Annotated in this window: 89 protein-coding genes and 7 pseudogenes (2 of these 96 cut by a window edge); 29 read left to right on the plus strand and 67 right to left on the minus strand. The window is 39.1% G+C overall.

All coding sequences use genetic code 11. The annotated features are described in order from the left end of the window. From N824_RS13425 to N824_RS13435, 3 genes and pseudogenes are all read right to left on the minus strand, one after another. Positions 1-153, minus strand: a pseudogene (locus N824_RS13425) (ion transporter) (it extends 675 nt beyond the left edge of the window). Positions 154-157: 4 nt separating this feature from the next. Further along, complete coding sequence (locus N824_RS13430; RefSeq protein ID WP_048905646.1) at positions 158-853, minus strand: DUF421 domain-containing protein; 696 nt, start codon at positions 851-853, stop codon at positions 158-160. 149 nt (positions 854-1002) lie between these two features. Further along, entirely contained in the window at positions 1003-1437 is a 435-nt protein-coding gene (locus tag N824_RS13435; protein ID WP_048905647.1) for a hypothetical protein, read from the minus strand. A 156-nt stretch (positions 1438-1593) separates the two neighbouring features. On the opposite strand from N824_RS13435, the gene N824_RS13440 reads away from it, so the two are divergent. Further along, on the plus strand, positions 1594-1998 hold the full coding sequence (locus N824_RS13440) for a RidA family protein (RefSeq protein ID WP_048905648.1): 405 nt from the start codon (positions 1594-1596) through the stop codon (positions 1996-1998). Between the two features lie 35 nt (positions 1999-2033). On the opposite strand, the gene N824_RS13445 is transcribed toward N824_RS13440, so the two are convergent. Then, positions 2034-2636: a Crp/Fnr family transcriptional regulator gene (locus N824_RS13445; protein WP_048905649.1), complete on the minus strand. Its 603-nt coding sequence runs from the start codon at positions 2634-2636 to the stop codon at positions 2034-2036. A 155-nt stretch (positions 2637-2791) separates the two neighbouring features. On the opposite strand from N824_RS13445, the gene N824_RS13450 reads away from it, so the two are divergent. The 3 genes from N824_RS13450 to N824_RS13460 all read left to right on the plus strand — a co-directional run bounded on the left by N824_RS13450 (position 2792) and on the right by N824_RS13460 (position 5251). After that, complete coding sequence (locus N824_RS13450; protein WP_152542260.1) at positions 2792-3106, plus strand: hypothetical protein; 315 nt, start codon at positions 2792-2794, stop codon at positions 3104-3106. 359 nt (positions 3107-3465) lie between these two features. Then, positions 3466-3960: a hypothetical protein gene (locus tag N824_RS13455; RefSeq protein WP_161662315.1), complete on the plus strand. Its 495-nt coding sequence runs from the start codon at positions 3466-3468 to the stop codon at positions 3958-3960. A 169-nt stretch (positions 3961-4129) separates the two neighbouring features. After that, positions 4130-5251, plus strand: a complete 1122-nt coding sequence (locus N824_RS13460) for an acyltransferase (protein ID WP_048905652.1) — start codon at positions 4130-4132, stop codon at positions 5249-5251. Positions 5252-5271: 20 nt separating this feature from the next. On the opposite strand, the gene N824_RS13465 is transcribed toward N824_RS13460, so the two are convergent. Next, complete coding sequence (locus N824_RS13465) at positions 5272-5703, minus strand: Hsp20/alpha crystallin family protein (protein ID WP_048905653.1); 432 nt, start codon at positions 5701-5703, stop codon at positions 5272-5274. 75 nt (positions 5704-5778) lie between these two features. Here N824_RS13465 and N824_RS13470 point away from each other — a divergent pair. Continuing rightward, positions 5779-6264: pseudogene (locus N824_RS13470) on the plus strand (acyl-CoA thioesterase). 24 nt (positions 6265-6288) lie between these two features. Here the strand turns inward: N824_RS13470 and N824_RS13475 are convergent. Together N824_RS13475 and N824_RS13480 are read right to left on the minus strand one after the other, a co-directional pair. After that, complete coding sequence (locus tag N824_RS13475) at positions 6289-7686, minus strand: FAD-binding oxidoreductase (protein ID WP_048905655.1); 1398 nt, start codon at positions 7684-7686, stop codon at positions 6289-6291. Positions 7687-7732: 46 nt separating this feature from the next. Further along, positions 7733-8113 carry a dihydroneopterin aldolase gene (locus tag N824_RS13480; protein WP_048905656.1) on the minus strand — a complete coding sequence of 127 codons (381 nt, stop codon included), beginning with the start codon at positions 8111-8113 and terminating at the stop codon, positions 7733-7735. A 100-nt stretch (positions 8114-8213) separates the two neighbouring features. Between N824_RS13480 and N824_RS13485 the strand changes: the two genes are divergently transcribed. Further along, positions 8214-9404: an acyl-CoA dehydrogenase family protein gene (locus tag N824_RS13485; RefSeq protein WP_048905657.1), complete on the plus strand. Its 1191-nt coding sequence runs from the start codon at positions 8214-8216 to the stop codon at positions 9402-9404. Positions 9405-9435: 31 nt separating this feature from the next. Then, positions 9436-9816 (plus strand): SRPBCC domain-containing protein, encoded by a 381-nt coding sequence (locus N824_RS13490; RefSeq protein WP_048905658.1) that lies wholly within the window; start codon positions 9436-9438, stop codon positions 9814-9816. 117 nt (positions 9817-9933) lie between these two features. Here the strand turns inward: N824_RS13490 and lysA are convergent, their stop codons facing one another. Together lysA and N824_RS13500 are read right to left on the minus strand one after the other, a co-directional pair. Next, positions 9934-11091 carry a diaminopimelate decarboxylase gene (lysA, locus tag N824_RS13495; protein WP_048905659.1) on the minus strand — a complete coding sequence of 386 codons (1158 nt, stop codon included), beginning with the start codon at positions 11089-11091 and terminating at the stop codon, positions 9934-9936. A gap of 178 nt (positions 11092-11269) precedes the next feature. Then, positions 11270-12583 (minus strand): aspartate kinase, encoded by a 1314-nt coding sequence (locus N824_RS13500; protein WP_048905660.1) that lies wholly within the window; start codon positions 12581-12583, stop codon positions 11270-11272. A gap of 269 nt (positions 12584-12852) precedes the next feature. On the opposite strand from N824_RS13500, the gene N824_RS13505 reads away from it, so the two are divergent. Continuing rightward, positions 12853-14586 carry a phospho-sugar mutase gene (locus tag N824_RS13505; protein ID WP_048905661.1) on the plus strand — a complete coding sequence of 578 codons (1734 nt, stop codon included), beginning with the start codon at positions 12853-12855 and terminating at the stop codon, positions 14584-14586. Between the two features lie 11 nt (positions 14587-14597). Here the strand turns inward: N824_RS13505 and N824_RS13510 are convergent, their stop codons facing one another. The 6 genes from N824_RS13510 to N824_RS13535 all read right to left on the minus strand — a co-directional run bounded on the left by N824_RS13510 (position 14598) and on the right by N824_RS13535 (position 22573). Beyond that, positions 14598-15614 (minus strand): LacI family DNA-binding transcriptional regulator, encoded by a 1017-nt coding sequence (locus N824_RS13510; RefSeq protein ID WP_048905662.1) that lies wholly within the window; start codon positions 15612-15614, stop codon positions 14598-14600. After that, entirely contained in the window at positions 15611-16858 is a 1248-nt protein-coding gene (locus N824_RS13515; RefSeq protein WP_048905781.1) for a glutamate-5-semialdehyde dehydrogenase, read from the minus strand. The genes N824_RS13510 and N824_RS13515 overlap by 4 nt, the downstream gene beginning before the upstream one ends. An 8-nt stretch (positions 16859-16866) precedes the next feature. Next, positions 16867-17901, minus strand: a complete 1035-nt coding sequence (proB, locus tag N824_RS13520; protein WP_048905663.1) for a glutamate 5-kinase — start codon at positions 17899-17901, stop codon at positions 16867-16869. 139 nt (positions 17902-18040) lie between these two features. Beyond that, positions 18041-18451 (minus strand): OsmC family protein, encoded by a 411-nt coding sequence (locus N824_RS13525; RefSeq protein WP_048905664.1) that lies wholly within the window; start codon positions 18449-18451, stop codon positions 18041-18043. Positions 18452-18484: 33 nt separating this feature from the next. Next, complete coding sequence (locus N824_RS13530) at positions 18485-20932, minus strand: AsmA-like C-terminal region-containing protein (RefSeq protein WP_235207116.1); 2448 nt, start codon at positions 20930-20932, stop codon at positions 18485-18487. 141 nt (positions 20933-21073) lie between these two features. Continuing rightward, on the minus strand, positions 21074-22573 hold the full coding sequence (locus N824_RS13535; RefSeq protein WP_048905666.1) for a malate:quinone oxidoreductase: 1500 nt from the start codon (positions 22571-22573) through the stop codon (positions 21074-21076). A 253-nt stretch (positions 22574-22826) separates the two neighbouring features. Here N824_RS13535 and N824_RS35555 point away from each other — a divergent pair. The 5 genes and pseudogenes from N824_RS35555 (at position 22827) to N824_RS13555 (ending at position 25901) form a co-directional block, all read left to right on the plus strand. After that, a pseudogene (locus N824_RS35555) lies at positions 22827-23273 on the plus strand (aldehyde dehydrogenase family protein). Continuing rightward, positions 23209-24201 (plus strand): aldehyde dehydrogenase family protein, encoded by a 993-nt coding sequence (locus N824_RS13540; protein ID WP_255327449.1) that lies wholly within the window; start codon positions 23209-23211, stop codon positions 24199-24201. Before N824_RS35555 ends, N824_RS13540 begins: the two are co-directional and overlap by 65 nt. 98 nt (positions 24202-24299) lie before the next feature. Further along, a complete protein-coding gene (locus tag N824_RS13545) occupies positions 24300-24794 on the plus strand; it encodes an SRPBCC domain-containing protein (protein ID WP_048905667.1) in 495 nt (164 codons plus the stop codon). Positions 24795-24889: 95 nt separating this feature from the next. Continuing rightward, positions 24890-25387: pseudogene (locus tag N824_RS13550) on the plus strand (GNAT family N-acetyltransferase). 31 nt (positions 25388-25418) lie between these two features. Next, positions 25419-25901: a MarR family winged helix-turn-helix transcriptional regulator gene (locus N824_RS13555; protein WP_048905669.1), complete on the plus strand. Its 483-nt coding sequence runs from the start codon at positions 25419-25421 to the stop codon at positions 25899-25901. 3 nt (positions 25902-25904) lie between these two features. Here N824_RS13555 and lspA read toward each other — a convergent pair whose 3' ends face one another. Further along, positions 25905-26414, minus strand: coding sequence for a signal peptidase II (lspA, locus tag N824_RS13560; RefSeq protein ID WP_235207117.1), 510 nt, complete (start codon positions 26412-26414; stop codon positions 25905-25907). Between the two features lie 156 nt (positions 26415-26570). Here lspA and N824_RS13565 point away from each other — a divergent pair, with 156 nt between their 5' ends. After that, positions 26571-29711, plus strand: coding sequence for a TIM-barrel domain-containing protein (locus N824_RS13565; protein ID WP_048905670.1), 3141 nt, complete (start codon positions 26571-26573; stop codon positions 29709-29711). Positions 29712-29781: 70 nt separating this feature from the next. Here N824_RS13565 and N824_RS13570 read toward each other — a convergent pair whose 3' ends face one another. Both N824_RS13570 and N824_RS13575 read right to left on the minus strand, forming a co-directional pair. Further along, a complete protein-coding gene (locus N824_RS13570) occupies positions 29782-30138 on the minus strand; it encodes a hypothetical protein (protein WP_048905671.1) in 357 nt (118 codons plus the stop codon). Between the two features lie 105 nt (positions 30139-30243). Then, positions 30244-31833 (minus strand): M1 family metallopeptidase, encoded by a 1590-nt coding sequence (locus N824_RS13575; protein ID WP_048905672.1) that lies wholly within the window; start codon positions 31831-31833, stop codon positions 30244-30246. A 180-nt stretch (positions 31834-32013) separates the two neighbouring features. Between N824_RS13575 and N824_RS13580 the strand changes: the two genes are divergently transcribed. From N824_RS13580 to N824_RS13590, 3 genes are all read left to right on the plus strand, one after another. Continuing rightward, the gene (locus N824_RS13580) at positions 32014-32541 is read left to right on the plus strand and encodes a superoxide dismutase family protein (protein ID WP_048905673.1); all 528 of its coding nucleotides are present in this window, start codon (positions 32014-32016) and stop codon (positions 32539-32541) included. Positions 32542-32699: 158 nt separating this feature from the next. Further along, entirely contained in the window at positions 32700-33335 is a 636-nt protein-coding gene (locus N824_RS13585; RefSeq protein ID WP_048905674.1) for a hypothetical protein, read from the plus strand. 13 nt (positions 33336-33348) lie between these two features. Further along, positions 33349-33588 carry a hypothetical protein gene (locus N824_RS13590; RefSeq protein ID WP_152542262.1) on the plus strand — a complete coding sequence of 80 codons (240 nt, stop codon included), beginning with the start codon at positions 33349-33351 and terminating at the stop codon, positions 33586-33588. Positions 33589-33592: 4 nt separating this feature from the next. On the opposite strand, the gene N824_RS13595 is transcribed toward N824_RS13590, so the two are convergent. The 11 genes and pseudogenes from N824_RS13595 to N824_RS13645 all read right to left on the minus strand — a co-directional run bounded on the left by N824_RS13595 (position 33593) and on the right by N824_RS13645 (position 50168). Further along, entirely contained in the window at positions 33593-34117 is a 525-nt protein-coding gene (locus N824_RS13595) for an RNA polymerase sigma factor (protein ID WP_048905676.1), read from the minus strand. A gap of 127 nt (positions 34118-34244) precedes the next feature. Further along, positions 34245-34433: a hypothetical protein gene (locus tag N824_RS13600; RefSeq protein ID WP_048905677.1), complete on the minus strand. Its 189-nt coding sequence runs from the start codon at positions 34431-34433 to the stop codon at positions 34245-34247. Positions 34434-34501: 68 nt separating this feature from the next. Beyond that, positions 34502-35560 carry a UDP-glucose--hexose-1-phosphate uridylyltransferase gene (locus N824_RS13605; RefSeq protein ID WP_048905678.1) on the minus strand — a complete coding sequence of 353 codons (1059 nt, stop codon included), beginning with the start codon at positions 35558-35560 and terminating at the stop codon, positions 34502-34504. A 19-nt stretch (positions 35561-35579) separates the two neighbouring features. Further along, complete coding sequence (locus N824_RS13610) at positions 35580-37790, minus strand: alpha-galactosidase (protein ID WP_052334137.1); 2211 nt, start codon at positions 37788-37790, stop codon at positions 35580-35582. 20 nt (positions 37791-37810) lie between these two features. Beyond that, the gene (locus tag N824_RS13615) at positions 37811-41152 is read right to left on the minus strand and encodes a DUF5107 domain-containing protein (protein WP_048905679.1); all 3342 of its coding nucleotides are present in this window, start codon (positions 41150-41152) and stop codon (positions 37811-37813) included. 51 nt (positions 41153-41203) lie between these two features. Then, entirely contained in the window at positions 41204-42550 is a 1347-nt protein-coding gene (locus tag N824_RS13620; protein ID WP_048905680.1) for a sugar porter family MFS transporter, read from the minus strand. 60 nt (positions 42551-42610) lie between these two features. Further along, a pseudogene (locus N824_RS13625) lies at positions 42611-44557 on the minus strand (glycoside hydrolase family 97 protein). Next, positions 44554-45546: an aldose epimerase family protein gene (locus tag N824_RS13630; RefSeq protein ID WP_048905682.1), complete on the minus strand. Its 993-nt coding sequence runs from the start codon at positions 45544-45546 to the stop codon at positions 44554-44556. The pseudogene N824_RS13625 and the gene N824_RS13630 overlap by 4 nt, the downstream one beginning before the upstream one ends. Positions 45547-45551: 5 nt before the next feature. Beyond that, positions 45552-47102, minus strand: coding sequence for a RagB/SusD family nutrient uptake outer membrane protein (locus N824_RS13635; protein ID WP_048905784.1), 1551 nt, complete (start codon positions 47100-47102; stop codon positions 45552-45554). 10 nt (positions 47103-47112) lie between these two features. Continuing rightward, positions 47113-49371 (minus strand): annotated as a pseudogene (locus N824_RS13640) (SusC/RagA family TonB-linked outer membrane protein). Between the two features lie 11 nt (positions 49372-49382). Beyond that, a pseudogene (locus N824_RS13645) lies at positions 49383-50168 on the minus strand (TonB-dependent receptor plug domain-containing protein). 166 nt (positions 50169-50334) lie between these two features. Between N824_RS13645 and N824_RS13650 the strand changes: the two are divergent. Continuing rightward, entirely contained in the window at positions 50335-51222 is an 888-nt protein-coding gene (locus N824_RS13650) for an AraC family transcriptional regulator (RefSeq protein ID WP_048905685.1), read from the plus strand. Positions 51223-51224: 2 nt separating this feature from the next. On the opposite strand, the gene N824_RS13655 is transcribed toward N824_RS13650, so the two are convergent. The 19 genes from N824_RS13655 to N824_RS13745 form a co-directional block, all read right to left on the minus strand. After that, positions 51225-53681: an outer membrane beta-barrel protein gene (locus N824_RS13655; RefSeq protein ID WP_084498312.1), complete on the minus strand. Its 2457-nt coding sequence runs from the start codon at positions 53679-53681 to the stop codon at positions 51225-51227. Between the two features lie 99 nt (positions 53682-53780). After that, on the minus strand, positions 53781-55511 hold the full coding sequence (locus N824_RS13660) for a M56 family metallopeptidase (RefSeq protein WP_084498313.1): 1731 nt from the start codon (positions 55509-55511) through the stop codon (positions 53781-53783). A 32-nt stretch (positions 55512-55543) separates the two neighbouring features. Further along, positions 55544-55936, minus strand: coding sequence for a BlaI/MecI/CopY family transcriptional regulator (locus tag N824_RS13665; RefSeq protein ID WP_048905688.1), 393 nt, complete (start codon positions 55934-55936; stop codon positions 55544-55546). Between the two features lie 54 nt (positions 55937-55990). Further along, positions 55991-56956, minus strand: coding sequence for a YpdA family putative bacillithiol disulfide reductase (locus tag N824_RS13670; protein ID WP_048905689.1), 966 nt, complete (start codon positions 56954-56956; stop codon positions 55991-55993). Between the two features lie 7 nt (positions 56957-56963). Continuing rightward, positions 56964-58307 carry a deoxyguanosinetriphosphate triphosphohydrolase gene (locus N824_RS13675; RefSeq protein WP_048905690.1) on the minus strand — a complete coding sequence of 448 codons (1344 nt, stop codon included), beginning with the start codon at positions 58305-58307 and terminating at the stop codon, positions 56964-56966. A gap of 21 nt (positions 58308-58328) precedes the next feature. Then, positions 58329-59924 carry an aldehyde dehydrogenase (NADP(+)) gene (locus tag N824_RS13680; RefSeq protein WP_048905691.1) on the minus strand — a complete coding sequence of 532 codons (1596 nt, stop codon included), beginning with the start codon at positions 59922-59924 and terminating at the stop codon, positions 58329-58331. Between the two features lie 25 nt (positions 59925-59949). Continuing rightward, positions 59950-60801: a fumarylacetoacetate hydrolase family protein gene (locus N824_RS13685; RefSeq protein WP_048905692.1), complete on the minus strand. Its 852-nt coding sequence runs from the start codon at positions 60799-60801 to the stop codon at positions 59950-59952. A gap of 38 nt (positions 60802-60839) precedes the next feature. Continuing rightward, positions 60840-62498: a UxaA family hydrolase gene (locus N824_RS13690; protein WP_048905693.1), complete on the minus strand. Its 1659-nt coding sequence runs from the start codon at positions 62496-62498 to the stop codon at positions 60840-60842. A gap of 11 nt (positions 62499-62509) precedes the next feature. Further along, positions 62510-64189 (minus strand): DUF4091 domain-containing protein, encoded by a 1680-nt coding sequence (locus tag N824_RS13695; protein WP_052334138.1) that lies wholly within the window; start codon positions 64187-64189, stop codon positions 62510-62512. 15 nt (positions 64190-64204) lie between these two features. Then, on the minus strand, positions 64205-64540 hold the full coding sequence (locus tag N824_RS28035) for a peptidylprolyl isomerase (protein WP_052334139.1): 336 nt from the start codon (positions 64538-64540) through the stop codon (positions 64205-64207). Next, complete coding sequence (locus N824_RS13705; protein WP_048905694.1) at positions 64530-65243, minus strand: MIP/aquaporin family protein; 714 nt, start codon at positions 65241-65243, stop codon at positions 64530-64532. Before N824_RS13705 ends, N824_RS28035 begins: the two co-directional genes overlap by 11 nt. An 18-nt stretch (positions 65244-65261) precedes the next feature. Continuing rightward, the gene (locus N824_RS13710) at positions 65262-66335 is read right to left on the minus strand and encodes a GTP-binding protein (RefSeq protein WP_048905695.1); all 1074 of its coding nucleotides are present in this window, start codon (positions 66333-66335) and stop codon (positions 65262-65264) included. 27 nt (positions 66336-66362) lie between these two features. Beyond that, on the minus strand, positions 66363-69002 hold the full coding sequence (locus N824_RS13715) for a GH116 family glycosyl hydrolase (RefSeq protein WP_052334140.1): 2640 nt from the start codon (positions 69000-69002) through the stop codon (positions 66363-66365). Between the two features lie 28 nt (positions 69003-69030). After that, positions 69031-70701, minus strand: a complete 1671-nt coding sequence (locus tag N824_RS13720; RefSeq protein WP_048905696.1) for a ribulokinase — start codon at positions 70699-70701, stop codon at positions 69031-69033. Positions 70702-70711: 10 nt separating this feature from the next. Continuing rightward, entirely contained in the window at positions 70712-72043 is a 1332-nt protein-coding gene (fucP, locus tag N824_RS13725) for an L-fucose:H+ symporter permease (protein WP_048905788.1), read from the minus strand. 11 nt (positions 72044-72054) lie between these two features. After that, positions 72055-73818 (minus strand): L-fucose isomerase, encoded by a 1764-nt coding sequence (locus N824_RS13730; protein WP_048905697.1) that lies wholly within the window; start codon positions 73816-73818, stop codon positions 72055-72057. Positions 73819-73899: 81 nt separating this feature from the next. Continuing rightward, positions 73900-75129 (minus strand): DUF6786 family protein, encoded by a 1230-nt coding sequence (locus N824_RS13735; protein ID WP_048905698.1) that lies wholly within the window; start codon positions 75127-75129, stop codon positions 73900-73902. A gap of 17 nt (positions 75130-75146) precedes the next feature. Continuing rightward, positions 75147-76313: a glycoside hydrolase family 172 protein gene (locus N824_RS13740; RefSeq protein ID WP_048905699.1), complete on the minus strand. Its 1167-nt coding sequence runs from the start codon at positions 76311-76313 to the stop codon at positions 75147-75149. A gap of 264 nt (positions 76314-76577) precedes the next feature. Continuing rightward, the gene (locus N824_RS13745; RefSeq protein WP_048905700.1) at positions 76578-77612 is read right to left on the minus strand and encodes a LacI family DNA-binding transcriptional regulator; all 1035 of its coding nucleotides are present in this window, start codon (positions 77610-77612) and stop codon (positions 76578-76580) included. Positions 77613-78114: 502 nt separating this feature from the next. Here N824_RS13745 and N824_RS13750 point away from each other — a divergent pair. The 4 genes from N824_RS13750 to N824_RS13765 all read left to right on the plus strand — a co-directional run bounded on the left by N824_RS13750 (position 78115) and on the right by N824_RS13765 (position 84581). Next, positions 78115-81282, plus strand: a complete 3168-nt coding sequence (locus N824_RS13750; RefSeq protein ID WP_048905789.1) for a TonB-dependent receptor — start codon at positions 78115-78117, stop codon at positions 81280-81282. A gap of 11 nt (positions 81283-81293) precedes the next feature. Then, positions 81294-83042 (plus strand): RagB/SusD family nutrient uptake outer membrane protein, encoded by a 1749-nt coding sequence (locus N824_RS13755; protein ID WP_048905701.1) that lies wholly within the window; start codon positions 81294-81296, stop codon positions 83040-83042. 13 nt (positions 83043-83055) lie between these two features. Beyond that, positions 83056-83478 carry a DUF4945 domain-containing protein gene (locus N824_RS13760; protein WP_161662316.1) on the plus strand — a complete coding sequence of 141 codons (423 nt, stop codon included), beginning with the start codon at positions 83056-83058 and terminating at the stop codon, positions 83476-83478. A gap of 206 nt (positions 83479-83684) precedes the next feature. Beyond that, positions 83685-84581: a DUF3078 domain-containing protein gene (locus tag N824_RS13765; protein ID WP_048905703.1), complete on the plus strand. Its 897-nt coding sequence runs from the start codon at positions 83685-83687 to the stop codon at positions 84579-84581. 129 nt (positions 84582-84710) lie between these two features. On the opposite strand, the gene N824_RS13770 is transcribed toward N824_RS13765, so the two are convergent. From N824_RS13770 to N824_RS13780, 3 genes are read right to left on the minus strand one after another with little or no spacing between them, the layout of a single operon-like run. After that, positions 84711-86306 carry an MFS transporter gene (locus N824_RS13770; protein WP_048905704.1) on the minus strand — a complete coding sequence of 532 codons (1596 nt, stop codon included), beginning with the start codon at positions 86304-86306 and terminating at the stop codon, positions 84711-84713. Beyond that, on the minus strand, positions 86303-87367 hold the full coding sequence (locus tag N824_RS13775; RefSeq protein ID WP_048905705.1) for an HlyD family secretion protein: 1065 nt from the start codon (positions 87365-87367) through the stop codon (positions 86303-86305). The genes N824_RS13770 and N824_RS13775 overlap by 4 nt, the downstream gene beginning before the upstream one ends. 1 nt (position 87368) lies before the next feature. Beyond that, entirely contained in the window at positions 87369-88694 is a 1326-nt protein-coding gene (locus N824_RS13780; protein WP_084498324.1) for a TolC family protein, read from the minus strand. Between the two features lie 83 nt (positions 88695-88777). Here N824_RS13780 and N824_RS13785 point away from each other — a divergent pair, with 83 nt between their 5' ends. Together N824_RS13785 and N824_RS13790 are read left to right on the plus strand one after the other, a co-directional pair. After that, positions 88778-89572 carry an AraC family transcriptional regulator gene (locus N824_RS13785; protein ID WP_048905706.1) on the plus strand — a complete coding sequence of 265 codons (795 nt, stop codon included), beginning with the start codon at positions 88778-88780 and terminating at the stop codon, positions 89570-89572. 139 nt (positions 89573-89711) lie between these two features. After that, positions 89712-90083, plus strand: a complete 372-nt coding sequence (locus N824_RS13790) for a hypothetical protein (protein WP_048905707.1) — start codon at positions 89712-89714, stop codon at positions 90081-90083. 7 nt (positions 90084-90090) lie between these two features. Here the strand turns inward: N824_RS13790 and N824_RS13795 are convergent, their stop codons facing one another. From N824_RS13795 to surE, 3 genes are read right to left on the minus strand one after another with little or no spacing between them, the layout of a single operon-like run. Then, complete coding sequence (locus N824_RS13795; protein ID WP_048905708.1) at positions 90091-90552, minus strand: DUF4268 domain-containing protein; 462 nt, start codon at positions 90550-90552, stop codon at positions 90091-90093. Positions 90553-90570: 18 nt separating this feature from the next. Continuing rightward, complete coding sequence (locus tag N824_RS13800; RefSeq protein ID WP_048905709.1) at positions 90571-93063, minus strand: YfhO family protein; 2493 nt, start codon at positions 93061-93063, stop codon at positions 90571-90573. A gap of 38 nt (positions 93064-93101) precedes the next feature. Then, positions 93102-93848, minus strand: a complete 747-nt coding sequence (gene surE, locus N824_RS13805; protein WP_048905710.1) for a 5'/3'-nucleotidase SurE — start codon at positions 93846-93848, stop codon at positions 93102-93104. Between the two features lie 63 nt (positions 93849-93911). Here surE and N824_RS13810 point away from each other — a divergent pair, with 63 nt between their 5' ends. Then, positions 93912-94847: a diacylglycerol kinase family protein gene (locus N824_RS13810; protein ID WP_048905711.1), complete on the plus strand. Its 936-nt coding sequence runs from the start codon at positions 93912-93914 to the stop codon at positions 94845-94847. On the opposite strand, the gene N824_RS13815 is transcribed toward N824_RS13810, so the two are convergent. Beyond that, the gene (locus N824_RS13815) at positions 94821-96017 is read right to left on the minus strand and encodes an MFS transporter (protein ID WP_048905712.1); all 1197 of its coding nucleotides are present in this window, start codon (positions 96015-96017) and stop codon (positions 94821-94823) included. The genes N824_RS13810 and N824_RS13815 overlap by 27 nt on opposite strands. Positions 96018-96061: 44 nt before the next feature. Here N824_RS13815 and cysC point away from each other — a divergent pair, with 44 nt between their 5' ends. Then, positions 96062-96607, plus strand: coding sequence for an adenylyl-sulfate kinase (gene cysC, locus N824_RS13820; RefSeq protein ID WP_048905713.1), 546 nt, complete (start codon positions 96062-96064; stop codon positions 96605-96607). On the opposite strand, the gene cysQ is transcribed toward cysC, so the two are convergent. From cysQ to N824_RS13840, 4 genes are all read right to left on the minus strand, one after another. Further along, positions 96604-97368: a 3'(2'),5'-bisphosphate nucleotidase CysQ gene (gene cysQ / locus N824_RS13825; protein ID WP_048905714.1), complete on the minus strand. Its 765-nt coding sequence runs from the start codon at positions 97366-97368 to the stop codon at positions 96604-96606. The genes cysC and cysQ overlap by 4 nt on opposite strands. 3 nt (positions 97369-97371) lie before the next feature. Then, positions 97372-98388 carry a sulfotransferase gene (locus N824_RS13830; RefSeq protein ID WP_048905715.1) on the minus strand — a complete coding sequence of 339 codons (1017 nt, stop codon included), beginning with the start codon at positions 98386-98388 and terminating at the stop codon, positions 97372-97374. Between the two features lie 27 nt (positions 98389-98415). Beyond that, positions 98416-99627, minus strand: a complete 1212-nt coding sequence (gene chrA / locus N824_RS13835) for a chromate efflux transporter (protein ID WP_161662317.1) — start codon at positions 99625-99627, stop codon at positions 98416-98418. An 85-nt stretch (positions 99628-99712) separates the two neighbouring features. After that, entirely contained in the window at positions 99713-100918 is a 1206-nt protein-coding gene (locus N824_RS13840) for an MFS transporter (protein ID WP_048905717.1), read from the minus strand. A gap of 81 nt (positions 100919-100999) precedes the next feature. Here N824_RS13840 and N824_RS13845 point away from each other — a divergent pair, with 81 nt between their 5' ends. Both N824_RS13845 and N824_RS13850 read left to right on the plus strand, forming a co-directional pair. Next, a complete protein-coding gene (locus N824_RS13845) occupies positions 101000-102253 on the plus strand; it encodes a DUF2268 domain-containing putative Zn-dependent protease (protein ID WP_048905718.1) in 1254 nt (417 codons plus the stop codon). A 103-nt stretch (positions 102254-102356) separates the two neighbouring features. Next, positions 102357-103571 carry an MFS transporter gene (locus N824_RS13850; RefSeq protein ID WP_048905791.1) on the plus strand — a complete coding sequence of 405 codons (1215 nt, stop codon included), beginning with the start codon at positions 102357-102359 and terminating at the stop codon, positions 103569-103571. A gap of 7 nt (positions 103572-103578) precedes the next feature. Here N824_RS13850 and N824_RS13855 read toward each other — a convergent pair whose 3' ends face one another. Further along, positions 103579-104295, minus strand: coding sequence for a LytTR family DNA-binding domain-containing protein (locus tag N824_RS13855; RefSeq protein WP_048905719.1), 717 nt, complete (start codon positions 104293-104295; stop codon positions 103579-103581). Continuing rightward, positions 104295-105335 (minus strand): sensor histidine kinase, encoded by a 1041-nt coding sequence (locus tag N824_RS13860; RefSeq protein WP_161662318.1) that lies wholly within the window; start codon positions 105333-105335, stop codon positions 104295-104297. Before N824_RS13860 ends, N824_RS13855 begins: the two co-directional genes overlap by 1 nt. Before the next feature lie 252 nt (positions 105336-105587). On the opposite strand from N824_RS13860, the gene N824_RS13865 reads away from it, so the two are divergent. Then, on the plus strand, positions 105588-108026 hold the full coding sequence (locus N824_RS13865) for a TonB-dependent receptor (RefSeq protein WP_048905721.1): 2439 nt from the start codon (positions 105588-105590) through the stop codon (positions 108024-108026). 6 nt (positions 108027-108032) lie between these two features. Here the strand turns inward: N824_RS13865 and N824_RS13870 are convergent, their stop codons facing one another. The 6 genes in view from N824_RS13870 to N824_RS13895 are tightly spaced (at most 24 nt apart) and all read right to left on the minus strand, a layout consistent with a single transcriptional unit that may run on beyond the window. After that, positions 108033-109685, minus strand: a complete 1653-nt coding sequence (locus tag N824_RS13870; RefSeq protein WP_048905722.1) for a family 78 glycoside hydrolase catalytic domain — start codon at positions 109683-109685, stop codon at positions 108033-108035. A 15-nt stretch (positions 109686-109700) separates the two neighbouring features. Then, positions 109701-111551: a glycoside hydrolase family 127 protein gene (locus tag N824_RS13875; RefSeq protein WP_048905723.1), complete on the minus strand. Its 1851-nt coding sequence runs from the start codon at positions 111549-111551 to the stop codon at positions 109701-109703. Between the two features lie 2 nt (positions 111552-111553). Then, the gene (locus N824_RS13880; RefSeq protein WP_235207120.1) at positions 111554-112612 is read right to left on the minus strand and encodes a glycoside hydrolase family 99 protein; all 1059 of its coding nucleotides are present in this window, start codon (positions 112610-112612) and stop codon (positions 111554-111556) included. A gap of 1 nt (position 112613) precedes the next feature. After that, positions 112614-113387: an SDR family NAD(P)-dependent oxidoreductase gene (locus N824_RS13885; protein ID WP_200869879.1), complete on the minus strand. Its 774-nt coding sequence runs from the start codon at positions 113385-113387 to the stop codon at positions 112614-112616. Between the two features lie 24 nt (positions 113388-113411). Next, positions 113412-115124 (minus strand): IlvD/Edd family dehydratase, encoded by a 1713-nt coding sequence (locus N824_RS13890; protein ID WP_048905726.1) that lies wholly within the window; start codon positions 115122-115124, stop codon positions 113412-113414. 10 nt (positions 115125-115134) lie between these two features. Then, positions 115135-115343: the final stretch of an SMP-30/gluconolactonase/LRE family protein gene (locus N824_RS13895; RefSeq protein ID WP_048905727.1), read on the minus strand. 682 nt of this gene lie beyond the right edge of the window; only the last 209 of its 891 coding nucleotides appear in the window; the start codon falls outside the window, past its right edge — the gene reads right to left on this strand; its stop codon occupies positions 115135-115137.

Here is a 115343-nt window from a genome sequence, read left to right on the forward strand (position 1 = left end):
GTGTGCTACACTATCGAGCATAACCACAATTATACTCGTAAAAATGGCGATTAACAAACCGACATCAAAGGCCTTCCCGGCTGGTGTATTAGATTCGTAAATAATCTCATGGAGACTGAAACGCNCWKYCKWKYTTATCTTTCGGTTCCATATCTCCTTATTTTATCCTTCGGCTGTTAATGGCTTTCACCCATTGTTTGCGCTGGCATTTTTTACATTGATGCATTGAAGTCACAGAAAGTTGTTCTACGTTACCGCAGTATGAGCAGGCATACTTTCCGGCCTTTTGTATTTTAACTGTATTTTGTTCAAATAATACAGGCAGTATTGGTAGTCCGTATTTTACCTCTTCGTCTGGATAATAATAGATGCTAATATTGCCTGAGGTTTCTAATATAGCTGTTTCAACTTGTCCCAAATGAGAAATGCTTTGCTGCCTTAATTCTGAAAAAAACTCGTCGTAAGCAAGCCCTTCTTTACCGAATTCTTCAATTGAGAACTCACCATTCTTAATTAAGTGAACACATTTTCCTTCTATCAGGTCATCGAGTTTTTTACTTTTTGCCATTAAATAGGTGGTCAGTCTGTAGGCTCCAACAATTACAGCAAAAATGATTACCGGTACTAATAAGCCAATCTCCTTGTAAAACATCGGATCGCCGGCAGCAGAGCCCAAACTTATAATTACTACCAATTCAAAAACTGAAAGCTGTCTTACACCACGTTTGCCCAATAATCTCAATCCGAAAAGGATGATAAAATACATCACGAGTGTTCGGATGGATATCTCAATCATGAATTCCCAGTTCTCTTCGCCAATGAGAAATCCGGACCAATCGATGGATAATAGCATAATGAAAATTTAGATTTAATTATGCAGTGCAATAACTCTACCAAATAGTTTGTTGCTATCAACATTTCAGCACCTGTTTTTTATCAAAAGGATCCCGATAAATGGCTAAGTTGCTACTTTATTAGATACTAATATGACAGGGAACAAATCTATTGTAATGGCTGAGGAGCTGGTTTATATTTATTTTTTAAAAGAATAAGATAGAACAAATAAGCTCCCACAAATACTCCTGCTATTGTTGCGTAAATATCATTTACATCGAATGTAAGGCCGGTTCCTTTTTGTGTTATTTCATGTACAAGAAATCCTGTTAAACCGATAATGGCAAATGCAAATATCAATAACAGTTTGGATTTCTTTGAAACGAGTTTCCCAGATGAGCCTTCCACTAGAATAATTATTACTATTGCCATTGACATAAAAGCTAACGGTGCAAGAAAATTAGGTAGCCATCCTAATATTTCGTTAAGTAATCCATATTCTCTTCGTCCATATATTGGCCTTAAAAAAGTCCGGATCAATTCATTCATTATTAAAATTAAGGCTGGAAGAAAGAGAATCAGTCTGCTTTTTTGTCGTGTCATATTCAATAAAGTTAAGCATATCACACCTTCTCAACCATAGAAAATTAAAATAGTTTAATGCCATTTATTAAAATAGTATAATGGCGAACGGTTTTAGCAAAACTATCTTTATTGGTAATTAAAACAATAGAATGATGAGTAACAAAACAGAAGAAAATGGAAATTTCACAAATTAAAATTACACCAGACACCTATGCTCCTTTCCGCCTGGCTCAGGGACATCGTGTGGGAGACTTACTATTTATTTCGGGCCAGACAGCTATTGATGATGAGGGTAAGCTGATCGGTTTGGGCGACTTTGATGCGCAGGCAAAGAAAGCCTTTGAGAACCTTGAAAAGGTCCTCTCGGCCGGCGGCTCAAGTTTTAAGAACGTTGTCAAGGTAACCATACTGCTACGTGACATGGCAAATTTTGAAAAGGTAGTAACGCTCCGTGGCAGATACTTCTGTGAGCCATACCCGGCTGATACAATTATGGAAGTCTCTTCACTCTTTTCCCAAGACGCCCTTATTGAAATAGAAGCAATCGCAGTTGCTGATAATGCAGCAGTCTGGAAATAAGCAGGTAAACGAACGGAGACATTGTCTCCGTTTCTTTATTTTTTAGCAATCTCCTTCCTAATCTGGCTCAGAAATACAGGTGTGACTCCCAGAAATGAAGCTATATGCTTTTGAGGCAGCCGTTGTTCGATATGCGGATAAAGATCCAATAGCGCGAGGTATCGTTCTTTGCCCGACATGCTGATGGAATTAAGCAAACGCTGGTCTTGCGCCATACTGGAACTTTCATTTAGTATTCGCCAGAAACGTTCCATTTTTGGTATGTTCTCCATCAATTTCTCCCGGCTCTCCAGGTCTATTTGCAGCAGCACAGACCCCTCAAGGGTAATGATGTTCCGGCTTGCCGGCTGTTGCTTTAAAAAGCTGCTTAAATCCGATATCCACCAGTCTTCCAGAGCAAAATGCAAGGTATGTTCGTCGCCCCTACTGTCTACATAAAAAGAGCGAAGAAAGCCCTCACAAACAAAACTCTCATAACGGCATAGATCTCCTTGTACAAGCAGGTATTGTTTGGGCAGTAACTTACGCAGCTTAAAGACAGAGCAAATATAATCCTTCTCCTGGCTATCAAGACTGATCCGGCGTTCGATGTGCCTCAAAAGGCTATTGTAATGTTCTTTGGCGCTGTGTTCTTGCATACTGTTGCCAATTTACGAATTTAAATTAAGTAGATCTTGCCAGCGAAATACCGAGGCCTATGGTAAACATTTAATCTTGTGATCAAAAGCTTTTATTGAAAGCAAGCAAACATGTGAAGGTTGCAATTGTTAATCTTGTATTAAAAAGGAAAAAAATGGAAAATTCGAGCAACAATACAGATAACGATCATCATGAGAACATACACCCTAAACCAACAGAGGACGCAGGGGCACAAATTGAAACAGTAACACCCGACACAGAAAAGGAAGGCGCTCCTAATGACAGCAAAGTCACCTCCGTGGATATTAAGAGCAGCACTCAAACTGATCAAAAAGAAGAACCGGAAGATGCTCAACAGAAAGATAAACCTGATTACGAGGATAATGAACAGGTCGATTCCGGAAATTCTGAGCCTGACGAAGATCAAAATGAAGAGGATGGTCCGGAAATCGAAACCGTTGCCCCTTAATTCTGAAAGGGATAGTGGAAATCGGCAATATGTGAGAAATTATGCAGGTCACTTTGTAATTATCGAGTGACGAATGCCGGAATAGTTGGTAATTAATTTTGTAAAAGTTAAATTTAATTATGAGAACAAACGCCACGCACACGGAGCTTTCGAGCACAGAATCCAAGACCATATTCGGGTCCGGCCCGCTTGCAGTTGAACTTTTTGACGGGCTGCCGGTTGCAGTATATACCTGCGACACTTCCGGATCCATTACCTCCTATAATCAGGCTGCAGCGATACTTTGGGGTAGGAAACCTGAACTTAACAAGGATCTCTGGTGTGGATCGCGGAAGGTTTTCTATACAAATGGCGAACACATGGCACTTGATAGTTGTCCAATGGCGGTAGTACTGAGCGAAGGTTCGTGCGCTAGCGGGATAGAAATAATCCTTGAGCGTCCTGATGGTTCCAGAAAAAATGTAATTGAGCATCCGTTTCTGCTATTTGACGACCAGGGCCAGCTGTGTGGAGCTGTTAATACCGTAATCGATACAACTAAACAAAGGGAGGCGGAGATTCAGTTGCTCAAATTACTTGAGCAGGTAAGAGAACTCAGTGAAAACGAGAATGAATTCCCCCGCCTTGCCAGCAAGGAATTTAGGACTACCCTGGCGAGTGTTTCCCAATATCTGGAATTGATCTTATGCTCAGTCCGGCCAGATGACGCAAACTCAACACTACTCATCAGGGCGCAAAAACAACTAGTGGTGTTACATAAGCTCGTCTGCAGATTGATGGAAACGGGTAAGAATGTAAAACTACTTACTTACTTGTTCTTTAGCGGTCTTCCAGAGAGCCTGGCTATTCTTTAACAGCTTATCCGTAACCATTTGTGGCAAATCGATACACCTTTGGTCCTGAAGTATTAGCCTGTCGGGCWSMTRRKAWMKKWRGWNGSGTYRTKWAKKKWAARTATCTTGGCGCACCAGTAAATCAGGGGCTATTGCCGCATTAAATTTACTCTGGTAGGATATAGATTAAATGGATACAAACAAAACCACCACCACAATTTTGCAAACAAAACAGCACTTTGAAATTCTCGATGGATTAAGGGGCATTGCCGCATGGGCCGTTGTAATATTTCATTTTATGGAGTGGGCATACACCGATCCTGGCCAGAACTTTATTGGGCACGGCTTTTTAGCTGTCGATTTCTTCTTCTGCCTTTCGGGATTTGTAATAGGATATGCCTACGATGATCGTATAGGAAAAATGGGTGTTCTTGAGTTTTTTAAATCAAGGATAATTAGGTTGCATCCGCTGGTTATTGCCGGATCAATATTAGGGTTGCTGGCATTTTTGTTCGATCCATTTGGAGGCCATCCAGAATTATACAGCACCGGTAAGATCATCCTTACATTTTTATGTTCGTTGCTACTTATTCCATTGCCTATAATAGAAGATCGTGGATTTAACCTGTTCAGCTTTAATGCACCATCATGGTCTTTATTCTGGGAATACATTGCTAATATTGTTTACGCATTTGTACTCTATAACATCAAACGCAGTTACCTGCTCCTGTTAACCATACTTGCAGCGGCAGCCCTTTGTCTGGTAAGTTATCGTTCAGGAAATTTATTGGGCGGTTGGAGCGGGCCAACCTTTTGGGACGGGGCTGCCCGGATATCATATTCTTTTTTAGCAGGATTACTTATTTACCGTTCCAACTGGATCCTCAAAAACCGACTGGGATTTATAGGCCTGGCTATATTGTTGTTCCTGGCCTTTTTAATGCCATCCTCTAAATGGAATTGGTTATCCGAACCTTTCATTGTGCTATTTTACTTCCCATTGCTGATCGCATTAGGTGCAGGGGCTATATTGGCACCTAGCTTGAAAAAGTTTTGCGTCTTTTCGGGAAAGATTTCTTACCCTTTGTATATGACACATTATGCCGTATTGTGGATGTTCGGTAATTATTACACCAGTCGTAAAGTGGACTCTACGCAACTAGCGTTGATAATTATCGCGGGGCTAATTATACTTACCGCGCTGGCATACCTGGTCATGGTAATTTATGATATTCCCATAAGGAAATATTTAAACGATAAACGCATCGCAAAAAGAAAGGGTGCACCCTCCGGCGCACCCTTATCTACCTAAAAAACCAAACTCTAACCTAATTATGAAACTTTAATTTCTTTATTTTGAGATTTTACTTCATCTTTTCCGATCGTGATGTTTAAAATCCCGTTAACATATTCAGCAGTAATATTATCTGCGTTTACACTTTCAGGCAAAACAAATGACCTTGCAAATGAGAAGTAATCAAACTCTCTGCGTGTGTAATCTTTTTTCTCTTCTGTTTCGCTCACTTTTTTCTCAGCCCAAACAGAAAGTGTGTCTTTTTTTAAGTTAATTTGAAAATCTTCTTTAGTTAAACCCGGAGCGGCAATTTCAATTTTGTATTCAGTTTCGGTTTCTAAAATGTTTACTCCCGGAACTTTGTTAATAGTTAAGTTTTTATTTATGGCTTCACTAAACAAAGAGTCAAATACATTGTTAAAGTAAGGTGCGGTGTTCCTGGTTCTGTTGTTGAATTTTACTAGTGTCATCGTTTATGTCTCCTATTTTTTAATTTAAATTTTATATTAACCCTTTAATCAAGTCCCATACCAACCCATTTTTTTATGATTTTAAAGACATTTTGGCGCAACAAAACAACTAAGCAAGACAAAACGGCAGAAATAGTGAATCAAATAGACAGTTTTAAGTATAAAACGACTATAGAAACACGTTTTGCTGATTTTGATATGATGGGGCATGTAAATAACGCAACCTACTTTACCTTTATGGAAATTGCCCGGGCGAAATACTGGAAGCAAGCAGTACAATGGGACTGGGAAAAAACAGGTGTGGTCATTGCACATGCCTCACTGGAATACATTATCCCGATTTTTCCGGATGATAAAATCAGCATGTATGTACGTACCTCCAGAATTGGAAAGAGTAGCTTTGATCTGGAATACCTATTGATCAAAATAAAAAATGGTGAGGAAGTAGTCTGCAGTAAAGGGAAAACGGTATGCGTAGCCTTTGATTATCGCGCCAAAACCTCGGTASCKAYWCSWNGMYSWWSMRAWMWWSRMKWTKAWGAWTWTWNAGCAGCTYGATAGTAATTAACCGAGCTGCTTATATTCTTAAAATATCTTACCAGGATTAAGGATGCCGTTAGGATCAAATACACTTTTTATTCCTCGCATCAGATTAAGATTAACTTCGCTGTACTTGATAGGCATAAATTCTTTTTGAACCAGTCCAATACCGTGTTCTCCGGAAATTGTACCCCCAAGCGCGCTTGTTAATTCGAATATCTCTACGATACCGTCTTTGAGTTTGTTTTTCCAATCCTCATCACTCATGCCTGCTTTAATGATATTGATATGGAGGTTTCCATCGCCTGCGTGGCCATAACAAACACTTTCAAATCCATACCTGGATCCTATTTCTTTTATACCATTTATCAATCTTGGTAAAGCAGCCCTAGGTACAACGGTATCCTCCTCCTTATAAACGGAATTAGATTTAACAGATTCTGCCATAGTACGGCGCATACGCCATAGATCTTCTTTTTGTTGAGCTGTATCTGCAAAGAGCACATCGCTGCATTCAAATTGTTCAAGAACAAGATTTACCTTTTCGCAATCTTTAAAAATTGAATCCATATCATCGCCGTCAAATTCAATTAAAAGGAAGGCATTTACATCGTCTTTTAGCTCGAATTTAATGTCATCAAATTTAATCACCCACTCCACTCCTTTCCTTTCCATGAACTCTAACGCAGATGGGATAATCCCTGCTCTAAATATTGCCGAAACCGCCGCACAGGCCTTTTCGTTCTCGCCGAAAGAAGCAAGCATTAAAACACTTTGTTGAGGCTTGGGAACAAGTTTTGTTACTATTTTAGTAACTACAGCCAATGTTCCTTCAGAGCCGATCATCATTTGCGTAAGATTATACCCAGAGGCATATTTTAATGTATTGGCGCCCGTCCAGATAATCTCGCCAGTTGGCAAAACAACCTCAAGATTTAAAATATACTCTCTTATTGTTCCATATTTAACAACTCTCGGGCCACCAGAACCGTGGGCCACATTTCCACCTATAAAACAAGATCCCTTGCTTGATGGATCTACAGGATACAGCAAGCCATGTTCGCCTACAGCATTTATAAAGTCTTCAGTAATAACGCCTGGCTCAACAGTTGCCTGCAGGTTTTCCGTATCTATTTCAATTATGGCTTTAAACTTTTCCATTGATAACAGCACCCCTCCGTGTATGGGTAATGCGGCACCACTAAGTCCTGTACCACCCCCACGTGGTGTAACAGGCACATGATGCTCATTGCATAGCTTTAGTAAAGCTGAAACTGAATTTGCATCGGTTGGCTTAACTACGATCTCCGGATAATACCTAAGATCTTCTGTCTCATCATGACTATACGTATTTAGCGATTCCTCATCTGTAAATACATTTGATACACCAATAATTGTTTTTATCTGATCTAATAGGTCGTTTGTAATCTTATTAAATGCCATCTGTTGTTTCGAGTGTTTTATTAGCTGTTAAAATTAGGATCGCGGTTTAGGAGTTTGCAGAGCGATAGCTTAATTGAACAAATGAATGTCCAATTTCGCCAGGCATTGGCGGATTTAGTTTTTTAATACCAACATCCGCTGTATGTACAAATGGATAATTGTTAACCACTCTATCCAGAATACTTTTCACTACCGTTTCGAGCATTTTTCTGGTATTTTTCATTTCATCCAATATGATATTGTTCAATATTTCGTAGTTTACCGTACGCTCCAAATTCTCTGTATCCGTATTGGGTGTAAATGTAACTACAACATCCACCGAAAAATAGATGCCAGTGAGTTGTTCTTCAGGATAATAACCGTGAAATGCATAACATTTAACATCTCTTAAAGCAACTGTCTGTATATAGTTCTGAATATCAATCATTTCACGAAATTAAATTTTTTATCCGTTATAACCAGCCCTTGTCCGAAATTATTACCTTTGAGCACAATAGCTGATTGTGTAACCAAATATAGTGGAAACAATGAATAAATCTGCCAAGAAAGACCTTTACGAAGCTCCCGACTATTATTTACTGGATGAATTACTTTCTGAAGAACATAAACTGATCAGGGCAACTGCAAGAGATTGGGTTAAGAAAGAAGTGAGTCCCATTATTGAAGATTATGCTCAAAGGGCTGAATTCCCTAAACAAATCATCAAAGGATTGGGAGAAATAGGTGCTTTCGGTCCTACTATACCTGTTGAATATGGTGGTGCCGGACTTGATTATACGTCATATGGCATTATTATGCAGGAATTAGAACGTGGCGATTCGGGTATCAGGTCTACTGCTTCTGTACAAGGCTCTCTCGTGATGTATCCTATTTTTGCTTACGGAACTGAAGAACAACGCAAGAAATATTTACCTAAACTTGCTACCGGTGAATTGATGGGTTGCTTTGGGTTAACAGAGCCTGATCACGGATCTAATCCGGGCGGAATGGTAAGCAATATTAAAGATAATGGAAGCCACTATGTGCTTAATGGTGCAAAAATGTGGATTTCTAATGCTCCTTTTGCTGATTTAGCTGTTGTTTGGGCTAAGGATGAATCAGGGAAGATCAGAGGGTTGGTTGTGGAGCGCGGCATGGAAGGCTTTACAACTCCGGAAACACATGGAAAATGGAGTTTGAGGGCTTCTGCTACCGGTGAACTGGTGTTTGACAATGTGAAAGTCCCTAAAGAAAATGTATTCCCTGAGATTTCTGGTTTAAAGGGGCCCTTAGGTTGTCTAAACCAGGCACGTTATGGTATTGCGTGGGGCGCACTTGGTGCTGGTATGGATTGTTATGATACCGCGTTGCGCTATGCTAAAGAACGTGTCCAGTTTGGTAAACCGATAGCTGGTTTTCAATTACAACAAAAGAAGCTAGCCGAAATGATTACTGAGATTACTAAAGGTCAATTATTGGTTTGGCGTTTGGGGGTACTAAAAAGTGAAAACAGGGCTACTTCTGAACAGATCTCTATGGCAAAAAGAAACAGTGTAGAGATTGCGCTGGATATTGCACGTAATGCCAGACAAATGCTTGGCGGTATGGGGATTACCGGAGAATATTCAATTATGAGGCATATGATGAATCTGGAGTCTGTAGTGACATACGAGGGAACCCATGATATTCATTTATTAATTACAGGAATGGATGTAACAGGCATAAATGCCTTTAAATAATTTATAAACAGCGGAAATCAATAATTTATTAATGAAGACATTTAAAAAATATACTTATTTACCTGCGCCTCCTGAAGAGGTTTATTGGGCATTAACGAAAGCGCAAAGCATACAACTGTGGACCGGTGCAGAGGTTGAATTCACGGAAGAACCTGGTACAGAATTCTCTTTTTGGGAGGGAGATATCACCGGTAAGAATGTTGAATTTGAATACGGTAAAAAAGTTGTACAACAGTGGTATTTTGGCGAAGATAATCAGCCATCAATAGTAACCATTAAGCTGCACGAAGATAAAAAAGGTACTTCTTTGGAGTTTGTTCAAACTAATATTCCAGAGGAAGATTATAAAGATTTTACAGAGGGAATTGAAGAGTATTATTTAGGAGGTCTGGTTGATTTCTTTGAAGAATAAAATTTGATGAGTACAATCTGCCGTCATTTCGACGATGGGAAAAATCTCTTGGTTGTTCTATTCAAGAGATCTCTCCTATCGTCGAGATGACAACTAGTTTAAAAAAATCAGTCATTATTAAATATCTGTATTGTAAACAGACACAATGTTTTCTCTCAAATTATAATGCGAGGCCATTACTTCTCCATAAGCTCCGGTGCTATTTAAAGCAATAAGATCTCCACGAAGTGTTCCCGGTAATTCTACCTCTTTGCCAAAACAATCTGTACTTTCACAAATTGGGCCAACAACATCATACTTTACAGAATCTACTTCGGATAGTCTTGAGATATTGGATATTTTATGATAAGCCTGATAAAGCGCTGGTCTCATTAACTCAGTCATACCTGCATCAAGAATAATAAAGTTCTTTTTCTTCCCATTCTTTACATATAGTACTTTACTTATCAGTGATGACGATTGTCCTACCAATGCACGACCTAATTCAAAATGAACTTCCTGATTTGATCTGACATTAAGAAAATCTGAAAAGATTTTAAAATAAGCGGCAAAGTCTGGAATCTGTTGTTCAGGGTTATGATAATCAATACCTAAACCACCGCCAACATTTAATACCTTCACAGTAAAGCCTCGTTCTTCGAACCACTCGGCAAATTCATTTACGCGTACACAAAGATTTTTATATACGTCAAGATTAGTTATTTGAGAACCGATATGAAAGTGAATCCCAATAAACTCCAGATTAGGCGATTTTTTTAAAGTCTCAGCACATAATGGCAAATCCCATGAGTTTATACCAAACTTATTTTCATCTAATCCGGTTGTAATGTTATGGTGGGTATGTGCATCTACATTTGGATTAATACGTATGGCTACTCTGGCTTTTTTGTTCTTCTTGCCTGCCAACTCATTAATAACTTCAAGTTCCTGAATAGATTCTACGTTAAAACAGAAAATATCATTGTCCAGTGCACCGTTAATTTCCTTATCAGATTTACCCACACCCGCAAAAACTACCTGATCTTTCGAGAAGCCAACTTCTATTGCTTTGCTTACCTCGCCTCCACTAACGCAATCGGCTCCAAAGCCTGTAGCCTTTATCTTTTCTAGAACCCGCTGATTGAAGTTTGCTTTCATGGCGTAGTGCACATGAAAATTATATAACTTAGCCGCATCAGCACAAGTACTAAGCGTTTTTTGCAGCAAAGTAAGGTCGTAGAAGTAGAAAGGTGTTTCTAAACTTGCGAAGTGCGATATATCTTTATCAGAAAACATAATGTTTAAATATCTTTTTATAATTGTTGTTGTTGTTTTGGGTCTGATCTACTTTGGTAATCATCTCGACTATAAAAAGCAGAAGATCAGTAGAAAAGAGTACGAAAGAAGAAATCGTCTCTTCATCGCACTCGTTTTCATTATAGCTGGTATTATCTTTTGGCTTAGAAGAAGATAATTACTCAAATAAGCGGTTATGTAAGCTTTTTAATGCCTCAGTTTTATCAGCCGTATTTATTAGTAACGAAATGTTATAACTACTACCACCGTAAGAGATCATACGTACCGGAATGTGTTTAATTGAATCTAATACACGTGCAGCATACCCATGCTTTTCTGCACTGAAATCGCCAACCACACAAACTATCGATTGATCACTATCAACTTCTACACTTCCAAAATCATGTAGTTCTTCAATAATTTTTGCAAGGTTATCCGTAAAATCAACAGTTACCGAAACAGCTACTTCAGATGTTGTGATCATGTCTATTGGCGTTTTATAACGTTCAAATATTTCAAAAACACGTCTTAAGAAACCATAGGCCAATAACATTCTGCTTGATTGGATTTTGATTGCAGTGATGCCGTCTTTAGCTGCAATAGATTTTATTTTGCCTTTTTCACTGTCGTTGGTAATCAATGTACCAGAAGCTGAAGGCTCCATAGTGTTCAATAACCTTACAGGAATCTTGTATTTTTGAGCCGGAAAAACAGATTGTGGGTGCAATATCTTTGCCCCAAAGTAAGCTAATTCAGCTGCTTCATCAAACGAAAGCTGAGAGATTGGTTTGGTACCTTTAACTATCCTTGGATCGTTGTTATGCATACCATCAATATCTGTCCATATCTGAACTTCTTCGGCTAGTATGGCCGCTCCTATTAAAGATGCAGTATAATCACTTCCACCACGTCTAAGATTATCTACTTCGCCAAAACTGTTTCTGCAAATAAATCCTTGTGTAATAAATAGTTTATTTCCGTTGTTTTGATCTAATATTGGTTGTAAGTGTTTAGTGGTATAAGGAACATCAGGTTCGTTATCCTCATCAGTTTTCATGAAATCTAATGCAGGCAACAATACAGAGGGAACACCTATCGATTTAAGATAGATATGATATAATGTTGTTGACAACAATTCACCTTGTGCAAGTACTACTTTTTCCTCAATTGGGGTAAAAAGATCGTTTACCAATGTTTCAAGGAAGTTAAAGTGATAGTTTACTACTTCCTGTCCTTGCTCACGAAAATCACCTTCCGGTAAAAGCTCAATAACAAATTCATTATATTTCTGATGCAATGCGTTAATAAGACTTAACGCAGCCTGTTTATCTTCCTTTAAAAGTTTGGCTGAAATTTCTACTAAACTGTTCGTTGTGCCCGACACTGCAGAAAGCACTACAATTTGTTCTTCTGCCGGATTAATAATATCCAGCAATTTTTTCATCCGCTCAGGGCTTCCTACAGAAGTTCCTCCAAACTTTAATATTCTCATAGTTTTATAAATTGTTTTTTGGTAATAATCCCATCAGCAAAATTCTGATGGTTTCATTATTAGTTATTTAAATTTTAAAGGTTAATATTATTTCAATCAAATTGGTTATATACTTATATTAGGGCGTGAAATTAAAGAAAACGACGCTAATAATCATGATATTGACGAAATAAAATTTGGAATATTATAAGAATTAGGCTTTTCTTAAAAAACTTCACAATTATATTACTGTTTTTCATTAAGATATCTTAAAAAACACATCATAAACTATGCAATTAGAAGCAGCTACATTAAATACCATAAACGAATGGCTTAATGGTAATTACGACGAAAAAACTAAGCAAGAAATACAGCAACTGCTAGATAAAGAAGCTTTTACTGAGCTTACAGATTCTTTCTACAGAAGTCTAGAGTTTGGTACCGGAGGTTTACGTGGGATAATGGGTGCAGGATCTAACAGGATCAATAAGTATACAATTGGAACTGCGACACAGGGTTTATGTAATTATCTTCTTAAAAAATATCCGGGTGAAAAGGTTAAAGTTGCTATAGCGCACGATAGTCGAAACAACTCTGATTATTTTGCAAGGATCACTGCTGATGTGTTTTCTGCAAATGGCATACACGTTTATTTTTTCAAAGCGCTAAGACCTACTCCGGAATTATCTTTTGCGATCCGTGAATTAGGATGTCGCAGTGGTGTAATGCTTACTGCCTCTCATAATCCAAAAGAATATAACGGTTATAAGGCGTATGGCGCCGATGGTGGACAATTTACCGCTCCAGATGATACACTTGTTATGGATGAAGTGGCCAATATCAAAAGCATTGATGAGGTTAAATTTGATCGCATTGATAGTAATATTGAATTGATTGGAGAAGAAATTGATCAACTTTATCTGGATAAAATCACTGAATTATCAGTGTCTCCAGAGGCCATTAGCCGCCAAAAAGACCTTAAAATTGTATACTCTCCTATCCATGGAACCGGAATTACTTTGGTGCCTAAGGCACTTGAGCAATTTGGTTTTACCAATTTAACTTTGGTTGAAGAACAAAGCACTCCTGATGGTAATTTTCCAACTGTGGTGTATCCAAACCCTGAAGAAAAAGAAGCACTTACACTTGCTTTGAAAAAAGCTCAGGAAATAGATGCAGATCTTGTTCTGGCCACAGACCCGGATGCCGATAGAGTTGGTATTGCTGTTAAAAACAATGATGGCGAATTCGTGCTCTTAAATGGGAACCAGACTGGTAGTTTACTAATCAATTACCTGTTAAGTGCCTGGGAAGAAAAAGGTAAGCTTACAGGAGATCAGTATATTGTTAAGACCATAGTAACTTCAAATTTAATTGAAACAATAGCTAAAGCTAAGAATGTTACGTATTACAATACCTTAACAGGATTTAAATGGATTGGTCATTTAATGACAAGCCTTGAAGGTAAGAAAACGTTTATTGGGGGTGGTGAAGAGAGTTATGGGTACCTTATCGGAGAGCTTGTTAGAGATAAGGATGCAGTTGTATCTTGTGCTTTTATTGCAGAAATGACCGCTTTTTACAAAGATAAAGGCAGCAGTTTATATAACGCTATGCTTGATATGTATGTAGAATATGGTTTGTACAAAGAAGAATTGGTATCTATAACCAAAAAAGGAAAAACAGGCGCTGAGGAAATCAAAGCGATGATGGAGAAATTCAGAAACAACCCTCCTGTTACATTAGGTGGTTCTAAAGTTGCAACTTTAAAGGATTACGAATTGGGTATAGAAACTGATTTAATTGCGAATGAAAAGAAAGATCTTGGATTTCCTAAATCTGATGTTCTTCAGTTCATAACCGAAGATGGAAGCATTATCTCTGCCAGACCATCAGGAACTGAGCCTAAAATTAAATTCTATTGCAGTGTAAATGCACCACTTAAGGATAAAGCTGGCTTTAAAGCTGCTGATGCTGAACTTAGTGCGAAAGTAAAAGCTATTATGAACGATTTAGAGGTTTAATAACCTCTAAATCATCTTTTTATAAACTTAGGCTGCAAAATTACTTTGCATGCCTCTCTTTTTACCAAAGTATTACTGGCCGAAGCAAGCTCATTTAAAAGTACATCAATGATCTTCTCGGCCATTTCTTCTATAGGCTGATCTACAACACTGATTGGAGGCGTATGTAGTTTAAATACATCATGATCATCGTACGCTACAATACTGAAATCATCATTGATTTCTTTGTTTATCAGTTTTAATACTAACAAGCCCTTAATTGCAAGGTAGTTGGTCGAGAATAATACCGCATCAATCTTCGGGTTTTTCTCAAACAATAACATTAACTGTGCGTTTGTATTGTCATCCGTACTATCAAATGGAATTTCAGTATAAATATCTTTATTGAACTTGATACCATGATCCTGAAGCGCCTTTTCGTACCCAAGGAAACGATTATTGATCTGATCTACATGCAAATCTACCGTTACGAAAGCGATATTCTTTTTGCCACTATCGATAAGATGCTTGGTAGCGATATAAGTTCCGTTAAAGTTGTCGACCACCACACAATTAACTTCCATATCAGGAAGGTTCCTATCGAATATAACTACAGGAATGCGTTCTGCAAGCAACTGCTTAATCTCACCTTCGATGCCAGGTACAGGAGCAATAATATAAGCGTCCACTTGTCTGGACTTAAACATTTCTATAAGCTCCTTGGCCTTAACCGGATCATTCTCAGTACTTGAGTAACTAATTTTATAACCTTTTTTATATGCTTTATCTTCTATTTTACGGGCAATACTGGCAAAAAATGGGTTAGAGATGTCCTCTACTATCAGTCCTATTGTTTGCGTATTTCCGGTTCTTAAACTTCTGGCTACCTGATTTGGTTTAAAATCAAACTCTTTAATTATGGTGTTAACCTTTTCAATAACAGCCTTGCTAATGCGCATTTGCTCAGCTTTTCCATTTAAAATAAAGGATACGGTTGTAATCGATACATTGGCCTTACCGGCGATGTCTTTTATTGATGCTGGTTTCATCTTACTTGTCCCTCACCTTTAACAATCCATTTTTCTGTAACTAGTTTCTCAAGAGCAAAAGGCCCTCTGGCGTGTAATTTCTGAGTAGATATGCCAATTTCTGCACCTAAACCAAAAACCTGGCCATCAGTAAATCTTGTTGAAGCGTTTAAGTACACCACAGCCGCATCAACCTGGTTTAGAAACAATTCAGTTTTGACAGGATTTTGAGTAATAATCGCCTCAGAATGTTTTGAAGAGAATTTTGCAATATGATCAAGCGCCTCTTCCGTACTATCCACAATCTTCACAGAACATTTGAAATCAAGGAACTCTCTTCCAAAATCTTCAGGCTCAGCCTTATTAATTAAAGGATAGTGTTGATCTTTTAAAATCTTATAAGATTCTTCATCGGCAAATATCTCAACATTATATCCCGCCAGCAATGGCGCAAGCTTTTCAAGGAAAGGCTGCGCAACTGCTTTATCTACTAAAACAGTATCTAATGCATTACAAACTGAAGGTCTCGAAACCTTGGCATTTACTACGATCTTGGCGGCATCATCCAGCTTCGCGGATTCCTCCACATAAGTATGGCACACACCAGCACCCGTCTCTATCACCGGTACTAAAGCGTTTTTGCGAACGAATTCAATGAGCTGATTAGAGCCTCTAGGGATAATTACATCTATGTATCTTTCTGCAGTTAGGATGTCTAAAATATACTTTCTTTCAGCGGGGAGCTGTTGTACAATATTTACATCGAGGTTACTTTCCTCAAGAACCTGTTGGATTAAAGAAACAACAAATAAATTGGTATGATAAGCATCCTGACCACCTCTAAGTAAACAAACATTTCCTGATCTAATGCATAAAGCCGCTACATCAAGAGTAACATTTGGTCTTGATTCATAAATTACGCCAACCACACCAAGCGGAACCGTTCTTTTTTGAATAAAAAGCCCATTGTCAATTGTCTTTTCAGAGACGATTTTGTTGGTCGGATCTTCCAGATTTGATACATCTACCAGGCTTTTACTAAGCTCAATAATCCGTTCCGCATTTAACAGAAGACGATCCTTTTTGGGGTCGGCGTCGGACATCTTCTCCAGATCCTTTAAATTCTCAGCAATGATGTCTTCTTTTCTCTCAGAAATAATTTGTGCAATTCGGGTAATTATGCCTTGTTTATCCTTATCGCTGAGCGTTGATATCGATTTTTTGGCATTCTGTGCACTAATTAATTGGTCTTCTATTGATTCCATTATCATACTTATAATATTACAATATCGCTGGCATTGGCTATCTCCAGGTTATGTTGCTTAGCGTTTTTACTAATTGTGTTCGACGATACTTTGGCCTGAGCTACGGCTACAATGTTATTCTGTTCGTCAATAATTTCAAATATTTCACCATTAGCGAAATCTACTTCAATAGATTTAACACCAACAGCAAGCAAGCTTTTTCTTTTTCTGATTGCTTCGCTTGCGCCAGCATCAACCATGAGTCTACCAGTTACCAGGCTTCCGCTTGCAAGCCACTTATTTCTTGCAGATATGGAGCAGTTTTTAGGTGTACATATAGTCCCCGATTCTCCTTTTGCAGCTTTTAAAATGCCGTCTGGTGTTCTAACACCAAAAATAACCACTTTAATTCCCATTGTAGAGGCAAGATTTGCAAAAGTCAGTTTAGAAATCATACCACCCAATCCAACCTCAGAAGTATTCTTATTTGCCAAAGAGAATACTTCATTATTTATAGACTCAATTTTATCAATTACCTTACCCTCTTTATCCAGTACACCCGGAACTGATGTGCCTAAAAGGATAAGCGAAGCGCCAAAACCTACACCTAATAAAGTAGCAAGTTCGTCATTATCAGAAAACTTTAGCTCTAAATTACTAACTACGTCATTTTCGTTAGCAATTGGAATTACACCATTTTTCCATAATTCTTCGTAAGTCTCTTTCAACTGAAGAAATTGAGTTCTATGAGAAAAATGCTGCCTTTCGCATAAACTTTGCGCAATAGAAATATTGTAAGGCTTAAAATGTTTTGAATAAGTGCTTAGCAATAGCGGATTGCCAATTGAAGCAGCAGCTTTTCGCTCACTAATTTTACCTTTATAATTCTTTATGTATTTTTTTCCAGCTGCAACTGCACCTGAAGATACCAATATTAAATGGTGATTAAGAGCAAGTTCTGCTACCTGCCGGGTTATATCTGCAATTATTGCTTCATCAATTTCTCCTTTAGAGGTAGTGATGGAAGCGGAACCTAATTTCAATACAAGTATAGACTTGGTCATTGTGGCTGTTATAGTTTATTTGGCGCGAAAATTCGAAAATAGATAAATTACTGCGTATCTCGTAACTATAGAATAAAAAAATCCTCCTATTTATTAACTAAAGAGGAGGATTTAGGGAATAAGTTTACCTAAAAGTTCATTAAATCAATGAAGCTTCTAAGCTAATTTCCACATTATAAGCTTTACTTACAGGGCATGTAGCCTTAGAACCAGCGGCAATTTCCTGGAACTTGGCATCATCAATTCCAGGTATGTCAGCTTTTAGGACAAGATGTGAAGTAGTGATTACTCCATTATCTAAAGTTACAGTTGCTTTGGTTTCCAGAGAAGTTGGATTAAATCCAGCTTCTGTTAAGTCTAAGCTTAGTTTCATGGTGAAACAACCAGCATGAGCGGCAGCCATCAATTCTTCGGGATTGGTTCCAATTCCATCTGCAAAGCGGCTATTAAATGAATATTGTGTTTTATCAAGTACTTTGCTGTCAGTTGTAAGGTTTCCTGAACCTTCTTTAATAGTGCCATTCCAAACGGCGGTTGCATTACGTTTCATTTCAATGAATTAAGGTGGTTATTAATAGGTTGTTTATTTTGTTTTATCGCGGTTTCTATTCAATTTGATTTTGATTTTTCCATCTTCGCCATCAGTTGCTAGTAAATGTAACACAATTCCTTTCATCCTTCTTGCTCTTTTTTCATTTTTATCTGTAATCTCAGCGTCTTTTTTAGGATTTCTTAAGGGTACATCTAAAGTAATGTTAGTACCGGTTGACATTGAGTATACTCCTGCAATGTCCATATTCAATAAGCTCGAATTAATTTGCATGGGGTTAATGGTAATTTTTTGACCCCTTACGTCAAACTTTCCATTCAAGTTGGTAAATGAAATATTGTCCAGATCCCTAAGGGGAAAAGCAAATTTACCTACATTTTTAACCGGTTCGAAACTTAGCAGAGCCCCTTTTTTTAAATCAAACGCGATACTGCCATATAATGAATTGGGAAGGAGATTTCCTTTATCACTTATAACCCCCGATATACTGGTCTTAGAAAACAGGTAGCCTCTTAAGTTTTTTGACGTCAGCGTTTTCATGCCGAAGTTATCAAAGGAATAAAAGAAGTTTTTAATGTCCACATTTGTAATTGTGGCATTAAGTTTAAAGTTATTGGTACTGCCCTTTTGGGCAATGCTACCGTTTAAAGAAACTGCACCACCAGCATGTTTTACATTCACATTTTTAATAGCTATACCATTTTCTGAGAGCAATAGATCAGCATTTGCATTTGTAGCCAGAAACTTATTGTAGTAAATCTTGTCTACTTTCACATTCATATTTACCTGACTCTTTTCAAAAAGTTCGTTCAGATTCTCAGAAAAATTAGATCTCTTGCTTCTCTTCTTTGCTTTTGGTTTTCTGGTGCCAAGGAAGCCTATAAATTCACCTAAATGAATCTGTGGACTTCTTATTTTCCAATTTAATAGTATTTTCTCCGGATTAGTATAGTAAAGGTTTAAGAAATTACTTACAGAACCTTCCATAGATACGACGCTTTTACCGCTTTGTAAGCGAATGTTTTTAATATAGAGATCATGATCGGTAAAATTGAGTGAAATGGCTGTATTCTTGAAATTCACCTTGCGGGGAACGTAGCTCACGTCTGCATTCTGGATATCCACCACGCCTTTAACAAAAGGTTTGGCCAGCATAAAGTCTACAATATCTGCGCGGTAAGCAAGCTTAACGTCTGCTGTGCCTTTGCCGAATTTGAGCATCTCCTCTCCGATGATGTTATTAAGCTTTGCAATTTCAAACTTCGAGGTGAATAGCCCGGTGGCAATTGGTTTATTCAGGTTGTTGATAAAGGCGGTGTCAATGGAAAACGGTATCTGCGCATAGCTTCCTTTAAAGCTAAAAAGCTTAATAGCTGAGTTCTCATCATTTATTCCTTTACCTTTAATATAGCTGTTGGTGAAAAAACCAGTAAAATTACAATTTTCAACCACTCCCCCGGGTGTGGTCAGCACATTATCCTTTATGAGTGCCTTAACGTTGATTTCGGGATCCCCGCCAGGACCCATATTGCCTGCCAGGGTGCAATAAACGTGTATAGGTTGCTTAAGATCAAACATGTTAAGCTTAACGGTAATATTTGGAGCCAATAACGCAGAGGCATTGCGCCATAAAATATTCTTGGTTTCTATATTGATGGTAAAGTCTGTGTTTTCTTTAGAAGTATCAAACTTAGCTCCTATTATAAATGGATCTTTTCCTATATTTAATGTATTAGGGGCTATCAACACAATTCCGGAATCGTCGTTATAAGTAATTTTAAAAGGACCTTCTAGAAGTTTGTCTTTAATAAAGCTACCTCTTCTGGTGTTAAATGCCAGGCTTTTGGCTAGTGCCTTAAGTTTAATGTCAGCCTCCCAACCTCCAAGTAAAAGATAATCCAAATTGCCCTTTACATCATAAATATCAAACTGAAAGAGTTTATGTCCTTTTTGATTGTCTACCACAAAACTAACGTTGCTTAAAGTAAACTTTCCCAGTTCCGGGCTTGAACTGCTATCATCTTTCGGCTTTTTTGATTTATCTTTTTTAGGGAAGATAGCAGTATTACTATATCCGTTACTATCGGTAAACAGATAAATTGCTGCGTCATTAATTCCTATCTTTTTTATTTCTATAGTCCCCTTAAGTAAGGCTAATGTATTTACCGATACTTCTAATTCTTTAGCATCTAAAAGTGTGTGCTGATGGTTTTTCCACAAACTATCTTTCATCACCACATTATTTAGTTTGATGGATACCCCAGGAAATCCACGCAAAAAAGTAGGTTCCATACTTGCAATGGTAAGTGTACCATTAAGATTTTTGTTTAGTTTTTGCGTTATGGTTTCCAGTAAACTCTTTTTATTTGAGTTCACATATAAAGCAAGAGCTGAGAAGATTAGAAGTATCAACCCTATAAGGATACCTACTACTTTGAGTGTTATTTTAGACCAGCGTGGCATTTTCTGTTTTATAGTCAAACGTTTAAATTATAAAAATTGTTTTTGAAGCTAATACTATTACGCAATCGTCATGATGCGAGATTGTATTACAATTTAAATAAATTTAATTGACTTAAGGCTATAATCTTAAGTATGCCATTTATACGCCACTATGATATTTTATGCAGTCTTCAGGCTAAGTGCATGAGTTGTCTGAACTCTGATTTCTTCAGTTAGCTGAGCATTACCGTTTAGTGGCTGACCATATGATGGAATCATACTTTTCAGCTTTTTCTGCCACTCTTCGGTTTTTATTTGATCAGCAAAGCAACGCTCCATTAAAGTAATCATAATCGAAACAGCTGTAGATGCTCCCGGAGATGCGCCAAGTAATGCAGCGATTGATCCGTCAGCAGCAGTAACTACTTCAGTTCCGAACTCCAGTACCCCACCATGCTTTTCGTCCTTCTTAATTACCTGAACACGCTGACCTGCAGTTTCAAGCTCCCAATCCTCCATTTTTGCAGTTGGCAGATATTCTCGAAGTGCCGCAATGCGATCTTCCGGAGACTGTCGCACCTGGTCGATCAGGTATTTGGTCAGCTGCAGGTTATCTAAACCTGCCGATATCATAGGTCTGATATTATTAATTTTTATAGAAAGCGGTAAATCAAGTAAAGAACCATGTTTCAAGAAACGCGTAGAGAAACCGGCATAAGGGCCAAATAACAAAGCTTTTTTGCCATCAATCATTCTTGTATCAAGATGTGGAACCGACATTGGAGGAGCTCCAACTGATGCTTTTCCATAAACTTTTGCGTTATGACGTTCAATAACTTCCGGATTAACACATTTAAGCCATTGCCCACTAACAGGAAAACCGCCAAATCCATTTCCTTCAGGAATTCCCGCTTTTTCTAGAAGTGGTAAAGAACCCCCGCCCGCACCTATAAATACAAATTTTGCTTTTACAACTCTTCTTTTACCGGTCGTTTCATTTTTAACCTTTACTTCCCATAAACCATCTTTTTGTTTTAGTTTACGAACTTCGTGGTCAAAATGCATACTTACACTTTCCTTCTTTTGAAGGTAATTAAACATCATTCTGGTTAAGGCTCCAAAGTTTACATCGGTACCAAGCTCCATTTTTGTTCCGGCAACCTTCTCTGCCGAATCCCTGTCGTTCATTACTAAAGGCATCCATTCAGCCAGTTCTTTCGGGTCTTCAGAAAAGGTCATCCCTTTAAAAAGATCACTTTTCTGAAGGTTATTATATCTCTCGCGTAAAAATTCAACGTTCTCCTGACCCCATACAAAACTGATATGTGGTATGCTTTTGATAAAGGTTTCGGGAGCATCAACAATTTTATTCCTTACCAGGAAAGACCAAAACTGTTTGGATACTTCAAAAGATTCAGCAATTGAAACCGCTTTTTTAGTTTCAACTGTACCATCAGCTAGTTGTGGAGTGTAGTTTAATTCGCAAAAAGCCGAGTGTCCGGTTCCCGCATTATTCCATGCATCAGAACTTTCTGCAGCTGCTACGTCTAACCGTTCAAAAATTTCAATACTAAGATCTGGCTGCAATTCCTTAAGTAATACACCCAAAGTTGCGCTCATAATACCAGCGCCAATTAATACAACATCAACAGTACTATCTGATTTAGTTTTACCAGTCATTTTTGAATTTTTTTGCAAAAATACGATTCTTAATCAAATTTTTCACCTAAACCTTACCCCTGATTTTAATTATATTGCGATTAATTTACATAACCCATATTTTCTTTTATGAAAAAGCCTAAATCGCAGGAAAATCGGTAGAATCTAAATTTAAAATAGCTTACTAAATGGCAAAATGATGTATTAATAAACGCAAACAACTTTTGCTCACATCTGTTGATCCATTAGCGAGCGAATAAAATAAAAAGACAACATGAGCATTCAATCAGTTAATCCGGTTACTGGAAAAGTAATCAAAACCTATAAAGAACATTCCTGGGAACAGATCGACAAAAAGATAGCGACCACGCAGATCGCCTGGTTGAAATGGCAAAACACAAGTTTTGCAGAAAGAGCCTCTTTGTTAAAGAAAACATCTGCATTGCTCCTACAGCGCAAGGAAAAACTGGCAGCTTTAATGGCCATCGAAATGGGAAAACCGATTAAAGATGGTATAGCTGAAATTGAAAAATGTGCATCCGTTTGCGATTATTATGCAGATAATGGCGACGACTTTTTGAAAGACGAGTTAATTAAAACTGAAGCTGCTAAARGWTAWGYRWNGTTTCCGGCCCTTGGGAATTGTATTGGCAATAATGCCCTGGAACTTTCCGTATTGGCAATTATTCAGGTTCCTGGCTCCCGCCTTAATGGCTGGTAATTGTGGTGTGTTAAAACATGCATCTAATGTCAGTGGCTGTGCGTTAAGTATTGAACAGATAATTAAAGATGCCGGATTTCCTGCAAATGTTTTCCAGGTACTGCTAATTAATAGCAAGGTTGTTAAGCAAGTAATAGCTCATCGCCATATTAAGGCTGTCACTTTAACGGGAAGTACAGAAGCAGGTATGCAAGTAGCTCAACAGGCTGCACAGCAACTGAAGAAAAGCGTGCTGGAGCTTGGGGGAAGCGACCCGTACCTTATCCTGGCCGATGCAGATCTTGAACTGGCGGCCGACGTTTGTGCGCAAAGCAGACTCATAAATAATGGCCAAAGCTGTATTGCTGCAAAAAGATTTATTGTAGTAAAGAAAGTTGAAAAGGAATTTGTTAGGCTATTTAAAAATAAAATGGCAACCAGAATAACAGGCGATCCTTTTGACGCTGATACCAGCCTCGGGCCAATGTCTAGATTAGATCTTAGGGATGATTTACATGAGCGAGTAAAAGAAAACATAAAAGCAGGCGCTAAATGTATTCTTGGAGGACAAATCCCTGATTTTAAAGGCCGACATGCTTATTACACCCCTACAATTTTAACAGGGATAAAAAAAGGCATGCCTGCTTATGAAGAAGAAATTTTTGGGCCGGTGGCATTAGTTATTTCGGCAAAAGATACTGATGACGCTATAAGAATGGCCAATGACACACCTTTTGGCTTAGGTGCGGCAGTATTTACTAAAGATGGATTACTAGGAGAACAGATAGCAAAAACTCAATTAAATGCCGGCTCTTGTTTTGTGAATTCATTAGTCAAATCTGATCCCAGATTGCCTTTTGGTGGGATTAACCAATCTGGATACGGTCGTGAATTGGGGATGTTTGGTATCAGAGAGTTTGTTAACATTAAAACAGTTTACATTAAATAGAAATTGTTTTGGCATAAATACCACCTGCTTTTGGCTTTTATGGGAAGCTATATTTAGTATTACCAAGCCTAAATTTGAATTACCTTAAAACAATTTCTATGAAAAACTTTGATTGGACCTCATTTACAATAAGGATTTTGGTAAAAGCAAATCTAAGCGATATTTACGATGCCTGGACAAAAAGCGCTGAAATAGAGAAATGGTTTTTGAAAGAAGCCATCTTTACTAACACAGACGGGTCTAAGATAGGCAAAGAGGAATCTATTCGGGAAGGTTATAACTATGAATGGATCTGGTATTTGTATGATGATAGGGCGACAGGTAAAATAACTGAAGCAAATGGTTCAGATTTTATCCAGTTTACATTTGAAGGGGAGTGCCTTGTTGATTTGAAGCTATCTGTTCAAAAGGATTATGTTTTAGTGGAGCTTACTCAAAAGAACATACCCACTGACGAAAATAGCATGCGGAATATTAGATTAGGATGCCATAATGGATGGTCATTTTACCTGGTTAATTTAAAATCTATTTATGAGGGCGGCATTGATCTAAGAGGCAAAGATCCTGACTTTAAGCCCATGCTCAACACGTAATCTTTTATTCTAATTATCATGAAAATCTCACATTGCAGATTTTTAAATTAATATATGTAGTTAACTACGTACTTTTGAACATAAATTTAAAATGTATGAGTACCTCGATATTAATAGAACCTATTTACAACAACTATTGTGCACGAATAATTGATGTTATCCTGCCAATCCAACAAATCGAATTTGGAGTGCCAATTACGCTCGAAGGTCAGCCAGATCTTTTAGATATAGAAACAAATTATCATAAAGATGGTGGCGGATTCTGGGGTGCTTTAAATAAAGAAGAATTGGTAGGAACAATAGCCTTAATGAATGTTGGTCATCATACTGGTGTGATCAGAAAAATGTTCGTTAAAAAAGATTACAGGGGTAAAGAATTAAACATTGCTCAGCACTTGCTTGAATCTCTTATTGATTACTGCAAACAACACAGCATAACAGATATATACCTCGGCACCGTAGATATATTGWMKKCYGNATSYWRGYTTTATGAACGAAATGGTTTTGTGAAGATCAAAAGGGACGCGCTTCCACCCTATTTCCCAAGAATGAAGGCTGACAATACATTTTATCACTTAGATTTGAGAAATTAACGTTTTAATAAGCAATTTGAAATAACAGCACATGAATGTCATCAATGAATCCGGTATTCTGGCCATATCAACAAGACTGCAGCGCTTGAGTGAGCAGTTTCGTAAGGATGGTTTTCTTCTTTATAAGGCGCACCATATAGATTTTGAGCCCAAATGGTTTCCTGTTATTTATACGCTACATTTTAAACCTGTGTTAAGTGTTGTTGAACTTGCGGCTGAAATTGGTTATACCCATCCCTCAACCATTAGCTTACTGAAAGAGTTGGAAAAAGAAAAGATCATACGTTCCAAAAAAGATAAACAGGATGAAAGGAAAAGACTCATTTTACTAACTGAAAAAGGTAAAAAACTCCTTGAGCAAATGAAGCCTGTATGGGATATAATGGTTTTGGCTTTAACTGAAGTGACAAATACCACGAACAATATCATGAAAGCTATTGCCGAGGTTGAACAAAAACTGGAAGAGCAAAGCTTTTTAGAAAGGGCAAAAAAAATATCGCCACCCGTTAAATAGCTTTTAAGCTAGTTCCGGGTTGGCTCTTTTAAAATACAAATGGGTGAGTATCATTAGCATACCTATCATGATGGATACATCTGCAATATTAAATACTCCAGTCTGAAAGATTCCAAAATCTATATGTAAAAAGTCTGTAACTGAACCGTATAATAATCTGTCATATAGATTCCCTATACCACCACCAATTACAAAGCTAATTCCAACAATTAGTAACCTTTCCAGCTCGGTTTTACTTAAAATGTAGTAGATACCAAAGCCAAGTACAACCGATGGCAGTAATGAAAGCAGCACAAACTTTATCGGCACAGGAAGTGAGTCTCCAGAACTTAAAAAAGCTCCTGAGTTCTCGACCTTAGTTAAGGTGAAATTATTGCTAATGATCTTTATGCTCTCATTATAATCTATATGCTTTCTTACAATGCTTTTAGTTACCTGATCGCAACCAATGTTAAACAATACAAGTGATAGAACTAACACCCTTCTAAGAATCTTTCCTGTTATCATTTTCATGTGTTAAATACCCGCTTAATATAGTTATATGTTGTGTATGATTAAAGGTAATTGATTTTTTTGCCAGTATGGTGACATATTTAGAACAAACGTTTGCGCAGGGATATAAAAATATTATTTAACAGATTAGCAAAACACAATCACTTATTCTTATAAATGAGAAAGTTAATTTTATTTTCCCTGATGGCTCTCTTTACCTCACAGTCATTTGCTCAAAAAGCTGCGCCAGATCCAAAAATCTTCTGGTCAGAAAATTTTAAAAGCGGCAAATTGCCAGATGGCTGGCTAAATGTAGACAGTAGTAAAAAGGACCTGGCATGGTTAATTACCAATCAGCCATATCCCGGCTCCTATCAATATCAGCAGCAAGCACCCCCTATTGCCTCAAAAAGTCGTGACTACCATTTACAGTTTCAGGCAGGCTATTTTGTTGATGAAGATCAACCATCCTGGGTCAAAAAGAAGCAGTATCCTGATACCTGGATGCAGACAGCAGCTATTAACTGCTCTGGCAAATCCTCTGTAATACTTCGTTTTCAGCATACCTTTAGGTACAATAGCGAATTTGCAGCACCTGGAGCTGGTCTTTATGTTGGTGTGAGTACTGATGGCGAGAAATGGACCGACTATAATGTAACTAATAATGTGCCTTCAGCAACGGATATGTTTACTCCTATTAATCAGGAAGTAAATATTACTAAAGTAGCTGCTAAACAGCAAAAAGTATATCTTCGATTTTATTGGAAGGGCTATTATAGCTGGTATTGGATGGTCGATGACATTGAATTGGCAGAAGCTTACAATAAGGATCTTGCTATTACGCGCTTAACATCGCATAACGAAGAAGAAAATACCTTTACTAAAAACGATGTTCTAGCTGTTACAGTTAAAAATAGTGGTATTGAAAGCATCAGATCCAACTTTAAAGTTGTGGGAACTATTGACGGGAAAAAAGAAATTTCAGCAAATGTTATGGCCAGCAAAAAGCCGATTGCCAGTGGTGAAGAAATTACTGTTAAATTCCCTGGTGTTGATTTAACTGACAAAGCCACACACAATTTAAGCTTTAGCTTAAAGTTTGATGCAGATGAAAAACTTTCTAATAACACCTTAAAAGCAAAAATAAATGCCAAAGAGACTAAAGTTGGAAACCTTACAGACTTTAAAGCTAATGGAAATGAGTTTAATGTAACAGCAGGGTTTTCGGCCTTTAAGGTGATCTTCTATACGGATGATATTTTCAGAATCTGGATGGCGACAGATGGACAATTTACCAATCCTGCGGGTAATGATATTGTTGTTAGCTATGATGTAAAGAATCCTTCTGTTAATTCAACCGATAAAGGCAGTTATTACCAAATAAAAAGTAAGGATTGTATTGTTCGTGTTTACAAGCAACCATTGCGTTTTGCGATGTACGACGTAACAGATAGTAAACCGATCTGGGAAGAATCAGAGTCAATGTCGTTTGGCGCCAGAACAAAACAAACTATGAAGCGTCATAATGATGAATATTTTTATGGCGGCGGTATGCAAAATGGCTATTTCTCTCATAGAGATAAAGATATTCTGATTGAAAAAGGTGGAGGCTGGGATGATGGTGGAAGAGCTAATCCTGCCCCATTCTATATGTCTACCGCGGGTTATGGAGCATTCAGGAATACATTTGATGCTGGTAAATACTCATTCAAGGAAACACTTAGTTTTACGCATAATGAAAACCGTTTTGATTGTTTTTATTTCTTCGGTCCATCATTAAAACAAATACTTAATGGTTATACGCAAATCACCGGAAGACCATTTTTAATGCCGCGTTGGGCTTTGAGCATGGGCGATGCAAACTGCTATAATCGTGGTGTTAAAGGTGATGACAGTAAAAACTATAAAGGAACAGGAACAACAGGCACTACATCCGATGTAATAAAATTGGTGGCCGATAAATATATAGAAAACAAAATGCCTCGTGGATGGATCCTACCTAATGATGGCTACGGTTGTGGTTATACGAAGCTGGACTCAACCATTACAGAGTTAAAGAAAAGAGGTTTTTACACTGGACTTTGGACAGAAAATGGAGTAGAAAAAATTGCCAAAGAGGTTGGCGAATATGGCTCCAGATTAGCAAAACTCGATGTTGCATGGGTTGGTCCGGGTTATAAATATGCATTAGACGGTTGTAAGGCTGCCTATGAAGGTATAGAGAACAATAGTAATGCCCGTGGCTTTATTTGGAGTGTAATGGGCTGGGCTGGTACACAGCGTTATTCAACAGTATGGTCTGGAGATCAAAGTGGTAACTGGGAGTATATCCGGTTTCACATTCCGACTATTATAGGTTCCGGATTGTCTGCTCAAAATGCGGCAACAGGCGATGTGGATGGCATTTTTGGAGGTAGTGACTCTACATATGTAAGAGATTTACAATGGAAATGCTTCACTCCTGTTTTAATGGTAATGAGTGGTTGGGCCAAAAAGAACAAACAGCCTTATCTGCAAGGGGAAGTTAATTCAGCTACCAATAGGAAATACCTGCAATTAAAAATGCGTATGACTCCATATATGTATACCCTTTGCGAAGAGGCGTATGAAACCGGTATCCCTGCATCAAGAGCGATGGTTCTTGAGTTCCCCCAGGATGAGGTTACTAAAGGTAAACAAACTCAATATCAATTCATGAACGGTGAATCATTATTAGTGGCACCTGTTTATAAAAGTGAGTCCAAAAGAGACAGCATTTATCTGCCAAATGGCACGTGGTATGACTACTGGGATGGCAAGGCTTACACTGGCAACACGTGGGTGAACAATTATTCCGCGCCTTTAGAAAAGCTGCCGCTATTTGTTAAACAAGGTGCAATTATACCCATGTACCCTCAAATGGATTACGATGGGGAGAAAAACACCGACAGCCTAACATTAGATATTTACCCATACCAAAAATCTAAATTTGATATGTATGAAGATGATGGCTTAACCAGAGATCATAGAAAAGGTGCCTTTGCAAAAACATTGATCGAAGTTGATGCTACTACTGGTATACAAATTATAATAAATGCTGCCAAAGGAGATTTTGAAGGTAAGAACAAGCAAAGAGTTTATTTGGTGGATGTACATAATCCAAAAGCACCTAATAAAGTAAGTGTTAACGGCAAAAAGTTAAAAGCTTACAACAGTTTGCAACAGTTCGAAAAGGCTAGTACTGGGTATTTTTTCAACGCCAAAGACAGATCTGGCACTGTTCATATCAAAACGGATTACTTAAGTACATCTGTTAATCAAACGATTGCGTTGAATTAGTAAGTTGTAAGAGGGGTAAAAAAAAAGGNAACCGCGTCCGGTTGCCTTTTTTAATATATGATAGATTTAATTATTTTCTGTTTCCGAAGTCACAAAACTGAACGTCTTTTTTAGGTCTGAAAATCATGTAAAGCCCAACACCTATTAGAACCAATGCAGTAGTATATTGTGAAATATCAAAGAATACCAGGTCTTTTAAAGTAAATACACCTCCAAGTATCACAAAAAATACCCAGGCACCTGCTTTAAAGTTCTTCCTATAGCCTATTAATAACCCGAAAGCCAGGAAGAAAGTGTGCCAGCTCAACACCCAGAATGGAATATTAAGGCCAATGTTTCTTAATAAAAAGATAGCACCAATTACAAGTAAAAAAATACCCATGCCGAAATGGCGATTTGATCTGGTTTTGTTATTTAAAGTTTCCATAGCTTTTTTTCTTCAAAACTACCTGCAAAAACAACGCTCATCAATGCTAAGGGGCTGTATTATAGAAAACTGCCGGTAAATAGCATTAAAAATTCGGTAAAAACTCTACGGTCGTTCGCTAAATGATCCTGGCTTATTAAGCAATTGGAAATACTTATCCAGATTGGTGCCTAAAGATTCTTCAAATGAAGCCTTTAAATCTTCTGGTTGAGGATGTTTATTCTTCCATTTATCAAAATAATGCTTAAAAGCGATATCCATTTTATCTCTTCCAACAGAATTTTCGAGGATATACAACCATAATGCAGTCTTTATGTAAGAAGTCATGCTGTAATCATCAGAAGAAGTAAATTTATCTGAAGGGGTTTCAATAGCCGATTTCATAGGGATACTAGCCATTGCACCATAAGTGCGATCTAAAAATTCCTTTTCTGGTAAAGCTTTGACTTCTGCTGGGATAGCATCACCAAATATTGAATTGGTCCTGTATTTTTCAGCTTCATATCTGAACTGAAAATAAGTATTCAGGCCCTCATCTAACCAGGTATGTTGCCTTTCATTGCTACCAAGCATACTCATAAACCAATTATGACCAATCTCATGCGCTATAACACCATCTAAGGATTCCTTTTTAGCATCAGGGCTCGTAATTAATGTAATGGTTGGATATTCCATACCCCCGCTTGAATTATTTGCCGGCCCCTCAACTACTTGTACTACTGGATATTCGTATTCCCCTACCCAGTTACTGTATTTTCTTACAGCATCCTTTGTGTAATCTATGCTATTACTCCATAGCGTTTCTTTTTTGTTGTGATAGTAGTTAAAAGCGTCAATCACTTTACCGGATGTGAGTTTAACAGTATCGTATTGTATTACGAAATCCTTATCAGCAAACCAGGCGAAGTCTGGAACACTGTCAATTTTATAGGTTAGCTTCTTGGTGGCACTTTTGTTTATAGGTTTATAAACTACAGCGCCCCCCGTTCTATTGGCAACGTTTTTTGCCCCAATACTTTTATATAACGCAAGCTCATCTGTATTCTGCAATACTCCTGTTGCACCTACAACATAGTCAGATGGCACAGTTATATTTACTTTAAACGTGGAGTAGTCGCTGTAGAACTCTCCCATATCAAGATAAGGAAACTCGTGCCAGCCATTTTTATCGAACACGGCAGGCTTAGGATACCATTGGCAAACCATGAACTCACCATCAGCAAAACCGGATCTGGAAAAATATGAGGGCAATTTTACTTTAAAATCAGTAGTAATTGTAACTGAATCACCGGGCTTCAAGGGCGACTTTAACTTTATCTTAATCACATCAATATATTGTGGATTAGGATGAGCCTCAGTTTCTGCTGTTTTCCCGTTTACTTTAAAATTCAAACCTTCAATGCTGCCATACGTATATTTATCCAGCTTTTTAACACGCGAAGTATCATTCTTTATCTGTTGAAACAACGCCGTAGATTCTTGTCTATAGGCATTTGGCCAAATGTGAAACCAGATAAAATCAAGTTCCGACGGGGAATTATTTTTGTATATTATAGTTTCAAAGCCTTTTAAAGACTTTTCTTGGTCATTAAGAGCAACATCAATATTATAATTCACATGCTGTTGCCAGTATTTTTCCTGTGCAAATGCTGTGGCTGTAAAGCATAACAATAAAATTATCAGGTATTTTCTCATCAGTATATAATCTCCTTTTTACTTAAGTTTTAAATATAGTACTCTGTTTCTATTTATCAAGCACGCACACTCATATCAAAAGTTGCTCCAATTTATTCTATTCGGCCAATCAAAGACAAATTCTATAAAACTTAAAGTGATAGGTTTTGTTCTAAATAGTAATTACCAATATATAACGATATGAAAAATTTTTTAACAATCGCCATTATAGCAATAGTGGCATTATTTACTTCTTGCGCTCCTACTGCAGAAGTTGAAGTAGCACAGGCAAAACTTGCAACAACAGCTGATGCCAAAGACATTGGATTGGCAAAATTCTATCAATTAAAAGACGGGAAAATGAGAATGGATTTGGAACTTAACTTTCCGGCAAGGGCCGACAGTACTGTGGCTGTTCATTTTCATGAGCATGGAGACTGTGGAGACATGGGAAATAATACGCATGGACACTGGAACCCTACAAACGAGGCACATGGTAAATGGGGATCTGCCGCATATCACTCTGGGGATATTGGGAATATTCAACTAGACAGCAAAGGGCACGGTTCAATTTCAGTTACCACTGATAGGTGGAGCATCGAAGAAAATGACATCAAAAACATCGTTGATAGAGGAATAATAGTTCATGGCGGTACTGATGACTACACTACCCAACCTACAGGAAATTCGGGACCTAGAGTGGGATGTGGTATAATTGTTAAAATTTAGTTTTAATAAGGGATGAATTGGCTAGGAAACAATAATTGTGCTACTCATTTCCAATTCATCCCATATTTTGATACAAATTAAATTACTAAAATTTTACGCTAAAATGTTACAACTAAATAGATTATGGATTGTTATAAGTGTATAAAAACTTATAAAACATGAAAAAATTAATGTTGTCCGGTGCAATAGGGATGGTTTTGCTATTTGCCATTTTGTTAAATGCCTGCAACAGTACAAAGATCATTTCATCATGGGCTGATCCTCAAGGGACAATAGAAAAATCTAATAAGGTGCTGGTAATTGGATTAATGGGTGCGAAAGACAGAAGCCTTAAAGAAAATGTAGAGAACGTTACCGTACAGAATCTTAAGGCCCATGGCATTAATRCKSKCTCTGCACTGGCCGAGTATGGACCAAAAGCTTTTGAGGGTTTAAGTGAATCTCAGGCGCTTAAGAAAATAAAAAATAAAGGGTATGATGGCACATTTACGATTGCTTTACTCGATAAAACAAAAGAAAAGAATTACAATCCTGGTTCGGTAAGCATCTGGCCTAGAACCTATCGTTTCTGGGGCTATTATCATACCATGTATGCCAGGGTTTATGAACCCGGATATTATACGGTAACCAACAAGTTCATACTTGAAGCGAATTTCTATAGCTTGAATACCGAGAAGCTGATTTATTCCGTGCAGACTAAGTCATTGGATCCTTCCAGTCCGCAGGCCCTTGCTACAGACTTCAATAAAAGATTATTCGATGATATGATTACTAAAGGTGTAATTAAACAATAGGAGGATACAACATATGAGAACATTTCCAGTTAGATTCAGGAAAGCGAGCATGGAACTGGATGTTCTTGTAACTTCATCCGATAACTGCCTCAGATTTAAAGTCGAATTGGTTACAGGCGAACCAGACCCGATTGTACTGAGCCGGGCCAACGGAAAATGGACCATAGAGCATCCAGGATCAAGGTGCTTTCCCCCTGAAGGATATGAAGATCTGGAAAAGGCTATTGACAACTATCTAGAGAAGAATCCATAAAATATTAACCTTTAACTGCAAACTCATCTGTGTACATTTTAAGGTTCTTTTTTAAGATCCCCCTGGCCATGTGTATTCTTGTTTTTACTGTTCCGATCGGGACATGCAGCATTTCAGAGATTTCATGATACTTAAAGCCTTCAAAATACTTAATGAACGGAGTTAAATATTCAGGTTGAAGTTTCTTCATTGCATTATGAATGTCCTCAAGCATGAACTTATTTTCCCCGGAATTCCCTGTAGCACTATTCTGTAATTGCGAGACAGGGATTTCTTCGTGGGTAGTAATGAACGACCTTGTCTTTACTCCCCTTCTGTAGCTATTGATGAAAGTATTCTTCATGATGGTATATAACCATCCCCGGAAATTTGTGCCATCCCTGAATTTTCTGGAATAGCGCATCGCCTTCAATAAAGTATCCTGAACCAGATCATTGGCATCCTCATAGTCCTGGGTGAACTTAAAGGCAAAAGTTTCTAGAGCGCTTTGATTTAGACTAAGCTGGTGGTTGAAATCAGTAGTGTTCATAGCGAGGAGGTTTAGGAGTGACTACTTTTTAATTCATTTTGTTCGACATTTCAATGGCATTGTTATCTGTCAAAACACGTACCAAAATACTTATAACATATTGATATCCAATGAAGAAAAAAAATCCCTACTCCTGATCCAGGTATTCCATTCCCAAGGGCGTTATGGAAGCTGAATGCTGCACGCTATGTCTGTTGATTGTTATAAATCCCAACTCTTCAAGTTCTTCATACTGTTCTTCCATTCCGCCCAGTATTGAAGAACTTACTTGTTGGTCAATAATCTCTAATAATGATTTGATTTCCTCTTTTTCCATGGTATTAATACTTTAGTAGATTTCTTTAAACGTCTACTTAAAGTTAATAAAAACCATTTGTTTTTTAACTATGAAAGATTATTGCTTTTATAATGAATATCAGATAGGTTTCTTAAAGTTTCTGCAGCTGTTTCCGGTGTGATATCTCGCTGAGGATTGCCAAGCATTTCATATCCAACCATAAATTTTTTGATTGTGGCAGATCTTAAAAGTGGCGGATAAAAGTGCATGTGCCAATGCCATTCGGCATGATCACCGTCGTTTACAGGCATTTGATGCATACCAGCCGAGTAAGGAAATGAAACCTGGAAAAGGTTGTCGTATCTTACGGTTATATTTTTCAGTGCCGATGCAAGGTCTTCTTGTTCTTGCTCTGTAAACTCTAACACGCTTCTTACATGTCTTTTACTGATAATCATGGTTTCGTAAGGCCATACTGCCCAAAAAGGCACCAACACTACAAAACTATCGTTTTCAAATATTACTCTCTTTTGCTCTTTAAGCTCTACTTTAAGATAGTCGGTCAGTAAACTTCTGCCGTTTACCTGGAAATATTTCTTCTGATTTATTGTTTCTTTATGGATCTCAAGGGGGATACTGTTCTGTGCCCAGATCTGGCCGTGAGGATGAGGATTGCTACATCCCATTAATTCACCTTTGTTCTCGAATATCTGAATATGTTTAATTGAAGGGTTATCACTTAAAGTCTTAAACTCTTGTGCCCATAACTTAATAATCCCTTTAATTGCTACCAGATCAAGTTCTGCCAGCGTAAGATCGTGTCTTGGGGAGAAAGCAATAACTCTACAAATTCCTGACTGACTTTCGGCTTTCAGTAAGCCATCTATAGCTATTTCTCCTACTGGAGTATCTGGCAACAATGCCGAATAATCGTTTGTAAAAGCAAAATTGGTGGTGTAATCCGGATTTCTACTTCCGTCTGCTCTTTGGTTACCTGAACATAGGTAACAAGCAGGATCATGCTGGGGTCGGTTGTCGGCAGGCAGGGATTCTACCTTTCCCTGCCATGGCCGTTTAGTTCTGTGCGGAGATACTAAAACCCATTCTCCCGTTAATATATTTTGCCGCGTGTGCGGGTGTTCGTTCATGTCAAAATTGGTATCCATCTTGTATTTGTCTGTTATTCTATTTGGCTTCCTCTATTTTTAATACCACACTCGCTCTTGATGAGTTCACATCAGGGTTGAATCCTACTTTCATCAAGAAATCCCCTGTGTATGATTTGTCGCCTTTTATGGTAGAAGTAGTACCTGGAAAAAGATTTATCTCTTGAATCTTATATTTCTTGGCAGCGTCCAATCCCTTTAATAAAATCGGCAGGCTACTGTTTACACCATATCTATAATTAACAAGGTAGTTAAAGATCACACCTGAGGATTTATTTTCATCCATGTATAACATAGAAGCTACACTAGATTCTTTTGGATTTGATAAACGGTATTGATTACCCTGCCAGATGATGGGTTTTATCTCATTGTAAGTTTTAATTGCATCCTGGCAGTATTTAAGATCATTCTCTTTTAAATGACTAACCACAATGTCAAACCCTAATTTACCCATCATGGCCACATCAGTACGGAACTTAATTGGTTGTTTACCCCAATCGGTTACATGGTTAGAGCTTGCTATTGCTGGGTAGAAATAAGAATATTCCCACTGCATAAAAATACGTTCAAGCGGATCGGTATTGTCACTAGGCCAAAACTCTGTAAAATATTGCAATGCAGCATAATCTACCCTACCGCCACCGCCAGAGCAAAGCATCATTGGAACTTTAGGATACTTAGCTCTTATTCTCTCCAATACTTTATATAACCCACGTACATATTCAATGTAAAAATGCGATTGATTTTTAAGGGTTGCTGAGTGTGCATTGTAAATAACTGCATTACAATCCCATTTAATGTAGGCTAAATCAGGATTTTTAGTGAACAGATCATCGACTACACCATATACAAAGTCTTGAACCTTAGGATTAGTTAAGTCAAGTACCAATTGGTTTCTAAAATAATATTCATCTCTCTTAGGTTGCTTAATTACCCAATCAGGATGTTTTTCATACAATTGACTTTTAGGATTCACCATTTCAGGTTCTATCCAGATACCAAATTTCACACTGTTGTTCTGAGCTTCCTTAACTAATGATGAGATTCCGTTAGGTAATTTCTCTTTGTTCTCTTCCCAGTCACCAAGACCCGCAACATCACCATTACGAGGGTATTTATTTGCAAACCATCCATCATCTAATAAAAATAAGTCTACTCCTAGTTTCTTAGTATCCTTTAAAAGTCCTGCAAGTTTGCTTTCATTGAAATCAAAATAAGTTGCCTCCCAGTTGTTAAGCAAGGTTAATCTGGTACCCTTACCATCCAGAAGTTTGTAGTTTCTTGCCCAGCTTTGAAGATTTCTGCTTGCTACACCTTTGCCTTGCGTAGATAAGGTGTACAGAAATACAGGGGTAACAAATTCTTCGTTTGGTTTAAGTGTGTACGGAGAAGCATAATTATTTATACCTGAAATAATACGTAGGTTATCCTGATAATCCACTTCCAGGTCGGTACGGAAGTTGCCGCTATACTCTAAGGCGCCAAATAGCACTGTACCCTCATCTTCAGTTGCCGGCTTATTTAAAGAGACCATAAATACAGATGGCTGAAAAAGATTAGCCCTTGTACCCAACTTAGTGTCAAGCGTCTTTATGCCATGGGTAAGTTTTGATTCTTCCGACTGCATCTCTTTTGCCCAGTCGCCATGGTATTGGTTCAAATAATAACCTGCACTTTTTATGTGAAGATTAGCTGAGGCATATTTATGAAGTGTTACATTACCTTTTTCATTGTGTTTAATGGACGACCATTGCTCTACAACATCTTCTTTATAGTATGTTTTATAGTAAAGCATAACTGTAAAATTATAGGCTGGATCTTTCAAAACTATACTTAATAATGAAACATCATCATTAATCTTCTTTAAATCATGACTAACATACTTTAAATCCAATGAGTTATTGCCATCCGCATGTGTTACTGTTATGGCAGGTTCTAATAAATTTCGTGAACCCGAAGCAGTGTAGGCTGAGTTTAGCATCCCTGTATAATCCGGAGTTTGCTTAAATACACCAGACACCTCTCCATATTCACTGCTATTAGATAATTTTTTCCCGAAATAAACTGTTCCCAGATCTTTATTCGTATCTGCCTGTAATATCAAAGCATTATTTTGCGTTTCTATTGGTATAATGGTTTGTGCAGCTAGCTTACCTGGATTTAACATTATACTTGCAGAAAGCATGGCAAATGATGCATAGGCTGGAATTGAGTGTGTCTTAAATCTCATGTTAAAAAATATATTTGGTATTACGTTGTATAATTAAAATTTTGTTTAACCATATCTAAATGAAGCCTTGCTCCCAGATGTTCTGCATCCAGTTCAAGGGCTTTACATAGCGCATCAGTGGCATTTTCAAATTTTGCAAGGCCAAGATAGCCTAAACCTTGCAGAAAATAGCAATGAACTTTATTTCTAGTGTCAAGGTCATCTTCAAATATTAATAGGTTTGGCAACGACACAGCAAAGTAATCAATCTTAATTTGATCGTTAATATGCTGATTACCATAGCTGATTAGCTTATTGAATATCTGTTCAGCCTTCTCTGTATTTCCAAGTTTCTTCCAGGCCAGTCCTTGATAAAATATTTTGTCAGGTTGCTGATCGTTGTAAAACATAGCTGCCAATGGTTCGTCAAGTCCCTTTGTTGCGATATTAAAGTACGTCTTTGAGTTCTCTTCGTCATTTAATGCTTCGTAAGCACAGCCCAGCCAATAGAATATGTCATTCTCCTGCGCTCCATATAACTTTCCTTCACCCAGATTATGCGGAAAAGTTTGTGCTTCATTAAGCAATGAGATGGCCTCCTGATATGACTCGTTGTGTATTTTTTCTTTGGCAAGCTCAATAAGGCNNTATATATATTGACCCGAAGCTTTACCTTCTCCACCTTCCCAGGGGTGGAATTTATGTTGCATCAGCAATTGAAGTGCTTTCTTGGCCTCGCCAAGGAAATTATAAATTGATATCAAATCCAGGTATACGTCATCTCTCTCTAACGCGGTATCCAAATTCCTTTCCAGAAAGCTTAGGCGCTCATTAGGGCTTCTATTTAATCTTTTATAGAGTTGATGTAGCTCCATACATAATCGATCATCCTTGGGGTCTAATTCAAAAGCCTTTTCAAAATAACCTAGAGCCTTATCGTGATCATTCTGTTTATTAAAATAGGCAATGCCCAGATTTCTTAATACAGTTGGAAAATCACCATTTAATTGTGCAGAAGTCTCCCAGTATGCAATTGCTTCAGCATACTGGCGCTTGTCGTAAAATAAATTCCCGAGATAATATGGTGCCTTTGAGTCACCTGGATTTAATTGCATCGCAGCTCTTAGAACCTTTATTTCCTGTAGCCTATTGGGAAAACATAAGTAAGAATCTGCTTCAGCGGCCGTTTTAAAATAATCACTGGCAAGTTCGATCTGAGCCAATTTATAATGGAAATATCCCAGGTAATAATAAACTAATGGGTTTGTCTCTTTTCCTTTTAAGGCGTATTTAAGTAAATCAATTGCTTCAGGGAATAGGCCGGATTCTGCATAGTCTATAGCGTATTCAATAAAGTTCTGTTCATATCCTCTGGCTAGTGAAAGTAGCTCCTTCAAATATTTTTCTTCATTTAACGCATCGTTTAATGATCTGTAAACACATACTTTCTCGAACAATGCGCCTAAATTAAATGCGTCTTTTTCCAGAGCCAGATCCGCGGTGCGAATTGAGTGATCTGCCTGACCCAGCTTTCTGTAAGCCGCAGATTTTACCACATAAGCTTTACTGTTGTTGGCGTTGTTATCTATCGAGTGATTAATGTGATTCAAAGAAAGTTCGTAATCTTCATTAATCATATCAATCTGTGCTACTGAGAAATAGCCGCTATCTTTATAAGCTTTATTCCAGGTAGATTTGTAGAACATTTTATATGCTTCTTCCTGTTTGTCCTGGAATTTAAGAGATAGGCCCAGGTTATAATATGCTTCACAATCATAAGGATTCGGATTCCTTTGGATACTGGTTTCTATAGATTTGCGAAAATAAGGCTCACTCTTTTCAAATTGTCCTCTTCTCAAATACCAAAGGCCTAATGCATTGTTATTTCTTACATCTCCTGGTTCTCTTTCCAGGGCCTTTTCATAATATGGCACAGGACTATAAGTTGCATGCCTATACTGTTCCAGATGTTGTCCTGTTAAAAATAATTGTTCATTACTTTTGATCTCTTCAGGAGATAACGCAGGTTTTGCTGGTTCAGGGATATCACTAATTCTATTCTTTGAAGGCTCATATCTCAATAGTTCGCGTCCTTTAGTACTATTAATAACTAGTAAAAGCTCATTCTCATTAAAATCCGCTCCTACGGCTATTTCTTTAACATAAACCTCTTTAGGTGTAATACTTGCGAGCGCTTCAAAATAAGTTTTATCGCCATTGGTCAGCTTAATCGATAAGTTATTTTGTACAGATGTTACATGAATTTTAAGTTCAACTCTTTCATCTATTTTATTAATAGCCAGCAGAATATCTTTACTTGCATTCTTAACTACGCCCAATGATCGGTAAGGCATAAAATATTGTGTGAAAGACTTTTCCTCATTCGGCATCAACCAGGTAAAATCAGGTTGATTATCAGTAAACATACCCGTCATTAACTCAATATAAGGACCGTCTTCATCTGTTAGGTTTCTATCCCAGGCGACACCGAAGTCGCTATGCCCCCAGGTCCATTGTTTTTTACCAGGTGAAACATGATGATTTGCAACATGAAGTAAACCTGCTTCGGTATCGTGCTCATATCCTCCTACAAAATCATAATCCGAATTGATGGCCATATAAGAGGTTGGAACTGGAATATTCTTATACATTGATATATCGGTTCCTGGTGAGTAATCAACTTTGTAATAGGTACCGGTAGCTATTGGAAAGGTAGAAACATCTCGTTTTCCATGATCAAAAACGGCATTTACATCAGGTGGAAATACAGATTGGTAATGATCATTTACCTTTACGGCCGGATTTGCCCACCACAAAAAGGTTTGTGGTAGCTCTGATCTGTTTAACAGCTTAGCTTTAATTTCAATATATGCTTTATCTGGGTGAAGGGTAAAACCAGCCATTCCCTTGGTATGAAACATCTGCTCAACCTCATTAACCCAAACAGTTTTACTGCCATCACTATTTTCTTCGAGTTTATAATCAATTGCATTAAAGGTGGTTGGTCTGTGATGCTGAGGCCAGTTAAATTCTATGCCTCCCGAAATCCAGGGGCCTGTTAAACCCACTAATGCAGGTTTAATTACCTGATTATAGTAAATAAAATGCCTTTCCTTTATCTTGTCATATGCCATCTGAATCCGTCCGCCTAACTCAGGCAGAATCATCATTTTGATATAGTCATTTTCCAGAAATAGCCCTGTATACTGTTTGTCGATCTTTTCGTCAAGTATTTTCTCTACAACAGGATTAGGATAAACAACGCCGCTGCTTCCCTGATAAATCCTCTTTTCAAAGAACATAGGGTTTTTATTGGGCTTACCGATGCCATAGGTGGGTATGGTAACCTGTTCTTCCCAGACGTTTACGCTCATGCTTTTCATTATAATAATATTTTAAATGCTTTAGTTTTATTTGGGTTGTTTAGGCGCTCGTTAGTGTCTTACAAAATTATCTTCAAGCTCTTCCAATGTTTGTCCTTTTGTTTCTTTAACCCTGCTTTTAATAAACAGGAAGCCTAAAAAGCAGATGCCTGCGTATAGATAAAATGGCCCAAAAGTACCTAGTTTTTTAGCAAGGATGGGAAAAGTGAAGACGAGAATGAAATATGCACCCCATAAAGATATAATGGCTACAGACGATGCTGCTCCGCGTATTTTATTGGGGAAAATCTCAGATATCAGCACCCATGTTACCGGAGCAAGCGAAATGGCATACATGCTAATGGCAAGTAATACAAAAATAGAAACAAGACCTGCGGGGAATTGGTTCTGCAGCAGGAAAGCCAGTACGATGTACACTATCGATAATCCGAGTGATCCGATGAGCATAAGTGGTTTTCTGCCCAGTTTATCTACCTGCCACATGGCCAATAGCGTAAAAATTAGGTTTACTGCTCCTATTGCTACTGTTTCGAACAACTGCCTGTCGAGGTTTGCACCAACAGATTCAAATATCGTGGAGGTATAGTTGAACACTACATTTATGCCACATAGTTGTTGAAAAACAGCCAGTATAATACCCACTATTACAGCTGGTCGCACACTCTTTTCAAACACTGCCTTATAAGATTGTTTCTTGTTCCCCACAAGTGACTTCTCTATATCGGCAAATGTTGAATTTACAAAAGATTCGGAACCAAGTTTGAGTAAAACCTCTTTTGCTTTTGCCTGCTGACCTGCTTTTACGAGCCACCTTGGGCTTTCTGGCAGCCATAAGACTCCTATTAAAAATATAAGCGAAGGAACTACGCCCAAACCAAACATCCAGCGCCATGCGTCAGGCCCTGAATCAGCCAGGAAATAATTTACAAGATTAGTGATCAGGATTCCTATAACTACCGTTAACTGGTTAATGGCTACATTTCGGCCTCTTACCTTAGCCGGTGAAATTTCTGCGATATACATCGGGCATAACATAGACGCCATACCCACTCCTATCCCTGCCATGAAGCGCATCACAACAAAGAGTGTTAAGGTCGATGAAAAGGCGATACCGATTGATGAGAGCGCAAAAATAAGTGCGGCGATCATGAGTCCAGGCTTGCGTCCATAACGATCGGCAATATTTCCTGCAACCAGGCATCCGGCAATACATCCTAATGCCAGTGATCCGGTTAAAAAGCCTTCCCACCATGCATCCAACATGAATTGAGTTCTTAAAAAAGGTAATGCACCTGATATTACAGCAAAGTCGAAACCAAACAGATAACCGCCTAAGGCAGAAATGAAGGATATGCCGATGATGTACTTATGATTAAAACTTATTTTCTCTATGCTCATTTAGGTTAATTATTTGGTAGGTTAAAATTGCTGGTTTTATTCTCTTGGTCAAATAGATTATTATTTCTTAAAGATGGACTTTTCTATCATTATTGCAGCTCCTCCTCCTGAAGAAAGTTTAAGGTCTATCTTAGTGTGGTTGTTTACACTAATTGTTTTAAGATCATAATGGGTTGCATTCACATCTGCATCCTGAGCATCTGTGTAAATTTGGGCAGTATAATTTACCCCGGGTTTTAGAAAGCTGAAGTCTAATTTAAGGTTCCTTGAGGTCCAGTTGGTCATTGCACCTACATACCAGTTTTCTCCTTTTCTTTTAGCCATCACTATATATTCAGCTAATTTAGCATCAATGACTTTGGTTTCATCTGCTACAGTTGGTACAGCCGAAAGATACGTCATGATGTCTGGAACACTTTCGTACTCAGTTGGTGAATCGGCGAGCATACCCAACGGCTGATCGTAGATCACATACATGGCAAGCTCATGACAGCGTGTCCCCTGTCCTGATGGAAGTCCTGGGTCAATGGGCCTAAACGCCGTCTTAGTTTTGTTTCGCATTGCACCTGGAGTATAATCAAATGGACCTGCAAGCATCCTTACAAAAGGAATGATCAAATGATGATCAGGATTGATGGTATAGTCCCACTTGTCAGACTCTGCTCCTCTTACTGCTTCATAATTTACAATATTAGGATAGGTCGTCTCTAAGCCTGTTGGCTTGCTACAGCCATGAAAATCTATCATAAGCTTTCGCTTTGCTGCCTCTTTAGCGATGCGTTCAAGCCATTGAATGGCCTCCTGATCATCACGATCAAAGAAATCGACCTTAATTCCGGCAGCGCCTATAGAACGCAGGAAATCCAGATTTTTATTGAGATCTTTTAATAAGGTTGAAGCAACACACCACAAAAATATGCCGACATTCTTTTCCCTGGCTCTTTTTATTACACCTTGAACATCTAATTTAGGATTAACTTTTGTAAGGTCGTAGTTATTAGACCATCCTGCATCTATCATCATGTATTCCAGTTTATTTGCAGCAGCAAAGTCAACATAATAGTTGTACAGAGCTGTATTCCTGTTTTCCATTCCCGATGGAATACTTGCCCCTGGCAACATGGCATCATGCCACCAWKMYCRNGMAGMKYTCCCTGGTTTAATCCAGCTGGTGTCTTTAATTTCTGATGGACGCGCAAGCCGGGTTACCAAATGATTATCCAACAGGCCTTTATCGTTGTCGGTTGCGATAATCACCCGCCATGGAAAGGCCCTATTTCCGTCAGTTTTGGCTAAAAAATTGCCTCTTTCTTTTACTACAGAAACAAAATCACCCCAGCTACCCATAACGGCCTTGGTTGGGTACTTCGCCCAATCACCAATATACTGAGCACCTTGTTTCTGAATATACATGCCCGGATAACCGAATAAATCCGACTCTGCGATAACTACTTTTATTCCGGTACTTTTATCATCAAAAAGTGCAGGAGTTGTAGCGCGTTTCCCACTTGATATTTCTGCAATCGATGCGTGTCGGGCATAGGGTCCTTCCCAGCTTGTATAATTGTCTGTTTCCTGCAGTATAGCTGCTGGTTTTCCATTGATGTTAAATGTAGCCTTTTCTGCAACTACCTGTATCGAATCCTTAAAGTTGGTCACAAAACGATAAGCAATACCTTCGTCATAGGCTCTAAAAATTAAGGAGTATCCCTGATCAGACATTTCAATGGATAACTCATTGAAATCTTTGCCTCTTAAAGTTCTTGTATTTTTTACTTGTGCAGCTTTACCCAATACTTTGTTTTGAAGTATCATCGCTATGGCTGAAGGAAGAATAACTATTTTGTTTTTAAAAGATACGGAATAAGTGATGCCATCACCGATGTTCACCTTTACCTTAAGTGTATTATTGGGAGCGCTTAACTGGTAGCTTTTATCTTTGGCATCGAGTTCTGCTGATAGGCAAAAAATGAAGAGGAAGATTGCCAGAACTGGGTTTGGTTTCATATGTGGTAAGTTTCGGTACTGAATTTATAGGTGATACTTTCCTGATACAAATGATCAGGCTCAAGTATTGTTGAAGGAAAGTTTGGGTGATTTGGGCTGTCGGGATAATATTGACATTCTAAACAGAGGCCATCTAACGGTTTATAGGGCTTCCCCGAGTGACCGACGTGCTGGCTTTCCAGGTAATCACCGGTATAAAGCATGAGCCCTGGGTAACTGGTGGATATCTCCAATTTGCGTCCGGAGTCCTGATCAGTCAGCGTAGCAGCAGCGCCTTGTTCTTTTAATACATAACACGTGTTTATGGCTTTCAGATCTTTTAGTTCGGCCGGGTTTGTTTTTATAATCCTGCCAGTTGGAATATAATCAGCTGATGCTTCCACCATACTTTCTGCATTGATTGTGAGCTGATGATTAAGAAAATTGCGGCCGCTAACTGATAAGTTAAAATAACAATGATTTGTAATGTTAACTACGGTTTTCTGGTCTGTCGCCGCGGTATATGTAATTAAAAGCGTATTGTCTACGGCCCACTGATAACAGACTTCTAAGGTGAGGTTGCCTGGATACCCTCCTTCTCCATCCTTGCTTAATATTCTGAATATTAATAGGTCATCATCTATGTTATAATCAAATACTTTACTATTGAATCCTGTTGATGCACTATGGTTTGAATTCCCATGGTCGTTTGCCTCAAGCATATAGTTTACACCATCGAGATTAAAGCTAGCCCCGCCGATTCTAWYRGMAMRWCGACMTNNAGYWGARYNCAGATAACAAGTGTCGTCCAGATAACCCTGCAGCTCCGGAAACCCCAGAATAACATTACCTAACCAATTATTTTTGTCCGGCACTACAATTGAAACAACTGTAGCGCCATAATTTGTTAGTTCTACAAAGGCACCGGTCTCATTCTCAATTCTAAAGAGATAGATGTCTTTGTTTTTATAGTTGCCCCAGGATTTCCGTGATATGCTGCTGCTGCTCATTATCCCTAATTGTTTGAGTAACCAGGGTTTTGATCTGATTCAGCTATGTCGTCGTTCTGTTTTATCTCCTGCAATGGAATTGGATAGCGATTATGATATTCCTGGATGCTTCCTGACTCTTTGGTCCATTTATTTCTTTGTTTTGCAAGTTCAACCAGTTTACCTGTTCTAATCAGATCCATCCTTCTCCATCCTTCAAAACACAACTCACGCATTCTTTCGTCCATGATATTGGCTCTGAAATCTTGTTGAGACATGCCTGCATTCCATCTTTTATCCGCCGGTAAATTGCCATTCCATGCCCTTGTTCTGATGGTGCTGTTAATTAGATCTACTGCTTGTGAGGTGGCACCAGTTTCATTTAATGTTTCAGCATAGCATAACAGAATATCTGCATAACGGAGGTAAAAGATGTTCTTTCCTGATAACCAGAAGCTAAGCTTTCCTTCGGTTCTAGGGTCCTCAAATTTCTTAACGTGAGGATCAAGCTCGTCACCACCAAACGCTGGATTTAAAGTTGGAACCTTACCTTTGTAGGTGAAATCATAACGAATGCTTTCGTTCTTTCGAACATCTCCGTCTTCCCATACACCACCGTCTGATGTATTCTGATAACAGTACTTGGTAGGTACCATTAGGTCATAACCTCCAAAATAACAATACTGGTCGACTTCAGCCAATGAGCGTGATCCCATTTGCCACTGTGTTTGGTTATTGTCCGGATAAACATTGTTAAACTTAAATTCGTAAATAGATTCAGTTGTATTTTGTTTGGTCGGGTCCCATAGATCTGCATATTTAGGTACAAGACTATAACCACCGTTTTCTACAACCTGTTTAAACATATCTCTGGCCTTTGCATAATCCTTGGCACCCGATGCTTCAGGTGCATAGAGATATACTTTTCCAAGCAAAGCCTGGGCAGCGCCCTTAGTGGCTCTTCTTTTGTCGGTTTGACTTACAGGTAAATACTTAACTGCATTCTCCAGATCCGTAATAATGAAGCTGTATACCATATTTAAAGGTTGGCGTTTGGTACCATACTCTTTGAATTTGGCCTGGTCGATAATAGGAATTTCGCCCCAATATTGAGTCATTTCAAATGTAAGCGCAGCTCTGATGAAACTGGCCTCACCAAGAATAATGTTTTTACGTTCAGACTCCTCAGTATTTAAGCCCAAAGCGTATACAACTTTCGCCGCCGCCGATATAACTGGCCACCTGCTATTCCACTGCTCTGCAAGCGCTGTGTTGCTGGCACTAAGGAAGCCATTATATCTGTCGATACCTGCCTGACGATCGTCTGTCCGAACCTGATAGGCACCTTGTTGTGCTTCGTCTGTACCCATTGTAAAGATAAAGCCACCTCTATCTTTTTTGGTATTTCGCCAGCTGGTATACAGGCCTAAAACCAGCGGTTCTATATTATCCAGACTTTTAAAAACCTCTTCTTCTGTTAAGGCGGTTTGCGGGTCCTCCGTGATGAATTTCTTACAGGAACCACTAGTTAGCAATATCATAAATGCCAATACTATTAAACTATATTTCTTTTTCATCTTCGTAATATTAAAATCCAACATTTATACCGGCAACAAACATTTTTGATGTTGGGTATCCATCTCCACCTTCAGGATCGTACCCTTTGTACTTTGTAATCGTAAAAAGGTTTCTACCTGTTACATACACTCTCAGATTGCTCATTTTTGCTTTCTTAACAAATCCTTCAGTGAAGTTATAAGATAACGAAAGTGCCGCCATCCTTAAAAAAGAGGTGTTTTGAACCGCGTAATCAGTTTCTCCGACACCATAACGCCCACTGCCGGTGTAGGCTCTTGGAATGTTAGAATTGGTATTTTCCGGTGTCCAGCGATCAAGCACATCCGTAATTCCAGCATACTCTCCTGAACCATTCAACAAACCTTCGTATAAACCGCTAATCGCTTTACCTCCGTAGTTGTAGTTAAACACTGCATTTAGCGACAGGTTTTTGTAAGCAAAATTTGTAGAGAAACCACCATAAAATTTAGGGTCCTTTTTACCAACCACAATTCTATCGGCATCATCTATCTTATTATCCCCATTTACATCAACCGGAATAATGTCACCCGGATGAATCGTACGGCCTCCATAATCAATACCCTTAATTCTCTCAAGATCTGATTGTTGAGCTATTTTTTCGAATTTATAAGTGTAAATAGAATTTAGCGACTGATTCAAAAATAAGTTTCCTTCTCTCTGTATATCTACTCCTGTAAATCCTCCATAATTATAGATCGCGTCAACACTTCCATATAACTTTGTGATCTTATTTTTATAAGAGGATAGGTTTACGCCAAAATCCCATTTGAAATCCTCCTGATCAATAATCTTGGTATTAACGTTAAATTCAATTCCTTTGTTTAACAATGAGCCAACGTTATCGATGGTATTTTTAAAACCCGAAGTGGTCGATAAAGTTCTCTCCATTAGAAGGTCATCATTATGAATAATGAAATAGTCGGCGCTAAATGTCAATCTATTATTGAATACAGTTACGTCAAGACCTAAGTTCAGCTGCTTTTGCTTTTCCCATACAAGGTTTGGATTTCCCAAACGGCCATCTGAAACATAGGTTACAGAGTTATCTGAGAAAACAGGTCTGTATAGCGAACGATATGCGAAATTAGGGATGTTCTGATTACCCGCAATACCGTATCCTGCGCGTAATTTTAGCGCATCAACATTTATACCCTCAAAGAAACTCTCTTTAGAGATGTCCCAAGCCAGGGCAAGTGAGGGAAATAGGCCCCATTTATTGCCATTACCAAATCTCGATGAACCATCATATCTACCTGTTAAGGTGGCAAAATATTTATTACCGTAGTTGTAATTAAATCTTGCTACATAGCTAATCAGGGAGTTAGTTACGAAATCTGAACCTAACTGAAATTGCTCTTTTAGGTAGGCACCTCCAAGATACTTGTAAGAGAAATCATCGGTGGCAAAGCCCGAAGCGTCGATCTGATTGTAATTGTAGTTGTTCTGAGATAAACCAAAACTCACTAAACCTGRSWWRKKRYRTYTYYMRWRAGAKTTRTCGTAAGACACCGAATTATCCCACTGCCAGTTCATCCAGCTTTCTTTCTTTTGTGTTGCCCTTCCATTATATGAATTGCGCAGCGACTGTCCAAGGTCTTTCGGAATATAATTAAAGTAATCTTGTGATCTTACGTCGAATGATACACCTGTACGAATATTTAAACCGGGAATTGGCGTTGCCACTGCATAATTTGAAGTAAGCAAACGGTTCTGTTTTCCTTTACCATCTATCGTTAAACTTCTTATTGGGTTGTAAAGGTCTGTACTCTGAATTCCTTTCCAGCTTAAATAGGTTATTTTATCGTCAATAGGCAATAGCGGATTCGCATTAGCGGCTATGCCGAATACCCCGCCATCTATATATGATTCTTCCGTTCTGGAAAAACCAGTATTAGTTCCAATTTTAAACCATGGTTTAATTTTCTGATCAAGGTTGATCTGCCCACCATATCGTTTGTAATCGGAAGTTTTTAATAACCCACCCTGATCTGTGTAGTTAAAGCTGACGTACATGGATCCATCTTCACCTCCTTTTGAAAACGTAGCGGTATGATTTTGCTGTACTCCCTTTTTAGTGATCTGATCTAACCAGTTATAAGATTCACCTCTATTGTAAACAGCCAACTCATCAGCCCCAAATGCAATAGAATTCGGTCCAAGTAGCTTATTGATGTATTCCTGTCTGTTTGCAGTAGGATTTTCATCCATGTATTTGTTAGCATAGGCATCTAATCTTAAGTCAACTATTTGTTGCGCATTTAAATAAGATAAGTTCCTTGTAAATGATTGTACSCCWACMCNASGCWCTWYMKNTCAATCTTTCCTTCTCCACTCTTTCCTTTTTTGGTGGTGATCAAAATCACACCATTGGCACCCCTTGATCCATATAAAGCCGTTGCCGACGCATCTTTTAACACATCAATACTAGCAATATCATCAGGATTTATGGTGTTGAACGCTTGTTCTATTACCAAGCCATCCACTACGTAAATAGGATCTGCGCCAAATTTAATGGAGTTATTTCCTCTTACTTTTATAGATACACCGCCTCCAGGTCTGGGGTCATTACTCTGTACCAGTACACCTGCAATACGGCCTTGCATTGCCTGGTTAACATTGGTTACAGGCAATTCACTGATGGTTTTGTCTGTTATACCTGCAACCGATCCGGTAAGATCTTTTTTCCTAATGGTTACACCTACCACTGTGACCTCTTCCAGATTGTTGTCCTCGGGAACAAGAGATACATTCATAGTGCCCGAAGCAGGAAGTTCCCGAGTTACATAGCCTACCGAAGTAAAAACAATTGTTGAGTTTGCCGCGGTACTTAGCGTAAACTTACCGTCTTTGTCGGTTGATATACCGGTGCCCGTGCCCTTGACCTTCACTGAAACACCTGGAATGGGTAATTTGTCGTCCTTTCCGGTTACCCGGCCTGCGACATTAATTGAATTCTGAGCGAAAACTGTAAAACTACACTGTAAAATGAGAAATATGAGTAAAGCATACCATCTTACAGTTCCTTTAATCGTAAAGAAAGACATAGTGAATAATATTTGGTTAATCCCGTTTAATATTTGTTAGGATAAACTTACGGGGAAATTAGAAGCCAGAAATGGACTAACTAAGACAAATAATGGACAATATTATCATAACTGAAGTGTTACAAACTGTAAGATAAGTTACATTTATTATACCTTAGCGTTTAATATGACAGAGGAAAAAAAGAAAATTAAAGAGGGATTTTTGGGACAAAAAATGATTGTCCTTACGCCTAATATTAGGAAAAGTATTAAGAACAATCCCTTAATCAATTCTTTTTACCTTACGGCAATAGGCTACTATCCCCATGCCTTGGGGCATGATCGTGAACGGAAAACAGGTTCTGCAGAGTTTATTTTACTTTATTGTATTGATGGCGAAGGTACTGTTGAATTGGATGACAAGGTTTATGTTTTAAGAGCAAATACATTTTTTATCATCCCTAAAAATGTGCCCCATAGATATTTCAGTTCCTTGAAAAACCCATGGAGCATATACTGGATGCATTTTAGTGGGGTTAATTCAAGGATGATTTATGAACGTTCTCTTGTTGAGGGACAGCACGAAGTACATTCAATTCCTTTTGAGCAAGACCGAATAGATATTTTTAACCAAATATATACCATGCTCGAAGAAAGTTTTGGTACAAAGGAAATGGAGATCATGAACTTCAGACTACTCTATCTTGTTACCTCGTTAATTTATTACAAAGAGATAAACCCTTCTGTTTATAATAAGGATGCTGTAAGCAGTTCCATTATATTTATGAAAGACCATCTTGATAAGAAACTAACTGTAAACCAACTTGCCGACCAACAGAAGATCTCTCTATCACATTACTTAAGGATATTCAAACAAAAAACCGGTATTTCACCAATAGCCTATTACAACCAGCTAAAAATACAGCACTCTTGCCAGTACCTTTACTTTACTGACAAAAGCATTAAAGAGATCTGTTCGGTATTGGGTATTGATGATCAATACTATTTTTCACGATTATTTAGCAAGCTTATTGGTACATCTCCATCAGAATACAGAAAGAAACATAAAAAATAGATTTAGTTCTTCACCCTGTTCTTTTCACTTTCTGCTCCTGATTCACCATGTTTAGCTGGTGTAGTAAAGGCTTTTCCAAAACGATAATTAAAGGAGAGCACTGCGGTTCTTGAATCACCTTTGTTGGTCCAGTTTGCTTCGGTTTGTGCAAGGTTATTAATAACTCCCCTATTAATTCTACTGTAAAACAAATCATTGATGGCTAGCTTTAACGTCGTGCTGGGCGACAATTTCTTTTGAATGGCTGTACTGGCCTGCCATACACTTTTCAGTTCAAACTGGACATCTATAATCCGGTTTCTATAGTTGCCACTTAATTCGGCATCCCAACCACTTCCCATGGCAAATTTTGCATTTGCACTTGTAAAATAGAAAGTGCCGCTGGTATTTAGTTTTCCGGTATAGAAATCGCTTATTGTGGTGATATTGGTAAGCTCCTCATAAACATCAATACTAAGCCATTTTGCAACATCAAGTGTCCCGTTAAATGAAATGCTTTTAACCCTTTTTTTCCCAATATTACCAGGTCTGCTGTAGTAACTACCGTTTAATATCTCTATAGTTTCATTAACTTCATCCCTGGATTTCGAATAGCTTATGGTAGTGGTATACTTGTTTTTATAGGTATGGGACAATTCTATCGATTGAGTGTATGACGGTCTCAGAAATGGATTTCCAACATAAAACGTAAATTTGTCCAATGGGGAAATAAAAGGATTTAAATCCTGGTAATATGGACGATCAATTCTCCTTCCGTAATTAAGGCCAAGTTGATTGTTAGCAGCTGTATCCAATTTATACAATACATATACAGTAGGAAAAAGCCCTGTATAATTTCTTTTAAATGCTGAATCAGGCTTCATTGCGTTACCTAGTTGATGACCATCAGAGATAGTATTCTCGAGTCTTAGCCCAAGTTGTATAGAAAATTTTTTCATTTCTCTGTTTAAGTTCAGGTACCCGGCACTGATATGCTCTTTGTATATGAAATGGTTGCTCTTGTCGAAATCCGCTTTAGTAACTTCTTTTATTGTATAGGCATAATCTGCGGTATTATCCGTTTTAGCATAGCTGATCTTTAGTCCGGATGCCAGCTTCCAATCAGACTTTAATGGCAATGAATAATCAGTTTTCACCGAATAGATATCAATGTTTCCCGGAAGGTATCCTGTTAGGATATCTTCTGATTTTAATGACCCATCCGCAAAAAAGCTTGAATTGTAGTAAGTCTGATCAGTTTTGTTCCTGTAAGCCAGATAATCAGCATCGGCCGTAATTCCATGTCCTTTTTTATCAAATTGATGTCGATAGTTTAAATTAACGCCGCCATTACTAAAATCAATTACATCAATATTTTTAGCCTTAATTACGGAATCGAGTTGTTGTAGTGAATTCAACAGATGACTAGAATTATTGTTTATCTGTGTAGACGCTCTCGACATTCCGCTAACCAGGATACCCCATGTAATATCGTCAGACTGATAATAATCAACCCCCGCTTTCGCATTTAAAGAATTTCCATGTCTGTCAAAATAACTGTTCTGGTTGAAATACGATTTTGGACTGTTGTCAGCATTTTTATAGGTGCGGTTGATATCAAGATCCGAAAAGCCGGTATTATAGTTATAGCTGAAATTTAAAAAGTAATTAAACTTATTGTTCCTTAAGTTGAAGTTCAGACTATTTAGTGTTCTTGTTTTTTGGCCTTGATTAAGGCTTAAGTTAAAACCACCATTAAAGCCTTTAAGGCTTCCTTTTTTGGTTCTTATATTAATTACCCCGGCGTTACCAGCTGCATCATACTTAGCAGGAGGATTTGTCATGATCTCTATTTGATCTAATGACGAGGATGGCAACGATTTCAAGTAGTTTTCCAGATCCGCACCGGATAGGTATGTTGGTTTATCGTCAATGAGTACCAGCACCCCCTGCTTGCCTTTAAGGCTTATTACGCCGTTCTGGTCAACCTGCACACCCGGAGATTTCTCTAGAACTTCTAATGCAGTAGAACCGGTATTGGATATCAGGGCATCTACATTTACAATCACCCGATCAATCTTATGTTCAATAAAAGATTTTTTACCGGTAATATTTACCTGATTGAGGCTATTACTGGAAGGAATAAGTTTAATATTAGGGATAAAAAAGTCAGGCTGTGCTGCATTTAAAGTGATCACCTCACTCTTATAGCTGGTATAACCCATTGCAGAAACTTTTATTTGATAATTCCCTGTTTTTAACTGATTGAAACTGAATTTACCATCACCTTCAGTAAAGGTAGATTTAAGTACAACTGAATCTTTAGCACTAAGCAAGGCAACTGTGGCCAGATTAAAGGCTTTATTTTCTGCATCCCTTATCTGTCCGGAAATACTTACCTCCGTCTGTTGGGCAAAGGAAACAATTGGGGCAATACAAATCCCTATGGCTAAAATAGCCAATATCTTTTTTGTCATCATCGAAAATTAATTTTTAAAATCCGGGCATAGTATGCCTCTGTCAGTGCTTAAAATAACGCTGGTTGTTGCAATAGGGTAAAAAGTAAGATTAAACTATTTTTAGTCCGTGTTTACTGTTGTCGTAATTGTTCCTTTACGATTTTTAAGATACTTTTTCATATATTTCTGGTGAACCGCATCCGATTGTTTCCTGCCATTAATAATCAGTTCATCGGCATCCAGCTTGTATTTAAAGTTATTTATTTGTTGTAATAAGCCATCGTTTTGCAGTTCCTTAGTCATATCCTTTGGTTCTGCCTGATCCTGAATCACTACTCTGTCACCGATTCTAACTTTCGGAGCTACGGGTTGGGCAGGAACATATGTTTTTCTATATATCGGTGCTATCGGGGCTACTGGCACAGGGGGAACCGGATAATGTTCTGGATCTGCCGCGTATTTTGCCGCCTCGTCTGCATATTTTGCGGCATCCTTTTTATACTGCTGGCTTGCTGCAGCGTATTTTTCGGCCTCTTTTTGATACTGGGCAGCATCAAAAATCTCGCTGCTTAGGTCCTTCTGTCTTGCTATGTCATGTGCTGTTTTTGTCTTTTCGGCTTCCTCTCTTTTTTGTTCGGCAATAACCCTCGCTCTTTCTCTTGTCTGTTCTCCAGTTTTAGCATAATTTGTATTCCTGTGTTTAACTGCAGACGTCTTTTTAGCGATACGATTCGTTGTGTTATGCTTTATAGTTGTATCCTGATATGGCTTTATATTAACCACTTCATGAACCGGACTTTTATCAGCCGGAACAGTTTTTGAACTTCTGGTAAAAGCTGCTGTAAAAACCAATGTTGATATTAACGTAACGGTCAGAATAATCTTCTCCATTTTATTTAGCGAAGAACTTTTGTTGAATACCATCCTGCTCACACGCTCCAAAAGTTGATTCTTTCCGCCGGTAAGCGCCATGACATATTGGTTTGATTGAAATTCCTGACAAGAAACAAGCGCTTGAATATAGTCTTGCTTATTTAAAGTACAAGTTAATGCAAGATCATCGCAGCAGTTTTCTCTTTCTTCTTTGATCAATTTAGACAACCACAATACAGCAGGATTAAAAAAGAATATGATCTCAATCAAGCTTTGAAGTATGTTTACCAGGTAATCACTACGCTTAATATGCGCAAGTTCATGACTGATTATCGCTTCAACTTCGGCAATAGACAATCCATTTAACAAACCAAGTGGAATCAATATCACCGGCTTCAGGTGTCCTGCAACAACAGGTACTTTCGTAAGTCCAGATTGTAGAATCTGAATATTTTTGGGAATGCTCAATTTAATTGAAAGTTCGGTTACCTTATTTTCCCAGAAATTACCCGCTGAATAGATTTGGGTATTCTTTAGGTAGTAAATTGCATGCATTCCCATCATGAGCTGGATGCATTTAATGCAAATGATCAAAAACCAAATCAATACTATTTGAACGGAATAAGATGTCCATATATTCATCAAAGACCCCATTCCATCAATAAATCCAGAACTTCCCTGAGTTAATGATTGAGAATTGATTGCAGTAGCGGCTTCTTTATTTATTTGGGGCGAGAAAAGTGTCGCTCCGCCTGACTTAGCTAAACTTTGGTAGATACCCCCTGAGTTTAAGGTATCATAAAATACCAGGCTCATGACGATCACAAACAAAAATAAAACAGCGGTAAGTAAATTATACCTTATTGCAGCACTACTTTTTCTTGTGGCAACTATAATCAGACTTGTTAATAAAGCAAGGATCATCCCTATCCATAATGAATGGAAAAAAGTGATGCATAAAGCGTATTGAAATTCCATAATTGTGGCTCTAAAATTATTCGAATTTTTTATTATTTATCTAGTTTCTTTAACATCTGTTTAATAGCATCAAGATCTTCTTTAGACGTTTTTTCGTTGCCTAATAATTGCATTACCAGTTTGGAAGCAGATCCTTTATACAACGTATTTACAAAACGGTTCAACAGTTGATCTTTAGTTTTATTTTCGGCCTCTACGGGAATGTATATATGCTTCATCTGCCGCTCATCGCGTTTAAGGATCCCTTTATCTGCCATGATTTGCATTTGTTTAAGTGTTGAGGTGTAATTTACATCTCTATGCGCATTCAATGTGTCGTTAACAAATCGCACTGTTGAAGGGCCAAATTCCCATAAAACCTGTAAAATTTCAAGCTCTGCCCTTGTAGGCTCAGGAATAGCATCTATAGGTATATTTCGTTTCATAGCATAAAGGTAGGATAACTTTCGTACGAAACAAATAATATGTGGAATATTTTTTTAAGCTTTCTTTTTAATATCGCTTATGATCTTAACAGCATGGTCTCTTGAGTTTTCTATAAACCATAAATGGGTATCCATACCTCCGCAAACTACACCAGCCAAATAAATACCTTTTTCATTGGTTTCCATTGTTTGGGAATTATGTTCAGGCAAGCATTTGTCATCTTCAGTAAGTTTCACGCCAAATTTCCTTAGGAGCTCAAAATTGGGTTGATAACCCGTTAAGGCCAACACAAAATCATTAGGTATCGTAATTATTCCCTCTGGTGTACGAATATCCGCGGTATCTTTAGCTATGCTAACCAACTCAGAATTGAAATAGGCTTTAATGCTTCCTTCCTCTATGCGATTAATGACATCGGGTCTAACCCAGTATTTAACACGCTTACTTATCGATTCGTCGCGTACTACCATAGTTACATCAGCGCCTTTTCTATAGGTTTCCAAAGCGGCATCCACCGATGAATTACTGGCCCCAATTACAATAACATTTTGCATTGCATAATAATGAGGGTCTTTATAATAGTGAGCCACTTTAGGAAGATCCTCTCCAGGTATATTTATTTTGTTCGGGAGATCGTAGAACCCGGTAGAGATGATAATATTTCTGGTCAGGTAGCTTGATTTTGAAGTGGTTATTATAAAACCAACATCTTGTTTCGCAACGTCATCAACAGATTCAAAAAGCTTCGTATTTAATTCAAATTTAAGTGCTACCCTGCGATAATATTCTAACGCTTCGGCTCTGGTAGGTTTAGGATTATTTGAAACAAAAGGAACTCCCCCTATTTCCAGCTTCTCTGATGTGGAGAAGAAAGTCATGTTCTGAGGGTAATTGTATAATGAATTCACCAGACATCCTTTTTCGATGATCACATAAGATAAGCCCGCTTTTTTAGCTTCAATGCCGCAGGCAATACCAATTGGGCCCGCTCCTATAATAAGTATATCTGTAACTACCATTTTATTATTAACTCATTGAAGGAAAAGATATTCCCTTAATTTTCCTAAATAACTCAACAGCGTAGATGTCTGTCATTCCTGAAACAAAATCCAATACACTTTGGATTTTAGAATAAACATCATTTTTCTCTGTTAAAAATTGCTTCGGTATCAATTCAACCAGTTTCTTGTGATATTTTGATTCGTTTTGCAGATAGGCCGGAATAAATTCCTCTAAAAGCCCTCCCATCACCTGATAACCTGCCACTTCAATCTGTACAACAGAAGAATAGTTATATATTTTCTTAATCGAAATCTTTTCTATTTCTTTCATTACAGATAAGAATGGCGCTTCAATAGCATCCATCAAACTTATATTGAAATCACCGTTTAGTATCGACTCCTGTTCCTGATAAAACACATTTGAACATTGCCATATCAATGTGCTTATCGACTTTGCCCTCATCAGCGTGATTTTTGCATCATCATCTTCCATTTCAGCTAGTCTTGATGGCATTTTAGCATCATTACACAAGGGCAAAAGTAAACTCTCAACTTCCTTGTACGAGAGAATTTTTAAGCGATGTGCATCCTCCAGATCAATAATATTATAACAAATATCATCTGCTGCTTCTACTAAATACACAAGCGGATGCCGCTTATAAATCAAAGGTGACTCCTGAACCTTAATAAGGTCCATCTCTGCCGCGATCTTTTCAAATCCGCTTTGCTCTGACTGGAAGAAGCCGTATTTTTTAGTGTAAATGTTCTTTTTGTTATGCCCCGCTACAGATGCACATGGATATTTAGCTATCGCAGCAAGTGTAGAGTATGTTAATGCAAATCCTCCTGTTCCTTTTCCTGCAAATGGGTGGGTCAATATTCTTAGTGCATTGGCATTTCCTTCAAAATGGATCAAATCTTCCCACTGTGCTTCGTTTACCTGTTCCTGATATACTTTTCCGTCGCCACTGTTAAAATAATGCGATATGGCTGATTCACCAGAATGACCAAAGGCCGGATTACCCAGATCATGAGCCAGGCAAGCAGATGCAACAATGTTTCCTATTTCACATAGCAACGGACAGGTTTCATCTATATTGGTATCTGAATCTTTTATTCTGTTGTAAAAGATCGTACCTAATGAACGTCCAACACTTGCAACTTCCAGGCTATGTGTAAGTCGGTTATGAACAAACACACTGCCTGGTAAAGGAAATACCTGGGTTTTGTTTTGTAATCTTCTAAAAGGTGATGAAAATATGATCCTGTCATAATCTCTTTGAAACTCAGAACGAGCTTCTTTTTGATTTCCATTAAATCTATCTTCATTCCCCCATCTTTTTGATGACAATAATTTTTCCCAATTCATAGCTTAAAAATAAGCACGAAGTTAAGTTATTAAATCAGTTTTCCATGAGCCATCTACCAACCTCAAAATACTCAAGGGGTTACTGTTTTGTAATGCTGCAGGAAGTAATTCATCTGGAATATCCTGATAAGCTACCGGTCTTAAAAAACGATAAATTGCTGCTGTACCCACAGATGTTGATCTTCCATCAGTAGTTGATGGGAATGGTCCTCCATGTTGCATCGAATGACAAACTTCTACACCTGTAGGAAAACCATTGTAGATCACACGACCCGATTTTTGAGTGATTATATCAATTACAGGGATTAAATTACTTTTATCCTCAGTCTCGGCATGAACTGTCGCCGTAAGTTGGCCTTCCAGTTGATTTAAGACCAGATGAAGCTGCGCTGTATCTTTAACCAAAACAAAAAGTGTTACGGGACCAAAAACCTCTTCGTTTAATTGTTTGTTCGAAAGAAAATCATCAGCAGAAACCGTAAAAGCAATAGGTCTGGCTTCATTTCTATCGTCATTTGCTAATTTTATTCCCTCAGCCAAAACATTAACTCCTCTAACTGTTTTAGTGGTTTCGATACCTTTAGTGTATGATTGACAGATATTCTTGTTCAGCATAGTTGCAGGTTCAGTTGCTCCCAGATATTTCACGAAGTGATTTAGGAAAAGTTTGCCCGCTTCACTTTCTATTAGCAATACCAATCCCGGGTTAGTACAAAATTGGCCTGCCCCCATAGTTACTGAGCCAGCCAATCCTTTAGCGATTGCTTCTCCTTTTACTTTTAATGCTTCTTCCATCAAAATTACCGGATTTATAGCGCTCATTTCTGCATATACAGGAATGGGTTCCGATCTTTTCGCAGCCGCATTAAAAAGAGTCATGCCTACTTTTCTGGACCCTGTAAAACCTACTGCTTTTATCGCAGCGTGCTGTACAAGTCTTACCGACTGATCGTTAGTAAGGTTTAGGGCCGAAAATACACCCTCAGGCATGCCTGTTCTTTTAGCTGCCTGAATAATTGCAGAAGATATCAATTCGCTAGTGCCAGGATGAGATGGGTGTGTTTTAACAACTACGGGACATCCTGCAGCAAGTGCAGAAGCGGTATCACCCCCTGCCGTAGAGAAAGCCAATGGGAAATTACTGGCGCCATAAACAGCAACAGGACCAATTGGAATAAGCATTCTTCTGATATCAGATTTTGGTAATGGTGTTCTTTCAGGTTGTGCCGTATCTATTCTTGCATCCACATACCAGCCATCGCGTAGTAACTGGGCAAACATTTTTAACTGACCACAGGTACGACCTCTTTCGCCTGTTATTCGTCCAATAGGCAAACCTGATTCTGTAACCGCTCTTTCTATCAATGTTGCTTCCAATGCCATTATTTCTTCAGTAATTGCTTCTAAAAACTCAGCACGCTCAATTGTTGAAGTATTCTTATAGCGAACAAAAGCATCCTGAGCTAATGATAATGCCCGTTCAAGTTCTTCTTCTGTTGCGTAAGTAAACTTTTCTGATATTAAAACATTCCCAGTGGGATTGAAAGCCTGAAAGCTATCAGCTCCATTGCCACTACGAATATTTCCAATAAAATTCTCACCTGTTATAGACACCATACTTAGTAAAATTTAAAGCTATCTTTTATACACGAATAGCTATGTGATTTGTTAATGTTCCAATATTATCAATACTTATGCTAACCTCGTCCTTTTCATTCAAAGTAAAGTCATTAGGAGGTACAATACAAGTTCCGGTCATTAAAAAACATCCGTTTTTAAAGTCGCACTCAGCATACAAATAGATTACTAACTCATTCAGAGAACGTTTCATTCTGCTAATAGAAATCGAATCACGAAAAACCTCATCATTGTTTCGTTTGATAACCATCTCTATCATTGTTTTATCAGATATTGGCTTTTCAGGTACATATAAACAAGGACCCAGTGCAGCACTCCTTTCATAAATCTTTGCCTGCGGCAGGTACAACGTATTTTCTCCTTCAATGCTTCTGGAACTCATGTCGTTTCCTATAGTATAAGCCTGTATGTTTCCAGAAGAATTGATAAACAGCGTTAATTCAGGTTCTGGCACGTTCCAGGTCGAATCTTTTCTAATGTTTACGTGTTGTTTATGGCCGGCTACACGATGAGGTAATGACTTAAAGAATAATTCAGGGCGATCTGCATCATAAACTTTGTCGTACATGCTCGCTCCACCGGAATCTTTAGATTCCTCTTTTCTGGCATCGCGACTGCGCAGATAGGTTACTCCCGCTGCCCACACTTCCTGCTGTCCGATTGGTGCCTCAACATCGTTTTCCAATATTGCTAACGCTTTATTTTCCTGCAAGGATTCAGGGTGCTCAGTCAGTACATGAACTAAATATTGGTAGAGGTTGTCATTGTTAATCAATGTATCCCAATCAATATTTAGTAAATAATATCCCGCATCACTATGCAAAATAGCGCCTTGTTTAGTTTTATATAATTTCATAATTTATTTATCCGTTTTAATTTGAAATTGTCTGTATGTTATAAGGATATTCCTCTTTTCCAGGGAATAAAATCGTTGTGACCTAATGCTTCGGCCTTAGCTTTAACCTCCCCGCTTGCGATCTCTATGATGTAATCGAGGATTCGTTCTCCTACCTGTTCAATGGTTTCTTCACCAGTTATTATTGTGCCTGCATCGATGTCAATGATGTCATTCATCTTTTTGTACAAAGTTGTATTGGTTGATATTTTTACTACAGGTGCAATAGGGTTGCCCGTCGGGGTGCCCAGTCCAGTTGTAAAAAACACTAGTGTAGCTCCCGCTCCAACCTCTGCCGTTGTCGACTCTATATCACTACCTGGCGTACATAGTAACGTTAGCCCTGATTTAGAAACCTGCTGAGGGTAGTCGAGAACATCAATAACCGGCGATGTACCTGCTTTTTTTGCTGCACCGGCAGATTTAATGGCATCAGTAATTAAACCGTCGCGAATATTGCCTGCCGATGGATTGGAATCAAAACCTGAACCAACAGCTTTAGCTCTTTCATGATAAGCAGTCATTAAGGTCATGAACTTCCGGGCCACGGTCTCATCTATACAACGATCGCTCAATTCCTGCTCCACACCACAAAGCTCCGGAAATTCCGAAAGTATTACTGATGAGCCCAAAGCAACCAATAGATCTGAAGTATATCCTAAAGCGGGGTTAGCCGAAATTCCTGAAAAACCATCTGATCCTCCGCACTCCAGTCCAATACAAAGTTTGCTTAAAGGAGCGGGTTTGCGCTTAAGGTCATTGGCTTGCATCAAGCCTGCAAAGGTTTGTTTTATAGCCAATTTCATTAATTCAGACTCGGTTCCTACCTGTTGCTGCTCAAAACAATACAAAGGTTTGGAAAACTGGGGATCTCGCTTCGCAATTTCCTCTTTCAATAGCGGTATTTGCGCGTTCTGACAACCAAGACTTAACACCGTAGCTCCTGCAACATTAGGATGCGTTATATATCCGGCAAGCAAGCCACAAAGGTTAATGGTATCATCTTTTGTGCCACCACAGCCTAACGAATGTGTTAAGAATTTAACGCCGTCAACATTCGGAAACACCCTGTTTTCTGCCTCTGCATCGGTACCTAAAGTTTCTATGTCTATGCTCAATATATCTTCAACAGCTATACCGGCTCTGTGCATCTTAACCAACTGTTGTACCTGATTGTAATAAGATGAGTCATTGTCATGATACCCCAGTCCTTTCATGAAGGCATCCTGAATAACCTGTACATTCTTATTTTCACAAAATACCAAAGGGATAATCAGCCAGTAATTGGCCACACCAACCTTGCCATTATCTCTATGATATCCCATAAAAGTTTTATCGCGCCATGAAGATACTTCCGGCACTTCCCAGCCGGTTTTTCTTTCCTTAAGCTTATAGTTATTAGCCGCATGACTAACATTGCCCGTTGTAATTACCTCGCCTTTTTTAATTGCTTCAGTTGCCTTGCCTACAAGCACCCCGTACATCCGAACATCATCTCCGGGCTGTAAGTCTATAGTCGCAAATTTATGCTTTGCCTGAACATCTGTAACCAGGTCATAAGTTCCTGCATCACTATTTATGGCATCACCTGCTTTTAAATCCGATAATGCTACCTCTATATTATCTGTGCGATTTATTTTAAGTGTTTTTGACTTCATTAATCAAGTATTTATTTTTCTAGTATTCGTTTCATGGTCTGATTTATCCATTCTTCTTTCTTGGGGAAATCAGCGTAAGTTTTTATTTCAGATAGCATGGGATCGTCCTGCTTAATACCGGCCGACTGCAGAATGGCATAGTCCTGAAGAGATTCTGCAAATACTTCCCATCTTATAGAATCGTATGGGCCATCTGGTCCAGGATAAACTACAAAAGGATCTCCAACAGCAATTCCAGGATAAGCATTTCCAGAGGCATTGGTAAAAGGATCAATAGGTTCTTCTTTTTCCACTACGTTCCAATAGTTGTACCCCCAGTGTAAAAAGCCCTGTGCTTTCAAATGATAGAATAAAAACCCTGACATTCTGATTTTAGCAAGAGGGGTATCATAGAACCGATTAAGCCACTGATCTCTAGGTCCTGTGCAGTAATAAACCCAATGAGAAATATTCTCTTTAAGGTAATCACCAGCCGAACTAATGATTGGAATTGGTATATCTGTTAATTTTTCTCTTCCATACCTCACATCACTTAATGCATCCATCACTTTCATCCAGGGAGCCAGTTCCTGCAATATCTTTCTAGCCCTCTTGTAGTTTTGTATATGTTCCGATCCGGGCTCATCCGATAAATGGAAGTAGGAATCTGCTAATACGTTTTCCTGCTTAAGGAAGCGATGAAACTCTGGTAGATACTGTTTTAAAAAATTCAGGTAAACCGGAGATGTTGCAGAAAGATTCTCGTCCCAAAGCAGTTCGTATTTGTCACCTTTTTTTGTGTAAACATGCATTGCATTTTCAACACCCCAGTAAAGAAAAAGATGGCCCCATTCAAATTTTTTGTACCCCAATTCCTTGGTCATATCAAGGAACCGTTTGATACGCGACCAGTCGAAACTATATTTACCGGGACTGATTTCATCGATAATCAGCATCTGACAAGGCTTTTTAAATACTGTTTTAAGTTCAAACAAGTTTTGAATGAAGGCTACGTCATTTCCATGATCAATTAAATTCTTCATCTGTGCTTTAGTAAGCTGCCACCACTTTTCATCATACATTTCAGTTTTATACTGAGCCCAGGTAGCCTCGCCTCGCCACCAATGGGTTACATGAAAGTTCTTACGGGGCTGAACAATAAGCTTGCTAATGTTTAAATCGACCAGAAGTGTTTTTTCCATATTTACTTTTCCCTCATTCCAGCTTACTTTTACTTTGCATTGGTGAATACCCGGTTCTATATTTTCCGGAATCCTTAGGGTTACCCAAAATGAACGGCTTGCATAGGGACTAGCATCTACGCGGGTAAGGGGATAAAGTGGATCCGGTAACATGCCCGGTAAGAAACCAATCCCATCCAGCTCTTCCTCCCGTACATCAGTATTAAAGTTCTGAAAGGGAACCAGGCCTACATAACGGACTTCATGTTTAACTGCACCAGCTTCCATATTACAGGCAATCTGTACCCTGTCTTTCATATTACTATGAAAGCCAACCTGAAAGGATACTCTGCTGTTTCTAGCTACGATTAGGGTAAGACGATCATTGGCTTTACCTGCCGATTGAGGAAAGATTCGTTTCAGCGAGCTTTCCAGCCAAACGTCCATATTTTTATCTTTACCTAAGGCATCCTTATGTAACAGCAGGCCTAATAAAATAAATACAAATGCTATTTTTTGAACTCTTTTCATTTTTTCAAATAATTTCTAACAGCAACCCTTCGGGCCACAATAATCGTCTAACATCAATGGATTTAATCCCTTTTCCAGTTCTTCTTCACTGGCGTATCGAACCTTGTCCACAATAACCCTAATATGAAATTCATCATCTAAGCCTTCAAATCCGGTCTCCTTTGATAAAAAAAACTGTTTTTCATCTCCTTCATTTAAACCTTTAAGTTCAGCTTCCAAGGAAGGAAGAATTGTTCCATGACCATGTAAATAATTGATTGGTAACCCATCCAAAATATCCTCAAGTATCTCTCCTTTACTGTTTTCCATCTTATATCTAATGGATACTACAGTTTTATCCTCAATTTTCATAGGCACCAATTCTTGATTTTTCAACGTCTGCATGCGTTTGTGGAATAAAGGTTTCAGCTAATAAAAATTTACAGACTAAAACAGCGAAGATGGCACCAAAAACGGTAGCGCTTAGATACACCCACAGGTGTTCAGTATGACCAGAAATAATAGCCGGAGCTAATGATCTCGCCGGGTTCATTGATGCGCCACAAATTGGACCTGCAAACAGCGCTTCCAAACCAACCACACCTCCAATTACTATTCCTGCAAGGCTCCCTTCTCTTTTACGCTTTCTTCCTACAGTAAATATAACGAGCATTAAAAAAAATGTCAGAAAAAACTCAAGTATGAAAGATTGAAAAGCAGAACCTGCAGGCAGTGTTGATCCTAGTGTAGCATTAGCCGGAAATAAGGCATGCAGTGTGCAACTTGCCGTGATGGCTCCCGTTACCTGACTTAAAACAAAAGGCACCAAATCTCTTAGCGGATGCTTTCCTGATATGGCAAGGGCGATGCTCACCGCAGGATTCATATGCGCACCTGAAATACTTCCAAAAGCATAAATCATACTCATTACGATCAAACCAAAGGTGATTGCTATACCCATATGCGTCACTACTCCACCCGATTCCTGGTTAATGATAATTGCCCCTGTACCACAGAAAACCATTATAAATGTGCTTATAAACTCAGCGGTATATTTTTTTACTGGACTCTGCATTTTATTCTTCTGATAGACCTAATCGATAATCCTGTGTGTTGGTTTCGGGTAGCCCGGTTTAAATGAGGAAATATCTTTCGTAATAAATTTATACCCTGAAGTTGCTTCAATTTTGCTAATTGTATTAAACACCAACGCTTTAAGATGTTCTGGCTCTGTTTGCACTCTTGCATTGATCAGTATATCTGCCTTTGCCGAAACTGTTTTTCCTATCTCATTGATAGACGTCTGCACTCCCGATGTAAAGCTTATCTTCTTCTGTTGCACACCATCGTCAATAAAGAATTTTAAATGACCTATTGGTAATTTCTGTTCGGTTATTTCCCAATGAATTTCTTTTGCAAGCGTTACTCCTGTCTCAAACGCATTATTTTCATCAGCAAACAGCTCCATTTCAATATCAAGCCAGGCAAGCTCGGCTTCTCCAGCACCATAAATATCATAGTCGATTTCCAAAGAGCTTCTCGCACCTGATTTAAAATTTTCCAAAGTAATTAACCACTGGATTATACTGTCTTTATCAAGCGAGTTTTGAAACAGAATTGTTTTCTCAGGAAACTTACTATTTACCAAACGGTCCATCTTGCTTAACTCATCGTCAGTTAAAGAATCGATCTTGTTGACAATAAGGATATCTGCCTCTTCAATTTGTTTCTTATAAATATAAGTTACACTATCCACAAATAACGGTGCAGACTGGAGCATAGTCGGCAACACATTTGCATCCACAAAAACAGAGATGACGGTTTCTATATCCTTGCGAAATTTTTGTAGTGGTTTTACAACTGTAGCAATCATATCTGTGCAGGAACCCACGGATTCGGCAAACACTATCTCTGCATAATGAGATTCTTTTAGCACCTCAATTAAGCTGTCTACTTTATCATAATTACAACAAAAACAGCCATCTGTAACTTCCATAACTGGAACATTTGCATTGCGCATGAATCGGGTATCCACCAACTGCACCCCCTGGTCGTTTGTGATTACACCAACATTCACCTTTTCTTTCATTAATTGAGTGCATGCATTTTGAATAGCTGTTGTTTTACCACTACCCAGAAAACCGCTGATCAGATATAACTTCATCATTTCTATTTTAATTTATACGCTTTATGATTACGACAACCGTGTTTCTTTACCTGCTATCAATACCTTTTTAACAGGTATTTTACCGTAAGCAATGTTTAGTGATGCTTTATTATCTTTAAAGCTTACTGTGCCGAAACCTGTGGCTGTTGATAAGAAACTGGTAAAATCTCCTACTTTGGAATCCATATATAAGGTCTTCTCTACTGCATCATAACGCACTCCGGTAAGCCCTTGTATCATTCCATAGCTAGACATTGCCCTGGCGTACCAGTGTCCGCATTCATATTCATTGAAAGGATTACGTACTCGTCCATCATAGCGGTCACGACAAGCTTTTACAATATCCAGGCCCTCATTTACTTGTCCCATTAGCATCAGATGTGATGCTACCTGATACTCAATTCCTGTCCACACTTCATTGCTGTACACAAATGGCAGAGAAAGCATCCCGCCTTTAGGCCATGAGCAGAGTAGCAATCCACCTTCGTGTCCTGCTGCATATGATGGACGCTGAGGATTTACGTGGTCACTTAAATCTGCCTTCAAATTGTACTTGTGAACAGATAATAGATGACTTTTGGTTTTTTCAACATCCAACGGTTCTTCAAGTCCGCACATTCTGGAAATCCATCCGCCAAGAATACCGTCAGATAAGCAACCGGTTCCATATTGGTATTTTGGTCCCTCTTTCTTTAGTATTTCTAATGCTTCAGCGGTATATTGTGTAGCGAAAGATTTTTCATTTACCGGATTTGGCGCATTTAGCCCTGTCCACTGTATTTTTTGATTAAAATATTCTCCATTATATAATTCACTTTCCATGAATTTTTTGCCGGCGGCGTAAAGTGTTTTATATTTTGAGATGTCTTTTTTAAGAAACTGCCCCATTTTAACAATTGCATTCAAGGCTCCCAGGTAAAAACTTGTACACATACCGTCAGGTCCCCAAAACTCAATATCGTAGGTGTTATGATGGGGTTCTTCCACAATTCCCTTACTTCTGGGATCCCAGGTGTTAATTGAATAATCCATGCTGGTTTTTACCATTGGGTACATTTTTTTCAGCCACGCAGCATCCCCACTAATTCTCCATTCTCTGTATACTTTCATGATTCCCCCAAGCTGGCCATCAGCAGCGGCATGAAAATCATGTTTGGCCTGGCTTATAGGCATATTCGCTCTAAATTGCTGATGCCCTTCAAAATTTTGATTTTCACAGAATTCTGTAGTTCTAAGGCTCCTTTCCAGGGATGGAAAAAGATGAGGAATTGCCTGTGCATAATTCCAAACGTGGGTACAACTACCATGACAGCACCCGCCATCATCTCCGCACCCTTCCCAGCTCCATAGACGACCATCAAATTGTCTTAATACTGTTGGCGATTTAAGGATAGTAAGGTTTGCTGCAACCGCTTCAATGACTGCCGGAGGTAAAGTGCTGGAGTAAAATGCATCACGAAATATTGCTGACTTTTTTTGCAGCTCCTCATAATTGTTTTTCCAATAAGCTGCTGCCTCTTCAATTCCCTTAAATTTACTGCTATACCACGGTTTATAGTTCCGATCATTGTAATTTGATTTCTCTTCAAGACCAATGGCAGATGGGGTTACGCAACAATCCGCCGATTCGGCCTTTTTTGGATCAACAACCACATCTCCAATATGAAGATCTGAATCAGGAACATACCATGTCATCATGAGTCTGATGGTTTTTTGTTCTCCAGCGTTTAATTTAAACGGCACAAATAACGATGCACCTGGCGCATCAGAGTCAGGCTCCTGAGCCTTAACTTTCCCCTCTTTAATGGTATTCCAGACCATGGTTAAGGGGTCAAACCATCCGCCCCTGAACCAGCAATAATCCACAGTTGCAGGCTCACTGGTAAAAATAGCAAAATCTGTTTTTAAATGTGGTTTTTCAGTTGTTCCTTCTTGCGACAGTATGAATCCGTCTGACAACTTTTTAATGGCTCCTTTTTGGCCGCCCTGCAACACAAAATTTCTCGCATTATAAGAAAAGACCGCTTCAATAGCTTCTGAAGTATTGTTTGTAAATTTATATTCTAATGCACCTGCTGGTAAACTTGAGTTGTCTTCATCAGTTGGAATAAACGGACTCCATCCAATGACCTGTGTTTTTAATGGTATGTCCTTTTCTTCGAGATCAATCGTTGCAAATGGAAAGCGATCTGTAAAAACTGCACTGTTAAATCTGGGTAAACCGTAGTTACTCCCACTGGCCCCATTACCTGTACCACGCTGACCAAACATCTTCCATTCCTCAATTGGTCCTTCCAATACACGTGCTACCGTCTGTTTGCCTTTTACAGCGATAGCAGCAAACATATTGGGTTCATGAAATATTTCAGGCCTGTTGCGGATGGACATATGAGATATGGCTCCGCTGCCTTCTAAGCAGAACATCCCTGAACCCAAGCCCCCAATCGGAAATGCTACTCTTCTAAGATTTTCGTTTTTGTAGCTGGTATTGTAAGCTCTTTTGATATTCTTTTCATCCTGCTTTAACGACGTCTGTAAGGTTTCATTTTCCTTATCAATATTGTCGGTTCTGGTCTCGGCCATCATTACCGATGGTATTGCCGTAAGTCCAATACCCCCGATGGTTATTTTTTTTATAAATGAACGTCTGTTATCATTATTTTTCATCAGTATCAATAATTAGTGATGGTTATAATTAAATAGTTGTTTCCAGGTACTTTCCTAATCTTTCATATTTTTTGTGCCGCAATTCATACAAATGAGCTAGCCTATCATCAGGATGGTAAGTTTTATCAAATCCTTTTCCTATTGCGTTCATTGCTTCATTTACATTAGAATAAATACCTGCAACGGTTGCGGCGAACATGACCGCTCCCAGTGCACAGGTCTGTTCAGACTGGTGGACACGGATAGGCATATTCATGACATTTGCGAGCGTCTGCATTACAAATGGTGATTTCTTTGCGATACCTCCCACACCAATTAAACCCTTTATGGCAATGCCCTCAGTTTTAAACCTGTTGGATATACTTTTTGAGCCGAAACAGGTAGCCTCTACAATTGACCTGTATATGGAAGGAGCATCGCTTCCCAGGTTTATACCCGTTATGGCACCTTTAAGCAATTGATTGGCATCGGGCGTTCTGCGGCCGTTAAACCAATCAACAGACAGTTCGCTCTGATCATTAAATTCCAATGCGGCGGCGCTTTTCTCCAACTCAACCAATAGCTGCTGAGAGATATTCTCAGAAATTGCTTTCGTATTTCCGGCATCAATTCCAGCTGAACCCGAAACTAAATGCTGTAAAGGCCATGATAAAAGATTCTTAAACCATGCATATGCATCCCCAAAGGCTGACTGTCCAGCCTCCATGCCTATCATTCCTGGAATAATAGATCCATCTACCTGTCCACATATTCCTTTTACTATGGTTTCATTTATATCATTTTTTGGTGCAACCAGCATATCGCAGGTGGATGTACCAATCACTTTGCTCAGGTAATAGGGTTCTATTTGTCCCCCAACAGCTCCCATATGTGCATCTATTGCGCCAATACCCACCAAAACATCAGCATTCAATCCCAATCGTTCAGCCCATTCTCCACTTAACCTACCGGCTGCTTTATCTGAGGTATAAACTTCCTTACCTAAAGTAGCCGAATATCCTGTTAATAGTGGATCAAGCGTAGAGAAGAAGTGATCGGGAGGAAAGCCACCATGCTCTTCGGCCCACAAACCTTTATGCCCGGCCGCGCATACACTTCGCTTTATTTCCGTGGCATTTTTACCTCCGGTTAGCAGAAACGGCATCCAGTCACAATGCTCAACCCAGGTATAAGCAGCATTTCTGATCCACTCATTTTTTCGAAGGATATGCAACAGCTTCGACCAAAACCATTCTGAGGAATAAATGCCTCCGGAATATACCGTGTAGTCAGGACTATGTTTTTTCGCATGTGCATTAATTTCGGCAGCCTCTTTAACGGCAGTATGGTCTTTCCAAAGAATAAACATTGCATCTGCATCTGATTCAAATTCAGGTAGCAATGCCAGTGGAATTCCTTTATCATTTACGGCTACCGGAGTCGAGCCTGTGGTAGCGATAGATATTGCTCTGATATTTGTGGCTACAAATGTTCCTGCTTGTTTTAAACACCCTTTTATGGTGTGTTCAATCCCTTCAATATAATCGAGCGGATGTTGCCTGAATTGATTCTGACTGGCAATGCAGTAAAGTCCGCCATTCCATCTTGGGTAGATAAATGAAGACGAGGCAACTTCGTCACCATTATGTGCATTAACAATAATGGATCTGACAGAATCTGTTCCAAAATCAACTCCTATACAATAATCTTGATTTGTCATTTGACTCTGCTTAATGGTGCTGCAATGAAATGTTTTTAGCGTCAATCTTTTTCCCTATTCCTTTTATAGCATACCAGGCAATAAATGCGAAACATACCATTGGTATCACAAAGGCTATAGACATCCCGAAATGATCTCCTATCAGACCCATTACTGGCGGGCAAAATGCACCGCCTGCAACTGCCATTACCAAAAATGAAGCTCCTTTTTTGGTTAAAGGCCCTAAATCATATATACCTAAAGCAAAAATTGTTGGGAACATGATCGACATAAAGAAATAAGTAAAAAATAGGGCTACTACCGAAAACCATCCTATCTCTAACAAAACTATAAATACCAGTACGGTATTAACGACAGCATATATTCCAAGAAGTTTTTGCGGCGATAAATATTTCATCATGTATGACCCTGATAATCGCCCGATCCAGAAAAGCCCCATCCCTCCAATCGCAAGAATAAGAGATGCTGCCTGCTCAGGATTTTTTGGTGTAAACACTTCACCAAACCAGCCTAAGTGCTGCATGATATCTTGAACAGGCCCTGTTACATTAGGTATGGTCTCTGTTACATAGTTAATAAAGAATGAATTAACACCGGTTTGGGCAGCTACATAAAGAAATTGTGCAATTACAGCCAATACAAAAGCCGGATGCTTCAATAGATTACGCATCGGCGGATCTTCAGCTGTTTCGGTGTCACTGGCTTCCTTTACTTCAGGAAGCTTGATGAGCATAAAAACCAGCGCAACAACCACAACGATTCCTCCAACCATCATGTATGGCTTAACCATGGAATCGAATTTATCTACACCTGGTGTGTGCTCGGTCCCAAAGATGAACAAACCGCCCATTAAAGGGCCCAGTATCCATCCTAAGCCGTTAAAAGATTGAGAAATATTGATCCGCCTGGCGGCATATTCCTTTGGTCCAAGAATAGTTGAGTAAGGATTGGCTGCAGTTTCCAGACAAGCCAGTCCGCATGCCAGCACAAATAAAGCAAGCAAAAATGGTATAAATGCTTGGAGTTTAGCTGCCGGGTAAAAAAGAAAGGCACCAATGGCAAATAAAACCAGACCTAAAATGATCCCCTTTTGATAGCCGAATCGCTTCATAAACAGCCCGGCTGGTACAGCCATAGCCAGATAACCGATGTACAATGAAAATTGTATAAAGCCCGATTGTGCTTTTGATACATGCAATATATTCTGAAAATGCTTGTCCAGCACATCCAACAAACCATGTGCAAAACCCCATAAAAGGAATAAGCTGCATATGAAAATAAAGGGCATGAGATAACTCTTGCCGGTTTCTGTTCTGAACAGTGAAGTTGATTGTTTATTCATCAGATAGGTGCTTAACTGTATAATGATCCGTAAACTTGGCATGCCCTGTAATCCGAGCCTTCGGTATCCATTCCAAATGAAGACCATGCTGAAGGGCGAAAGATATCGCTTGAAGCAACATTATGCATGTTTACCGGAATTCTGAGCATTGAGGCTAGGGTGATCAGGTCGGCTCCGATATGCCCATAACTTATCGCTCCATGATTTGCGCCCCAGTTTGCCATCACTGAATAAACGTCTTTAAAAGCACCGTTTCCATATAAACGCGGAACAAACCAGGTTGTTGGCCAGGTACGGTCAGTACGCTCATCCAGTATTTTATGTACGTTTTCAGGTAAATCCACTGTCCAGCCTTCGGCAATCTGAAGTACGGGGCCAAGGCCCTTAACCAGATTGAGTCGGCACGTGGTTACGGGCATCTCTCCCTTGGTAAGAAAATTGGAGGAATATCCTCCCCCACGAAAATAGTCGAGATTTGCAGGATACCAGGTGGTTGCTTTCAGACATTCCTCGGCCTCTTTTTCATCAATGCTCCAGAATGGCTTCATCACAGGCTTGCCATCCACCGCTTGTCTTCCTGTGCCATCCAAAGTTGCTGAACCTGAGTTTATCAAATGAATAAATCCAGCCCCTGCACGGCCATTGGGTTTCCAGCCAGACACCCGCTCTACAGCCTCCGGACTCCAATAAGTACGTACGTCAGCAAATATTTGTGCGGTATTGGTCAGAAGATAATTAAATAGCATAGAAACGCCATTTAATGCATCGTTTTCTGTTGCCACCATATAAGGTGCCCTTATTCCATTCCAATCGAAAGAAGAATTCAGTATCGCTTCAGGAAAATCCCCGTTAGGTAAGAAATCTGTCCATTGGCGTTGCCCCTGGAAACCAGAAACAATTGCATTATGTCCCTGGGCTTCTTCAGCATAACCGATTTTAACAAGCTCCTCATTTCCGATCATCAGATCGCGAATAATAAGTGTCATCTTTATTACGAATTCCCAATCTTTGTCTTTTTCTTCTCTGGATTTCACTTTCTCAGACCGGTTGAAATCTTCTCCTTCCAGGCAGTATTTTTTGGTCCATTCCAAAGCCTTCTCGTATTCTTTCTGATCAAATATATTCTGCTGTATACGTCTTAAAACTTCAGAGGAATCTACATATTCATTGCGCATGCCCAAATAGTCCTGAAAGAAATCAGCATCCACAATTGAACCTGCAATACCCATAGAAACTGAACCTATGGCCAGATATGACTTGCCTTTCATAATTGCAACAGCTAAACCACTTTTCGCAAAGCGAAGTAGTTTTTCTTTAACATCGACAGGAATCACAGCGTCTCCAAGGTCCTGCACGTCTGTTCCATAAATTCCAAATGCAGGTAGCCCTTTCTGATTGTGGCCGGCTAATGTTGCTGCTAAATATACCGCGCCTGGTCTTTCTGTACCATTAAATCCCCAGATTGCTTTAGGCAATAGCGGATCCATATCCATAGTTTCTGAACCATAACACCAACATGGTGTAACTGATAATGATACGCCTACATTATTATCTCTGAATTTTTCTGCACACGCCGCTGCTTCTTTAACTCCACCAATACAGGAATCTGCGATGATACATTCCACAGGGCTGCCATCAGGATATCTCAATTCTTGCTTAAATAACGCTGCTACTGCTTTGGCCATATTCATTGTGGTATCCTCCAGGGATTCACGAATGCCTCCCAAACGGCCATCTATTATAGGTCGAATGCCTACCTTAGGGTATTTGTTCATATTCTGATCTTTATTTGGTTAAACTTCGGATAAATGCTGGTGAGATATTAAAGCGCCCACCAGCTATCCGAATACATGATTTTAATCTTTAAATGCCCCAGCTATCTCGTCCAGAGATACACCAAGAACCTTTACTGCAATTTCATTTAGAGCGGTTTTGTCCCCTGTAAAATGAAATACACTATGCATGTGTGTATGCTTTTCTCCCGGTTTCAAGAATGTAGGTGGCGATACACTTTCTAATTCGTAAAAAGGTCCCATTTGTGAGCCATCAGCTAAAGGCCCATCATTATAGGCATTCATGGCATCGCCGGTAAATGGATCTTTGTCTGGTGTCCATTCCTGGTTTAAGTATTTTGCCTTGTTATTTATGTCAAACATCGTGATGGTAAGCACATGCTGGTCCGCGGCATAACTACCGGCTACATTTTTAACCCTACCAGGAGGAATACCGAGTTTACCACGTGATTTACCATCGGCTTTGAACAACAGAATTCCATTCTTGTAAGTTATGCGGTCTTTAGCAATCTCTCCAAAATAATCTGTAGTAGCTACTTTACCAGCTGCACTTTCAATATATGGAATAACAATTACTGTTTTAGGCGATGGGCTAAACATGTCTAAGCTCCAGATACAAGGAGCTCCTGTTTTCTCTGTCCATTCATTAGTACCACTATTAGTGATGGTGTTTTGTGTTTTAAAGGCAACAGAGCTCACTTTACCAGCCAAACTAATATTTAAAACTTTCTCGATGTTATCCTTTTCCAGAATCTCTACATCTCTTTCCAGCTTTATCTTAAGATTGGTGCCCGCATAATTCTGCAACTCCATTTCTTTATTTAACGACGCGCGCTTTCCATCAGATTTTACCAATATCCAGCTTTCACTGTCAATTCCTGCAGGAGTATGCCAATTGTCGAACACCATGGAATCACCCTTTTTAAAATAAAGGGAAAATTTCCCTCCCTCCGGGCCAAGCCACAAACGGTCTTCACCACCATAAGCGTTCATATGCGGGTCCAAAGGTTTGCCAAAGGCTTTATAGTTAACCCAGCCAAAACTTTTGCCATCAAGCCCTTCAGCAGTTGAAGTAAATACCTTTGCCTGATATTTTGGTGATAAAGCAAGTTGAGCGCTTCCGTCATCATTCTTTAAAACAACTATACTGTCATTTTCATTCAAAAAGTTTAAATCGTAGCCAAACGTGCCCTTTTCAAAAACTTTCATATCATCTTGTTTTTTTGTTGTCGATTGACAAGATATGATCATCATTCCTGCCAACAATAGTGATGGAATTTTCAGTAATTTCATGTTCTGAGTTTTAAGGATTAATTTACTTCCAGTTCATCTCTTGAAGGGAATTTCGGAAAATTACCATGAGGCTCTGTTTGGTACCAATAAGCAACAGTCATGATATCCGATTTCTGTGCCAGATACCTGCCGCCATCTCTCCATCCCAGATCCTGGATGGTTACCTTAAGGTCTTTATCAAAACGTATCGGATCCATTATATGCCACCTGTACATTCCAAATCTTTGTTGGGCTTTATAGGTCCCGTCTGGTCTGATCACCTGATGTAAACCGGCATAGGGAGTGCTATATTCTGTATATTTACCGCCTCTGTCGAAATTATAAGATCCGCAGAAATAATCCTCCGTTCCTGTTCCGGCTATGGTCGGGTATTCTTTATCACCATCTAAAAAGAACTTGATCTCACCTTCTCCCCACCATCCATTGTTGTTTACACCAAGTCCCATATATAGGCCTACAAACTGTCCTTTGCCTTTTACTCCATCAATTATAGTATGTACTGATGTAGTGTTAGGGTTCGATCTTCTATATTGTGCATGAAAATAAGCTTCGTCATCTGCAACTGGGGTAAGTGTGTAATTTACCTGATAATATAACCTCATATCATCTTTTGGATTAATGTTTTCAAGAGTGATTTTGCATTTCTTTCTGAAAGGCATCTTCCAGTAGCAGTTGAAAGCACTTCCCGGATTAACACTTACAGGTAGGGAGTTTAATGGCGCATATTCTCCCCATCCCATTCCAAAGAATGCACCTACAGGAGCTTCAATAGAAGGTTCTTTTTCATCGTCCCAGTAAAAGCGTAAAATAGAGAACTGCCAGTTTCCCGTTGGTGTCATCCAGATCTGCTGTATCGCACCAGGACCCTCCATTTCTGCTATAGTTACGGTTTCTCCGCTTTTAACAATTATAAAAGGATTCACTTTCCAGCCAATTCCCAGATCGCGGGCTTCGTTTGCTGCGTTGGCTACATTACGTTGCCCTTTACTTTTCACTGGGTCAGCCATTCCGCCTTTACCTTTTTCTCCGGTGAAGTTCTCCGGACTGATAGACCTGGTTTTCGCATCAGATAATCGAGACAGATTACCAAGATTCATATCAAGGCCATCAAATTTCTGGGGTTTTTGCGCAACTGCCGGTAAAACGAAAATGGTTGCGATGATTAGTAATAAAAGCTTTCTCATAATGTTAAATTGCGACTTGCCTCGGCTACTTAATACGCTTTTCACTTGAAATTGTGTACACCAAATACCTGAGATTTGGATTTGCTTACACGTTTAAGCTAAAAAGGATAAAAAAAAATGCTGAGCACTTCGGTTTTAAATGGTTTATAATTTGATTGTGTAATCAAACTTAAGCTTAAACGTTTAAACGAACAAATATTTTTTTATTTTTTTTCAGCGGCTGATGTAACATTCTCGTTCTAACATGCGCACAGGCCATTAAAACTAATGCTTTTTAACTATAGCGCTTGATTGTCTTACAATTAATTTCGACGGGATACTTATCTGCGTGTTGAGGCTTTTTTTATCAGTAATGTTTTTAATTAAGATCTGAACAGCCTTTTTACCCATTTCAAGTAGTGGCTGTTCTATATAGGTTAAAGGGGAATAAAAGAAGTCAAAAGCTTCACTCTCATCAAAGCATACGATAGCTACGTCATCAGGGACCCTATATTGCATCTTATTTAGTGATTTCAATCCTTTTAAAGTAAGTGTATTTGTGGCAAAAAATAGTGCATCCATTCCAGGATTCTGAGCAAACAGTTCACGGATACCCGCTCCTATCTCTTCCTGGTTGGCATTGAAATCAACCGTTTTGATCAACGGGGTTTTGGCTTTTAACAGTTTATTGTCCTTAATTGCATCAAGGTAACCTCGTTTTCTATCCAGCATATGAACTAAATCTGTTTTATACGCAACCATGCCTATGTTTGTCCTGCCCGCTTCAATTAGATGGCTCACAGCATGATAAGAAGCCTCGTAATTATTAGTCATCACGTAGTTGGTGTCCAGTCCTTTAAAATACCTGTCGATGAGTACCAGTGGAATATTGTTCTTTAAAAGCGCTTCAATTTGTTCTTGTGAATTTTCGGCCGGTGCAATGATAAAACCGTCAACCTGTCTTTCAGTTAAAATATTGATCAGGTTTTGAGATTTCTCTGCATTTTCATCCGCACTTGCAAAAATCACGGTATAGTTAAATTTCTTCGCTTCGTCTTCTACATTTCTGGCAAGGTTAGCAAAGAACGGATTGGAAATATCTGCTACAATTAATCCAAAAGTATGCGATTTTCCTGTTTTCAGGCTTTTGGCAATCTGATTTGGCTGATATCCCATTTCCACAGCTGTATCTCTTATTACCTGGGCTATTTCTTTACCAACACGTGCTTCTTTTTCCTTATTATTTAGCACGTAAGAAACCAGCGCGGTAGAAACACCCACAGTTTGTGCAATATCTTTAATGGATACCTTCTTCTTCATTACGTAAAGGTATGCTTAATCGATTAACATAAAAATATTAATTGAAACATTTGCTTAATTAGTTTGAGACTTTTAGATACCCATATCTTGAAAATGAAATAGATCTGTGTTTTTCAGGGGCTATTGTAAAGAATTTATCACGAAGCAAAATTCAACTGGAGTAAAAAATGTATTTTTAACTATTTAAAGGCCAATTCTGTAAAACCATATACTGCTTTTTAAAAGAATTATTTCATGAAATGCAAAAAACCGCTTGTTTGTTTAAACGTTTAAGCTTAAGTTTGATATACACCAATTATAAATCATTTTTTGAACAGAGATCGCTTCGGAATTTTTTTGATCTTTCTGCTTAAACGTGTAAGCAAGTATTATGGGATGCGCGCTCCCTGGAATTTCTGCTTATAATTTAGCGGCATCATTGAAACGGAGCACTCCTACTTTTCTAACTATGGAGAACACTTACCACGCTCAATTTTTTAACCATAAACCAAATAAAATTTTTATGAAAGGTTACCAGAACACTAAAACGAGTAATCGTTATGGTGGTAATGCCAGAGTAGTATTAAAGATTTTTTTCTTTTTCTTACTCGCAAATTATCACCCGCTGAAAGCACACGCTTTTCAGGTAAATGCAACACAACAAGCCCGGGTTATTACAGGAACTGTTAAAGATGATGCAGGCATCCCATTACAGGGCGTTAGTGTCACGATCAAGGGAGAAACCGCAAAAACACAAACTGATGTAAACGGAAAATACAGCATCGGCTTACAAAGCTCTGGTTCTCATCTCATCTTCTCTTATATTGGGATGGAAACCCGCGAAATTCCCATTGGCTCTGGAAATGTTTACAATGTTACCCTACAGGATGACAGTAAAACATTGGAAGAAGTATCCATCTCTACCGGATACATGACGCAAAAAAAGGCAGACCTAACTGGAGCCATCAGTGTAATCTCAAGAGACGACTTTGCTAAAAATCCAAGTGCTAATGTGATGAGGTCTTTGCAGGGAAAGGTTCCGGGCGTTTTTATTACAACAGATGGTAATCCCGCTGAAAATGTTGGAATTCAAGTACGCGGCATTACCTCTATGAACTCCTCTCCTGCTCTGATTGTATTGGATGGTCAGCCTGTTACCATTAACCTGAGAGACATTAATCCAAATGACATCGAATCAATGCAGGTATTAAAAGATGCAGCATCGGCTTCAATCTACGGTTCCCGTGCTGCAGGTGGTGTTATTCTCATCAATACAAAAAAAGGCAGAAAGGGTGATCAAACAAAAATAACACTCGACAGTTACGTTGGTGCTTCAAAAATAATGGGAGTTCCGGATATGCTTAATGCAGTGCAGTATGGCCAGGGCTTATGGCAGGCAACCGTTAATGATGGCGACGATCCGGGACCTGGTAACATACGTATTTATAACTACGACTGGAATCGGGATGCCAACGGGGTTCCCGTGCTAAACAAGGTCACTCCCATAGAGTGGTTAAATGCAGATCATACCATGCCTTCGTCAGATACGGATTGGTTTAAAGAAGGCACCAGAACTGGTTATCAGCAAAATCATCAATTAACTATATCCAGCTCAAGCGAAAGATCAACCAGTCTCTTCTCTTTAAATTATTATGACAATAATGGTACACAGGTTACCTCAAATTTTAAACGCTATTCAGCGCGTTTCAATAATGATTATGACCTGCTAAAAGGAAGATTAACTATAGGTGAAAATTTTGCATTATCGAAACTTGCAATTCGTGATGTTAACAGTACTTATGGGTTTCTGGTGATGCCGCCAAACATTCCGGTTTATGATCTTAATGGAGGCTGGGGTGGTGTAGCCATGCCTCTTGGTATGGACGACTTTAACAACCCCGTTAGAGACCTGTTGATCAGAAAGGACAATAGGAACAACTATCTCAAAGCATTGGGAACTGTATATGCAAATCTGAAGATCCTGCCTAATCTCGCCCTTAAAACCCAATTTGGTGTAGATTATACGATGGAATACGACAGAACCATTGATCCGAAATGGGTTGAGTCCGGAGGAAAAAGTAATACCATAAACAGGGTGTTTCAAAATAACACACATGACCTTGGAACTACCTGGACAAATACATTAACCTATAACCTTAAGCTTGGAGAACATACAGTGGATATGCTGGGCGGTTTGGAAGCCTACAAACTTTTACAGGAAAATTTTCAGGGTAACCGCGATGGGCTGCTATTAGAAAATAGAGATTACGCTTACCTTGGTACAGCAACGGGTGATAGCAAAGGCCTGCTAGGCGGAGGTAATGAAAGAAAGCTGTTCTCCTACTTTGGAAAGATCAATTACGCATATGCATCCAAATATTTGCTTTCCGCAACTATTCGTCGTGATGGATCTTCTGTATTTGGAGAGAACAATAAATATGGTTTTTTTCCTGCATTCTCGGCCGGTTGGAGAATCAAGAACGAATGTTTCTTAAAGGATGTTAATTTTATTTCAGACTTGAAACTAAGGGCAAGCTGGGGCCAAAATGGTAATTCTGCACCCCTAGCCTCAGCATTGCTGGTAAATATTTACGGAGTTGATGTCGATGGGACTTCTTACCCGATAGGTGGCAATCAAACTGGTGGAATTCCATCGGGTTACCTGAGAAGGAGTTTGGGAAATCAGGATTTAAAGTGGGAAACCACGACCCAAACAAACATAGGTGTTGATTTTGCTTTCTTAAACAATCGCCTTACGGGATCTTTCGATTGGTTTAATAAGAAAACGACAGACATGCTTTTTCTACCACCCTATATTGGAGCTTTGGGTGAGGGTGGATACAAATGGATCAATGGTGCAGATATGACCAACAAAGGATTTGAATTGATCCTCGGCTGGAATGATACCAAAGGTGATTTTTCTTATCACATCACCACTAATTTTTCTGCCTACAAAAACAAAATTACAGGCCTGCCTTCAAGTGTTAGGTACGCTTATGGTGGCAATGGTCTGTTAGACGATATTCTTGGTCGGCCACGTAATTCATTTTATGGCTTAGTTGCAGACGGCATTTTTAAAACGCAGGAAGAAGTTGATAATTCTGCCCAACAACCAGGCAAGGGTATTGGAAGAATCAGGTATAAAGATTTAGACGGAGACGGGGTAATTAATGAAGCCTACGATCGTACCTGGATAGGTGTTCGAGATCCGAATTTAATGGCCGGCATAAATCTGCAGGCTTCCTATAAAAATTTCGATTTTACGGCATTTTTCCAGGGTGTTTTTGGAAACGACGTTTACAACTCCTGGAAAGAGCTGAGCGATTTCTGGAACATAGGTGTTCAGAACGACAGAAATCACCCACTCCGCGTGTTGGATGCCTGGACCCCTTTAAATCCTAATTCAGACATCCCAGCATTGTCACGTCGCGACTCAAATGGTGAAAAAAGATTGTCTACCTACTTTATCGAGCCTGGCTCCTACGTGAAGTTAAGGAGTGTTGATTTGGGCTACACATTTCCATCAAAAATCACCAACAAAATCAGTATAGAAAGATTAAGGCTATATGTTTCTGCCCAAAATCTCTTTACCGTTAAAAGTGGCAAGTTCACCGCAGGTGATCCTGAAAATCCGGGCACAGGCTACCCAATGCCACTTACTACTTATTTAGGTATCAATGTTACATTTTAAAACGTACGAAAATGAAAAAATATAAGATAATTATAGCACTCCTTGGAATGGTCCTATTCTTTGGGTGCAAAAAGTACCTCGATGTATCAACCAAGGGCGCTTTAACTGAAGAACAGGTTTCCAATCCGGAACAATTGGAAAATTTTGTAACGGCAGCATATGCCTATATGCCGAATTTGGGATACCCCGATACCCATGCGCCCTGGATAGCCAGTCTTCGCTCAGACGATGCCTATAAAGGCGGCGGTGGTTTAAGTGATCAAACTCCATGGTACGAAATGGAAATCTTTTCAGCCGTAACTCCAAATGTTGGAAATAATGATGGGCCATGGTACCAGGGTTACTGTGCCATCAGCCGCACCAATGGCGCGCTGCGCCTGTTAGGTAAATTTGACGAAACTCAGTTTGCTGCCAAGGAACAACGTATTGCTGAAATGAAATTTTTAAGAGGCTGGATCTATCTGGGGATGAAATTAAGATGGAATTATGTCCCATGGATAGACGAAACTGTTGCAACAGATGCCTTGGTAGTTGCAGGAATTTCCAACCGGCCTAAAGGTTCTGTAAACGACCTTGAATTATGGGATAAGATCATCAAGGATTTGGAAGATGCCGCTAATGTATTGCCAGAAACCCAAGCAGAAAAGGGCCGTCCCACTAAGTTTGCCGCTCATGCCCTTGCCGCCAAAGCTCTATTATTTAGAGCGTATGAAAAAAATGACAGACATGAGGTAACCAATATCAACAAGGAAACCCTAAACAAATCTCTGGCACATATAAATGAGATTACTGCAAGAGATGGTTCGCAGTATGACCTGACACCGGATTTTGCTGAGAACTTTATGATCGAATACGATAACAATACTAAGGAATCTCTTTGGGAAATTCAATATTCTTTAGACGATGGAACAACCAATGGAAGGGTAAACTGGGGCGATCAGCTTAATGCACCCTGGTGGTCTCCATATTTTGGCTGCTGCGATTTTCATAAAATCTCTCACAACATGATAAATGCCTTTAAAACTGATGGAACCGGATTGCCTGATTTCGACAATTACAACAATACTGAATTAGGTGGACAGCTTTATAAACAGTATTTCAAGGATCATGCTTTTGACCCACGAATGGGTCATACTGTAGCGATACCTGGCTATCCCTGGAAATATGACAACAAACTTATGTTTGATGAATCAGGCTCACGTGCGCCATTTCAGTATGGATATTTCAATTCTATGAAGGAACAGGTCCGTCCTGATTGTAACTGCATGTTCAAGCCTTTTTATGTTCAAAATTCAATGAACAAGAAAGAAATCCGTTATGCTGAAGTATTACTTTGGAAAGCCGAAATCTTAATCCAATTGGATAGAACTGATGAGGCCCTCCCTATCATAAACAGAATAAGGGCACGGGCAGCAAACAGCCTTGGCCGCTTAAAGAAAGACGATGGGAGTTTGTGGATGAATTATAAGGTAGAGCAATATAAGCCGGGGGTAAACTGTACCTGGACCAAAGATTTTGCATGGAAAGCTTTAATGTGGGAAGACAGGTTAGAGCTTGCTGGCGAAGGAAGGCGGTTTTACGACCTCATGCGTTGGGGACAGTTGAGTACAGTAATGAACACTTACATTGAAAAAGAGAAAAAACGGTTTGATTGGTTTAACCTGGCGCATTTTACTGCTGGCCGGGATGAATTCCTACCCATTCCTCAGCCTCAAATAAATTACTCTCAAGGAAGTTATGTACAGAATCCAGGATATTAAAATCTATACAGCGATGAAAAAAATTATTTATATGTGTTATCTACCTTTGATTTTTCTGTTTACCGGTTGTAAGAAAGAGCCGGTTATTGAAAGCAAAGCTGGAGTGAGTTTGCCTATGGTAACCAACCTTCAATTACAAAAAACAGCTGAAAAGCAAGTAAAGTTAACCTGGGGCATTCCGTCCTCCGTTTCAGACCAAATTGTTCAGCCTTTAAATGTATTTGTTGAGGTAAACGAGGTGATAAGTGTTACAAAAACAGTGTCGGTATTCTCTACCACACTTGCGAATGCACCAACAGAGTTTGTATACCAATTGCCTGATGCTGCAAAAAATTACCACCTCACGGTAAAGCTTATGGGAAATACAAAAGTTGTTGACAAGAACTATTCAAGTCAGATTTATTCACTTGGACAGACCGTAGTTTATACAAAATAAACTAAAGAAGCTTAATACTCGATAACGGTTTGGTACCAAAAACGGCACCAAACCGTTATCTCTAATATAGCTAAACCAAGACATAGTTCTCTTTCAAGTGGGGCGTTTATTTTGATAAAATAATAACATTTTACGATATTAGATTAATCATTTATAGAAAAAATTAGAACATAATCGTTTAAAATTTATCAAAAACAGTACCTATTATGAAAAAAATCGCCCTATTACTTTCATTGTCGTGTGCCAGCTTTATTGGCTATGCACAAGACACACCCGCTACCGATACGACTAAAACCTGGACTATTCACGGGGAGAATACTTTCTTAATCAACCAAAGCTCATTTTCAAATTGGGCTGCAGGCGGTGTAAATTCGATTGCCGGAAATCTCGTTTTTAACTACGACTTTAACTATAAGAAGAACAAATGGAGTTGGGATAATAAAGCAATCGCTGGATTTGGTCTGAGCAAACAAGACGATATTGGCGTTCGTAAAAATGACGACAGACTTATCCTGAACAGTTTGCTTGGTTATAAAGCATCCAAATATTGGATGTATACCTTTTATGCGAATTTCCAGACTCAATTTGCTAAAGGATACAGATATGAAGGTGATAAAAAAGAAGTCATCTCAGATTTATTTGCTCCGGCGTATCTAACTTTAGGACCTGGTTTCGCTTACAAACGCGATGATAATTTCAGAGTCAACATTTCTCCGTTTGCATCCCGTTTTGTTTTTGTGAGGAACAGGAAGTTAGCTGCGTCATTCGGAAATGACCCAATGAAAAGACTTCGTTACGAGTTTGGTGCTTCATTAGATGCGTATTACAAAATAAATCTTGTCGAAAATATCAGTTTAGAGAATATCCTGAAATTATACTCTAACTATCTGGACAAACCACAAAACGTCTACACAGATTATACTGCTAACCTTTTCATGAAGGTAAATAAGTTTGTAACCGTAAACGCTGGGGTACAACTACTTTATGACGACAAGACTGCAATACCTGTCTTTGATGATAATGGCGCAAAGCTTGATGGTGAGGGCAAAAGAGCTTTACAGGTTAAACAGATTTTCGGCGCCGGTTTTACGTATAAGTTCTAACAACAATAAGTTTGTTTCTTCACACATTCTACACACATCCTTCACACTAAACCCACCAATGAGTCAGTTACCTTTTTATGAAGAATGTGTATGGAATGTGTGAACTATGTGAGGACCAGGCATAAGCAACTAGTAAGATATTGGAGCAGGTTGTTTTGATTTAAGATTAATAATCGTCCTGTTAATGTATGGAATCAATGCAATTATAAGGATTACAACAATCAATAAACCACTTATAACTGTATAGTAATCTATTGCTGATCTCAATTGAGCCTGAATTTCTATAGATCTGCCAAGCAATCCCTGAGCAGTTTTAGCAGCTTGTCCTGTAGAAACTCCCTTTGCAACTAATACTCTTTTATACAATTCAAGTTTTTCTACCGCTACCGGATTTAAAGAAGTAATATGCTCCTGAAAACGGTTTATGTGATTGGTCTTATTGTAAAGTTGGTAAAAGTTAATCAAGGCTATACTGCTGCAAAAACCTAAAAAGCGGAAAAACACTCCAACGGCCGAAGCCGTACCACCCAAACGCTCAGGAACCGACGAAACGGCAAAAACAATTACTGGAGTCATCAGCATTCCCGCCCCCATTCCCTGAACAATTAATGGAATAATAAACGTGGAAGCATCTGCCTGCGTGTTAAAAAGGAAGATCATCCAGATATGAAATATCAACAACAATCCAAAACCATACATCCAGATCAATCTCATAGGTCTTTTTAGGATTAAAAGTCTTGAAGAGATTAAAATACTGATTACTATTCCCACAATATTGGCGGTCATGGTATAGGCGATATGAATCGGATCCATCCCTAAAACAGTAGCAAAGTATAGATTTGTAACGTTTAGTGCGCCACGAACAATATAAAGCACAAAGATTAAAAACACCCCAACAATATAGTTTCGGTATTTAAATACTTCCAGATCCTGGCTGGGTCTTTTTAAATTGAGCTGTCTTAAAATATGAATGAGCAATAGTACCAATATTGCGCCGCAACTTCTAACTATGCGCTTATCCTGCAGCCAATAGTATTGTTGTCCATAGGCTAGCACATAGCCAATTAAGCACAAGATTAGTGCATAGATCACAAAACTGGCCCAATCTACCTGATAAAGTGGAATCTTACGGTTTAAACGGACCGTATTCATGATAGACAGTAGCAAAATAGCACCGGGTAAATAACAAAATATGATGGCTTTATATAAGAAATTGTAATCGTAGGCATCTACAATTGGTGCGGTAAGCAGCATAGATATCGGACTTATACACAGCAGCATTCCATAGAAAACAGAATAACCGATTTCTCTTGCTCTTTCACCCTGTATCCTGCTAAATATTAGGGTAATGCAAATGCTTGTCGTACCACAATTGGCCATTCCCTGTATAAACCTGAATATAAAAAGCGTATGTAAATTATGCGTGTTATAGCAAATGTATGAAGTAACAATTTGCAATATAATCCCTACAAGAAAATACTCTTTAGTAGCCAAGTACACAAAAAAACGCCTTTCTAAGGCAAAGAAACTGGCAACTGCAGCGTAGAATATGATCATTGAATATTGAACATCAGCAGGTTCAATACCATAATATCCGGCTGCAGCGTTTGGGTTGGCCGTTGATAAGCCAAAAAGCAGCAGACAGGGTAAAATAACAATGAAAATAGTACCTCTGATGAACCATTCAGGAACCCAGCTTTTAAATACCGGCTTTACAGCGATCATTGGTTTTTAGCAATTATAACAATAGCATTCATGCCGGCCTTTAGCTTATCCGTAATTTTCTTGTCGTCGTCTAACTTAATTTTAACTGGGATACGCTGCACCACCTTTACAAAATTACCTGTAGAATTGTCGGGAGGAAGTAAAGAGAACCTTGCCCCTGTTGCCGGAGATAAGGAAACAATCGTTCCCTGAAACTCCTCACCCGGATAAGCATCAGTTTCAACAACCGCATGGCCATTTAGTTTCATGGTTGAAATTTGGGTTTCCTTAAAATTGGCAATAACCCATTTACCCGCCTCCTGATCTACAATAAATGCCAGTGTTTGTCCGGCCTGGATCAGCTGACCTTCCTGTATGGTTCGTCTTCCCATCTTACCATTGTACGGCGCAGTAATTACCGTGTAACCTACATCAAGCTTGTTTCTATCCAATAATGCTTCTCTACGCTTTATTTCAGCCAGAAATACCTCCCTTTGAGACCTGATGTCGTTAACTTTCGAAGCCGAAGTTTCATACCCGTTGAGTGCCGATATGTATTCAGCATCTGCTACGTCCAGGGCAGCCTTGCTATTTTCCAATTGTTGAAGCGTCGCAGATTCTACTTTAAAAAGCTTTGAATAGCGATCATAATCCTGCTGTTGCTTTAAAAGTTTAGCTTTTGCAGAAGCGATCTGAGATTTCATAATGCTTGCTGCCTTAGTTGTGGTGAGCTCATTGCTTTCCATTACTTTAATCTGAGCCTGTGCATTTAACAAAGCCGCTTCGGCTTCTTGCTGACCAAGTCTGTACTCACTATTGTCGATAACAAGCAAGGTGTCGCCTTTCTTTACATCCTGATTTTCTTCGTATTTAACTGTTCTTATGTATCCTGTTACTCTTGATGTTATAGGGTTTATATATTCTTCTACTTGTGCATCATTGGTTTCTTCATACTTATAAAGGTCCAGTAAGGAAATTGCTCCCCAGATCATTAAACCAAGAACAATAGCGCCTGCAATCCAGGCCGTGATTTTGGTGATTAGCTGATCGGTGCTTGTATAGTTTTTCTTTTTTGTTCGCATTTTAAAGGTTGCCTATTGCTTTTTGTAATTGGAAATATTGTAATTGCGCTGCTATCTGCGCTGCTGCAAGGTCAAATCTGGTTTGCAGCAATTGTGTATCCGCATCTAAAAGATCAGTTAGCAGTGACAACTGGTTGAAATAAGTATTGTTAACTATCCTCAGGTTCTCTGTCGCTTGCTTTATATTCTGCTTGGCTACATCGATCCTTATAATAGCCTCTTTGTATCTTAAATAGGCTTCGTTTACTTCCTGTCTAACTTTATCTGTTGTTGCTTCGTGTTCAACCTCTCGTCGTTGAAATGCTAGCTCAGCTGCCTTGGTTTTGTGCTTGTTATGGTAAAATGCTGAGATAGGAAAACTTGCTTTTACCCCACTTAACCCAATTCCATACATCGCTATGGAGTAAGGATAAAACTGAATTTGTGGATAGGAATAGGTATAATTTGCGAACAGCCCCACTTTAAAAGATACGTTTGCTTTTACTTTTTTCAGTTCCAGCTTGTTCAATTCGGTTTCCTTTTCAGAGATCTTTAGCTCATAAGCGTGTGATATGGCCTCATCCAGATATTCAGGATAAGTTTTAATAGCTAAACTAGTATTGGTTAGTGAGTCGGGCAATATTTTAAAGTCATCCTGCTCACCAATCAGTATTGCCAGCTTTTGGTTGGCTATATTAATGTCGTTATCAATCTGTATTAGCGACATCTTTTGGCGCGACAACTTAAGCTCTGCTCTAAGCACATCGCTTTTCAGGATCACTCCATTTTTAAGGAGCTGTCTGATTTCTGCTAACTGTTTTTCCTGGTCGCTTATATCCTTTAACAGCAAGTCTTTAAATACTTTACTTCTTTGCAGATCAAGGTAATATGCAGCTGACTTTAATTTAATTTCAGAGGTGGTTAGGTTTAGCTGTTCCGCAGAAAGATTCTTTTTTTCCTTCTCTTCTCTGATCTTGAGATTGGTTTTATTCCCGTTGTAAAGATTAAGGTATGCGTTGCCACCAAAACTATATGCAGTATGAACTACTTCAAATTGTGAAGGAGTATGAAACAGGCCATTGTCGTAAATGGGCATATTGCTCACCCTTGCATATTCCCCTTCGGCCTCAATATCAGGTAGTCGCTCTGCTTTGGCATCTTTTATAGCTTCTTCAGATTCGCTGAGTTTCAGATGCTGCATTCTGATGGCTTTGCTATTCGTTTCTGCTTTATTCCAGACTTCGGTTAACGACAACTGACTATCCGATGGTTCTTCTTGTGCTAACGTAGTGCTTGAAATGAGGGTGGAGAGCAAGATAAGAGCATAATGTTTTTTATAGAAATACATATAATTTATAGAATGCACAAAGTTAGCCATATGATAAAGCTGTAATTTTATCTATATTGCCAATTATTTGTCCATTCCAGCCAATGAATATTTTAAAAACTTCAGAATATCTCAGCGCAATTGACTTAAATCCAGATAGTATATTCGTTTTACATGAAAAAATAGAGCGCAAGCTAACCGCCCATTCGCACACAAAAGGGCAATTAACGTACGTTCAAGGCGGCGTAGCTTTCATACACATTAAAAACGTGAGCTATATTATTCCTGCCAGGCATTATGTATGGGTGCCAGTTGGCTTAACCCACTATCTCGAAGTAAGGCATCAGGCTACAGTTATTAGAAACATCTATTTTTATGACCAGGGTGATACCAAGGAGCCTTTCTTTCAGCAATTGGGCATCTATCCTGTCAATAACCTTTTACTTGAAATGATCATCTTTACTGAGAAATGGAATGGTAATATTTCTGCGGATAATGTAGTGCCTTTCCAATTCTTATCTTCTTTAAAGAACCTGCTTCCTCAGCTTGGCATAAAAGCATTTCCCATAGCCTTACCAACCACAAACAACGAACGGTTGATGCCCATTATAGCTTTTCTGGCCAGGCATTATAATGAACAGCTTACGCTGGAAGATATGGCAAAAAGATTTGGTATGGCCGAAAGAACACTCTCCAGATTATTTCAATCTGTAATGAGTATCTCTTTTTTACAATATTTAAAACTGCTAAGGATGGTTAGGGCTATAGAAATGATTCTGCAAACCAGTAAATCAACCAGTGAGATTGCATACGCTACCGGATATAATAGCCTTGCGGCCTTTAGCAAAGCATTTTTCCAACTTACAAATATCCGCCCGTCCGATTTTGGGAAGCGCTAAAACATAAGTCAGAAGGCCTAAAAAAAGAAAGCGGGAATAATCATACCGACCATTCCCGCTTATCTAAATTAACGCTCTCAGTATAAAGACGTATATTTAACAGTAATATTGTATTAGGTTAAAAAAAAATATTCATCCCATGCCAGCAATCACAAGGAAGACTAAAATAGACGCTTCGGCTTTTTACGATACTGAAGAAAACCCTAAACAACTTATTCACCTCCTTCATCACCATATATGCAAAACAGGTGAACTGGAAAAATTGATTCTGGACTATGAATACGGTAAAGGTAAAATAGAAAATATCGGGATTCTGAAAGATAGCCTTGTTAGTGATCACAACTTAAAAGGCAAATTTAAAGCAGAATATCAGATCAGCGAATTTTCGATGTGTGCCGCAATAGATTATACTGATGATCACGCTATGGATATCGATTTTGCCGTTGATAAAGACACCAACGAGCTGATATTAACCGGCGAAACCCGGTACGAAAGGTCAGATGAACTTTAAATAAAGCTTATTTGAATAATTCAAAACCATAACGCGCATCGCTCCAGAACTCATCCAGCGCTATAATACGAGGCTTAAAGAAAGAAATTAGCTTAGGCCAGTCTTCTTTGTTAAATATGCTTATGCCGGGTAAAACGGTATATATCTTACAAACTGTTTTGCCATATTCGTCTGTAGAATGTAGTTCCCACTGCCATTCTTCTCCTAAAATTCCGGTTAACAGTTTCTTATATTCTTCAAACTGTTCAAATAAAAGCTGCTGTATGGTTAAATCAGGATTGGCTAGCTCTATTCCTATCCATGCCGACTTCTTATCAACCTGCATTTTAAATGCCAGGTGCTTGATACCAGTCTTATAGTTAATCCAGTTAATTCGTAACCCTTCAGCAGAAGGTTGCAATGCCATATACTGCCCATATGCAGTCCAGAAAGCTTGCTTAATCTGAGAAGCCTGATCTTTTGAATACAATCTTTATCGTTTAATGGTTTATATCAACGCAGTCTTTTTCTTAGCTCTGAAATGCAAAAATACAGCAATACCTGAAATGATTACCAGAATTAAAGAAGAAATCATTGATATCTTATCTCCAACAAGGTAAGAAGTCGGTTCAAATTTAAATTCTAAATTATGATTTCCGGCAGGTAGTTTGGCTGCTCTAAGTATGTAATTGGCTCTAAAATAAGGGATTTTATTGCCATCTAAGTAAGCATTCCAGCCCTTGTCGTACCAAACTTCAGCAAATACAGCTATAGCATCCTGTGCACTTTTATACTTGTAAACCAGGTGATCCGGATGATATTCGGTCAGTTGAATCTTTGCAGTAGTATCAGTTAGAGTTTTTGTATCACCAATTTGAGATTTAAAAGTCTCGTCAACTATTGCAGTTGTTTTCGGATCAAAGCTGGTAATCGCTTTCATCTCTTCATCCGCATTTTTAACATAGCTCACATTGCTGATAAACCATGCATTTCCCAAAGCTGTTTTTCTTTCTATTGCCTGAGGCGTCGGACTAGCTTTATCGGCCATAATCACGTATTTGGTATTTAGCATATCCAATACAGGCTCGTTTATTTTCTCGTTAAATTGTGCTGTAATCAGCTCGTCGTAGCGCTGCAGCCTTGCAGAGTGCCTTCCCCCTACCGATTTGTGGAAATACGAAGCCGACGCATCAAAGAAAGGATTACCTTTTGTAAAATCTATAACCCTAAAATCAAGTGCTTTATCATTTAATATCTGGAGATCAGCCGCAGTGGCCTGGTAATTTTGATCGAGCACAGATTTATCATAGAAGTTGCTGTTGTTCAGGTATCTTCTGTCTATACCCCACATATCAACCAGTATCAGCACACCTAAAACAATAAATGCAGTGTTTGCTTTAACTTTTCCTTTCAATATTGCCCATAGCATACCAAAGCCCAGTAAAATGAAAACTAAAGACCTGAAAGCATCCATACGGGCAAGTGATATCCTGTCTTCAATCAAAGCGCTTCCTATGGAGTTGGCAAAGCCAAGATCAGCTTTAAAAGCCTCTGCAAGGTGGCTGACCATTTCCTGATGCGATGAATCTCTAAAATCAAAAAACAAGGTTGGTGCCAGCATAAATAAAACCAAGCAGCCACCTGTTATGTACAGAGAATAAAGTAATTTTTTGGGTAAATCTTTTGCCTTATCTTTCTCATCTACAAACTGCTTAAGTGCCACAAATGCCAGCAATGGTATAATTAATGCCGGTATAACCAATATAGATTCTACTGCCCGCATCTTATTATACATCGGGAAGTAATCAAAAAACAGATCAGAGATTAATGGAAAATGCCTGCCAAACGATAAAAACACAAATAGAAATGTAGAGGTTAAAATCCACCATTTCATTTTGCCCTTAACTATAAAGAGCCCCAGAACATATAAAAAGATCACAATACACCCAAAATACCATGGACCATGAGTGCTCGATTTTTCTCCCCAATAAGTTCTTAATAAACCTTGCTCAAGCTGAGGGATGAGCTCTTTAACCTGATCTTCAGGAACGCCCTTTGCCGCCAGTGCTTTAGCTACATTAGAATGTTCGTCTAATTGTTTGATCTGAGTAGCACCTCCATACATGTTAGGGACAAGGAATGTAGAGATTTCGCCAACACCCTGGCTCCAGAGATAGGCATAATCACGCCCAAGTCCGGTATCTGACTTTGAGGTTGTTCTGGTTAAATTTGCTTTACCACGGATAGATTCGTTTCCATATTCGTAGGTAGTCCATAATTGCCCTGCATTTACACCAACGGCTAAAATCACACCTGCAAAAAGATACCCTACAGCCGTAAAAAAGGCCCTTAACTGTTTAGATGCTATTGCATAATACAGTTCAAAACCTGCCAATATGAGCAGGCACATGAACAGGTAATAAGTCATTTGTATGTGGTTGCATCTGATTTCAACAGCAAGGAAAAAAGCGGTTAACAGACCGCCTAATAAGTATCGACCTCTAAAAGTGAGTAAAATAGAACCCAGTACAGGTGCAAAGAACGAAATTGCCATAGCCTGATTGCTGTGGCCGGCTTCAATATAAATGAAATTGTAAGAGGTAAAAGCAAAAGCAATGGCTCCTGCGGCAGCAAGCCAGGGCTTCATTTTTAATGTGCTTAATAAAAAATAAGCCCCCAGCAGATAGCAAAGCACAATATCTATCGGGTTCGGAAATACGGTTTTTAAGGTATTGATCACGTAGTTGGCTATACTGCCACTGTTCGATACCCAGATCTGGAAACTAGGCATCCCGCCAAACATAGAATTGGTCCACAATGGCCCTTTTCCTGTTTCCGCCCTAACATCCATGATCTCCTTTGCCATTGCTTTGGCTTCAAGCACATCGCTCTGGTAAAGGTCTTTGCCTTGCATAGCAGGACTGAAATAGGCAAAACAAAGAATAGAGAATATCCCTATGATAATAAAATGTGTACTGTTAGCTTGAAACCATTTCTTCATACAGTAAAGAAAGCAATAATATCAAACAAGAGCTAGAATTAATTAGTTTTTGATAAAATTACTGTCGGTTCATGACTTTTCAATTCGGTTTCATTTGTTAAATCAAGCCTTAAAGGGGTTATAGACACCAAATCATTTTTAACCGCCCACCGGTCAGTCCCCTCTTCTGCCAGTTCAAGTGGTTTTACCGTAATCCAATAATGCTTCCTGCCCATTGGGTCATGCCCTGGAACCACGCTTCCATCGTACAATCTTACCGACTGCCTTGTCCACTGAAGCCCTTTTGGTTTACGCGGAAAATTCACATTATACAGCCCTAGGTTCGTATTTTCTAACAATACAGTTAATGCCTGCTCAACAAAAGGATCCAGGCTTTCAAAATCTGGTTCCGATTTACCAACAGGCGTACTTAATGCTATTCCCTTAACTCCCAGTAAAACCGACTGTTTAGCGGCAGCAAGGGTTCCCGAATGCCACATAGAGTTACCCAGATTTGGTCCCATATTAATGCCCGATAGCACAACTTCCGTATCAGGATACATATGTAAGCCCAGTGCAACACAATCTGCAGGTGTTCCATTTACCCTAAAAGCATCAATGTTTTCGAATGTTATTGGCGATTTTTTATAAGAAAGCGGACGCGAATGTGTAATGGCATGTCCCATTGATGATTGCTCCACATCAGGGGCTACAATTCTAACTGTACCAAAGCGCAGTGCGATGTTTGCCAGCGCCCTGATACCGGGGCTATAAATACCGTCGTCATTTGTGATCAGGATTTTCATGATAGCTATTTAAAATAATTACTACAATGAAAACCATAGTTGTGCCAACATTGTTCAAACTATATGAAAAAAACCAGCAAACTCATCCGATTAATTCATAATCCAACCGCAGGCGATGGTGAATACTCGAAAAAGGAAATCGTTAAATTGATAGAATCTAACGGCTACAAATGCGATTATACTTCTTCTAAAAAGAAATCAATCGGAAACATCAAACCCGAAACGGAATTTATCGCAATTGCCGGTGGAGACGGAACGATACGGAAAATGATCATCACACTGCTAAATAAGAAGCTAAAATACAAAAGGCCAATTGCCCTGCTTCCCTTTGGTACTGCGAATAATATTGCCACCTCACTACATATTAGCAACAACAACAATACAAATGTCAGTTCCTGGAACAATTATCATTTAAAGAAGTTCGATGTAGGGCAGGTAGTTGCCCCAGAGGATACTTTCTTTTTCATAGAAGCATTCGGATATGGCGTTTTCCCTAAGCTGATGAAGCAGTTAACGAAAATGAATACTGACCACATCAAAACACCTGAAGATGAGTTTGAACTGGCGCTCAAAACTTTACATAAAATCTGCAGTACATATAAGCCTTTCAAAGCCACGATTGAATTAGATCATAAGGTTTTTGAGGGTAAATTTCTGTTGATTGAAGTTATGAACATTCCCAGTCTGGGGCCTAATTTGCAACTAAGTCCTGATGCCGACCCGGGTGATGGATATTTTGATGTACTGATGGTTGCTGAAAGTAAAAGACAAACACTATCAGATTATATATCAGTAATTCATCAGGGTAAAGAAAGCGTATTTACCATTAAATCAATAAGGTCAAAAACGGCAGCTATTTTTACAGCATGTAGGGATGCGCACGTTGATGATCAGATTATAAAAGAAACACCTGCAAAAGTAAAAATAAAGAACATGGATAGCTTGCTTGAAATTGTGGTTAATAACAAGAAATCAGTCGCTATCGCCCCCTCTAAATGACATAGCACGCTTTTTCCAGATCACCATATACACAAGGGCCATAAATGCAACACCAGCAGTACAATATAGAATCGGTGGAATCATAAAGACCACATCCTGATATGCCCAGCCGGCAAATAATGCACCCAAACCTATACCTGCCTCTAGAGCGATGTACATGGTTGCCATAGCTTTACCCCTATGTTGCGGGTGACTAAGGTCTATAGTCCACGCGTTTAAAGCAGGAGATAAAACACCTGCACCTATGCCATAAATTACTGCTCCGGTAATTAAACCGGCTTCAGAGGTGCCATATCCTGTAATTACCAAAGAGGCACACAAAATGGTCAATCCGCAGATTGCTACATTCAAACGGCCATATTTATCAGAAACTTTTCCGGCAATAAACCGGATCAGCAATGAGGATATGGTAAACACCATAAAAAATATCCCCTTGTTGGCCAGTCCTATATAGCCGCTCCAATCGGGTATTAAGGTCAGTATTACGCCATAACCTACATACGATAGCAAGGTTACAATAGCTGCAGGTAATACCCTGACATCAATAATATCCTTGCGGGATATTTTAAGAATAGATAAACTGAATTTTTTTCTATCCTTCAAGGTCTCTTTCATATTCATCAATATGATGATCGAAAGCAGCGCCAAAGCAGATGAGCTGTAAAACAGTACGTTTATTGAATACAGACCACTAATAAAACTACCAATAGCAGGACCAATGGCCATTCCTGTACTAAAACACAAACCATGTATTCCCAAAGCCTCTCCCCAACGCTCCCGCGGAATGATATCTGCAACGTAAGCCGCAGTAGCAGTTGGCTTAAAACCGGTCGAAAAGCCATGGATGAGGCGCAGAAACAAAAATCCGGCAACCGTACCCAGTATAGGATATAAGAATCCGCAAACAAAACATACAATAGATCCTACTGCCATAACCGGAACCCTGCCAATGGTGTCGGTTAACTTTCCGCTAAACGGCCTCGATATACCTGCCGTAAGCGTAAACAACGCGATAATCAAGCCCTTATACTCAGCGCCACCCAAACCACTAAGGTAAGCCGGCAAATCAGGTATAAGCATATTAAAACTGGCAGAAAATAAAAGTGAACTCAGGCAGAGTAATGCAAAAGGAAGGTTGTATATCGAATCTGATGCAGTGGAATTATTCATTGAGCTTGCAAAGGTAGTAAACTATTTTTTTATACATTCGTTTGATGAAATTACCACATCAAAAGGGCCTTGTGATATGGCTTATGGGGCTGTCTGGAGCAGGAAAAAGTACAATATCGAATCTGTTTGAGGAGCAATTAAATGAATCCGGCTTCTTTTCTATGAAACTTGATGGGGATGAAATGAGAAAAGGGCTAAATTATAACCTGGGCTTTAGCATGGATGACAGGGCCGAAAATATCCGACGCGCTGCCGAAACAGCAAAAATAATCGCATCCAACGGAGTAATTGTTATCTGTTCGTTTATCACGCCTTTAAATAGCCATAGAGCAATAGCCAAAAACATTCTGGGCGATATGTATTTCGAAGTGTTTATCGATTGTCCGCTGGATATTTGCGAGCAAAGAGATGTTAAAGGCCTATACGAACAAGCACACAACAACACATTAAAGAACTTTACAGGCGTAAGCTCAGCCTTTGAAAGACCAACAGCACCAGATTTAATCCTTCATACCGATAATTTTACCGCTCAACAATGCTGTGCTGAGTTATACCATGCAGTAAAAAACAAAATAGCCGTTAACGCTTAACTTACTTTACAATAAAACCCCGGATTTAGCAACGATGGTTTATTGTAAACAAATTCTTCAAAATCTGCATTAACCATAATTGCACCACTACTTACCGCTATGGCCTGTCCGGCGGCAGTATCCCATTCCATGGTTGGTCCTTTTCTGTAATAGATTTGCGCTTTACCCTCTGCCACTAAACAGAACTTTAATGAACTACCGATGGAAAGCTTACTGACTACAGGATATTTTTTTAAGATATTTTCCTCATCCTCATCTGCATGAGAGCGACTACCTATAGCAATCCATTCACTGGTTTTCTGATCTACACTGATGGCTTCAGGGGCTTCACCGGGTGTCATTTTCCAACTTCCTTTTCCTACAATTCCATAATAAACCACGTTCAGTACAGGGCTGTAAATTACCCCAATTACAGGCTTATTGTGTTCCATAAACGCAATGTTAACGGTAAACTGACCATTCCTGCTGATGAACTCTTTGGTGCCATCCAGCGGATCAACACACCAATATTGCTTCCATTCTTTTCTAACCGCATATTCAATATCAGTACCTTCTTCAGATAATATTGGTATTTCAGGATAAAGCTTACTTAAGCCTTCAACAATGATGTCATGCGAAACACGATCGGCAACAGTCAAGGGGGAATTGTCTTCTTTCCTGGTAATTCCAAAATCTTCCTGTGTTCCGTTATAAACCTCCAAAATAGCTTCTCCGGCTTTAATGGCGATATCAATTAGGGGCTGTATATCTGTAATGTTCATTGCTTAAGGTAAAATTATTGCCGCTCTTTCTTTAATTTCTTTAAGGATTTTGGCCTGTCCTTCTCTGTTGTCTAAATCACTTTGTCTGGCAGTTAATAAAGCTTCTTTCTTTAAAACTGCGTTTTCCTTATCATAAGCTGCGATATGATTGGCGTCAATTAACCTTACATCAGCATTTTGAATAACCAGCTCGTAATCCAATTCCCTCAATACATCCCCGGCAACCAATTCAAAGATCTCCAGATCATCCCCCTTAAACTCGTTTAAAAATTTACCGGTATTGTTACTAATGATGGGCCTTTCCAGATTGCTCCACATCTCGCCTGCTGCTGCTGTAAGTTTAGAAGTTTTGGAATCATAGAACTTTAGCATATCAGGATGATAGGCGATATCCAGATAAAGGCACAATTTCTTAATCTCTTTTTCTGGTTGTGTAATCAATGTTTCATAATTCAACGCAAAAAAGCGCTCCGCCGGTAAGCTTGCCCTTAATTTCAAACAAGCAGCCTGATCTTCGCTCCATTGCCTGGCAAGATGGTAGATGTGTTTTTCGCCAACAATAGCTTTCTTAAAAGAACAGGCTACATCTCTCCCATCCCTGCACAGGTAAATGTATTTGAGATTTAGTCCAAAATCTTCCATTTCTGTTGCGTAATGAACGTTAGCCATGCTTTTGCAGCACCAATACTTGGCCCCTTTACTAATGGCAGCCAGTTCATATACCAACCTGTTTATCTCTAATAGATCGTACCGTGTCGATTTTTCATAAATCTCGTCGGCATTCAGTAGCACCCCTTCCCATGGTACCGGATTGGCATTTACATAAGCCACCACATCATTAACGAGTATTTTGTAAGAATCGCTGTTGAGCTTACCATACAGATGTAAAAGCGGCATAAAAACCACTAAAATATGAGGCGGATGCGGCGATGCTATTTCAGCTGACTGGTCCAGAATTACCCTTAAAAGATTAGATCCAGAACGTTGTGTTCCTATAATTTGTATACCGGTATTGGTCATTCTTGTTAGTTAAAATTAATTCAGCAGCTATCCCATAAAGTGTACTGCAGTCCCTATTAGTAAAGAAATAATGATTAAGTATACAGGATTAAATTTAAATCTGAAACTTAAAATAAATGCAATCACAAATAATGCAACATTAATTGGTGTGGAATCCACTGAGAAAAAGAGCTTTATGCCCGAAGCGATAATCATACCCACTACAACAGGTTTTATTCCTGCCAATGCATTTTTCATCACTGTTGAGTCGGCGTTGTTCTTAAATATCTTTGAAACAATGATCATTAAAATAGAAGAAGGTACAAAAATAGCGATTGTTGCCAATGTCGCTCCTGCTACACCAGCCAATTTATAACCTGTAAAAAATGCACTCACCAGAATTGGCCCTGGTGTTAGCTGGCTAAAAGCAATACTATCTATAAATTCCTGATTGCTCAGCCACTTCAATTCAGTTACAAAAAGCGACTGCATAATCGGGATCATTACATATCCTCCGCCGAAAAGCGATAGACTGATACCTGAAAACACAGAGGCAATTTTAAGAAGCATCAGGTCTGTGTATCGGTATAACCCAGAAATAAAGGCAGCATATAGTATCAACAGCGATGATAAGCCCATTCTAGCACCATTGCTCAAACGCTCCCAGGTAAATTTCGGTCCTCCTTTATCAGTTAAATTGGCCAGTTTAAAATAAACACCAATTAAGCCCCCGATTAGTATCAATAATAGAATGATTAGGTAGCCTTTAATAAAATAAAGCAGCAATATAGATATTAAACACAATGCAATTTTACCTGTATGCCCTTTTACCTCCTTTAAAAATATATTTAAACCAGTAGTTAAGATAATAGCGCTTACAGCTGCTACTGTATAGGCCATTATACCGGAAAGATCCTTAACATGGATGTAATTAAAATAACACCACGACAGCACAAACATCAATATACAAGCCGGAAGCAGAATACCCAGCATGCTCACCAGCAAACCATTTTTCTTGTGCAGATGATAACCAATATACGACACCACATTTACCGCCAATGGCCCTGGCAACAAACTGGCAATACTAATGGCGTTTAATAAATTTTCCTGACTCAGCGTTCTGTCCTTTTCAATCATTTCCTTTTGAACAACCGCTATTAAAGCCATATGTCCACCAAAAGAAATACATCCTATTTTTAGAAAAGTAAGGAATAGGTACTTTAAGCCAACTTCCTTTTGCACTATGCTGATATCCTCCACTATATTTCTTTGTTTTTACGGTTATCACCTCAGGAGAACTTCCACATCTGATTTCGAAAACTTTACGAAATTAATAAATTATTGATTAATCCTGCTTCATCAGTCTGTACATGTAGGCCGAGATCAGCAACAAAATCGTAATCACTATCCAAAGCGTGTTGTAACCATATCTTTCTGCAATAAAAAACCCGGCAATAGGACCAACAACCTGCGCTATCGACCAGCAAAGCATGTATCCGGCTGCGTACTGACCCCTATTAAACTCATTTGCCCTGCTCATTACAAAGGTATTGATAAAAGGCAAGGCAAACATTTCACCAAAGGTGAAGAAAACGATACATAAGGTACCCAATACAATAGGACTTCCAAAAGGAAGCAAAAGAACAGCGAATGAACATGCAACTAACAACGCACCTGCTACTATAAAAAAAATAGGAGGCCTTTTATGCTCAATCTTATGGATCATCACCATTTCAAACAGTGCAATAATAATCCCGTTTAGGCCTAATATCAAGCCTATCTCGAACTCGCCTATCTTCCAAATTTCTTTATAAAATACCGGAACTACCCTAAACATCAGAAAAGAGCAGATGATAAAAACAGCGGTTAACAGCAGGAATCTGATAAATACTGTATCTTCCCAGGGCTTACGCACCACAATTCCCTTAACTTTTTCCTTTAAAGCCTTTCTGTAGTCTTTAATTTTTGGAAGAAACCATAAGATGCCTAGCCCAGCAATAATACTTACCGAACCGTCAACATAAAACAACAATCTGTAATCGTAAGACGCAATTAAACCACCCATACTTACACCTACTGCCCATCCCATATTCACCGCAAGTCGGTTTAAAGAATAAGAGCGGGTCTGCAATTCAGGCTTCGCATAGGCCGCTATGGCTACAAAGTTCGCAGGGCGAAAAGCCTCTGAAAAGAAACTGATCACAACAGCAAGCACGCATAGGGTATGGAAGTGAGTAATATTTGCAAAAAACAGAAAGAAAATACCACTAACAATAGAGGCTACGATTTGAACTGGTCTAAACCCAATTACATCTGTAAGCTTACCACCTGCTGCTGATCCCATTATAGAGCCGACGCCAAAAAGAGTGATGATTAATCCTGCATCGGAAGCCGGTCTGTGGAGCGATTGCGTTACAAACAAGCCCATAAAAGGTACCGCCATGTATCCACTTCGATTGATGAGCATAACAACGCTCAAGATCCAGGTTTCGCGGCTTAAGCCAGTAAAAGAAAGTTTATAAGTGCGTGCAATTTCTTTGAATAATAACATAAGTAGCGGAGCTGTCGCAAAGATAATAAAGCAATTAGTTTTTTCTATTTTAGCCAAATACTTTTACTTACACATTAACGCATGCTTAAATTCAAACAACTCTTAATCCTATTTTTGCTAGCCAGCACGGCAACAGTTGCGCAGGTGAGACCAGAAAAAATAGCCGATAGTCTTTACAAAGCGAAAAACTTTAAAGAAGCAGGTAAGTATTACCTAAAAGCAACACAGCAAGCCGAATTTAGAGTGCTTAAAATAAATAACTACTATAATGCTGCATGTTGTTATGCTTTAAGTGGTCAAAAAGATAGCGCCCTTGTTTTACTTACAAATGCTGTAAATAGTGGCTATAAAAAAGTAGATCTTATTAAAAATGACACTGATCTCGAATCCTTACGTTCATTACCAGGCTGGTCTAAAGTCTTAAATAGCATTAAGACAGTTAAAAATAGTACCTCAGATCCATACAGGGCTAAGCTGATCACCAGCGATGTAAAGAACTTTTGGAAGGCATACGACCTGGCTAAAAAAGATACCGCCAACGCCATCAACCTCTATAAGAAATACTATGTAGAACCTGCCTCAAATGGCCTTCAGGATTATCTGGGGTATAAAATCAGAAACCTGAAGAATTTTGTAAAATCTGTAAACACCAAACCACAATTTTATGCTGCTGTGCGTAAAAACACTTACGCCGTAGATCTGCAAAAGCCTCAAATGATACAAAGCTTTGTTAAGTTCAAGCAAATCTACAACAAGGCTCAGTTTCCAGATATTTACTTCGTTATTGGCGCGTTTAATTCAGGTGGAACCAGTACCGATGCCGGCCTATTAATCGGTTTGGATCAATCCGCCCGCACAGAAGAAGTTCCCGTTAAAGAGCTAAACTTATGGCAGCAAAACAACTTCACAAACCTAAAATCCTTACCAAACCTGATTGCCCACGAGCTCATCCATTTTAACCAGGATGGCCTTGCTGGCGACACCACACTCCTGGCCGGTGCGCTTACCGAGGGTATGGCCGATTTTATTGGCGAACTCATATCAGGTAAAACGGCTAATGACCGTCTGCATATCTGGGCTAAAGGTAAAGAGAAGCAGATCTGGGCAGATTTCGAGAAAGAGATGTATTTCGAGAAGTCTCGCAATTGGATCGCAAATTCCGATCAGGAAACTGCAGATAAACCTGCTGATCTGGGCTATTGGGTTGGGTATCAGATCTGCAAAGCTTACTACAACAAAAGTACCGATAAAAACCAAGCCGTAAACGATATGCTTAACATAAAAAACTATAAAGAATTTTATGTTAAAAGTGGCGCCGGGCAACTGTTTAAGTAAAATTTTTACTTTGAAATAGTTTATTTATTACATTGCCGTGTTCTAAAAATACGGGCTAAAAACCTTTATAAGGGTAACTTTGGCTGCTCAAAACATTTATCAATTGACAGCATCAAAACCATTAAAAGAACACAATAAGGGCATTTCAACTGTCCTTGCTTTTGCCCTACTACCCTTATCCGGCTTCGCAACAGACATCTATATCCCTTCCTTACCTACCATGGCTACAACCATGAATGTAAGCAGTTTACAAGTACAATTAACACTTAGCTTATTCCTAATCAGTTATGGAATTTCACAACTCTTTATAGGCAGCGTATTAGACAGTTTTGGCAGGTATAAACTTAGCCTTATCTGTTTACTGGTATTTGCGGCAGCAAGCATCGTAATTGCAAACACCCATAACATCTACATCATTTACCTCATGCGAATCATTCATGGATTTACTGTAGGAACCATCATTGTAGGTAAGCGCGCATTTTTTGTCGATATTTTTGAAGGCGATAAGCTTAAACACTATTTAAGCCTATTCTCTATCATTTGGTCTACAGGCCCCATAGTAGCACCATTTTTAGGTGGTTATTTACAAACTGTATTTGGCTGGGAGTCTAACTTTTACTTCCTTGCTGGTTTAGCAATCATACTTGCCATACTCGAATTCATTTACAGTGGCGAGAGCCTGACCCGTTTTTCTAAATTCTCATTAAGCAACATAGGCAATATCTATCTTAAAATGATTAAAACCCCAAGCTTCAGTTTGGGTATAGTGATGCTGGGTCTTGCCTATTCAATGGTAATGATCTATAACATGACAGGTCCATTTATCATAGAACACCACCTTCATTTTTCACCGGTTGTTGCCGGCTATAGCTCCCTTATTCTTGGTTTCGCGTGGATGGTTGGTGGGTTTATAGGTAAAGCAACCATAAACAAGCCGTTTCTAAAGAAAATGATTGTGAACCTTGGGCTGCAAATATTGTTTGTATTGCTCATGCTTATCAGCATTCAGTTCATATCCAGCATCTATACGCTCATATTCTTTGCCTTTTTAATTCACGTTACAGCAGGCTATATCTTCAATAATTACTTTACTTTTTGTCTGGGCAGATTTCCGAAAAACGCAGGTATTGCCAGTGGATTAACCGGCGGCGTTACTTATGTGATCGTGTCGTTTCTAAGCTATAGTGTCATCTCATTCTTACCGGCAAAAGACGAGCACAATTTAAATTCCAGCTACTTGCTACTGGCAGTTATATCCGGAATGGTGATGTTTGTAATCTTTAAGCTCACCAGAAAAGAAGAGATTGCGGCAGCGTAATCAGATTTTAAGAAAAGCCGAGATCTTTTAACAATTGATCTTTGTGGTTACTTCCTATCGGGATTTCATTGTTATTAATAAATATTCGATTGCCCTCTATATGGCCAATTTTAGATTTATTAATAATAAATGAACGATGGGTTCTTAGAAAAAGCGCCTTAGGCAATAGCTCTTCAAAGCTCGAGAAAGGCATTTTAGGCAATAGCAAATTACTGGTAGTTATGATTTTGGTATAATTGCCTTGCGCTTCGGCATAAAGCAACTCTTCATATCGGATCTTATAGATCTTACCGTCGGTTTTAATAAAGATAAAGTCTTCATTATCAGAGCCAGAAACTTCATTTACCTGCACAGTTGCTTTAGGATCTAATTTCTCTAATGCTTTATCTACAGCAATAATAAAACGATCAAAGGAGAAGGGTTTTAACAGGTAATCGCAAGCTGCCAAATCAAATGCATCAACAGCAAACTCCTTGTAGGCAGTTGTAAATATAATCTGAGGCTTATCTTTCATTGTTTTTACAAATGAAATTCCATCCATTATCGGCATGTTGATATCCAGGAAAAGAATATCGATCTTTTGTTTCTGCAGCACCGCCTTTGCTTCAAGCGCATTCCCGCACGATGCCACAACATTCAAATAATCCAAATGGCTGCAATAGCTCTTTATAATATCCCGTGCAATCGGCTCGTCATCAACAATAAGGCAACTTACTTGGTCCATTATTTCATTTTTAAATGTAAGATAACATTGTAAAATGAATTATCCTTTTTAATGTTCAATTCATGTTCACCGGTATAGAGCAAGCTTAACCGCTTGCTTACATTATCCAAACCAAAACCGCTGTTTTTGTTAAGCGTAGGCTGAATATTTTCTTCCTTACCATATGAATTCTTTACCGAAAAAAGAATAGAATTACCCCAGGTTTTTAGTTTTATATCTATAAAAATTTTCTCATCAACCGTATTTTTAGAGTGTTTAAAGGCATTTTCTATAAACACAATTAACAACATCGGGGCTATTTTTATTTCAGGTACAATTACCTCTTCAATTTCAGTAGTTAGCACCAACCTATCGCCTATCCTAATCTTTTCAAAGTCTATGTAATTATTAATGTAGGTAACCTCATCCTTTAATGGCACATATATTTCAGTAGCATCATAAACCGAATAGCGCAATAATTCTGATAGTTTGAGCAGCAACGCAGGTATTTTCTCATGGTCCGTAATCGAAAGCCCATACATGTTATTCAAGGTATTAAATAGAAAATGAGGACTTAACTGCGATTGCAATAAGTGTAACTCACTTTTACTATGAGCAGCCATTGTTTTGGCATCTCTCAATTGATTTTCAGAAATCGCGTGAACGATCTTGATCAATGCACCGAGTGCCAGGCTGATCAGCATAAATGGAACCCAGGATAGCAATAAATTAATAGCGGTTCTTCCCCGCAGCGGGAAATCAGCATGAAAAAACAGCAAGCCTATACAAACTATAATCAGGATAAATAATCCAAAAGAAATCGTCTGTGGAAGAACTTTCAACCGCGCAGTCCAGATCTGGGCAACAAACCTACCCGTAAAAAGCCCGATGAAAAAGAATACAGTTCCGGCAAAGGCTACCGCTTCATCTTCAAGTACCCCAACAGATCTCACATATGTTTCTATTACCAAAAAGATAGGAATCGAAATAATAAGAGATAAGATGATATAGAGCGGCTGCCCAAAGAAGCCAATCAACGGTTTAAATTTTATCTCACTCATAATATTTCTATTTGTTCCTACATTATTCATAGGCTACAAATTTGGATAAGTTCATTGGGCTAATAAATATTTACTGACGAACAGGCCAAAATCATTGACAGAATCTTAAAAACGGGTTATCAAACTGTTCAACACCTTAAAACAGCTTTCCATCAACTAACAGGCAAGTTACAACATATTTTTTTTCGGAGCTAGCGTGAACAAGCAATATTTGATCAATCAATAACCTAATCAAATTAAAAACAACTTGTAATGAAAACATATATCATATTCTTTTTCGCATCTCTGATCTCTCTTACTGCCCTTTCGCAGGTAAAACAAGGAATCATTTCTTCAACTGTAAAAGATTCAAAAAATCTGGCAGTTGGCGGTGCTACGATACGCGTGCTTAATGCCGCAGATACTGCGGTTATTACCACCAGAACCACTGATGTGGACGGTAGATTTCAGTTCACCAATATCGCTAAAGGTTCTTATTTACTAAAGATAACAGCTGTAGGCTACAAGGAGTTCAATTCATCGCCCTTACATGTAGAGGATAACGCAGGGGTTGTGCTACCTGTTATTATATTACTGCCCGCTAAAAGCACAGAACTTGCAGAGGTAATGATAAAAGCCAAGCGTCCGCTAATTCAAATGGAAATAGACAAAACAGTAGTAAATGTGGATGCTATGATTAGCAGCGCCAGCAGCAATACATTAGAGGTGCTCGAAAAAACGCCCGGCATAGTAGTAAATTCCAATGGGGATATCACATTAAACGGCCGATCTGGAGTTATGGTCTTAATTGATGGCCGCCCTACTTACATGTCAGGACAAGACCTTTCACTTTACCTGAAATCTCTTCCAGGATCACTTTTAGACAAGATAGAACTGATGGAAAACCCTCCTGCCCGCTACGATGCTTCAGGAAATGCAATTATCAATATCAAATTGAAAAAAAACAGAATAGGTGGTTTTATAGGAAGTTTTGCTACAGGTTATTCCAAAGGTGAATACGGAAGGAATAATCATTCTTTGAATCTGAACTACAACTATAAAAAGATCAATTTATTTGGTAGTGTTGGCTACAGTTACGAGAAAAATTATAGCATCGACAACATCACAAGAAGCTTTTTTGATTACAACAATACGCCTACTTCGACTGTTGGCATGCTAAACGATCAGGTATCTAAAAGCAACGGATTAAATACAAATGTAGGCGTAGATTATGCTGCCACTCCAAATACAACTTATGGTTTCCAGATCAATTTGAACGACAATAAAAACAATGACCTGTTTAATTACAACAGCGACAATTATAATGCCGGACAACTCGACAACATCGGCAAAGGAAATACCATTGGTGATAACAAAAGAACCAACTTAGGCTCTAATATCAATTTTCTGCATAAATTCGGAACAACAGGAAAGGAACTCTCTGCCGACATCAACTACTTAAATTACCGCAGTACTGGCAATCAATCGCTTATCAACTCACTTTATCAACCAGATGGATCGTCCATAAGTGATAGCAAATTCTTTTACGATTTGCCTTCAGAAATCAACATATACACCGCTAAGGCGGACTATGTGCAAACCATGAAAAACAATGCAAAGTTCGAAGCTGGTATCAAATCGAGCTTCGTTAACAACGATAATAAATCCGATTATTATAACATTACTGATCAGGGACAGATTATTGACAACAGTCAGTCAAACCACTTCAAATTTAGGGAGAACATTAATTCAGCCTATATTAATGCCCAAAAAGGGTGGAAATACCTATCTATCCAATTGGGATTACGCTTAGAAAACACACAATCTAAAGGCGAGCAGTTAGGTAATGAAACAGTGCAGGGAAGCAGCTTTAGCAAGAACTATACACAACTATTTCCAAGCGTATTCTTTAATTATAAATTTGATACAGTAGGTCGAAACACCTTAAACTTCAGCATCAGCAAAAGAATAAACAGACCAAATTATCAATACCTGAATCCATTTGTGTTCTTTAAAGACAAGTACTCCTATTCTTCAGGTAATCCACAATTAACTCCTCAATATCAGACGCGTTATGAACTTAAGTATCAATACAAGCAGTTGCTTAGAATGGGTTTCAGCTACAACAGATTCACAGACGTGATTTTCCAGACCACACGTGTAGAAAATGATGTTTTTATCAGGAAACCTGAGAACGTAGCTTTTGGTTATATGATCATACTCAACACCAGCCTTACCCTAACACCGGCAGAATGGTGGACACTCTATTTCGAACCTCAATTATCCAGAATGGGATTAGATGGAATGGCCTATGGCGAGAAACTTAATCCAAGCACTTATGTGGCAAGAATTGGTCTATACAACCAGTTTCAATTCAAACAAGGCTGGAGCGCTGAACTGGGCGGTTATTATGCCAGCAGAGATTTAAACGGGCAGACCTTTACAGCGGGCAGATACAGGGTAAACGCGGGTATTCAAAAGAAGATCTGGAAAAACAAAGGGAGTATCAGGTTCAATGTAGACGACATGTTCCATAGTTGGGTAGCGAGGGAACGTTCGGTAGCGCTGGCGCAGGCCTATTCATTTCAAACCAATGAATCTGATACGCAGCGATTTGGCATTGCACTAACGTATAACTTTGGCAAGGATACATTTACACGCAAAAGCAAGCATAAGAATAATGCTCTTGATGAGGAAAGAAACCGGATGTAATAGGAATTAAGGGCCCTGAAAAATCTCCGGATGCTTTCTTATAAAATAAACAGGCGTACAGCTCCAGGCGTGACAATAGCTGTTTATGGGAAAAAAGTTATATGGCGAAAGCTTGTCATTATCAGGATCATAAGCCTCCCAAAAAGTATCAGCTCCCTTATTTACCATTCCGCCCCAATAATTTATAACCGAGGCTTTGGCTTCTTGTGTTAACCCACATTTAATCAAAGCCTCAATATAATAATGGTACAGATAAGGCGTGCCCGGCTTTACCACACTGGCATACTCTGTAATGGCTTTCATTGCCTTCTGGCCCTCAGACCGACTAGCTACCCCACTCATTATCATCCATGCCTGCGAAGCGTACGAAACCTGCTTAGCTGTTCCACTTACAAAAAGCCCTGTTTTCTTATCATAAAGTCTGGTTTTAGCCACCTTGGTCATTTTATCAATTAACCCCTTCAATTGCGAAACCTCCTTATCCTTACCCAATAATTTAGCCAGCGTCAATGTTTCTTTCATGGTAAAAATCATTATTCCCTGCAAAGAAGCCTGTTTATCCAGCCCATCTCTCCAATCCACAAAAATCCACCAACCGTCCTTTTGAGCCGCATCAACGTTAAACAATCCGTTATGGTCCAGATGCTTGCTAATGTTGTCCATTTGCCTTTTGGCTACAGGCCATAAGTCAAGCACAAATTCACTGTCCTTAGTTGCAATAAAATACTCTTTCAATGCGGCATTAAACAATAGCGAATATTCAAACAAAAATGGCGCACCAGCCTGCGCATGGGGCTTAGGATTTTCAAATGCATTAGCATTTAAATACCCATCCGTACGACTCAATCCTGCAATTAAATAGAGGCAGCGCTTGGTAAGCTCATGATCTTTAAAAGAATAGTTGTTAGCCAACGATTCCAGATACAGATCCCCTATCCATAATCTCCTGTCGCGTTTTGGGCCATCTTCATAAACAGTCTGCATGCATTCCTTTAAAGTAGCCTGCCCCACGGCATCAATCTTTTTAATCATTGGATCTGTATTTGCCGCCAATTGAACAGGTACATTTGTAACAGCCGTAACAGCTTTAAAACTCATATCTGTTATCTTAAAATCAAAGTTACCGGAACCAGCTAAAAGATCAATCTTAAGGTATCTAAAGGCCATACGTCGTGGAATAGTGATTGTAGCAGGCAATTCCATTACGGTAATTATTTCGTCCTGCAGCCATGCCCTGGTTAAACCTCCTGTGTACGGATCAAAAGGTGTGGCCAGTTCACCCGGCACTTCAGCAAATGTCATTTTAAAACGTAACGGGCCATCCAATACGTTGGCGCTTTCGTTCATGGTAAATGTATAATACCCGGTTAAATGTTCCCCAAAATCAATAACTACACCAGACTGTTTTTTAAAAGCTTGCTGATATAGCTGGTCAACTGAACCTGCAGGAGTAGCTTTCCAGCCCTGAAAAGCCTTATCTTCAGCCACGAGTTTAACCAATTGTACAGGCTTTTTTTCCTGTTCAGTCAGTTTAGGCTTATTCGTTTCTGCTTTAGCCATCCATTTATCACGCTGCTCCTGAGTATAAAAATCCTGAGCCGCTAAAAGCGATGGAATGCCAATTCCAAAAAATAGTAGTATCGTTCTTAATCTGTTCATGTGAAGTATAAAAATTTAGTGATCCTTTTTAGGATCAATCAACTGAGGGAACCAGGCTTTAAAATAAGTTGCTTCTTTGCCATTACCTGCAGAGGCATAATCGCATAGATCAACAGTTACAGGCTCATCTCCCTGTTCTTTATATGACTCCGGAGAAAACTTAAGGCTAAATTGCAACCACGTTTTCCCCTCAGGATGAGGTACTGCCACCAAGTCAACATATCCGGTCTTACCTGCAAGGTTAACAATCGATCCCATGGCAGGCCCTTTTAATGCCTCATCGCGGGCAAGTAATATAGGCCCACGCAGTACAGTTGCATATTGAGGCTTATCTCCGATAAATTCAACCCTGCCCCTCATATCCAGTTGTAAAGCCATTTCATCACCATCTTTCCAGGTTCGTTTTACGGTAGCAAACCGCCCGCTTACCACCTCAGTAACTGCAACACCGTTTACGGTTAATACACTCTTCTTGCTCCATTCAGGTATACGAATATTCATGCTAAAGGCCTCAGGCTTTGAAAGCTTAATGGTAAGACCAATCTTGCCCGTAACCGGATAATCCGTATGCTGTAAAACAGTTACATTTTTACCAGAGGGTGTAGCCAGGGCATAACTCCCTTCAACAAAATAATTTACAAATAAACCATCTGCCGCTTTCATCACCACATGGGCCGGAAGATTAAACAAACCCCTTGGCCCACTGGCCACACAGCAATTAAGATCCATGCCACACTGCCCGTTGCCCGGTAAGCGTAATCCACTTAAAGGCGTATATTTTGCCCAATGAAAACCATTGTGACTGGTAGAACCCAACAAAGCGTTGTAATAGCTCTGTTCAACCGCATCGGCATATTTTGCTTCGCCTGTTAGTCTAAAAAGCTGATGACAAAGCTTTATCCAGGTTACTGTAACGCAGGTTTCCTGATAATGAAAAATAGGATCAGCCTGTAAAGCTTTACCACCAAACCACATTTCAGCCGATGCACCTGATCCTGCCATATTGATCTCTTTGTCGCATATATTTTGCCAGGTCTTTTCAACCGCAGTTTTATATACCTGTTTGCCCGTTAGCCTGTACAACTCCAATAAACCCTCATAGCACGACATCATTTCGTATGCCTTTTGTCCCTGTTCAAAAGAATACCAGTTTTCAGGTTTCGGAAAACGTTTAGACACATCAACATCAGCCTTAGAAATTAACTGAGGTCCCTCTGGTGTTTCCCATTGGCGAACAATCTCTTCCGCAAAATCAAGATATTTATTGTCCTTTGTTTGCGTATATAACAAGCAAATAGGCTCCAGTACAGATGATGCCGCCATCCCCCGGTAATTCCCCTTTGTCACAATTATGCCATCAGCCTTTTTAATATCTTCTATTAAATTATCGGCAACAGCCTTAGCTGCCTTTAAGCTCTTTTTATCGCCGGTAAGGATATAATAATCCAGCAAGCCCAGCATACAATACTTTCGTCCCCAAATGTCCCACTGCTTTAATCTGCTTTCTTTAGTGTAATTACCGATGTAACCATCAGCACTTTGTGTAGCAATTAAACCGCTAACAGCGGCATCCAGCTTTTGCCTTAGTTCAGGTGTTGGTTTATACCTATAGGCAAGCACTGCAGAAGTAAACCATTTACCCCAAAACTCACTTTGCCATAAACTGGTCTCGTTTCTATGTTTAAAGGGCTCAATTAACGCGCCTGCATCCTGAAGCAAAACCCTGTTTTTATAAGAGTTAGACAACCTTTCGCCAATAAACCCACCTATCGTTTCAGATTTTGCCCTGCTGAGCTTATCCTGAGCTACACTAACCCCGGTTACTAAAACAAATCCTGCTAACAATAATGAAGTATATTTTTTCATCCTTAAAGGTTTTTTAAGAAACGGTTGGTCCAATATCTGGTTCTGGTGATGTAATAATCATCGGCCAGCGGACTATAATCCAAGTAAGTAAAACCTGTAATACGCAACGGTTTGGCTGGTTCAATCTGTGTACCCTCATGCCATTCGTTAAAAGAAGTAATGGCCACATATGGGCTTTTCACGGTTATGGCTTTTTTCCAGTAATCATCATAATACGCGCCATTATCCCTGCTTTGCGTATTGGCACTATTCTCTGGCCGGATCCGCTCATCTATATAACCTGGCCCTACACAGGGGATAAATATCTTACTGTTTTGAACTGCCCATTCCTGCATCTTAGCCCAGTTATTTGGGTTAGAGCCATAGCGGAACACCTTAGATACAAAATAAGTGTAGAAACCATCAAATCCCGAATCTTTAAAGAACTGATGTTCGTTATCATTTACCCAAAGCCCCATAAAATCAGCGTCATATGGCGTTTTTCTAATGGTTGAACTGCCCGAGGGGGATAATACATCCGACCATTCGGCTGCCTTACTCAAATATGAATCATACACAAAGAAAAGCGGTTTCCTTTGCTCAGAATAGTAAAACGCAGCGTGCTGGCCATACGTATCCATAATGTATTTTACGTCAGCTTTAACCGTTAAAGGCGATCTGTTGCCATACGGCTCAATCTGAAAACCGACTTTAACGCCAGCCTTTTTAGCCTCATCCAATATTACCGGAATGCTCTTTGCTGTAAAATGATCCTTACCCCACCAGGTTAAAAAAACAGCATTTATGCCTGCTTTAGCAATCATTTTCATGTGCTTAGCCACCAAAACAGGATCATTTGTGCTGTAATTACCTAATGATGGGAAAAAATTAGCCCCTATGTTATCACCACCCGGATAGCCCGTAGGATTGCCATTGCTCCAATGCGACCAATGTTGGTCGGCCCCATCAAAAGCCTTGGTCTGGTACCAATTGTAGTAAAAGCAAAAGACCTTAGGTTTTATCGCCAAAGCCGATCCGCAAAACAACACGGCCAAAGGCAAGGCAATTATAAATTTCAGCAATCTATTCATTTGGCGAAGGACTAATTGCACTCCAACCACCGTCAATCACCAAACTTTGTCCGGTGATGTGTTTTGCTCCATCCGACACCAGGAACAAAGCCGCATTGGCAATATCAATCGTTTTAGCCGGACTACCCATTGGCGTAATTCTAGACCATACGGCCTCATAATTCGGATCATCCATGGTACGCTCGGTAAGCGTAGCACCCGGCGCTATCGTATTTACATTGATCTTAAAAGGAGAAAGTTCCAGTACCAGGTTTTTGGCCAGCATTTCGAGCGCAGCTTTAGTCATCCCGTAGGCTGCCAGATCTTTATGTGCCTGATGTGCCGTAACCGATGAAGTAAACAACAAAGAACCACCTTTAGCCTGAGTTTTCATTTGATTGGCTGCCGCCTGGGCTAAAAAGAATGTACCACCTAGGTTTGTATGCAAAACCTTATACAAAGAATCCTGAGGGTAAGTAAAGAAATCGCCAAATAAAGTAATACCAGCATTGGCAATCACAACATCCAGACTGCCAGAGGTTTTTACAGCCAGATCGACCATGCTTTGTATAAAATCCTTATCACCAGAATCACCTGCACAGGCAATACAATTTCCACCCGCATCTTTAATTGTTTGTACTGCGCCATTGGCCAGCACCTCATCTATATCATTCAATAAAACTGTAGCGCCTTTAGCTGCAAGCTGTTTACATATTTCAAAACCAATGCCCTGTCCGGCACCGGTTACAATTACCGTTTTGTTTTCAAATGCTGTTGAAGTCATCATATTCGTCTTTCGTCTGTTTTTATATTAATGTGAATCGCGCAATACTTCACTACCTGAGTTACCCTTTAAAAAATCAAAATCAGCACCTAGATGTGCCTGCTCAACATGCTCTACATACAACCTTGCATAGCCCCTCTTAAACTGATTTACAGGGTCTGCAAGTAAAGCCCTTCTCTGGTCCAGTTCTTCATCAGGCACCAATAAGCTTAACCTTCTGCCAGCTACATCCAGTTCAATCATATCCCCATCCTTAACTAAGGCAATTGTTCCGTTTTCGGCCGTTTCCGGCGATACATGCAGTACCACAGTACCAAATCCGGTTCCACTCATACGACCATCAGATATGCGTACCATATCTGTAACCCCCAAATCGAGCATCTTTTTAGGTAAACCCATATTACCCACCTCTGGCATACCGGGATAACCTTTAGGACCTGTATTTTTCAATACCAATACACTGTCCGCATCTACTACCAGTTCCGGATCATCAATTCTAAGCTTATAATCTTCAATGTTTTCAAATACCACGGCCCTACCTGTATGCTGCATTAAACGCGGATTGGCAGCCGAAGGCTTAATGATAGCACCCTCCGGACAAAGATTACCCTTTAACACTGCCACGCCAGAATCCAGTTTAAAAGGACTTTCAACAGAGGCTATCACCTCCTGATTCAAGGTCTGCGCCCTTTCTAGATTCTGACCAATATTTCTGCCGTTGACCGTAATACACTCAGCATTTAAAAAGCGCTGCATTTCTTTCATCACGGCAGGCAAACCACCGGCATAATACAGATCCTCCATAAAATGCTCGCCCGAAGGCTGCAGATTAGCAATAAGGGGTATACCTGCAGAGTGTTTATCAAAATCATCAATTGTTAATTCTATACCCACCCTGCCTGCAATGGCCAGCAGGTGTATCACAAAATTGGTAGAGCCACCAATGGCCGCGTTTACCTTTATTGCGTTTTCAAAAGCTTTGGGCACCAGAACATCAGATGGTTTCAGGTCTTCCCTAACCATATCCACAATCCTGCGGCCTGAGAACTGAGCAAGCACCTTTCTGGAAGCATCAGCAGCTGGAATAGCCGCATTGCCAGGCAGCGATAGCCCTAGCGATTCAACCATACAAGCCATTGAAGATGCAGTGCCCATTACGGCACAATGCCCCCTGCTCCTACACATACCAGCCTCTGCCAGGTTCAATTCCTCTTCTGTCATGATTCCTGATCTTACACTTTCAGAGAACCTCCAGATATCACTTGTACCTATATTTTTGCCCTGAAATTTACCCGTAAGCATTGCACCGCCCGAAACCACAATAGATGGAATATCTACACTGCAGGCACCCATAACAAGCGCCGGAGTAGTTTTGTCGCAGCCACACATCAACACCACGCCATCAATAGGGTTTGCCCTGATGGACTCTTCCACATCCATACTTACCAGGTTCCGGTAAAGCATGGCCGTAGGTTTAATCAAGGTTTCGCCTAAAGACATCACCGGAAATTCAACCGGGAAGCCACCTGCTTCAATTACCCCTCTTTTTACCGATTCGGCAAGTTCCCTAAAGTGGGCATTACATGGAGTTAATTCCGACCATGTATTGCAAATTCCAATAACAGGTTTACCCTGAAACTCATCAGCCGGAATGCCCTGGTTTTTCATCCAGGCCCTGTATATAAACCCATCTTTCCCCTTTTTACCAAACCATTGCTGACTGCGAAGCTTTTTTTCCATATCTATTTTATTATAACGCGCAATTAAAAACCGAAGCACCTGCTACGCCGGGCTCTACTATAAATATATGACCACTTTCCGGAAAATCCTTAAGGTCATTTTCTGTCATTCCTTTTTTTGCAGTAGTGATAATCATCTGGTCCAGCGCACCTCCAACAAAAGCACAACTGCTCACATTAGGCGCAGGAACATCAACAAACCCCACCATTTCACCCGAAT

This window comes from Pedobacter sp. V48, assembly GCF_000523515.1.
Taxonomy (GTDB): domain Bacteria; phylum Bacteroidota; class Bacteroidia; order Sphingobacteriales; family Sphingobacteriaceae; genus Pedobacter.

Bases quoted from the DNA above. Each gene is read 5' to 3' on its own strand.
- N824_RS13430 (WP_048905646.1), bottom strand. From the start codon at position 853: ATGCTATTATCCATCGATTGGTCCGGATTTCTCATTGGCGAAGAGAAC.
- N824_RS13435 (WP_048905647.1), bottom strand. From the start codon at position 1,437: ATGACACGACAAAAAAGCAGACTGATTCTCTTTCTTCCAGCCTTAATT.
- N824_RS13440 (WP_048905648.1), top strand. From the start codon at position 1,594: ATGGAAATTTCACAAATTAAAATTACACCAGACACCTATGCTCCTTTC.
- N824_RS13445 (WP_048905649.1), bottom strand. From the start codon at position 2,636: ATGCAAGAACACAGCGCCAAAGAACATTACAATAGCCTTTTGAGGCAC.
- N824_RS13450 (WP_152542260.1), top strand. From the start codon at position 2,792: ATGGAAAATTCGAGCAACAATACAGATAACGATCATCATGAGAACATA.
- N824_RS13455 (WP_161662315.1), top strand. From the start codon at position 3,466: ATGGCACTTGATAGTTGTCCAATGGCGGTAGTACTGAGCGAAGGTTCG.
- N824_RS13460 (WP_048905652.1), top strand. From the start codon at position 4,130: ATGGATACAAACAAAACCACCACCACAATTTTGCAAACAAAACAGCAC.
- N824_RS13465 (WP_048905653.1), bottom strand. From the start codon at position 5,703: ATGACACTAGTAAAATTCAACAACAGAACCAGGAACACCGCACCTTAC.
- N824_RS13475 (WP_048905655.1), bottom strand. From the start codon at position 7,686: ATGGCATTTAATAAGATTACAAACGACCTATTAGATCAGATAAAAACA.
- N824_RS13480 (WP_048905656.1), bottom strand. From the start codon at position 8,113: ATGATTGATATTCAGAACTATATACAGACAGTTGCTTTAAGAGATGTT.
- N824_RS13485 (WP_048905657.1), top strand. From the start codon at position 8,214: ATGAATAAATCTGCCAAGAAAGACCTTTACGAAGCTCCCGACTATTAT.
- N824_RS13490 (WP_048905658.1), top strand. From the start codon at position 9,436: ATGAAGACATTTAAAAAATATACTTATTTACCTGCGCCTCCTGAAGAG.
- lysA (WP_048905659.1), bottom strand. From the start codon at position 11,091: ATGTTTTCTGATAAAGATATATCGCACTTCGCAAGTTTAGAAACACCT.
- N824_RS13500 (WP_048905660.1), bottom strand. From the start codon at position 12,583: ATGAGAATATTAAAGTTTGGAGGAACTTCTGTAGGAAGCCCTGAGCGG.
- N824_RS13505 (WP_048905661.1), top strand. From the start codon at position 12,853: ATGCAATTAGAAGCAGCTACATTAAATACCATAAACGAATGGCTTAAT.
- N824_RS13510 (WP_048905662.1), bottom strand. From the start codon at position 15,614: ATGAAACCAGCATCAATAAAAGACATCGCCGGTAAGGCCAATGTATCG.
- N824_RS13515 (WP_048905781.1), bottom strand. From the start codon at position 16,858: ATGGAATCAATAGAAGACCAATTAATTAGTGCACAGAATGCCAAAAAA.
- proB (WP_048905663.1), bottom strand. From the start codon at position 17,901: ATGACCAAGTCTATACTTGTATTGAAATTAGGTTCCGCTTCCATCACT.
- N824_RS13525 (WP_048905664.1), bottom strand. From the start codon at position 18,451: ATGAAACGTAATGCAACCGCCGTTTGGAATGGCACTATTAAAGAAGGT.
- N824_RS13535 (WP_048905666.1), bottom strand. From the start codon at position 22,573: ATGACTGGTAAAACTAAATCAGATAGTACTGTTGATGTTGTATTAATT.
- N824_RS13540 (WP_255327449.1), top strand. From the start codon at position 23,209: ATGCCCTGGAACTTTCCGTATTGGCAATTATTCAGGTTCCTGGCTCCC.
- N824_RS13545 (WP_048905667.1), top strand. From the start codon at position 24,300: ATGAAAAACTTTGATTGGACCTCATTTACAATAAGGATTTTGGTAAAA.
- N824_RS13555 (WP_048905669.1), top strand. From the start codon at position 25,419: ATGAATGTCATCAATGAATCCGGTATTCTGGCCATATCAACAAGACTG.
- lspA (WP_235207117.1), bottom strand. From the start codon at position 26,414: ATGAAAATGATAACAGGAAAGATTCTTAGAAGGGTGTTAGTTCTATCA.
- N824_RS13565 (WP_048905670.1), top strand. From the start codon at position 26,571: ATGAGAAAGTTAATTTTATTTTCCCTGATGGCTCTCTTTACCTCACAG.
- N824_RS13570 (WP_048905671.1), bottom strand. From the start codon at position 30,138: ATGGAAACTTTAAATAACAAAACCAGATCAAATCGCCATTTCGGCATG.
- N824_RS13575 (WP_048905672.1), bottom strand. From the start codon at position 31,833: ATGAGAAAATACCTGATAATTTTATTGTTATGCTTTACAGCCACAGCA.
- N824_RS13580 (WP_048905673.1), top strand. From the start codon at position 32,014: ATGAAAAATTTTTTAACAATCGCCATTATAGCAATAGTGGCATTATTT.
- N824_RS13590 (WP_152542262.1), top strand. From the start codon at position 33,349: ATGAGAACATTTCCAGTTAGATTCAGGAAAGCGAGCATGGAACTGGAT.
- N824_RS13595 (WP_048905676.1), bottom strand. From the start codon at position 34,117: ATGAACACTACTGATTTCAACCACCAGCTTAGTCTAAATCAAAGCGCT.
- N824_RS13600 (WP_048905677.1), bottom strand. From the start codon at position 34,433: ATGGAAAAAGAGGAAATCAAATCATTATTAGAGATTATTGACCAACAA.
- N824_RS13605 (WP_048905678.1), bottom strand. From the start codon at position 35,560: ATGGATACCAATTTTGACATGAACGAACACCCGCACACGCGGCAAAAT.
- N824_RS13610 (WP_052334137.1), bottom strand. From the start codon at position 37,790: ATGAGATTTAAGACACACTCAATTCCAGCCTATGCATCATTTGCCATG.
- N824_RS13620 (WP_048905680.1), bottom strand. From the start codon at position 42,550: ATGAGCATAGAGAAAATAAGTTTTAATCATAAGTACATCATCGGCATA.
- N824_RS13635 (WP_048905784.1), bottom strand. From the start codon at position 47,102: ATGAAAAAGAAATATAGTTTAATAGTATTGGCATTTATGATATTGCTA.
- N824_RS13650 (WP_048905685.1), top strand. From the start codon at position 50,335: ATGACAGAGGAAAAAAAGAAAATTAAAGAGGGATTTTTGGGACAAAAA.
- N824_RS13655 (WP_084498312.1), bottom strand. From the start codon at position 53,681: ATGATGACAAAAAAGATATTGGCTATTTTAGCCATAGGGATTTGTATT.
- N824_RS13660 (WP_084498313.1), bottom strand. From the start codon at position 55,511: ATGGAATTTCAATACGCTTTATGCATCACTTTTTTCCATTCATTATGG.
- N824_RS13665 (WP_048905688.1), bottom strand. From the start codon at position 55,936: ATGAAACGAAATATACCTATAGATGCTATTCCTGAGCCTACAAGGGCA.
- N824_RS13670 (WP_048905689.1), bottom strand. From the start codon at position 56,956: ATGGTAGTTACAGATATACTTATTATAGGAGCGGGCCCAATTGGTATT.
- N824_RS13675 (WP_048905690.1), bottom strand. From the start codon at position 58,307: ATGAATTGGGAAAAATTATTGTCATCAAAAAGATGGGGGAATGAAGAT.
- N824_RS13680 (WP_048905691.1), bottom strand. From the start codon at position 59,924: ATGGTGTCTATAACAGGTGAGAATTTTATTGGAAATATTCGTAGTGGC.
- N824_RS13685 (WP_048905692.1), bottom strand. From the start codon at position 60,801: ATGAAATTATATAAAACTAAACAAGGCGCTATTTTGCATAGTGATGCG.
- N824_RS13690 (WP_048905693.1), bottom strand. From the start codon at position 62,498: ATGAAGTCAAAAACACTTAAAATAAATCGCACAGATAATATAGAGGTA.
- N824_RS13695 (WP_052334138.1), bottom strand. From the start codon at position 64,189: ATGAAAAGAGTTCAAAAAATAGCATTTGTATTTATTTTATTAGGCCTG.
- N824_RS28035 (WP_052334139.1), bottom strand. From the start codon at position 64,540: ATGAAAATTGAGGATAAAACTGTAGTATCCATTAGATATAAGATGGAA.
- N824_RS13705 (WP_048905694.1), bottom strand. From the start codon at position 65,243: ATGCAGAGTCCAGTAAAAAAATATACCGCTGAGTTTATAAGCACATTT.
- N824_RS13710 (WP_048905695.1), bottom strand. From the start codon at position 66,335: ATGATGAAGTTATATCTGATCAGCGGTTTTCTGGGTAGTGGTAAAACA.
- N824_RS13715 (WP_052334140.1), bottom strand. From the start codon at position 69,002: ATGAAAAATAATGATAACAGACGTTCATTTATAAAAAAAATAACCATC.
- N824_RS13720 (WP_048905696.1), bottom strand. From the start codon at position 70,701: ATGACAAATCAAGATTATTGTATAGGAGTTGATTTTGGAACAGATTCT.
- fucP (WP_048905788.1), bottom strand. From the start codon at position 72,043: ATGAATAAACAATCAACTTCACTGTTCAGAACAGAAACCGGCAAGAGT.
- N824_RS13730 (WP_048905697.1), bottom strand. From the start codon at position 73,818: ATGAACAAATACCCTAAGGTAGGCATTCGACCTATAATAGATGGCCGT.
- N824_RS13735 (WP_048905698.1), bottom strand. From the start codon at position 75,129: ATGAAATTACTGAAAATTCCATCACTATTGTTGGCAGGAATGATGATC.
- N824_RS13740 (WP_048905699.1), bottom strand. From the start codon at position 76,313: ATGAGAAAGCTTTTATTACTAATCATCGCAACCATTTTCGTTTTACCG.
- N824_RS13745 (WP_048905700.1), bottom strand. From the start codon at position 77,612: ATGAAGAAGAAGGTATCCATTAAAGATATTGCACAAACTGTGGGTGTT.
- N824_RS13750 (WP_048905789.1), top strand. From the start codon at position 78,115: ATGAAAGGTTACCAGAACACTAAAACGAGTAATCGTTATGGTGGTAAT.
- N824_RS13755 (WP_048905701.1), top strand. From the start codon at position 81,294: ATGAAAAAATATAAGATAATTATAGCACTCCTTGGAATGGTCCTATTC.
- N824_RS13760 (WP_161662316.1), top strand. From the start codon at position 83,056: ATGAAAAAAATTATTTATATGTGTTATCTACCTTTGATTTTTCTGTTT.
- N824_RS13765 (WP_048905703.1), top strand. From the start codon at position 83,685: ATGAAAAAAATCGCCCTATTACTTTCATTGTCGTGTGCCAGCTTTATT.
- N824_RS13770 (WP_048905704.1), bottom strand. From the start codon at position 86,306: ATGATCGCTGTAAAGCCGGTATTTAAAAGCTGGGTTCCTGAATGGTTC.
- N824_RS13775 (WP_048905705.1), bottom strand. From the start codon at position 87,367: ATGCGAACAAAAAAGAAAAACTATACAAGCACCGATCAGCTAATCACC.
- N824_RS13780 (WP_084498324.1), bottom strand. From the start codon at position 88,694: ATGTATTTCTATAAAAAACATTATGCTCTTATCTTGCTCTCCACCCTC.
- N824_RS13785 (WP_048905706.1), top strand. From the start codon at position 88,778: ATGAATATTTTAAAAACTTCAGAATATCTCAGCGCAATTGACTTAAAT.
- N824_RS13790 (WP_048905707.1), top strand. From the start codon at position 89,712: ATGCCAGCAATCACAAGGAAGACTAAAATAGACGCTTCGGCTTTTTAC.
- N824_RS13800 (WP_048905709.1), bottom strand. From the start codon at position 93,063: ATGAAGAAATGGTTTCAAGCTAACAGTACACATTTTATTATCATAGGG.
- surE (WP_048905710.1), bottom strand. From the start codon at position 93,848: ATGAAAATCCTGATCACAAATGACGACGGTATTTATAGCCCCGGTATC.
- N824_RS13810 (WP_048905711.1), top strand. From the start codon at position 93,912: ATGAAAAAAACCAGCAAACTCATCCGATTAATTCATAATCCAACCGCA.
- N824_RS13815 (WP_048905712.1), bottom strand. From the start codon at position 96,017: ATGAATAATTCCACTGCATCAGATTCGATATACAACCTTCCTTTTGCA.
- cysC (WP_048905713.1), top strand. From the start codon at position 96,062: ATGAAATTACCACATCAAAAGGGCCTTGTGATATGGCTTATGGGGCTG.
- cysQ (WP_048905714.1), bottom strand. From the start codon at position 97,368: ATGAACATTACAGATATACAGCCCCTAATTGATATCGCCATTAAAGCC.
- N824_RS13830 (WP_048905715.1), bottom strand. From the start codon at position 98,388: ATGACCAATACCGGTATACAAATTATAGGAACACAACGTTCTGGATCT.
- N824_RS13840 (WP_048905717.1), bottom strand. From the start codon at position 100,918: ATGTTATTATTCAAAGAAATTGCACGCACTTATAAACTTTCTTTTACT.
- N824_RS13845 (WP_048905718.1), top strand. From the start codon at position 101,000: ATGCTTAAATTCAAACAACTCTTAATCCTATTTTTGCTAGCCAGCACG.
- N824_RS13855 (WP_048905719.1), bottom strand. From the start codon at position 104,295: ATGGACCAAGTAAGTTGCCTTATTGTTGATGACGAGCCGATTGCACGG.
- N824_RS13860 (WP_161662318.1), bottom strand. From the start codon at position 105,335: ATGAGTGAGATAAAATTTAAACCGTTGATTGGCTTCTTTGGGCAGCCG.
- N824_RS13865 (WP_048905721.1), top strand. From the start codon at position 105,588: ATGAAAACATATATCATATTCTTTTTCGCATCTCTGATCTCTCTTACT.
- N824_RS13870 (WP_048905722.1), bottom strand. From the start codon at position 109,685: ATGAACAGATTAAGAACGATACTACTATTTTTTGGAATTGGCATTCCA.
- N824_RS13875 (WP_048905723.1), bottom strand. From the start codon at position 111,551: ATGAAAAAATATACTTCATTATTGTTAGCAGGATTTGTTTTAGTAACC.
- N824_RS13885 (WP_200869879.1), bottom strand. From the start codon at position 113,387: ATGATGACTTCAACAGCATTTGAAAACAAAACGGTAATTGTAACCGGT.
- N824_RS13890 (WP_048905726.1), bottom strand. From the start codon at position 115,124: ATGGAAAAAAAGCTTCGCAGTCAGCAATGGTTTGGTAAAAAGGGGAAA.